This is a genomic window from Bacteroides pyogenes DSM 20611 = JCM 6294 (assembly GCF_000428105.1).
GTDB lineage: Bacteria > Bacteroidota > Bacteroidia > Bacteroidales > Bacteroidaceae > Bacteroides > Bacteroides pyogenes.
In genome coordinates this window covers 57,672-173,014 of the sequence record NZ_ATZH01000003.1, presented here as the reverse complement: position 1 = coordinate 173,014, position 115,343 = coordinate 57,672, and the positions used below count along the sequence as shown (strand labels likewise).

The 115,343-nt window shown below is 43.8% G+C and carries 104 protein-coding genes and 6 tRNA genes (2 of these 110 cut by a window edge); 10 read left to right on the top strand and 100 right to left on the bottom strand.

Going from position 1 to position 115,343, the window contains the following annotated elements; genetic code table 11:
• The 9 genes from C234_RS0100795 to tig form a co-directional block, all read right to left on the bottom strand.
• Positions 1-1,156: the 5' portion of an OstA-like protein gene (locus C234_RS0100795; protein ID WP_027324191.1), read on the bottom strand. Its footprint begins 497 nt before the window's first position; the window shows 1,156 of its 1,653 coding nt (coding positions 1-1,156); its start codon is at positions 1,154-1,156; its stop codon lies beyond the left edge, outside the window.
• Positions 1,157-1,178: 22 nt separating this feature from the next.
• The gene (locus C234_RS0100790) at positions 1,179-2,564 is read right to left on the bottom strand and encodes a peptidylprolyl isomerase (RefSeq protein WP_027324190.1); all 1,386 of its coding nucleotides are present in this window, start codon (positions 2,562-2,564) and stop codon (positions 1,179-1,181) included.
• Positions 2,561-3,418 (bottom strand): hypothetical protein, encoded by an 858-nt coding sequence (locus C234_RS0100785; RefSeq protein WP_027324189.1) that lies wholly within the window; start codon positions 3,416-3,418, stop codon positions 2,561-2,563. The genes C234_RS0100790 and C234_RS0100785 overlap by 4 nt, the downstream gene beginning before the upstream one ends.
• Before the next feature lie 57 nt (positions 3,419-3,475).
• A complete protein-coding gene (locus C234_RS0100780) occupies positions 3,476-5,020 on the bottom strand; it encodes a peptidylprolyl isomerase (protein ID WP_027324188.1) in 1,545 nt (514 codons plus the stop codon).
• Positions 5,021-5,124: 104 nt separating this feature from the next.
• Positions 5,125-6,603: an IMP dehydrogenase gene (gene guaB, locus C234_RS0100775; protein ID WP_027324187.1), complete on the bottom strand. Its 1,479-nt coding sequence runs from the start codon at positions 6,601-6,603 to the stop codon at positions 5,125-5,127.
• Between the two features lie 86 nt (positions 6,604-6,689).
• Entirely contained in the window at positions 6,690-8,870 is a 2,181-nt protein-coding gene (gene recQ, locus C234_RS0100770) for a DNA helicase RecQ (RefSeq protein ID WP_027324186.1), read from the bottom strand.
• A gap of 171 nt (positions 8,871-9,041) precedes the next feature.
• Complete coding sequence (gene clpX, locus C234_RS0100765; RefSeq protein ID WP_027324185.1) at positions 9,042-10,286, bottom strand: ATP-dependent Clp protease ATP-binding subunit ClpX; 1,245 nt, start codon at positions 10,284-10,286, stop codon at positions 9,042-9,044.
• Positions 10,287-10,288: 2 nt separating this feature from the next.
• Complete coding sequence (clpP, locus tag C234_RS0100760; RefSeq protein WP_027324184.1) at positions 10,289-10,951, bottom strand: ATP-dependent Clp endopeptidase proteolytic subunit ClpP; 663 nt, start codon at positions 10,949-10,951, stop codon at positions 10,289-10,291.
• Positions 10,952-11,180: 229 nt separating this feature from the next.
• The gene (gene tig, locus C234_RS0100755) at positions 11,181-12,536 is read right to left on the bottom strand and encodes a trigger factor (RefSeq protein ID WP_027324183.1); all 1,356 of its coding nucleotides are present in this window, start codon (positions 12,534-12,536) and stop codon (positions 11,181-11,183) included.
• Positions 12,537-13,237: 701 nt separating this feature from the next.
• On the opposite strand from tig, the gene C234_RS0100750 reads away from it, so the two are divergent.
• Complete coding sequence (locus C234_RS0100750) at positions 13,238-13,480, top strand: RNA-binding regulator (protein ID WP_027324182.1); 243 nt, start codon at positions 13,238-13,240, stop codon at positions 13,478-13,480.
• A gap of 411 nt (positions 13,481-13,891) precedes the next feature.
• Here the strand turns inward: C234_RS0100750 and C234_RS0100740 are convergent, their stop codons facing one another.
• A complete protein-coding gene (locus tag C234_RS0100740) occupies positions 13,892-14,662 on the bottom strand; it encodes an ABC transporter ATP-binding protein (RefSeq protein ID WP_027324180.1) in 771 nt (256 codons plus the stop codon).
• Positions 14,659-15,402, bottom strand: coding sequence for an MlaE family ABC transporter permease (locus C234_RS0100735; RefSeq protein WP_027324179.1), 744 nt, complete (start codon positions 15,400-15,402; stop codon positions 14,659-14,661). Before C234_RS0100735 ends, C234_RS0100740 begins: the two co-directional genes overlap by 4 nt.
• A gap of 76 nt (positions 15,403-15,478) precedes the next feature.
• Between C234_RS0100735 and lptB the strand changes: the two genes are divergently transcribed.
• On the top strand, positions 15,479-16,258 hold the full coding sequence (lptB, locus tag C234_RS0100730; protein ID WP_027324178.1) for an LPS export ABC transporter ATP-binding protein: 780 nt from the start codon (positions 15,479-15,481) through the stop codon (positions 16,256-16,258).
• A gap of 331 nt (positions 16,259-16,589) precedes the next feature.
• On the opposite strand, the gene der is transcribed toward lptB, so the two are convergent.
• The 56 genes from der to rpsU form a co-directional block, all read right to left on the bottom strand.
• A complete protein-coding gene (gene der / locus C234_RS0100725) occupies positions 16,590-17,903 on the bottom strand; it encodes a ribosome biogenesis GTPase Der (RefSeq protein WP_027324177.1) in 1,314 nt (437 codons plus the stop codon).
• Between the two features lie 51 nt (positions 17,904-17,954).
• Positions 17,955-18,836, bottom strand: a complete 882-nt coding sequence (era, locus tag C234_RS0100720) for a GTPase Era (RefSeq protein ID WP_027324176.1) — start codon at positions 18,834-18,836, stop codon at positions 17,955-17,957.
• A gap of 92 nt (positions 18,837-18,928) precedes the next feature.
• Positions 18,929-19,933: a beta-ketoacyl-ACP synthase III gene (locus C234_RS0100715; protein WP_027324175.1), complete on the bottom strand. Its 1,005-nt coding sequence runs from the start codon at positions 19,931-19,933 to the stop codon at positions 18,929-18,931.
• An 89-nt stretch (positions 19,934-20,022) separates the two neighbouring features.
• Entirely contained in the window at positions 20,023-20,208 is a 186-nt protein-coding gene (gene rpmF, locus C234_RS16930; RefSeq protein WP_022164345.1) for a 50S ribosomal protein L32, read from the bottom strand.
• Between the two features lie 12 nt (positions 20,209-20,220).
• On the bottom strand, positions 20,221-20,802 hold the full coding sequence (locus C234_RS0100710; protein WP_027324174.1) for a YceD family protein: 582 nt from the start codon (positions 20,800-20,802) through the stop codon (positions 20,221-20,223).
• 585 nt (positions 20,803-21,387) lie between these two features.
• Complete coding sequence (gene rplQ / locus C234_RS0100700) at positions 21,388-21,876, bottom strand: 50S ribosomal protein L17 (protein ID WP_027324173.1); 489 nt, start codon at positions 21,874-21,876, stop codon at positions 21,388-21,390.
• 3 nt (positions 21,877-21,879) lie between these two features.
• Entirely contained in the window at positions 21,880-22,872 is a 993-nt protein-coding gene (locus C234_RS0100695) for a DNA-directed RNA polymerase subunit alpha (protein ID WP_027324172.1), read from the bottom strand.
• A gap of 11 nt (positions 22,873-22,883) precedes the next feature.
• Positions 22,884-23,489 (bottom strand): 30S ribosomal protein S4, encoded by a 606-nt coding sequence (gene rpsD / locus C234_RS0100690; RefSeq protein ID WP_027324171.1) that lies wholly within the window; start codon positions 23,487-23,489, stop codon positions 22,884-22,886.
• Positions 23,490-23,605: 116 nt separating this feature from the next.
• Positions 23,606-23,995, bottom strand: coding sequence for a 30S ribosomal protein S11 (gene rpsK, locus C234_RS0100685; protein ID WP_005675443.1), 390 nt, complete (start codon positions 23,993-23,995; stop codon positions 23,606-23,608).
• Positions 23,996-24,006: 11 nt separating this feature from the next.
• A complete protein-coding gene (gene rpsM, locus C234_RS0100680) occupies positions 24,007-24,387 on the bottom strand; it encodes a 30S ribosomal protein S13 (RefSeq protein WP_027324170.1) in 381 nt (126 codons plus the stop codon).
• 33 nt (positions 24,388-24,420) lie between these two features.
• The gene (ykgO, locus tag C234_RS16925; RefSeq protein WP_002558051.1) at positions 24,421-24,537 is read right to left on the bottom strand and encodes a type B 50S ribosomal protein L36; all 117 of its coding nucleotides are present in this window, start codon (positions 24,535-24,537) and stop codon (positions 24,421-24,423) included.
• Between the two features lie 8 nt (positions 24,538-24,545).
• On the bottom strand, positions 24,546-24,764 hold the full coding sequence (infA, locus tag C234_RS0100675; RefSeq protein WP_002558052.1) for a translation initiation factor IF-1: 219 nt from the start codon (positions 24,762-24,764) through the stop codon (positions 24,546-24,548).
• Between the two features lies 1 nt (position 24,765).
• Entirely contained in the window at positions 24,766-25,563 is a 798-nt protein-coding gene (gene map / locus C234_RS0100670; protein ID WP_027324169.1) for a type I methionyl aminopeptidase, read from the bottom strand.
• 15 nt (positions 25,564-25,578) lie between these two features.
• Positions 25,579-26,919, bottom strand: coding sequence for a preprotein translocase subunit SecY (secY, locus tag C234_RS0100665; RefSeq protein ID WP_027324168.1), 1,341 nt, complete (start codon positions 26,917-26,919; stop codon positions 25,579-25,581).
• Between the two features lie 4 nt (positions 26,920-26,923).
• Positions 26,924-27,370 (bottom strand): 50S ribosomal protein L15, encoded by a 447-nt coding sequence (gene rplO / locus C234_RS0100660; protein WP_027324167.1) that lies wholly within the window; start codon positions 27,368-27,370, stop codon positions 26,924-26,926.
• Positions 27,371-27,398: 28 nt separating this feature from the next.
• A complete protein-coding gene (rpmD, locus tag C234_RS16920; protein ID WP_034540494.1) occupies positions 27,399-27,575 on the bottom strand; it encodes a 50S ribosomal protein L30 in 177 nt (58 codons plus the stop codon).
• A 10-nt stretch (positions 27,576-27,585) separates the two neighbouring features.
• Positions 27,586-28,104, bottom strand: coding sequence for a 30S ribosomal protein S5 (rpsE, locus tag C234_RS0100655; RefSeq protein ID WP_027324166.1), 519 nt, complete (start codon positions 28,102-28,104; stop codon positions 27,586-27,588).
• Positions 28,105-28,109: 5 nt separating this feature from the next.
• On the bottom strand, positions 28,110-28,454 hold the full coding sequence (gene rplR / locus C234_RS0100650) for a 50S ribosomal protein L18 (protein WP_027324165.1): 345 nt from the start codon (positions 28,452-28,454) through the stop codon (positions 28,110-28,112).
• Between the two features lie 21 nt (positions 28,455-28,475).
• Entirely contained in the window at positions 28,476-29,045 is a 570-nt protein-coding gene (rplF, locus tag C234_RS0100645; RefSeq protein WP_027324164.1) for a 50S ribosomal protein L6, read from the bottom strand.
• A gap of 16 nt (positions 29,046-29,061) precedes the next feature.
• The gene (rpsH, locus tag C234_RS0100640; RefSeq protein ID WP_021645864.1) at positions 29,062-29,457 is read right to left on the bottom strand and encodes a 30S ribosomal protein S8; all 396 of its coding nucleotides are present in this window, start codon (positions 29,455-29,457) and stop codon (positions 29,062-29,064) included.
• A 52-nt stretch (positions 29,458-29,509) separates the two neighbouring features.
• Positions 29,510-29,779, bottom strand: a complete 270-nt coding sequence (gene rpsN, locus C234_RS0100635) for a 30S ribosomal protein S14 (RefSeq protein ID WP_027324163.1) — start codon at positions 29,777-29,779, stop codon at positions 29,510-29,512.
• A 6-nt stretch (positions 29,780-29,785) separates the two neighbouring features.
• A complete protein-coding gene (rplE, locus tag C234_RS0100630) occupies positions 29,786-30,343 on the bottom strand; it encodes a 50S ribosomal protein L5 (RefSeq protein ID WP_027324162.1) in 558 nt (185 codons plus the stop codon).
• Complete coding sequence (rplX, locus tag C234_RS0100625; RefSeq protein ID WP_027324161.1) at positions 30,343-30,663, bottom strand: 50S ribosomal protein L24; 321 nt, start codon at positions 30,661-30,663, stop codon at positions 30,343-30,345. The genes rplE and rplX overlap by 1 nt, the downstream gene beginning before the upstream one ends.
• 20 nt (positions 30,664-30,683) lie before the next feature.
• On the bottom strand, positions 30,684-31,049 hold the full coding sequence (gene rplN / locus C234_RS0100620; RefSeq protein ID WP_004296340.1) for a 50S ribosomal protein L14: 366 nt from the start codon (positions 31,047-31,049) through the stop codon (positions 30,684-30,686).
• 2 nt (positions 31,050-31,051) lie between these two features.
• Entirely contained in the window at positions 31,052-31,321 is a 270-nt protein-coding gene (gene rpsQ / locus C234_RS0100615; protein ID WP_008762040.1) for a 30S ribosomal protein S17, read from the bottom strand.
• Positions 31,318-31,515, bottom strand: a complete 198-nt coding sequence (gene rpmC, locus C234_RS0100610; protein WP_021645860.1) for a 50S ribosomal protein L29 — start codon at positions 31,513-31,515, stop codon at positions 31,318-31,320. The genes rpsQ and rpmC overlap by 4 nt, the downstream gene beginning before the upstream one ends.
• Positions 31,516-31,520: 5 nt before the next feature.
• Entirely contained in the window at positions 31,521-31,955 is a 435-nt protein-coding gene (rplP, locus tag C234_RS0100605; RefSeq protein ID WP_005791549.1) for a 50S ribosomal protein L16, read from the bottom strand.
• A 23-nt stretch (positions 31,956-31,978) separates the two neighbouring features.
• Positions 31,979-32,710 (bottom strand): 30S ribosomal protein S3, encoded by a 732-nt coding sequence (gene rpsC / locus C234_RS0100600; protein ID WP_021645859.1) that lies wholly within the window; start codon positions 32,708-32,710, stop codon positions 31,979-31,981.
• Positions 32,711-32,715: 5 nt separating this feature from the next.
• Positions 32,716-33,126: a 50S ribosomal protein L22 gene (rplV, locus tag C234_RS0100595; protein WP_027324160.1), complete on the bottom strand. Its 411-nt coding sequence runs from the start codon at positions 33,124-33,126 to the stop codon at positions 32,716-32,718.
• Positions 33,127-33,161: 35 nt separating this feature from the next.
• On the bottom strand, positions 33,162-33,431 hold the full coding sequence (gene rpsS, locus C234_RS0100590; RefSeq protein WP_002558070.1) for a 30S ribosomal protein S19: 270 nt from the start codon (positions 33,429-33,431) through the stop codon (positions 33,162-33,164).
• Between the two features lie 20 nt (positions 33,432-33,451).
• Positions 33,452-34,276: a 50S ribosomal protein L2 gene (rplB, locus tag C234_RS0100585; protein ID WP_027324159.1), complete on the bottom strand. Its 825-nt coding sequence runs from the start codon at positions 34,274-34,276 to the stop codon at positions 33,452-33,454.
• 5 nt (positions 34,277-34,281) lie between these two features.
• Entirely contained in the window at positions 34,282-34,572 is a 291-nt protein-coding gene (gene rplW / locus C234_RS0100580; protein ID WP_027324158.1) for a 50S ribosomal protein L23, read from the bottom strand.
• A gap of 17 nt (positions 34,573-34,589) precedes the next feature.
• Positions 34,590-35,216, bottom strand: a complete 627-nt coding sequence (gene rplD, locus C234_RS0100575; RefSeq protein ID WP_027324157.1) for a 50S ribosomal protein L4 — start codon at positions 35,214-35,216, stop codon at positions 34,590-34,592.
• Positions 35,216-35,833, bottom strand: a complete 618-nt coding sequence (rplC, locus tag C234_RS0100570) for a 50S ribosomal protein L3 (RefSeq protein WP_027324156.1) — start codon at positions 35,831-35,833, stop codon at positions 35,216-35,218. The genes rplD and rplC overlap by 1 nt, the downstream gene beginning before the upstream one ends.
• A gap of 18 nt (positions 35,834-35,851) precedes the next feature.
• Positions 35,852-36,157: a 30S ribosomal protein S10 gene (gene rpsJ / locus C234_RS0100565; RefSeq protein ID WP_002558075.1), complete on the bottom strand. Its 306-nt coding sequence runs from the start codon at positions 36,155-36,157 to the stop codon at positions 35,852-35,854.
• Positions 36,158-36,238: 81 nt separating this feature from the next.
• Positions 36,239-38,356: an elongation factor G gene (fusA, locus tag C234_RS0100560; protein ID WP_027324155.1), complete on the bottom strand. Its 2,118-nt coding sequence runs from the start codon at positions 38,354-38,356 to the stop codon at positions 36,239-36,241.
• Positions 38,357-38,401: 45 nt separating this feature from the next.
• The gene (gene rpsG / locus C234_RS0100555) at positions 38,402-38,878 is read right to left on the bottom strand and encodes a 30S ribosomal protein S7 (RefSeq protein WP_027324154.1); all 477 of its coding nucleotides are present in this window, start codon (positions 38,876-38,878) and stop codon (positions 38,402-38,404) included.
• A 144-nt stretch (positions 38,879-39,022) separates the two neighbouring features.
• A complete protein-coding gene (rpsL, locus tag C234_RS0100550) occupies positions 39,023-39,424 on the bottom strand; it encodes a 30S ribosomal protein S12 (protein ID WP_005675419.1) in 402 nt (133 codons plus the stop codon).
• A 138-nt stretch (positions 39,425-39,562) separates the two neighbouring features.
• Positions 39,563-39,871, bottom strand: coding sequence for a DUF3467 domain-containing protein (locus C234_RS0100545; RefSeq protein WP_027324153.1), 309 nt, complete (start codon positions 39,869-39,871; stop codon positions 39,563-39,565).
• A gap of 828 nt (positions 39,872-40,699) precedes the next feature.
• On the bottom strand, positions 40,700-44,983 hold the full coding sequence (gene rpoC, locus C234_RS0100535; protein ID WP_027324152.1) for a DNA-directed RNA polymerase subunit beta': 4,284 nt from the start codon (positions 44,981-44,983) through the stop codon (positions 40,700-40,702).
• A gap of 56 nt (positions 44,984-45,039) precedes the next feature.
• Entirely contained in the window at positions 45,040-48,852 is a 3,813-nt protein-coding gene (rpoB, locus tag C234_RS0100530) for a DNA-directed RNA polymerase subunit beta (protein ID WP_027324151.1), read from the bottom strand.
• A gap of 104 nt (positions 48,853-48,956) precedes the next feature.
• Positions 48,957-49,331 carry a 50S ribosomal protein L7/L12 gene (gene rplL, locus C234_RS0100525; RefSeq protein WP_027324150.1) on the bottom strand — a complete coding sequence of 125 codons (375 nt, stop codon included), beginning with the start codon at positions 49,329-49,331 and terminating at the stop codon, positions 48,957-48,959.
• A 46-nt stretch (positions 49,332-49,377) separates the two neighbouring features.
• Positions 49,378-49,896, bottom strand: a complete 519-nt coding sequence (gene rplJ, locus C234_RS0100520) for a 50S ribosomal protein L10 (RefSeq protein WP_027324149.1) — start codon at positions 49,894-49,896, stop codon at positions 49,378-49,380.
• A 15-nt stretch (positions 49,897-49,911) separates the two neighbouring features.
• Complete coding sequence (gene rplA, locus C234_RS0100515; RefSeq protein ID WP_027324148.1) at positions 49,912-50,610, bottom strand: 50S ribosomal protein L1; 699 nt, start codon at positions 50,608-50,610, stop codon at positions 49,912-49,914.
• A 15-nt stretch (positions 50,611-50,625) separates the two neighbouring features.
• Positions 50,626-51,069 carry a 50S ribosomal protein L11 gene (gene rplK / locus C234_RS0100510; RefSeq protein WP_027324147.1) on the bottom strand — a complete coding sequence of 148 codons (444 nt, stop codon included), beginning with the start codon at positions 51,067-51,069 and terminating at the stop codon, positions 50,626-50,628.
• A 62-nt stretch (positions 51,070-51,131) separates the two neighbouring features.
• Positions 51,132-51,674 (bottom strand): transcription termination/antitermination protein NusG, encoded by a 543-nt coding sequence (nusG, locus tag C234_RS0100505; RefSeq protein ID WP_027324146.1) that lies wholly within the window; start codon positions 51,672-51,674, stop codon positions 51,132-51,134.
• Positions 51,675-51,690: 16 nt separating this feature from the next.
• Positions 51,691-51,882 carry a preprotein translocase subunit SecE gene (secE, locus tag C234_RS0100500; RefSeq protein WP_027324145.1) on the bottom strand — a complete coding sequence of 64 codons (192 nt, stop codon included), beginning with the start codon at positions 51,880-51,882 and terminating at the stop codon, positions 51,691-51,693.
• Between the two features lie 14 nt (positions 51,883-51,896).
• Positions 51,897-51,969 (bottom strand) — tRNA-Trp (locus C234_RS0100495).
• A gap of 55 nt (positions 51,970-52,024) precedes the next feature.
• Positions 52,025-53,209 (bottom strand): elongation factor Tu, encoded by a 1,185-nt coding sequence (gene tuf / locus C234_RS0100490; RefSeq protein ID WP_027324144.1) that lies wholly within the window; start codon positions 53,207-53,209, stop codon positions 52,025-52,027.
• Between the two features lie 50 nt (positions 53,210-53,259).
• Positions 53,260-53,331, bottom strand: a tRNA-Thr gene (locus tag C234_RS0100485).
• Positions 53,332-53,341: 10 nt separating this feature from the next.
• Positions 53,342-53,414 (bottom strand) — tRNA-Gly (locus tag C234_RS0100480).
• A 33-nt stretch (positions 53,415-53,447) separates the two neighbouring features.
• Positions 53,448-53,530: transfer RNA gene (locus C234_RS0100475), tRNA-Tyr, on the bottom strand.
• Positions 53,531-53,587: 57 nt separating this feature from the next.
• Positions 53,588-53,661: transfer RNA gene (locus C234_RS0100470), tRNA-Thr, on the bottom strand.
• A 97-nt stretch (positions 53,662-53,758) separates the two neighbouring features.
• Positions 53,759-54,058, bottom strand: coding sequence for a ribosome hibernation-promoting factor, HPF/YfiA family (hpf, locus tag C234_RS0100465; protein ID WP_027324143.1), 300 nt, complete (start codon positions 54,056-54,058; stop codon positions 53,759-53,761).
• Between the two features lie 15 nt (positions 54,059-54,073).
• On the bottom strand, positions 54,074-54,955 hold the full coding sequence (gene xerC, locus C234_RS0100460; protein WP_027324142.1) for a tyrosine recombinase XerC: 882 nt from the start codon (positions 54,953-54,955) through the stop codon (positions 54,074-54,076).
• Between the two features lie 73 nt (positions 54,956-55,028).
• Complete coding sequence (gene rpsU / locus C234_RS0100455) at positions 55,029-55,220, bottom strand: 30S ribosomal protein S21 (RefSeq protein ID WP_027324141.1); 192 nt, start codon at positions 55,218-55,220, stop codon at positions 55,029-55,031.
• Positions 55,221-55,415: 195 nt separating this feature from the next.
• On the opposite strand from rpsU, the gene C234_RS0100450 reads away from it, so the two are divergent.
• Positions 55,416-57,197 (top strand): aminopeptidase P family protein, encoded by a 1,782-nt coding sequence (locus tag C234_RS0100450; protein WP_027324140.1) that lies wholly within the window; start codon positions 55,416-55,418, stop codon positions 57,195-57,197.
• Between the two features lie 24 nt (positions 57,198-57,221).
• Entirely contained in the window at positions 57,222-57,734 is a 513-nt protein-coding gene (locus C234_RS0100445; protein WP_027324139.1) for a gamma carbonic anhydrase family protein, read from the top strand.
• A gap of 212 nt (positions 57,735-57,946) precedes the next feature.
• Here C234_RS0100445 and C234_RS0100435 read toward each other — a convergent pair whose 3' ends face one another.
• The 5 genes from C234_RS0100435 to C234_RS0100415 all read right to left on the bottom strand — a co-directional run bounded on the left by C234_RS0100435 (position 57,947) and on the right by C234_RS0100415 (position 66,455).
• Positions 57,947-59,113 (bottom strand): DUF1735 and LamG domain-containing protein, encoded by a 1,167-nt coding sequence (locus tag C234_RS0100435; RefSeq protein WP_027324138.1) that lies wholly within the window; start codon positions 59,111-59,113, stop codon positions 57,947-57,949.
• Between the two features lie 37 nt (positions 59,114-59,150).
• Positions 59,151-60,275 (bottom strand): glycoside hydrolase family 18, encoded by a 1,125-nt coding sequence (locus C234_RS0100430; protein WP_034536633.1) that lies wholly within the window; start codon positions 60,273-60,275, stop codon positions 59,151-59,153.
• Positions 60,276-60,307: 32 nt separating this feature from the next.
• Positions 60,308-61,948: a RagB/SusD family nutrient uptake outer membrane protein gene (locus C234_RS0100425; protein WP_027324136.1), complete on the bottom strand. Its 1,641-nt coding sequence runs from the start codon at positions 61,946-61,948 to the stop codon at positions 60,308-60,310.
• A 33-nt stretch (positions 61,949-61,981) separates the two neighbouring features.
• Positions 61,982-65,260: a SusC/RagA family TonB-linked outer membrane protein gene (locus C234_RS0100420; protein WP_027324135.1), complete on the bottom strand. Its 3,279-nt coding sequence runs from the start codon at positions 65,258-65,260 to the stop codon at positions 61,982-61,984.
• Between the two features lie 253 nt (positions 65,261-65,513).
• Entirely contained in the window at positions 65,514-66,455 is a 942-nt protein-coding gene (locus C234_RS0100415; protein WP_051290100.1) for a FecR family protein, read from the bottom strand.
• A 514-nt stretch (positions 66,456-66,969) separates the two neighbouring features.
• Here C234_RS0100415 and C234_RS0100410 point away from each other — a divergent pair.
• Positions 66,970-67,536 carry an RNA polymerase sigma-70 factor gene (locus tag C234_RS0100410; RefSeq protein ID WP_027324133.1) on the top strand — a complete coding sequence of 189 codons (567 nt, stop codon included), beginning with the start codon at positions 66,970-66,972 and terminating at the stop codon, positions 67,534-67,536.
• A 109-nt stretch (positions 67,537-67,645) separates the two neighbouring features.
• On the opposite strand, the gene C234_RS0100405 is transcribed toward C234_RS0100410, so the two are convergent.
• Complete coding sequence (locus tag C234_RS0100405) at positions 67,646-68,869, bottom strand: 3-deoxy-D-manno-octulosonic acid transferase (protein ID WP_027324132.1); 1,224 nt, start codon at positions 68,867-68,869, stop codon at positions 67,646-67,648.
• 14 nt (positions 68,870-68,883) lie between these two features.
• The gene (gene gltX, locus C234_RS0100400; RefSeq protein WP_027324131.1) at positions 68,884-70,401 is read right to left on the bottom strand and encodes a glutamate--tRNA ligase; all 1,518 of its coding nucleotides are present in this window, start codon (positions 70,399-70,401) and stop codon (positions 68,884-68,886) included.
• A 98-nt stretch (positions 70,402-70,499) separates the two neighbouring features.
• Between gltX and C234_RS0100395 the strand changes: the two genes are divergently transcribed.
• The gene (locus C234_RS0100395; RefSeq protein ID WP_027324130.1) at positions 70,500-72,575 is read left to right on the top strand and encodes an HD family phosphohydrolase; all 2,076 of its coding nucleotides are present in this window, start codon (positions 70,500-70,502) and stop codon (positions 72,573-72,575) included.
• On the opposite strand, the gene C234_RS0100390 is transcribed toward C234_RS0100395, so the two are convergent.
• From C234_RS0100390 to C234_RS0100360, 7 genes are all read right to left on the bottom strand, one after another.
• Complete coding sequence (locus tag C234_RS0100390; protein WP_027324129.1) at positions 72,550-73,020, bottom strand: low molecular weight protein-tyrosine-phosphatase; 471 nt, start codon at positions 73,018-73,020, stop codon at positions 72,550-72,552. The genes C234_RS0100395 and C234_RS0100390 overlap by 26 nt on opposite strands.
• A gap of 250 nt (positions 73,021-73,270) precedes the next feature.
• Positions 73,271-75,736, bottom strand: coding sequence for a replication restart helicase PriA (gene priA / locus C234_RS0100385; protein ID WP_027324128.1), 2,466 nt, complete (start codon positions 75,734-75,736; stop codon positions 73,271-73,273).
• 369 nt (positions 75,737-76,105) lie between these two features.
• Positions 76,106-76,708 (bottom strand): porin family protein, encoded by a 603-nt coding sequence (locus C234_RS0100380; RefSeq protein WP_027324127.1) that lies wholly within the window; start codon positions 76,706-76,708, stop codon positions 76,106-76,108.
• Between the two features lie 162 nt (positions 76,709-76,870).
• Entirely contained in the window at positions 76,871-77,092 is a 222-nt protein-coding gene (locus C234_RS0100375; RefSeq protein ID WP_002558131.1) for a DUF2795 domain-containing protein, read from the bottom strand.
• A gap of 74 nt (positions 77,093-77,166) precedes the next feature.
• Positions 77,167-77,730: a cob(I)yrinic acid a,c-diamide adenosyltransferase gene (locus tag C234_RS0100370; RefSeq protein ID WP_021644125.1), complete on the bottom strand. Its 564-nt coding sequence runs from the start codon at positions 77,728-77,730 to the stop codon at positions 77,167-77,169.
• 52 nt (positions 77,731-77,782) lie between these two features.
• Positions 77,783-78,406 (bottom strand): hypothetical protein, encoded by a 624-nt coding sequence (locus C234_RS0100365; RefSeq protein WP_027324126.1) that lies wholly within the window; start codon positions 78,404-78,406, stop codon positions 77,783-77,785.
• A 177-nt stretch (positions 78,407-78,583) separates the two neighbouring features.
• The gene (locus C234_RS0100360; RefSeq protein ID WP_027324125.1) at positions 78,584-79,267 is read right to left on the bottom strand and encodes an energy transducer TonB; all 684 of its coding nucleotides are present in this window, start codon (positions 79,265-79,267) and stop codon (positions 78,584-78,586) included.
• A 238-nt stretch (positions 79,268-79,505) separates the two neighbouring features.
• Here C234_RS0100360 and C234_RS17920 point away from each other — a divergent pair, with 238 nt between their 5' ends.
• On the top strand, positions 79,506-79,706 hold the full coding sequence (locus C234_RS17920) for a YecH family metal-binding protein (protein WP_051290104.1): 201 nt from the start codon (positions 79,506-79,508) through the stop codon (positions 79,704-79,706).
• A gap of 493 nt (positions 79,707-80,199) precedes the next feature.
• Here C234_RS17920 and C234_RS0100350 read toward each other — a convergent pair whose 3' ends face one another.
• From C234_RS0100350 to C234_RS0100335, 4 genes are all read right to left on the bottom strand, one after another.
• Complete coding sequence (locus tag C234_RS0100350; RefSeq protein ID WP_027324123.1) at positions 80,200-81,036, bottom strand: metallophosphoesterase; 837 nt, start codon at positions 81,034-81,036, stop codon at positions 80,200-80,202.
• Positions 81,037-81,125: 89 nt separating this feature from the next.
• Positions 81,126-82,592 (bottom strand): TlpA family protein disulfide reductase, encoded by a 1,467-nt coding sequence (locus C234_RS0100345; protein ID WP_027324122.1) that lies wholly within the window; start codon positions 82,590-82,592, stop codon positions 81,126-81,128.
• Positions 82,593-82,834: 242 nt separating this feature from the next.
• Positions 82,835-83,644: a Fic family protein gene (locus C234_RS0100340; RefSeq protein ID WP_027324121.1), complete on the bottom strand. Its 810-nt coding sequence runs from the start codon at positions 83,642-83,644 to the stop codon at positions 82,835-82,837.
• Between the two features lie 172 nt (positions 83,645-83,816).
• A tRNA-Leu gene (locus C234_RS0100335) sits at positions 83,817-83,903 on the bottom strand.
• A 164-nt stretch (positions 83,904-84,067) separates the two neighbouring features.
• Here C234_RS0100335 and C234_RS0100330 point away from each other — a divergent pair.
• Positions 84,068-85,147, top strand: coding sequence for a mannose-1-phosphate guanylyltransferase (locus tag C234_RS0100330; protein ID WP_027324120.1), 1,080 nt, complete (start codon positions 84,068-84,070; stop codon positions 85,145-85,147).
• A 726-nt stretch (positions 85,148-85,873) separates the two neighbouring features.
• On the opposite strand, the gene C234_RS0100320 is transcribed toward C234_RS0100330, so the two are convergent.
• From C234_RS0100320 to C234_RS0100300, 5 genes are all read right to left on the bottom strand, one after another.
• Positions 85,874-86,350, bottom strand: a complete 477-nt coding sequence (locus C234_RS0100320) for a hypothetical protein (protein WP_027324119.1) — start codon at positions 86,348-86,350, stop codon at positions 85,874-85,876.
• A complete protein-coding gene (locus tag C234_RS0100315) occupies positions 86,340-86,849 on the bottom strand; it encodes an RNA polymerase sigma factor (RefSeq protein ID WP_027324118.1) in 510 nt (169 codons plus the stop codon). Before C234_RS0100315 ends, C234_RS0100320 begins: the two co-directional genes overlap by 11 nt.
• A gap of 60 nt (positions 86,850-86,909) precedes the next feature.
• Positions 86,910-87,683: an acetylglutamate kinase gene (argB, locus tag C234_RS0100310; protein ID WP_027324117.1), complete on the bottom strand. Its 774-nt coding sequence runs from the start codon at positions 87,681-87,683 to the stop codon at positions 86,910-86,912.
• 49 nt (positions 87,684-87,732) lie between these two features.
• Positions 87,733-89,625, bottom strand: coding sequence for a biosynthetic arginine decarboxylase (speA, locus tag C234_RS0100305; RefSeq protein WP_027324116.1), 1,893 nt, complete (start codon positions 89,623-89,625; stop codon positions 87,733-87,735).
• 94 nt (positions 89,626-89,719) lie between these two features.
• A complete protein-coding gene (locus C234_RS0100300; RefSeq protein ID WP_027324115.1) occupies positions 89,720-90,247 on the bottom strand; it encodes a shikimate kinase in 528 nt (175 codons plus the stop codon).
• Positions 90,248-90,346: 99 nt separating this feature from the next.
• Between C234_RS0100300 and C234_RS0100295 the strand changes: the two genes are divergently transcribed.
• Positions 90,347-90,982, top strand: a complete 636-nt coding sequence (locus tag C234_RS0100295) for a ribonuclease H1 domain-containing protein (protein ID WP_027324114.1) — start codon at positions 90,347-90,349, stop codon at positions 90,980-90,982.
• A gap of 372 nt (positions 90,983-91,354) precedes the next feature.
• Here C234_RS0100295 and C234_RS0100290 read toward each other — a convergent pair whose 3' ends face one another.
• Positions 91,355-93,190 (bottom strand): ABC transporter ATP-binding protein, encoded by a 1,836-nt coding sequence (locus tag C234_RS0100290; RefSeq protein ID WP_027324113.1) that lies wholly within the window; start codon positions 93,188-93,190, stop codon positions 91,355-91,357.
• 309 nt (positions 93,191-93,499) lie between these two features.
• On the opposite strand from C234_RS0100290, the gene C234_RS0100285 reads away from it, so the two are divergent.
• Positions 93,500-97,381: a hybrid sensor histidine kinase/response regulator transcription factor gene (locus tag C234_RS0100285; RefSeq protein ID WP_027324112.1), complete on the top strand. Its 3,882-nt coding sequence runs from the start codon at positions 93,500-93,502 to the stop codon at positions 97,379-97,381.
• A gap of 366 nt (positions 97,382-97,747) precedes the next feature.
• Here the strand turns inward: C234_RS0100285 and C234_RS0100280 are convergent, their stop codons facing one another.
• The 9 genes from C234_RS0100280 to C234_RS0100240 form a co-directional block, all read right to left on the bottom strand.
• Positions 97,748-99,328 carry a sulfatase/phosphatase domain-containing protein gene (locus C234_RS0100280; protein WP_027324111.1) on the bottom strand — a complete coding sequence of 527 codons (1,581 nt, stop codon included), beginning with the start codon at positions 99,326-99,328 and terminating at the stop codon, positions 97,748-97,750.
• 27 nt (positions 99,329-99,355) lie between these two features.
• Positions 99,356-101,170 carry a RagB/SusD family nutrient uptake outer membrane protein gene (locus tag C234_RS0100275; protein ID WP_027324110.1) on the bottom strand — a complete coding sequence of 605 codons (1,815 nt, stop codon included), beginning with the start codon at positions 101,168-101,170 and terminating at the stop codon, positions 99,356-99,358.
• 13 nt (positions 101,171-101,183) lie between these two features.
• Complete coding sequence (locus C234_RS0100270; RefSeq protein ID WP_027324109.1) at positions 101,184-104,450, bottom strand: SusC/RagA family TonB-linked outer membrane protein; 3,267 nt, start codon at positions 104,448-104,450, stop codon at positions 101,184-101,186.
• A 395-nt stretch (positions 104,451-104,845) separates the two neighbouring features.
• A complete protein-coding gene (locus C234_RS0100265; protein WP_027324108.1) occupies positions 104,846-106,774 on the bottom strand; it encodes an MGH1-like glycoside hydrolase domain-containing protein in 1,929 nt (642 codons plus the stop codon).
• Positions 106,775-106,792: 18 nt separating this feature from the next.
• A complete protein-coding gene (gene lacZ, locus C234_RS0100260) occupies positions 106,793-109,954 on the bottom strand; it encodes a beta-galactosidase, LacZ type (RefSeq protein ID WP_027324107.1) in 3,162 nt (1,053 codons plus the stop codon).
• Positions 109,955-109,974: 20 nt separating this feature from the next.
• Positions 109,975-110,577, bottom strand: coding sequence for a LysO family transporter (locus C234_RS0100255; RefSeq protein WP_027324106.1), 603 nt, complete (start codon positions 110,575-110,577; stop codon positions 109,975-109,977).
• Positions 110,574-110,852: a LysO family transporter gene (locus tag C234_RS0100250; protein WP_027324105.1), complete on the bottom strand. Its 279-nt coding sequence runs from the start codon at positions 110,850-110,852 to the stop codon at positions 110,574-110,576. Before C234_RS0100250 ends, C234_RS0100255 begins: the two co-directional genes overlap by 4 nt.
• A 105-nt stretch (positions 110,853-110,957) precedes the next feature.
• A complete protein-coding gene (locus tag C234_RS0100245; protein ID WP_027324104.1) occupies positions 110,958-112,469 on the bottom strand; it encodes a RagB/SusD family nutrient uptake outer membrane protein in 1,512 nt (503 codons plus the stop codon).
• Positions 112,470-112,489: 20 nt separating this feature from the next.
• Positions 112,490-115,343 carry the 3' portion of a SusC/RagA family TonB-linked outer membrane protein gene (locus C234_RS0100240; RefSeq protein WP_027324103.1) on the bottom strand. The gene runs 296 nt beyond the window's last position, so the window shows 2,854 of its 3,150 coding nt (coding positions 297-3,150); the start codon falls outside the window, past its right edge; its stop codon occupies positions 112,490-112,492.

Genomic DNA, 115,343 nt, shown 5'->3' with positions numbered 1-115,343 from the left:
CGCCCAACAGCTGCTGATTCTCATTCCAAAGAATAGGATCGCGATACATGGTCATGCAGGAGTCTTTGGAATTATACACCAAAGAATCGCAGACTCCCTGTATATCCGTCCGGTACATCCGTACTTTATGGAATGCTTTCATCAAGCGACATAACGAATCTGTCTTCAAATGATAAGACACCATCATCAGCGTATCCGCATGCATATAAAGACTGTCTCCCTGAGAATAATCGATGGCTACCGCACGCTTCGTTGCAAAGGCCGAATCGGTAAGCTCATTGTAAAAGCAATAATCTCCGGTCAGCATGCTTTTATTGACGGTATCGTTCATCTGCACTCGGTCGAAAGCCTCCCCATATCCCAGTTTTCGGTCGTAAAAAAGACTGTCTCCACTCAATTTCCTTCCTTGATTCGTAAGCACAGATCGATCGAGCAGCTCCGCCTGTTCCGTAACGGTATTATAAAAACCTCGCTCCGAATAAATGTGATTATCTTCGTTCACTATGTCCGAAGGTCCCAAGATAGTGGCTATTTTCGAAACCGTATTATATTTCAGCGTGTCGGAAGTCAATATAAATTTAGGATTGACTAATTTTACATCATGGTTGAATACGGCAATCTTGGTAGATGGGCTGTATTCTCCCCAGTCCGAAGTCAACACATTCTCCTCGTCCATCAGACTACCACCTTCGAAGTAATAACCAAGATTATATAACCGGTCGTAATTGAGGCTGTCTGTCAACAAAGTCGTATTTCGGTTGATCAGCTTCACATTCTCACGAAGCTGGGCAATCTGGGCGATTCCATCGTAATAGAGATAATCTCCGTATAAAAACAACGTATCGCCCTGTTCCATCCGTACATTGCTGAAAGCCTCGACAGAATTGGTTTTCTCGAAAATCACCGCGCTGTCGCAATACATATACATACTGTCGTGACGCAGTCTTACATTACCTATCAACAACTGTACATCCGGCCGGGCAAGTTTGTCTACCTGACCTTCATCAGCATGAAGCAAGTACACCTTTGTCTTTTTCTTTTCCGGTTTCTTATTGAGGTCCTGCGCTGCGATGCATACGCCAAACAGGCATAGAAAGCCTATGAGAAGCCGTCTATGCCTGCCGTATCGTGGTGTTTTTTCCTTTTTTCTCAGCATATATCAATCAAGCTGTTAAACATCAGTCTCTTTTTATCCATCCCGGATATTTAAAATCACACTTCTGCCAGTTTTCGTTAATACGCACGTATGTACTTTTCTGCTTATTCAAAATCCACTTCTGCAATATTTCTTCCCGTCGTTTTTCCATAACAATCGCTTTCAAATCCTGGTAGTCTTCTGCTATGGTGGCTTTATGCCCGTTTATTTTCTCTTTCAATTTTACAATAGCACAAACCTCCTTTCCATCTTTTTCGTTGATCATCGCAAATGCCTTCGACACCTCACCGACATTCATCTTATCAACTACTTTCGCTACATCTTGAGGCAAATCCTGCATTTCGAATTTAGAAGTAGTCACTCCGGTATTCATATTGATATTCACCATGATACCATGGTTATTCCGCGTATCCTTATCGTGAGAAATCACAGCGGCAGCTTCATCGAAGGTGAATTTGTTGTTACGTATATCATCGGCAATTGAATCCAGACGGGCACAAGTTTCCGTCAACTCCTTCTCCGAGACTTTCGGACGAAGCAGAATATGGCGGGTATTCACACGGTCGCCACGTTTCTCTACCAATTGGATAATGTGATAACCGAATTCCGACTCCACAATTTTAGAAACTTTCTTAGGGTCTTGCAAACTAAAAGCCACATTCGCATAAGCGGGGTCCATCATACCGCGCCCCATAAATCCGGTTTCTCCACCTTTCAAAGCAGAGCCCTTATCTTCTGAATACAAACGAGCCAAAGTGGAAAAGTCAATTTCTCCATTCATCACACGGTCGGTATAATCACGAAGTTTTCTCTTTACTTCTTCAATCTCCGCAACCGGTATTTTGGGTTGTAAGGTAATGATCTGAACCTCTACCTGAGTGGGAATATAGGGAATACTGTCTTGAGGAAGATCTTTAAAATAACGGCGAACTTCGGCAGGAGTCACTCTGACATCACCTACGAGCTTCTGCTGCATTCTTTGCACAGTGAGTCCGTCGCGCGCATTTTCACGCAACATTTCCCGAATTTGCGTACTCGTCTTATTGAAGTTCTCCTCAAACTTTTCTTTTGAGCCGGCCTCTTGAATATACCAGTTCATCATTTGATCGACTTGACGGATAACGTCACCTTCGGAAACTTCAATACTATCCAGTTTAGCCTGATGCAAAAACAATTTCTGCACAGCAATCTCTTCAGGAATGATACAATAGGGATCTCCATTAAATCTACGTCCTCTATATAAAGCGTCCAGACGCACCTCTTCCACATCGGATTTCAAAATAGCTTCGTCGCCCACCACCCAAACAACTTCGTCGATCACATTGTCTTGCGCATAAGTCGCTACATCATTGGCCACTATTGCAAATATACAGGCAACAACAAATCTAAAGTTCACAAACTTCCTCATTTTTTATATGTATAATTATATATAATTCTATTTTTATCTACGGCTTGCTGATATAAATCGCTCTTCACCTTTTCCATAAAACTCACCTGCTTCTGATTAATCAACAAGTCCTTTATTGCGTTGCGCGCCAGCTCATAAGGTTTTTCCTCACCCGCTTCGCGATAATCGCTTACGTCCAGAAAATAATAGTAAGCCGAATCTTTCAATTCAATATGACGGGTTTTATTCACAAAGTCGTCAGGTGCCTCAGTTTGCAATGGAAGCATATCCAATACATCTGTCAACGAAACCCATCTATCATAAAAATATTCATACTTCACCGCGTTCTGCAAACTGTATTTTTCCAAACGGTCTACGGCTTCCTGCTTTCGCGCCTTATACCACTGACGTACCTGATTCAATTGAGGGGCAGTCAATGGCAGCTTGATGAACAAGCCTTTCACAAGCGGATTCTCTAACTTGAACAGCGCTTTGTTTCTTTCGTAATAATCCGCAATTTCCTGTTCAGGGATATCTTTCGTCAACTTCTGATGAATCAATTCCTGCTGATAAGCATGCACGACTAAAGCTTTCCGATAATTTTCCACCAGTTTTTCCACTTCTACATCAGCCGGTATATTATTCTCAGCCTTTTCATACAACAATACATCTTTCACCCAATCATGAATGTAATGTTCAGTAAAAAGAATGCTGTCGTCTTTAGACAATCCAACCGGAAGCACAGCCATCAAATCTTCTTTGTACAGAAAATTGCCCTCCACTTCTACCAAAGGAGTCTTCCCTTTATGGTCGTGTTGTTCTTTACACGCCACACAGCAAAAAAGGGTTATCAGCAGGAGAAGTATCGTTCGCATTTTCAACCGTAATGTTCTTTGTTTCAGGATACGAAGATAATGTAATAATCGGTTACGTCAGTCATTATTAACTGTTTTTAAAACCTCTTGGTTAATTTCAACCTTAGCTGCAGTTCTCAGTTCTTGTTCCCATGATGCAAGAAGAAAAATGCGGTAATCTTTCCGGACCAAATCTACTACTTCACGGTAATCATCAGGTCCCTTTTTCTTCTCGCCCACAACTACAGTAAAAGGATGCGATGCGATAGGAGCAAAATCTCCTTTCTTGAAAACCAGCCTGTCTACATATGGATTATCACCTTCGGAAAAAGTCCCCTGTTCCAGTTTTATCCGTTCCGCTCCATCCTCATTAAAAGCCTTTTGAACCAACATTTGCCACTCTTTAAAAGGGGCTTTTTTTAATATCTTCTTTGCCCGTTTGGCTGTTTTTTTATCTGCGCAGTGCAATACCGCCCCTTTATAGCGAGGGATGTCCCACCGGTAATTCGAAGAGTGGAATTTAAAATAAGTGGCCAGTCCTGCCCGGTCATTCATCGCAGGCTCATCTATAATTCTGCGAGTTACCTCATCGATAAGCAAACTGTCGGTATAGTTTTGCAAGTCATAGCGCATTTCCGGATATTTATCGGTCATTCTCCGTTTTTCATCATCCAATAGCGACTTACAAATAAATCTCTCCAATTGCCTCTTGACTGATTGCGGACAGGAAGAAGCAAATCGTTCGAACATCCTGCCACTGTATGACCGTCCATCGATGGTAAACAACTCTTTTTCTGTTCTACCCTTGCTCAGAAGTTCGTCGATCCCATCCGAGTTCCGCACAAATTGGTTTTCAGATTTCAGTTCTTCAACTCTCGCTATAATTTTTTCCTCCCCCTTTTTGCCCCGCATCCAACGTTCGATCAATCGACCATGCGCTGCGTCATATTCAAGAGTTTCTTTTCGGTCGAGAATTTTCACCAAATGAATACCCTGAGGAGTAAAAAAAGGAGATGAAATCTCCCCCTTATTTAAGGAAAACGCCACCTGCTCAAACTCCGATGTTTCTTGCAATCGGGCAATCCATCTGATACGCTTGTCATCCGAGAACTGCCTCACAAGATCCTCAAAATCAATATCCGGATTCTTCTTTATGCTCCCATATATAGAATCCATGCGAACCCGAGCCAACTCCAAGTGACGAGATGTTACCGTTTGCGGTAAATATTTACAAACTTGCATTAGCTGCACCTGCTCGCCAAGGGCGTTCTTCTGCAAATTGCGATACATTTCACGCATATCGTTATCCAGAGAACGATGTCCCAACAAACAGGTTTCGAACAACTCTTTCCTGTACGATTCCTGATGTTTGCGAAAAGTCTGAGCAGTATCGAGTCCTTGCTCTTCGGCAGCTTCTACTTTCAATTGAGAAACAATGAAGAAATCGACATACTTCTTGAGGGGTAACTCCGTCCCTGTTTTTCGAGAATGAACCTTGAGCCCATATTCGAACTCCGAACGGGTGACATCCCGGCCATTGATGCGCATCAATACCGGATCATCCTGAGAAAAGCCTGCTATTCCGAACAGGCAAACACACCCTAAAAGGAAAGCTCTTTTCATAACTCTGCTGCATTTGAAACAAAAACGGTGAACCACGAACACTTCGCTGCCATTGAGCACAGCCCGTTCAACGTTCACCGCTTGTAAATTTTCCGTTTATCCGATTATTCCGGACGACTATAATTAGGAGATTCGCTCGTGATTGTCACGTCGTGCGGATGGCTCTCCATCACTCCGGCATTGGTGATGCGAGTAAACTTCGCGTCGTGCAACTTCTCAATATCCGGAGCTCCGCAATAACCCATGCCGGCACGCAAGCCTCCCGTCAGCTGATAAATCACCTCATACAGCGTGCCTTTATAAGGAACACGGGCAGCGATACCTTCGGGAACCAGTTTTTTCACATCACTCGTCCCGCCTTGGAAGTAACGATCTTTCGAACCGTTTTCCATCGCTTCCAATGAGCCCATGCCACGATACGACTTAAACTTACGTCCATTGAAAATAATCGTATCGCCCGGCGATTCCTCAGTACCGGCAACCAGCGAACCGATCATTACGGAACATCCTCCGGCCGCCAATGCTTTCACGACATCGCCAGAGTAACGCAATCCCCCATCAGCAATCAAAGGAACTCCGGTACCCTTCAATGCTTTCGCTACTTCGTACACGGCAGAAAGCTGCGGCACTCCCACACCGGCAACTACACGAGTGGTGCAGATAGAACCCGGTCCGATACCCACTTTCACCGCATCGGCTCCGGCTTCGGCCAATGCTTTCGCAGCCTCTCCGGTAGCAATGTTCCCGACTACAATATCGATACTCGGGAAACGCTTCTTCGCTTCCTTCAATTTCTCGATCACAAACATCGAATGCCCGTGTGCAGTATCGATCACAATAGCGTCGACACCCGCATCAACCAAAGCCCGCATGCGGTCGAACGTATCATCGGTCACGCCTACGCCGGCGGCCACACGCAAGCGTCCTTTGGAATCTTTGCAAGCCATCGGCTTATCTTTGGCTTTCGTAATATCCTTATAAGTAACAAGCCCGATAAGTTTGCCGTCTTTACCTACGATCGGCAATTTCTCAATTTTATGTTCCTGCAATATCTGGGCAGCCGACTCCAAATCGGTAGACTGATTGGTAGTCACCAATCGTTCCTTGGGAGTCATTACGGCATCGATACGTTTGCCCATCTCTTTCTCGAAACGCAAATCTCTATTGGTGACAATTCCTGCCAAATAACCTTCAGCATCCACTACCGGAATACCGCCGATTTTATATTCGGCCATTAAATCCAAAGCATCTTGAACAGTAGAGCCCAGTTTGATAGTCACGGGATCATAAATCATTCCGTTCTCGGCGCGCTTGACAATGGCAACCTGCCTGGCCTGCTCTTCAATAGACATATTCTTATGAATCACACCGATTCCTCCTTCACGGGCAATGGCAATAGCCATTTTCGCCTCGGTAACCGTGTCCATGGCAGCTGTAACAAAAGGAATTTTCAACTCGATGTTTTTTGAGAACTTTGTCGTGAGATCGACAGTGCGCGGCAGAACTTCAGAATAAGCGGGAATCAACAATACGTCGTCGTAAGTCAACCCATCCATTACAATCTTATCAGCAATAAATGACATAGGGCTATGCGTTTAAAAATTATTGCGTGCAAATATACGGTTTTTATTCAATACCGCACACTTGCACGCCTTATTTTTTCGCTTTTTTAATTAGCCATTTCAGAGATAAACTTGATGCGAACCAAGCGAACTTCCTCTTCGGTAAATTCGTCGCCCAACTCCTCAAGCGCGTCGTCAATATTATCTGTGGTAGAATCTTTAAAATAATCGTATATGTCGAGCATATGGTCTTCATCCATGATCTCTTCCAAGAAATAATCTATATTCAGCTTCGTGCCGGAATAGACGATAGCCTCCACTTCGTCCAGCAGTTCACCGAACTCTATTCCCTTGGAAAGCGCGATATCATCCAAAGCTACCTTACGGTCGATCGCTTGAATGATGGACACTTTCATTTTCGACTTATTGGCCACCGTACGCACACGTAAATCTTCGGGACGCTCTATTTCATTCTCTTCGCAATGGCGTTTGATCAACTTACAGAACTCCTCACCGTATCGTTTCGCCTTTCCGGCACCCACTCCCGGGATGTTCTGCAATTCTTCCTGAGTAATCGGATAAATAGTAGCCATCGCTTCGAGAGAAGGGTCTTGAAAAATGACATAAGGAGGCACTTCCAGTTTCTTCGACAGCTTCTTCCTCAAATCTTTCAGCATGGAATAAAGCACCGGGTCTACAGCGCACGAACCGCCCGCACGAGTTGGTGCTTCTTCTTCCGCCTCTTCAAAATCATTGTCTTCGGTTATTTTAAAAGAAGTCGGTTTCTTCAAAAACTTATGCCCTGCAGGCGTTACTTTCAGAAGGCCGTAGTTTTCCACATCTTTACTCAGATAGCCGGCAATCAACGCTTGGCGAATCACGGCATTCCACGTTCTATCCTCTTCGCCCATACCCGATCCAAAGACTTCCAAATCTTCGTGCAAATGAGCCTGCACTTCCGATGTTTCTTTGCCTTGTAATATATCTATAATATAATCTGCCTTGAAATTTTCTTTTACCGCAATAATCGTTTCAATCACGGAACACAATAAATCTTGAGCCTCCACTTGTTTTTTAGGGTTTAAACAGTTGTCACAATTTCCACAATTATCTTCCGTATATTCTTCGCCGAAATAGTGCAGCAACGATCTGCGACGGCATACGGAAGATTCGGCATAAGCGGCTGTTTCCAACAGAAGCTGCTTGCCTATTTCCTGCTCTGCTACAGGTTTTCCCTGCATAAACTTCTCGAGCTTCTGCAAGTCTTTGTTTGTATAAAAGGTTATGCACTGACCTTCGCCACCGTCTCTACCGGCACGTCCCGTTTCCTGATAATATCCCTCCAAGCTCTTCGGGATATCATAGTGAATCACAAACCGCACATCCGGTTTGTCGATTCCCATACCGAAAGCGATGGTCGCCACGATAACTTCAACCTTTTCCATCAGGAAATCATCCTGATTCTGTGTCCTCGTCGCCGAATCCATTCCCGCATGATAAGCACGCGCATTAATGCCGTTAGCCTGAAGAATCTCAGCCAATTCTTCCACTTTCTTCCGGCTAAGACAGTAGATAATTCCCGATTTCTCGGCATTGTTCCGGATAAACTTGATGATATCTTTATCAATGTTGCTGGTCTTGGCACGCACTTCATAGTAGAGATTCGGACGATTGAACGAAGATTTGAAGACCTGCGCATCCACGATGGCCAGATTCTTTTGAATATCGTGCTGAACCTTGGGCGTGGCGGTCGCGGTAAGCGCAATCACGGGCGCTTTTCCTATCTCGTTGATTATGGGACGTATCCGCCGGTATTCAGGTCGGAAGTCATGCCCCCACTCCGAGATACAATGCGCTTCATCGATGGCATAAAACGAAATTTTTACGGAATTCAAGAATTCGACATATTCATCTTTCGTCAGCGATTCGGGAGCCACATAAAGCAACTTTGTTTTTCCGGCAAGGATATCGGACTTCACCTGATCGATGGCGCTCTTGTTCAACGAAGAGTTGATGAAATGAGCCACTCCGTCTTCTTCACTGAAATTGCGCATCGCATCCACCTGGTTTTTCATCAGCGCGATCAACGGAGAGATGACGATGGCCGTACCTTCCATCAATAGCGAGGGCAGCTGATAGCAAAGGGATTTGCCTCCTCCCGTAGGCATCAATACAAATGTATCGTTTCCGGCGAGCAGGTTTTTCACAATTGCTTCTTGATTTCCCTTGAATTTATCAAATCCGAAATGCTTCTTCAGTTCTTCTGTTAAGTTTATATTCCTTGCCATTTTACTATAGATGCTTTTATTCAATTCTCTGTTTCAGTTAAAAAAGAACCTCTTTTTCGCAAAAGAGCCTAAACAAAGTTATAAACAACTTCGTAATAATCAAATAAAAGGCAACTAATATTTTCAACAAAAACGAGAACGAACATCCGCAACAATCCTTACCTTCTGATTTTAAGCATTTTGAAGTCTTGCCAGATTTGCTTTTTCGAGCTGAAGTTTGGCATAATCCAATGTAACCTCGTATTCTTTCCTGCCTTCTGACGGGATTTCAAACATAACGTCCATCATGATTGTTTCGACAATAGAACGCAACCCGCGGGCGCCCAGTTTATACTCCACAGCCTTATCGACAATATACTCGAACACAGAGTCTTCAAATGTCAATTTGATATCATCCATTTCAAACAGCTTCATATACTGTTTGATGATCGAGTTTTTCGGTTCGGTGAGGATAGAGCGTAGCGCATCGCGATCCAAAGGGTTAAGATAAGTAAGCACGGGCAACCGTCCGATAATTTCGGGTATCAATCCGAACGACTTCAAATCTTGCGGCGCAATATACTGCATCATGTTGGTTCTATCTATCATGGCGGTGCTGCGCGAAGCGGTATAACCCACCACATGCGTATTCAACCGTTGGGCTATCTTCTTCTCAATACCGTCGAAAGCTCCGCCGCAGATGAAAAGAATGTTTTTGGTGTTTACAGGAATCATCTTCTGATCGGGATGCTTACGTCCGCCCTGAGGCGGTACGTTCACCACCGATCCCTCGAGCAGCTTCAGCAGTCCTTGTTGAACGCCTTCGCCGCTCACGTCGCGGGTAATGGAAGGGTTATCCCCCTTACGCGCGATTTTATCGATTTCATCGATAAATACGATTCCGCGCTCCGCTTCGGCCACATTATAGTCGGCCACCTGCAACAGGCGGGTCAGAATGCTTTCGATATCTTCTCCCACATATCCGGCTTCCGTCAGCACCGTAGCGTCGACAATCGTAAACGGCACGTGGAGTAATTTGGCAATGGTTCGCGCCAGCAATGTTTTTCCCGTTCCGGTGCTTCCCACCATAATGATATTCGACTTCTCTATCTCCACATCATCGCCATTGTCTTTCTGCAGCAGGCGCTTATAATGGTTATAAACCGATACGGCAAGAAAACGCTTCGCGTCGTCCTGACCGATGACATATTGATCGAGAAAATTCTTTATTTCTACCGGTTTGGGCAGGTCTTTCAAACTCAACTGCGCAGCTCCTGCTTTACTTGCCGCTCCCCCCATAGCTTCCTGAGTAATCTCGTAAGCCTGTGTGGCGCAACTGTCGCAGATATAACCGTTTATCCCTGTAATGAGAAAACCCACTTCATGCTCCGGTCTTCCGCAGAAACTGCACCTTTTCCTTGTCTTTGTATCAGCCATTTTTATTTTTTAATCAATACTTCATCAACCATGCCGTAGTCTTTGGCTTCCTGAGCAGTCATCCAATAGTCGCGATCGGAGTCTGCCCAAACTTTATCGAAGTCTGTATGCGAATGTTCGGCAATAATGGTATAAAGTTCTTTCTTCATTTTCTGAATCTCACGGGCGGTAATCTCGATATCCGACGCCTGCCCTTGCGCTCCTCCCATCGGCTGATGGATCATCACACGCGAATGAGGCAGTGCCGAACGCTTTCCTTCGGTGCCCGCCACCAGCAAGACAGCCGCCATCGAAGCCGCCATTCCCGTACAGATGGTAGCTACGTTGCTGGAGATGAATTGCATGGTATCGTAGATACCCAGTCCGGCATACACGCTTCCGCCCGGAGAATTAATATAAATCGATATGTCTTTGCCCTGATCTACCGAATCCAGATAAAGCAACTGTGCCTGAAGCGTATTGGCGGTATAGTCGTCTATCGCCGTGCCCAGAAAAATGATGCGGTCCATCATCAAGCGCGAGAATACGTCGAGCTGCGTTACGTTCAATTGTCTTTCTTCGAGAATATAGGGATTCAAATATCCGGCTTGCGATCTGATAACGTCGTCGAGCACCATGCCATTCATGCCAAGATGCTTGGTGGCATATTTTCTAAAATCATCCATATTGTAAATCCTTTCTTTGTTTAAATAATAAAACCTCTTGATAAACGGGCGAAACCCGACCTGCCGATTGCCAAACCGGGCAACGGAGGCTTGCGAAAACATGGATTCGCAAAATTGTGAATGCAAAGAAACAAAAAAGAACACAGAGACACAAAAAAACACAGAGTTATAATTGTATAAAAACTCTGTGTTTTCCGATAGCTTTATGTTCAAAATCAACCGATCGGGCTTATTCAAACATTTTGTTGAACTCTTCGATCGAAACGGTTTTGTTTTCCAACTTCACCTGCGATTTCAAGGCAGCAGCCAGCTTCGCCTCTACCGCGCGGTTTACCAGATTGTTTACCGTTTCTTTCTTCTTCAGCATCTCCTGCGCGTAATTGTCGAGCAGGTCATCGGGAACGGAAAGCATTCCGTATTGAGCGAATTGCGCCTTGGTGGTTTCTTTAGCCATCTTCAGCACATCGTCTTGCTCTACCTTGATATCGTTGGCTTCTACCAATTGCTCTTTAATGAGATGCCAAGTCAGCTCTTCGATACTCTTGTCGTAGTTTTCGGCTACAAACTCTTCACCTTTCTCCTCGTTGTTCATCAGCATGATGCGCTTCAACAGGGCATCGGGGAATTCAAGTTTCCCGATCTTATCCGTCAGCAGTTTGCGAACATCGATCAGGAATTTATAATCGCTGTCGGCGGTAAACCGGCCTTCGATTTCCTGCTTGATTTTAGCGCGGAACTCTTCTTCCGTCTTCACCACGCCTTCGCCGAAAGCTTGGTCGAACACTTCCTGAGTCAGCTCGCCCGGAACGAAACGAGTCACTTCTTCTACCTGATAGCTGAAGTTGGATTTCACGTCTTTGGCAATCTCCTTATCGATCTTCAGCAACGACCCCAGCTCGGCGGCGTGTCCGTCGTAAGCGACATTCGGGTTGAACACCAACACATCGTTCACTTTCGCATCGGCAAAGATGGCTTTCTGTTCGTCGCTCTTCATGTAAGAAGGCATCAATACGGCGCCTTCTACCTGAATGCCGGCTTCTTTCGTATTACCTTCGTCGTCGAGCTGAGCAAGCAGTCCCTTCAGCATATCGCCTTCGCGGTAAGCGTCTACCTGTTCGTATTTTCCGGTGCGCTGGGTGTACATCTTCACCTGATTTTCGATCATCTCTTCAGAAGCTTCGATGGTATAGTAATCTACCTTGTCCTTTGCGTTTACCTCAGCCTTGAATTCAGGCGCCAAAGCGATGTCGAACACGAATTCGAAAGCATCCATCGCGTCGAAGTCGATGGCCTGCTGCTTTTCTTCGTTGGGCAGAGGTTCGCCCAGAATGTTGATTTTGTTTTCTCTGATATAACCGTAGATGGCTTCCTGCAACACTTTGTTTACTTCTTCCGCAATCACCGACTTGCCGTACATCTTCTTCACCAGACTCATCGGTACCATTCCTTTACGGAATCCCGGCATTTGAGCTTTCTGGCGGAGCGACTTCAGCGATTTATCTACTTGCGCCTGATAATCAGCTTTCTCAAGTTTTACAGTAAGCTCTGCGCTTACTTTGTCAATGTTTTGTAATGAAACGTTCATTCTGACAATTATTTATTTGATTTATACTTTGTTCTATACTCAAACGAGGGTGCAAAATTAGTGCTAATCTTTCAAATATCAAAAGACATTGCCGAATTATTTCGAGATAGGCTCCGCCTTTTGCTTCGTAACCGGGAAATGCCTGACGCCGATCGGGAGTAAGCGAAGGATGCATTATCAGGACCGGGCGGACAGTGTATTTGTTTCATTTAGTTTCCCACTATTGAAACTTTAGTTTCCCACTGGGGAAACTTTATTTTCCCAAGCGGGAAACTTTTGTTTCCCCGGTGGGAAACTAAACGAATGCTGTATACACCACAACCGGTGCAAGTATGGCATTCGTGGACAGCATAAGAAACACGGCTTTCAAGCTGTATACACCATAGCCGGTGCAGTATGAACATCGTTCGGGATAAAGGCATGGTGCCTCCGCTTCACGGGAGGTTTTTACGGGCGGAATAGCAGGAAAGCATATTTTTCCCTCATTTTCTGCAAATTAAATCTGCAAAAAGGCGGTGAATCCAAAAATTATGCTTTTCTTTGTCGCGGATTGACGGAGCATTAGTTTTTCGATTGCGATTACAAGTTTTTACTTCTGTTTCAATATGGATTTGTAAACTCTCTGTTGTTTTAATCTTTTTATTAGTAGCCGCCAATCCGGAGAGTTTTATTCATTTATTTATTTTTTTATCATTTTCATTATGAACATTTATGTTGGAAACCTTAACTACCGTGTTAAGGAAGGAGACCTGCAACAAGTTATGGAAGATTACGGAGCAGTATCATCCGTTAAAGTTATTATGGACCGCGAAACCGGCAAATCGAAAGGGTTTGCATTCGTTGAAATGGAAGACGAAGCTGCTACCAAGGTGATTGCCGAACTGAACGGGGCGGAATACATGGGCCGTACCATGGTAGTTAAAGAAGCTAGACCGAGAGAATAATCTCAAGATACCGCGATATAGCAAACAGCGGGGATGCCTTGATGAACTCCCCGCCCGAAAATAAACTTCACCCCTGCCGCAGCAGTTTGCAGCAGGGGTGAAATTTTATTTATTACAGAATCAAGCGGAGCATGACAGCCATGCCTGTCGTGTTTGCACCGACGTGAAGTTTTATGTATTGCAGATTGAAATGCAGCATGGACGCTACGTCTGTCGTGTTTGCAACGGCGTGAGGTTTTATGTATTGCAGAATCAAACCGGCTGCCTGAAAGGGCGGATTAACTTCAGTTCGGAACAAATCTTCCACAACAAGCTTGCAGGACAAACGGAAAGGCGGCCGACAGACTTCGGAACGGAGCGAAACCGACAACCGCAAGCTGTCGAAACTGTTTTTTCTATTTATCTTTTTCTTCAGCCTTCCAATCCCTGCACCTCCACATCTTTCACCTTGCGCAGCAGGTCGGATGCGAAAATAAAATTATTCAACCGCTCATTGCTCGACGTAAAGACATCATCCTTCGTTCCTTCCCATTCCTTTCGTCCCTCATAGATATAAACCACTTTGTCGCCTATACCCATCACGGAGTTCATATCGTGGGTGTTGATAATGGTAGTCATGTTGTATTCTTGGGTAATGTCGCGAATCAAAGCGTCGATCACCAGCGAAGTTTTCGGATCCAAGCCCGAATTGGGCTCATCGCAAAACAGATATTGAGGATTCAGCGCGATAGCCCGGGCAATGGCCACACGCTTCTGCATTCCGCCGCTTATCTCGCCGGGGAATTTACTTTTGGCGTCCCTCAGGTTCACGCGATCGAGACAAAACATCGCGCGCTTCGTACGTTCGCGAAACGTGTCGTTGCTGAACACATTGAGCGGAAACATCACGTTCTCCAACACAGACATAGAGTCGAACAGGGCCGCACTCTGAAAAATCATACCCATTTCGCGTCGAAGTATTTTCTTCTCTTTTTTGCCCATCAGTACAAGGTCGCGTCCGTCATACAAAACCTGCCCTTTTTCAGGGACCAGCAAACCGACAATACATTTCATCAAAACCGTTTTTCCCGACCCGCTTTGACCGATAATCAAATTGGTTTTCCCGTTCTCGAAAGTAGCGTCGATCGCTTCTAATACGGTCTTATCTTCAAAAGATTTATATAGTCCTTTAACCTCAATCATCCCATCAAAAGCTTAGTTAATATCAAATCGGCAAACAACACCAACACACTGCTGGATACCACAGCGTCGGTCGAAGCCTTCCCTACGGCAATTGAGCCTCCTTCTACCGTATATCCGAAGAAAGCGGACACGCTGGCAATGATAAACGCGAAGAAAAGCGATTTGATGACTCCCGCCCAAACAAACCACTCTACAAACATATATTGCAATCCGTATTCCAGATCTACGGCATTCATGATGCCGATAAACCAACAAGTACAGAAGGCTCCGATAATACCGGCGAATATGCTGAATGTGACCAACACGGGAATGACGGTGACCATGGCCGCTATTTTCGGCAGAATCAGAAAGCTTGCAGAGTTGACTCCCATGATTTCGAGCGCGTCGATCTGTTGCGTAACCCGCATCGTACCAAGCTCGGAAGCAATGTTCGACCCCACTTTCCCGGCCAATATCAAACACATAATGGAAGAAGAGAACTCCAGCAACATGATTTCGCGTGTCACATAGCCTACCGTCCAACGCGGCATCCACGCGCTCTCGATGTTCAGTTTGATTTGGATGGTAATAACAGCGCCTATAAAGAACGAAATCAGTAACACGATACCAATAGAGTTCACCCCCAGTTGCTCCATTTCGTGAAGGTACTGCCGGAAAAACACACGCATACGCTCAGGACGCGAAAAGACGCGCCCCATCAGCATGATATACCGCCCGACAGTTCTTAAAGCTTTTATCATATCTCACAACTATTTGCCTGCAAATGTACATCATTTCAGCTTATTTTTACTACATTTGCCGCAAAATAAAGCGAATATGGAAGAAGGCAAAATGGTGCTTCGCACGGAAAATCTGGTCAAAAAGTATGGTAAGCGGACGGTGGTAAGCCATGTGTCTATCGACGTGAAGCAAGGAGAAATTGTCGGATTGCTGGGACCGAACGGAGCCGGCAAGACGACCTCGTTCTACATGACCGTGGGACTGATTACCCCGAACGAAGGGCGCATCTTTCTGGACGACCTGGAGATAACAGGTTTTCCTGTGTACAAACGCGCGCAAACGGGAATCGGTTATCTTGCGCAAGAGGCTTCCGTATTTCGCCAGATGAGTGTAGAAGATAATATCGCTTCCGTGCTTGAAATGACCAACAAGCCGAAAGAATATCAGAAAGAGAAGCTTGAAAGTCTGATTGCAGAGTTTCGCTTGCAGAAGGTACGCAAGAACAAAGGAAACCAGCTATCGGGAGGCGAACGCCGCCGCACGGAGATAGCGCGCTGCCTGGCTATCGACCCGAAGTTCATCATGCTCGACGAACCTTTTGCGGGAGTAGATCCCATCGCCGTAGAAGATATCCAACAGATTGTATGGAAGCTGAAAGATAAAAACATCGGTATTCTCATTACCGACCACAACGTGCAGGAAACGCTGAGCATCACCGACCGCGCGTACCTGCTGTTCGAAGGAAAGATCCTGTTTCAAGGCACACCGGAGGAGCTGGCCGAGAACAAGATTGTGCGCGAAAAGTATCTGAGCAACAGCTTTGTGCTACGCCGCAAAGATTTCCAGTTGGACAACCAACCCGGCAGTAATCAATGAAATATTATACCATACAAAAATTACACCGAAGACATCGATATCCCTGCGTAAGGACAACGACCCGATAAAATATACGATACAAAAATGACAGAGGGACATCTCCTCTGCCTGAGAAGGTTTTCGCATTTGCCTAAGTGAGTTTTTTCGGCAAACACGTTTTTTTATTCATTCTTTTTCCAACCTGCATTCAAAAGCGGTGAATCCTAAAAAAATAAAATAGCGAAAATCCCGAATGTAGCAAACCATCGGAGCCTTACCAAGCAAATGTTTTTCCCGATTTCGGAATATTTGCTTGGTAAGGCTCCGATGGTTTACCGAATTATGCGAACGTCTACTTCTGCCGGATGAAAATATTGATCGGTGTACCCGTCAAGTTCCATTTCTCTCGCATTTTATTTTCGAGAAATCGCCTGTACGGTTCTTTCACATACTGAGGCAAGTTGGCAAAAAACACAAATGAAGGCACTTGCGTATTGGGCAGTTGCGTCACATACTTAATCTTTATATACTTTCCTTTGTTGGAAGGGGGCGGATATGCTTCGATCAACGGCAGCATCTCTTCATTCAGACGAGCCGTCGGTATGCGAGTCATGCGATTTTCGTACACATTACGCGCTTCTTCCAGCACCCGCAAGATGCGCTGTTTGGTCAACGCCGAAGCAAAGATAATGGGAAAATCGACAAAAGGTGCCAGACGAGAGCGGACAGCGTCTTCGAATGTTTTCATCACCTTTACGGTCTTGTCCTCCACCAAATCCCACTTGTTGATCACCACAACCAGTCCTTTCTGATTTCTCTGTATCAGAGAGAAAATATTCAAATCTTGGCTTTCAATCCCGCGGGTAGCATCCAGCATCAGAATACAAACATCCGACCCTTCGATGGAGCGGATGGAGCGGACTACCGAATAGTATTCGAGGTCTTCGCTCACTTTACTCTTTTTACGGATTCCCGCCGTATCGACCAGATAAAAATCGAATCCGAACTTCGTGTAACGGGTATAGATAGAATCGCGGGTAGTTCCGGCTATTTCGGTCACAATGTTACGGTCTTCGCCTATAAAAGCGTTGATGAGAGAAGACTTACCCGCGTTCGGACGACCCACTACCGCAAAGCGGGGAATATCGTCGTCCAGAATTTCTGAAGTTTCTTTTTTGAACTCACCGACAATCACATCCATCAAGTCGCCGGTGCCGCTTCCGGACACGGCAGAGATGCAATGCGGATCGCCCAATCCCAGTTTATAAAATTCAGGAGCATTGTATCGCAACTCATGATTGTCCGTTTTATTGGCTACCACAATTACCGGACGATTGGAACGACGCAGAATAGCGGCTACCTGCATATCCAGATCTGTCAGCCCATTCATCACATCCACCACAAAGAGAATCACATCGGCTTCTTCTACAGCCAATAAGACCTGCTTACGAATCTCTTCTTCAAAGATATCGTCGGAGTTGACCACCCATCCTCCTGTATCTACCACAGAGAACTCACGGCCCAACCATTCAGACTTGCCATACTGCCTGTCGCGAGTCGTTCCCGCTTCTTCGTTCACAATAGCCTGACGTGTTTTGGTCAGACGGTTAAATAAGGTAGACTTGCCCACATTGGGGCGCCCTACAATTGCAACTAAATTTCCCATAGTTCCACTCCTTGTTTTTGCACGACTGTCACAGTCGCATGAATACTTTTCTTAATCCAATTGATAACCAAAGTTGCGCAGTTCCTTGTCCGAGCTGCGCCAATCCTTGTCAACCTTCACATACGTCTCCAGAAATATCGTTTTCCCGAAAAAACGTTCCAACTCCCGGCGCGCTTCGGTAGCTACTTTTTTCAAAGCCTTTCCCTGCTTGCCGATGATAATTCCCTTCTGCGAATCACGTTCTACATAAATCACAGCATGAATGTGGATCTTCTTGGCTTCTTCTTTAAATTCCTCTACTACCACTTCCACCGAATAGGGAATCTCCTTGTCATAATACAACAATATTTTCTCGCGGATAATCTCATTCACAAAGAAACGGGCAGGCTTATCCGTCCACTGGTCTTTGCCGAAATACGGAGGCGAATCCGGAAGAAGCTCTTTAATACGCTTCATCACATAATCCACATTAAACTTCGATGCTGCGGAAATCGGAATAATTTCCGCCTGAGGAAGAAATTCCTTCCACGACTCCACCAACCGAACCAACTTCTCCTGATCGGTAAGGTCGATTTTATTGATAAGCAATAAGATAGGAACTTCCATCCGACGCACTTTCTCTATAAACTCATCATTCTTATCGGGGGTTTCCACCACATCGGTCACATAAAGCAATATGTCGGCATCCGTCAATGCCGAAGTCGAAAAGTTCAACATCGACTCCTGAAGCTTATAATTAGGTTTCAACACTCCGGGAGTATCCGAAAAAACGATCTGCATCTCATCCGTATTATAAATACCCATAATACGGTGACGCGTAGTCTGCGCCTTAAAAGTAGCAATTGAAATACGTTCGCCTACCAGCGCGTTCATCAATGTCGACTTTCCGACATTCGGATTACCTACGATATTAACAAAACCGGCTTTATGCATTTTCTTCTCTTTTTTATGGGTTGAGACAAAAAAACGCATCGAATCAAAATAGGATGCGTTTCTTTCTAATTATTTATTCATCAAACCAAGTGTTACTCTTTCTTTCCGTCATATCCCCATTTCACATAAACCGCACCCCATGTAAATCCGGCGCCGAATGCTGTGAAAATGATATTATCGCCTTTCTTCAGCTTGTGCTCATAATCCCAAATACACAATGGCAGTGTGCCCGCACTGGTATTTCCGTAATGCTGGATGTTCACCAGCATCTTATCCATCGGAACTTCCATTCGATGAGCCACCGCTTCGATGATACGCACATTAGCCTGATGAGGTACGATCCAATCGATAGAATCTTTATCCAAACCGTTTTTCTCGGCAATAGCAGCAGTCACATCAGACATGCTCGAAACCGCATATTTAAAAACAGTTCTCCCTTCCTGATGCAAATAATGCATTTTATTGTCTACTGTGAAATAAGACGGAGGGCAAACCGATCCACCTGCTTTCATGTGCAAAAATGGCAGACCTTTACCATCTGTTCTCAGTATCGCATCCATGACACCATAATCTTCCGTAGTGGGTTCTACCATAAAAGCGGCAGCTCCGTCACCGAAAATCGGACAAGTGGCGCGATCGGTATAATCGACCATCGATGACATTTTATCCGCACCGACAATGATAATTTTCTTATATCTTCCCGAACGGATAAAATTAGCGGCAACTTCCATCAAATACAAAAAACCGGAACAAGCTGCCTGCAAATCGAACGCAAAGGCATTTTTCAATCCGAGCTTGTCACAAAGGATAGAAGCTGTGGAAGGGAAGTGATAATCAGGAGTAGTAGTAGAAACAACAACCAAATCGATATCATCAGGATGAGCACCGGTTTTTCTCATCAAATCCTTAGCAGCCTTACGTGCCATGTACGAACAACCTAACCCTTCTTCATTCAGAATATGTCTTTCTTTTACTCCGATACGGGTCATAATCCATTCATCGGTAGTGTCCACCATCTTAGAAAGCTCATCATTGCTCAGAATATAATCCGGTACATACCCGCCGACTCCTGTGATTACTGCATTAATTTTCTCCATCAAACCTAATTTAAATTAGTAATATTAAATACCGAAAGCAGCCGGAGAGGTATGCTCTCAGGCTGTTTTGAGTATAACTGTACTAATTATTATACAGCTGCTTCTTTCTCGATAGCAAGCTTACCCCTGTAATAACCGCAAGCGCTGCATACAGTATGATAAACATGCCATTCGCCACAATTCGGGCAGATTGCCAATGTAGGAGCCACTGCCTTATCGTGAGTTCTTCTTTTCGCTGTTCTTGTTTTTGATTGTCTTCTCTTAGGATGTGCCATTTTCTTTAAACTTTAATTATTATCTAATATTTTTTTTAATTCATTCCAACGGGGATCGATTGAGTCTTCCGCTTCTTCTACTTCTGCAACATCTTCTTCCACATCAAAAGTCTCGTCATCATTATCTTGATCGTTTCCGTCCGTTTTCAGATGCTTGCTCAATTTGCCGGTCATAGACTTATTACATTTCCCCGGAGCATGTACACGCTTCATCGGCAATGCAAGCGCAATAAACTCATACATAAACCATGCAACGTTAATCTCACCTTCAGATTCAGGTATTACAATCAAGTTATCTCCTTCTTCCGCATATTCCTGCCCGAACTTAACCAATATTTTATCGGACGAGCTAATCGGAAGATCCATGTCGTCCAAACAACGATCACATGGAACACTTACCACACCTTCTGTCTGGAAATTCAGTTCGAAAGCCCGAGCAGTTCGCTTCACTGTCAACACTACATTGACTTTTCCCTTTTGCACTTCAGGGCCATCAATGTGGGCAAAATAAAGGTTATCCAACACAAACTCATATTTCATAGAGTCCGCTTGCATCCCTTTCAAGTTTATTTTGTATTTATCAAACTTTCCCAAAGTTTCTCTTCTTTTTAAATCGTTGCAAAAGACCAAACAAACATCTCTCTTTTTTCGGCTGCTAAAACACGGCAGTTAAAAAACGAATAGACATAATTCGGGCGACAAAGATACAAATAAATATCTTCATTACGTAATCTAAAAATAAAAAAAGTAGAGAATAGAACGTTTTTTAAATAGAATATTGAAATGAAATCCAGAGGAATCATGCAAGAAAAGCACACAAAACTCAATTATAAAAATCCCATAGCCGGAGAGAATCAGGTATTGCGAAAAGCAAAAATGTCATAATACTTACTCTTCCACTTGATAATACTTCTGTTTTGAGATTCAAAAAATTCCTGCTTTGTCATAAACATAAAGGGGTACTTCAATTTATGCTTACCAAATTCTAATCTATTCATAATAATTGAGGTTGGATTGTATATGCTACTGCAAAGCTACAACCAAACCCCAAGCTGTACAAGGTGTATTTGTTCGAATGCTTACTAAGATATTGCCAATATTAGGAATAAAAAAAGCCAACTAATCTGATTGCGATTAATTGGCTTAACTTATAGTATTTCAGAATATTCCTAAGTTTTATTATTCTGCTGATTCTTCTTTCGGTTCTTCTACAACAGGAGCTGCAGTCGTTGCCTCGGCAGCAGTTGCGCTCTTCTTTGAACGGCGAGTACGGGTTGCCTTCTTCACAACTTTTTCTTTCGCCATATTTTCATTGTAATCTACCAATTCAATGAAGCACATTTCTGCATTATCACCCAAACGGTGTCCCGTTTTAATGATACGAGTATAACCACCCGGACGATCGGCAATCTTCACTGAGATTTCTTTGAAAAGCTCTGTAACAGCGAATTTATCTTGTAAGTTGCTAAATACTACACGACGAGAATTTGTCGTATCATCTTTGGCTTTAGTCAGCAAAGGTTCAACAAACTTCTTCAAAGCTTTCGCCTTTGCAACAGTCGTAGTGATTCTTTTGTGCTTGATCAAAGAGCAAGCCATGTTAGATAACATAGCATTTCTATGAGAAGCAGTACGACCTAAATGATTGAATTTTTTATTATGTCTCATTTTTTATTCTTTATCTAATTTATATTTAGAAATATCGGTTCCAAACGACAGATTCAGACTTTCCAGCAAATCATCAAGCTCGGTAAGCGATTTCTTTCCGAAGTTTCTGAACTTCAAAAGATCGGTCTTGTTGTATTGTACCAAATCACCTAAAGTTTCCACATCAGCGGCCTTCAAGCAGTTAAGGGCACGAACAGACAAGTCCATATCAACAAGTTTGGTTTTAAGCAGCTGACGCATATGCAAAACTTCTTCATCGAACTCTTCATTACCATCACCGTCACTTGTTTCCAAAGTGATTTTTTCATCAGAGAAGAGCATGAAATGATAAATCAAAATTTTTGCGGCTTCTTTCAGTGCATCCTTCGGGTGTATAGAACCGTCGGTAGTAATCTCAAGCACCAGCTTTTCGTAGTCTGTCTTCTGTTCTACACGGAAGTTTTCAACCAAATACTTGACATTACGTATCGGAGTATAAATAGAATCGATTGGAATTACATTAACATCCGTACAATATTCGCGATTTTCTTCAGCAGGAACATAGCCACGGCCTTTGTTAATAGTAAGATCGATCTGCATAGTTGCCTTAGAATCTAAATGACAAATAACTAATTCAGGATTTAACACTTCAAATCCAGTCAAATACTTACCTATGTCACCTGCTTTAAATTCACTCGAATTCTCTACAGTGATACTCACTTTTTCGCTTTCGAACTCTTCAACTACTTGCTTGAATCTTACTTGTTTCAGATTCAAGATAATGTTGGTAACATCTTCCTTTACTCCGGGTACACTGGAAAACTCATGCTCCACCCCTTCAATTCTGATAGTAGTGATAGCAAAACCTTCCAATGAAGAAAGAAGAATACGGCGCAATGCATTACCTACAGTAATACCAAACCCCGGCTCCAGCGGACGAAACTCGAATTTCCCGATTTTCGGATCCGCATCCAACATCAATACTTTATCAGGTTTTTGAAATGCTAATATCGCCATGAAATTAATTATTATTTAGAATACAATTCAACGATCAAATGTTCTTTAATGTTCTCAGGAATATCTGCCCTCTCAGGCACATGCAACATTTTACCTACTTTTGAAGCTTCGTCCCATTCCAACCAGGCATATTTGCTATGATTGAAACCGGCCAAAGAATTAGCAACTACTTCCAGAGATTTAGATCTTTCACGAACACCGATCAATTGTCCGGGTTTTACCGCATAAGAAGGGATATTTACCACTTCACCATCCACAGTGATATGTTTGTGGCTTACCATTTGACGGGCAGCAGCACGAGTAGGAGCAATTCCCAAACGGAAAACTACATTGTCAAGACGGCATTCGAGCAATTGAATAAGAATTTCACCGGTAATACCTTTAGCTGTTTCAGCTTTCTTAAACAGATTGCGGAATTGTTTTTCCAAAACTCCATAAGTATACTTAGCCTTCTGTTTCTCACGAAGTTGAATTCCATATTCAGAAGTCTTTCTTTTTCTAGAATTTCCATGCTGTCCGGGAGGATAATTCTTTTTGGACAAAACTTTGTCAGCTCCAAAAATACCTTCACCGAATTTACGGGCGATTCTTGATTTTGGTCCAGTATATCTAGCCATTTCTTTTAAATATTTAATTGTTTATTCATGAACTTAATTTGTTGCAGCCGCGATTACAGAGAAGAAATAATGCAATCCATAAACAAAATCAAGATCATTTTTAAGTTAAAGGTAAATTAAACTCTACGTCTTTTAGGAGGACGACAACCATTATGGGGGAGCGGAGTCACATCAATAATTTCAGTAACTTCGATACCGGCTCCATGGATGGTTCTGATAGCTGATTCACGTCCGTTACCCGGACCTTTTACATATGCTTTTACCTTTCTAAGGCCAAGATCGAATGCCACTTTCGCACAATCTTGGGCAGCCATCTGAGCTGCATAAGGAGTATTCTTTTTAGAACCTCTAAATCCCATCTTTCCGGCAGATGACCATGAAATAATCTGCCCTTCACTGTTTGCAAGAGAAACAATAATATTGTTGAAAGATGAATGAACATGCAATTGTCCATTAGCGTCTACTTTCACATTTCTCTTCTTTGCTGCAACTGTTTTTTTTGCCATATCAACAATTATTATTTAGTAGCTTTTTTCTTATTAGCAACGGTTTTCTTCCTACCCTTACGAGTACGTGCATTATTCTTCGTACTCTGACCTCTTACAGGCAATCCGATACGATGACGCACACCACGATAACAACCGATATCCATTAATCGCTTAATGTTCAATTGAACTTCAGAGCGAAGATCCCCTTCTACTTTATACTCAGCACCGATAATCTCACGAATCTTAGCTGCCTGATCATCTGTCCAGTCTTTTACTTTGATGTCTTTATCAACACCTGCTTTCTCTAAAATCTTAGCTGAACTACTACGACCTATTCCATATACATAGGTCAACGCAATCTCGCCTCTTTTATTCTGAGGCAAATCTACACCAACTATTCTTATAGCCATATACTAAATTATTTTTTTTGCAAAAATAATAAATTATCCTTGACGTTGTTTATACTTAGGATTTTTCTTGTTAATAACATACAAACGGCCATTGCGTCTAACGATCTTACATTCTGGCGTGCGTTTCTTTAATGATGCTCTTACTTTCATATCTAATTTTATTTATATCTAAACACAATTCTTCCTTTCGATAAGTCGTAAGGAGACATTTCGACTCTCACTTTATCTCCCGGCAAGATCTTGATGTAATGCATCCGCATCTTACCTGAAATATGCGCAGTAATCTCATGTCCGTTTTCTAATTCAACACGAAACATTGCATTCGACAATGCTTCAACTATAACTCCATCTTGTTCTATTGCAGATTGCTTTGCCATATTATATTGCTTTATCTCCTAATACTTCTTCTATAAACTTGAATGAAGACAGAATATCTGCTTCACCGGCTCCAACGGCTACGGTATGTTCAAAATGTGCTGCGCACTTTCTGTCTCTGGTACACACCGTCCATCCATCCCTTTCCATCATCACCTGCCGCTCACCCAAAGTAATCATTGGTTCGATTGCAATGCAAAGCCCTCTTTTCATTAAAGGACCGTATCCCCGCTTTCCATAATTGGGTACTTGGGGTTCTTCATGCATTTCTTTTCCAATACCATGGCCAACAAATTCACGCACTACACCATAGGAATGTGACTCGCAATATTGCTGAATAGCATATCCGATATCACCTATTCTTTTTCCATGTAAAGCGTTCCGAATACCAATATACAGAGCCTCCTTTGTCACTTTTAAAAGCCGACGAACTTCTTCATCTACTTCCCCCACACAAAAGGTATAAGCAGAATCACCACAGAAACCATTCATATACGTCCCGCAATCAACCGATACAATGTCGCCTTCTTTTAGAACAATATCACCGGGGATACCATGCACTACCTGTTCGTTAACAGAAGTACAAATGGATGCCGGGAAAGGACTTCCATATTGATTCGGAAAACCTTTGAAAGTTGGAATTGCTCCGTTATCTCTAATAAACTCTTCAGCAACTTTATCCAACTCACGCGTAGTAACACCAGGCTTCAATATCTTAGCAATCTCTGCCAATGTTTTTCCAACCAACAGATTACTCTGGCGGAGCAATTCTATCTCATCTTCAGTTTTAAGAAAAATCATTTCTAATCTAAAGAATTAATATGCTGCTACCCCAGCTCGCCCTTTGATACGACCAGATTTCAACAAACCGTCATAATGTCTCATCAACAAATGACTCTCAACTTGTTGCAACGTATCAAGAACTACACCTACAAGAATTAACAAAGACGTACCACCGAAGAACTGGGCAAAACCAGCCTGTACCCCGAATATACCGGCAAAAGCTGGTAAAATAGCAACCAAAGCCAAGAAGAAAGAGCCCGGCAAAGTGATACGAGACATAATATCATCGATATACTCTGCTGTCTTCTTTCCTGGTTTGATACCGGGGATAAAGCCATTGTTTCTTTTCATATCTTCGGCCATCTGAGTCGGGTTAATTGTTATTGCAGTATAGAAATATGTAAATAATATAATCATTACCGCAAAAACAAAATTATACCAGAAACTTGTATGATCCATAAACGCATGCAAGAAGCTGTCTGCATTATTTGTATTCGAAAAACCGATAAATGTGATTGGAATAAACATTATTGCCTGAGCAAAAATAATAGGCATTACACCAGCAGCATTTACTTTCAGAGGTATGTATTGTCTGGCGCCACCATATTGTTTATTGCCCACAATCCGCTTTGCATATTGCACAGGAATCCTTCTCGTACCTTGCACAAGAAGAATTGCAGCGGCAATAACCAGCAGCAAGAAAGCGATTTCGACAATTAACATAATCAAACCTCCACTCTTGTTGGCAAGTCTAGAGACAATCTCTTGTAACAAAGCATCCGGGAAACGAGCAATAATACCAATCAAAATGATAAATGAAATACCATTGCCTATACCTTTATCGGTAATTCTTTCACCAAGCCACAAAATAAACATACTACCTGCTGCCAAAATAATGGTAGAGGTAACAATAAACAGAGTCCAACCTAATGAAGCATTTAAGGAAGGTCCGGCCTGCATTTTAAGGTTGAATAAATAAGAAGGGGCCTGAAAAAGCAATATAGCAATTGTCAAATAACGAGTATATTGATTCATTTTTCTTCTGCCACTCTCACCCTCACGTTGCAATTTTTGGAAATACGGCACAGCGATTCCCAACAACTGAATCACGATAGATGCAGAAATATAAGGCATTATTCCCAATGCAAAAATAGAAGCATTGGAAAAAGCTCCTCCCGAGAACATATTTAACAAGGCAAGAAGACCTTCACTTGTTTGCTCGTGCAATTTAGCCAACATTCCCGGATTAACACCCGGCAATACGACATACGAACCAAAACGATAAATTGCCACAAACAATATGGTAATGAGGATCCGTTGTCTCAGATCCTCAATCTTCCATATATTCTTTAATGTTTCAATAGCTTTTCTCATTGAATCAGAGTTTTACTACAGTTCCACCAGCAGCTTCAATAGCAGCTGACGCACTCTTAGAGAATGCATGAGCTTCCACTTCAAGCTTCTTAGTCAGAGCTCCATTACCCAATACTTTTACCAACTGATTTGAAGAAATAAACCCTGCTTCAATAAAGTCGTTCAAACCAAGTTTTTCCAAATTCTTAGCTTCAGCAAGCTTCTGAATGGTATCCAAATTGATTGCTTTATATTCGACACGATTGATATTCTTAAAACCAAATTTAGGTACTCGACGCTGAAGTGGCATCTGTCCACCTTCAAAACCGATTTTTTTAGAGTATCCTGATCTTGATTTAGCTCCTTTATGACCTCTTGTAGAAGTACCTCCCAATCCCGAACCGGGACCACGTCCGATTCTTTTTCTTGTCTTGGTAGATCCTTCTGCAGGTTTTAGATTACTTAAGTTCATATTGTAATAGTTTTATTATTCAACAAAATTACTTAACAATGGTAACCAAGTGTTTTACTTTATCTACCATTCCTAGAATTGAAGGAGTATTTTCGTGTTCTACAACACGATTCAACTTGCGAAGTCCCAGTGCGTCAAGAGTTCTTTTTTGATCAAGTGGAGCACCAATTCTACTTTTCACTTGTTTGATTTTTATAGTTGACATATCTTCCTCCTTATCCTCTAAATACTTTTTCAACACTTATACCTCTGTTCTGAGCTACCATTCTTGCGTCACGCATCTCACTCAAAGCCAAAATTGTAGCTTTAACAAGATTATGCGGATTAGAAGAGCCTTTCGACTTTGCCAGAACGTCGGTTACACCAACACTTTCCAATACTGCGCGCATAGCGCCTCCGGCTACCACACCGGTACCGTGAGATGCCGGCTTGATGAACACTTCAGCTCCACCGAATCTTGCCGATTGCTCATGCGGAACAGTACCTTTTAATACAGGAACTCTAACCAAGTTCTTTTTGGCCGATTCAACACCTTTAGCGATAGCAGCTGTTACTTCTCCAGCCTTACCCAGTCCCCAACCGATGATACCTTCTTCGTTACCTACAACAACAATTGCTGAGAAACTAAAGGTTCTACCACCTTTGGTAACCTTAGTAACACGATTAATAGCAACCAGTCTATCTTTCAGTTCTATATCGTTAGTAACTTTTACTCTATTATTAACTCCTGCCATAATGATTAAAATTTAAGTCCACCGTTACGAGCTGCATCAGCTACTTCTTTTACTCTCCCATGATACAAGTAACCATTACGGTCGAAAACAACGGTAGTAATACCTGCTTCCTGTGCTTTCTTAGCAATCATCTCACCAACTTTAGCTGCTTGTTCTTTCTTAGTAACTTTTTCTGTTACACCTAAAGAAGAAGCCGCGGCTAAGGTTTTTCCAGACAAATCATCGATAATCTGGACGTAAATTTGCTTGTTACTTCTAAAAACACTCATGCGCGGACATTCAGGAGTACCTGAAATTTTATTGCGCACTCTATATTTGATCTTAATTCGTCTTTCTATTTTTGTTGTCATAATGATCTAATTTTATGTAAATTATTTAGCGCCGGCAGATTTACCAGACTTTCTGCGAACAACTTCGCCAACAAACTTAATACCTTTACCTTTATATGGTTCAGGTTTACGGAAAGAACGTATTTTAGAGCAAACTTGACCGAGCAATTGTTTGTCACACGATTCTAAGATGATAAGAGGGTTTTTATTTCTCTCAGACTTAGTTTCCACTTTGATTTCAGCAGGCAACTGCATGAAAATACTGTGTGTATAGCCTAAAGACAGCTCTATGATATTACCTTGGTTAGAAGCGCGATACCCCACACCAACAAGTTCCAGTTCTTTTTTATATCCTTCAGACACGCCTACAACCATGTTGTGGAGCAATGAACGATACAAACCATGGAAAGCATGCTTTTGCTTCGGGTTATCAAGCATTTCTTTTTCATTTTCTGTTAAAGTTACGTGTCCGTCTTCAATGGCAACATTGATAGCAGGATTCACATATTGGCAGAGTTCGCCTTTCGGTCCCTTCACGGTAACCACATTATCCTTCAGAGTAACTGTCACTCCGGCAGGAATACTAATGGGTAATTTTCCTATTCTTGACATTGCTTAATTCCTCCTATTAATATACATAACACAAAACTTCGCCGCCAATCTTCAATTCAGCAGCTTCTTTGTCGGTCATTACACCTTTGGAAGTAGATATTATAGCAATACCCAACCCATTAATAACACGCGGCATATCTTTGTAACCGGTATACTTACGCAACCCCGGAGAAGATATTCTAATCAATTTTTTAATCGCATTAACCTTGTTAACGGGATCATACTTCAAAGCAACTTTAATAGTTCCTTGAGGACCATCTTCTACAAACTTATAGTTAAGAATGTAGCCTTTTTCAAAAAGAATCTTCGTGATTTCTTTTTTCAAATTTGAAGCGGGAACTTCCACAACTCTGTGTTTTGCACTAATTCCGTTCCGCAACCTCGTCAAATAATCTGCTATTGGATCAGTCATATAAAATAAATTAAATTAATCAGGACTTCCCTGACAATATTTAAAACAAAAATTACCAACTTGCTTTTTTTACGCCCGGGATCAATCCGTTAGATGCCATCTCACGGAATTGAATTCTCGAGATACCAAACTGTCGGATATACCCTTTAGGGCGACCTGTCAACTTGCAGCGATTGTGCAAACGCACCGGAGATGCATTTTTAGGAAGCGCCTGCAATGCTTCATAGTCGCCTTCTTTCTTCAGTTGAGCTCTTTTCTCGGCGTATTTGGCTACTAATTTAGCACGTTTAACTTCACGTGCTTTCATTGATTCCTTTGCCATATCTTATCAGTCTTTTTTAGCGTTTTTAAAAGGTAATCCGAATTCTTTCAACAAAGCAAATCCTTCTTCATCTGTTTGCGCAGAGGTTACAAAGGTAATATTCATTCCGAGAATTCTGGTAATACTATCGATATTTATTTCAGGGAAAATGATTTGCTCCTGAATACCGAGGGTATAATTACCTTTTCCATCAAATTTAGTTTCGATACCTTTAAAGTCGCGAATACGTGGAAGAGCTACACGAACCAATTTCTCTAAAAACTCGTACATTCTTTCACGACGCAAAGTTACCATCACACCGATCGGCATCTTTTTACGCAACTTAAAGTTAGCGATATCCTTACGAGAAATGGTTGCTACGGCTTTTTGACCGGTAATAGCTGTCATTTCATTGATTGCAACTTCAATAATCTTCTTGTCGGCCACAGCCATACCCAAACCTTGATTGATCACAATCTTCTTAAGTACGGGTATCTGCATCGTTGAAGAATACTGGAATTGTGATTTCAATGCAGGAGCTATACGCTCTGCATATTCTTTCTTAAGACTTGCAGTATTACTCATTACTTAATCTCCTCTCCTGATTTTTTAGAATAACGCACTAAAGTTCCTTCAGAACTCATTTTTCTCCCAATACGCGTTGCTTTACCAGTTTTGGGATCAATCGGGTTCAAGTTTGAAATGTGGATAGAAGCTTCTTGCTTCACGATACCACCTTGGGGGTTCTTCGTATTCGGTTTAGTGCTTTTAGATACCATATTGATACCTTCTACAAAGGCACGTTTTTCTTTAACAAGAACCTTCAACACACGACCAGTTTTGCCCTTATCTTCACCAGCATTTACGTAAACTGTATCGCCTTTTTTAATATGTAATTTACTCATTACTTAAATCTTTTACAAAATTAAAGTACTTCAGGCGCAAGTGACACAACTTTCATGTTTGTAGCACGAAGTTCTCTTGCTACCGGGCCGAAAATACGACTACCTCTAATTTCGCCTGCATTGTTCAACAACACGCAAGCGTTATCATCAAAACGTATATAAGAGCCATCGGGACGACGGATCTCTTTCTTCGTACGTACAATCAAAGCCTTTGATACCGCACCTTTTTTAACATCACTCGAAGGGATGACACTCTTTACAGAAACTACAATAACATCCCCCACTGAAGCGTAACGACGACCTGTGCCACCTAAAACACGGATACACAATGCCTCTTTAGCTCCACTGTTATCACATACTGTAAGTCTGGATTCTACTTGTATCATAATTACTTAGCTCTTTCAATTATTTCTACTAATCTCCATCTTTTAGTCTTGCTCAAAGGACGAGTTTCCATAATGCGTACAGTATCACCGATATTGCATTCATTCTTTTCATCATGAGCATGGTATTTTTTCGTTTTGCTAACGAATTTACCATATATAGGGTGTTTTTCTTTAAACTTAGCCGCAACAGTGATGGTTTTTTCCATCTTATTGCTCAACACAACCCCTGTTCTTTCTTTTCTTAAATTTCTTGCTTCCATCAAGCTGATCATTTATTGTTAAGTTCTCTTTGGCGTAATTCAGTCTTCATACGCGCAATAGTCCTGCGTAATTGTTTAATCTGGGCAGGATTTTCCAAAGGAGAAATCGAATGATTAATAACCATCTGATTATAATTCGCAGTTTCTGCCTCAATTCTATCTACCAAATCAGTAGTAGCTAATTCTTTAATTTCTGCAATTTTCATAAACCTTACGCATTTTGATTTTGAATATCATAATCACGTCTTACGACGAATTTCGTTGTAATAGGAAGCTTTTGAGCAGCTAAGCGCAATGCCTCTTTCGCGATTTCATAAGATACTCCTTCAGCCTCGATAATAATTCTACCCGGAGTAACAGGAGCCACAAATCCTTCGGGGCTACCTTTACCTTTACCCATACGTACATCAGCCGGCTTGCGAGTAATCGGTTTATCAGGGAATATACGAATCCAGATCTGTCCTTGACGTTGCATATATCTTGTTACTGCAATACGAGCAGCTTCGATCTGACGGCCTGTAATCCATTTTGTTTCCAAAGCCTTAATGCCAAAAGAACCAAAAGCCAATTGGTTACCTCTTTGGGCATTTCCTTTCGCACGGCCTTTCTGTTGTCTTCTGAATTTTGTCTTTTTCGGTTGTAACATAGTTTCCTAAAATTCAAATTCGTTTAGCGATTATTTTTCTTTCTTTTGAAGTTTCTTCCGCCGTTGCTTCCACTATTGTTTCCACGACCACTTTCTTTGCTTTGTGTAAAGTTCGGAGCCAATTCTCTCTTACCAAACACTTCACCTCTACAAATCCAAACTTTGATACCCAACAATCCTACCTTGGTCAATGCTTCCGCATGACAGTAGTCGATATCAGCTCTGAAAGTGTGCAACGGAGTTCTTCCTTCCTTATACATTTCAGAACGAGCCATCTCAGCTCCATTCAAACGTCCTGAAATCTGAATTTTGATACCTTCGGCGCCCATGCGCATCGTGTTTGCGATGGCCATTTTAATAGCGCGGCGATAGGCAATTTTACCTTCTACCTGACGAGCGATGTTGTTGGCAACAATCACAGCGTCCAGTTCGGGTCTCTTCACTTCAAAGATATTGATTTGAATATCCTTGTCGGTAACCTTTTTCAACTCTTCTTTCAACTTATCAACTTCCTGGCCACCTTTTCCGATAATAATACCCGGACGAGCAGTGCAAACAGTAATAGTCACAAGCTTCAGCGTACGTTCAATTACAATTCTTGAAACGCTTGCTTTTGCAAGTCTTGCATTAAGATATTTACGGATTTTGCTATCTTCCAGCAAAGAATCACCGTAATCATTTCCACCGTACCAATTAGAATCCCATCCTCTGATAATTCCTAAACGGTTGCTTATTGGATTAACTTTTTGTCCCATCTACCTTAATTTTGATCTTCGTTATTACTCTTAGAATCAACGAACAACGTCACATGATTTGAACGTTTACGAATTCTATAACCTCTCCCCTGAGGTGCCGGTCTCATTCTTTTCAGAGTAGCGCCTCCATCAACATAAATTTTAGTTATGAACAATTCGCCGCTTTCAGCTTTGCGCTCGTTTTTCTGCTCCCAGTTAGCAATTGCAGAGCGAAGCAATTTCTCCACTCTTGCAGCAGCTTCTTTTGAAGAAAACTTCAAAACACCAAGTGCTCTGTTCACTTCCATTCCGCGAATCATGTCAGCCACCAAACGCATCTTTCGCGGAGAAGTAGGAACATTTTGCAATTTAGCAAAATACATGGTCTTAAGGGCTTCTTTTCTTTTTTCAGCCGATATTTTTTTTCTTGCTCCCATTATATTTATTACTTTATTATTTCAAATAAATCCTGTTATTTTTTCTTGTTACCAGCGTGTCCTCTGAATGTACGAGTTGGAGCGAATTCGCCCAACTTGTGTCCGACCATATTTTCGGTAACATAAACAGGAATAAATTTATTTCCGTTGTGAACTGCAACTGTATGCCCTACAAAATCAGGCGAAATCATTGAAGCTCTGGCCCAAGTCTTAACCACGACTTTCTTGCCTGACTCATTCATGGCAAGCACTTTCTTTTCAAGTTTTACGTTAATATATGGACCTTTTTTTAATGAACGACTCATAGTTTACTCAATTAATCAGATTACTTTTTTCTTCTCTCAATAATGTACTTAGACGAGTGTTTCTTAGGAGCTCTGGTCTTAAGTCCCTTAGCATACAATCCCTTGCGAGATCTCGGATGACCTCCGGAAGCGCGTCCTTCACCTCCACCCATCGGGTGATCAACCGGGTTCATAACAACACCACGGTTGCGAGGACGACGTCCCATCCAACGAGAGCGTCCGGCTTTACCTGAGCTTTCCAATCCATGATCCGAATTACCAACGCTACCGATAGTAGCTTTACAAGTGCTAAGAATTTGTCTCACCTCACCTGAAGGCAATTTTACCACACAATATTTTCCCTCACGAGAAGTCAACTGCGCAAAGTTACCGGCCGATCTGACCAAAGCGGCACCCTGTCCCGGGCGCAGTTCGATATTGTGAATTACAGTACCCACGGGAATATTCTGAAGAGGAAGAGCGTTACCAATCTCTGGCGCCGCTGTTTCACCTGACATCAGAGTCGCACCAACTTGCAATCCATTGGGAGCAATAATATATCTTTTTTCTCCATCGGCATAAAATAACAAAGCGATACGAGCCGAACGGTTCGGATCGTATTCGATAGTTTTCACCACTGCTGGAACACCGTCTTTATTTCTCTTGAAGTCAACAATTCTAATCATCTTTCTGTGACCGCCACCAATGTAGCGCATTGTCATCTTGCCTTGGTTGTTGCGACCACCCGATGATTTCTTACCATATACAAGAGACTTCTCTGGTACTGATGCAGTAATCTCCTCGAAAGTACCAATAACTTTATGTCTTTGCCCCGGTGTTGTGGGCTTTAATTTACGTACTGCCATTTTTATTAAATATTGCTATAAAAATCAATAGTATCTCCTTCTTTCAATGTCACGAGTGCTTTTTTGAAAGCATTAGTGCGACCATTGATAAGGCCGGCTTTTGTATAGCGGCTCTTATTTTTTCCAGCATACGTAGCTGTATTTACATCAACTACAGTAACATTGTAAAGGGCTTCGACTTCTTTCTTAATTTCCAGTTTGTTAGCTTCAGGACGCACGATAAAGCCGAAGCGATTCAGCTTATCTGTAATTGCAGTCATCTTTTCTGTCACCAACGGTTTAATAATAATTCCCATTATTTAAGCCTCCTTTTTTAAATTAAGATATTGTCAATAGCTTTCAGAGAGTTTTCCGTAAGCACAAGAACCCCAGCATCCAATACCCTGTAAGTATTTAATCCTGAGATAGTCTGAACATTCGCTCCCTTTATGTTACGAGCTGACAAATATACGTTTTTATTTGCTTCCGGTAAAATCATAAGTAGCTTTTTATCGGAAACTTTAAGATTTTTTGTCATCGCAATGAAATCTTTTGTCTTAGGAGCCTCAAAAGTGAAGTCTTCCAGAACAACGATTGCATTGTTTTGAGCTTTGTAAGACAAAGCTGACTTACGAGCCAATGTCTTAACTTTTTTATTCAACTTGAAGTAGTAATCTCTTGGTTTCGGACCGAAAACACGTCCGCCACCAACAAGCACCGGCGAATTCATATCACCACGACGTGCCCCGCCGCCGCCTTTTTGACGACCGATTTTACGGGTAGAACCACTGATTTCGCTTCTTTCTTTTGACTTATGAGTACCCTGACGCTGATTGGCCATAAACTGTTTTACGTCCAAATAGATAGCGTGGTCGTTGGGCTCAATTCCGAAGATAGATTCGTTTAACGTAACCTTTCTCCCGGTGTCTTCACCTTTAATGTTATATACGTTAACTTCCATTATTTCTCAATTATTACGATTGAACCTTTGCAACCAGGGATAGAACCTTTAATCAAAAGAAGGTTATGCTCCGCGATTACTTTTAATACCTGTAAGTTTTGAATAGTGACTCTGTCACCTCCGAGCTGTCCGCCCATGCGCATTCCCTTGAATACTTTGGCAGGATAAGAACATGCACCAATGGCACCCGGCTTACGAGCGCGGTTGTGCTGACCGTGTGTAGACTGACCTACACCACCAAATCCGTGTCTTTTGACTACACCTTGGAAACCTTTACCTTTTGAAGTTCCAACAACGTCTACAAACACAGCGTCGTTGAACAGCTCCACGGTAACAGTGTCTCCCAAATTCAACTCTGTTTCAAACTCTTTGAACTCAGCCAAGTGTCTCTTTGGAGTTACCCCTGCTTTTTTGAAGTGCCCCATCAGCGGTTTTGTCGTATGTTTCTCTTTTTTGTCTTGGAAACCCAACTGAACAGCCGCATAGCCATCTTTTTCTACAGTTTTAACCTGAGTAACAACACAAGGACCTGCTTCGATAACAGTGCATGGTACATTCTTACCATCGGCACTGAAAACGGATGTCATTCCGATTTTTTTTCCTAATAATCCTGGCATTTCACTAATCTTTAATTATCAAACTTTAATTTCTACTTCTACACCACTCGGCAACTCCAGCTTCATCAGAGCATCGACAGTTTTAGCCGTTGAGCTGTAAATATCGATTAATCTCTTGTAAGAAGAGAGTTCAAACTGTTCGCGCGACTTTTTGTTAACGAAAGTCGAACGGTTCACGGTAAAGATACGTTTGTGCGTAGGCAGAGGAATAGGACCGCTAACAATGGCACCTGTAGCCTTTACTGTTCTTACAATCTTCTCAGCCGACTTGTCAACCAAGTTGTGGTCGTAAGATTTCAATTTAATTCTAATTTTCTGACTCATTACAGTTTTTAATTAAGTATTTTATAAAATGATATAAAGCGGCAGGCTAAGAGTCATTCGCTAGCCTGCTGCTTTTGTTTTTTACAGTAAATCCACACGCCCTTTCACTTCATCCAATACTGCTTTGGCAATAGAGGTAGACACCTGGGCATGGTGTGAGTAAGTCATTGAAGAAGTCGCGCGACCGGAAGTGATTGTACGTAATGCTGTTACGTAACCAAACATTTCAGCCAACGGAACCAATGCCTTCACAATACGGGCACCCGAACGGCTTGATTCCATACCTTCTACTTGGCCGCGGCGTTTGTTCAAGTCGCCGATCACGTCACCCATATTTTCTTCCGGAGTAACAACCTCCAGGCGCATAATAGGCTCCATCAACACAGGACCTGCCTTGGCGCAAGCGTTCTTGTAAGCTTGGATAGCGCAAATCTCAAACGACAATTGGTCGGAGTCAACCGGGTGGAATGAACCATCAACGAGCGTTACTTTCAATGAATCCAAAGGATATCCGGCCAATACACCGTTCTTCATTGCTGTAGCGAAACCTTTCTGAACAGAGGGAATAAACTCTTTCGGAATATTACCTCCCTTCACTTCATCAACGAATTGCAAGCCACCCAAAGTAAAGTCTTCGTCAACCGGCCCGATGTTTACAATGATATCGGCAAATTTACCGCGTCCACCCGACTGTTTCTTGTATACTTCGCGCAAATTAACGGTTTTCGTGATGGCTTCTTTATAGTTTACCTGAGGCTTACCTTGGTTACATTCAACCTTGAACTCGCGTTTCAAACGGTCGATAATGATATCCAAGTGAAGCTCACCCATACCGGAGATGATAGTTTGTCCGGTTTGCTCGTCGCTCTTTACGGTAAATGTGGGGTCTTCCTCTGCCAATTTCGCCAAACCGTTAGAAAGCTTATCCATATCCTTTTGAGTCTTCGGCTCAACGGCGATACCGATAACCGGTTCGGGGAAGTCCATTGATTCCAATACAATCGGAGCCGATTCGTCACACAATGTATCACCCGTACGGATATCTTTGAAACCCACACCTGCACCGATATCACCGGCAGCGATCAACTCAACCGGATTCTGCTTGTTGGAGTGCATCTGGAACAGACGAGAAACACGCTCTTTTTTACCCGAACGAGAGTTGTAAATATAAGAGCCGGCTTCCACTTTACCCGAATATACACGGAAGAAAGTCAGGCGCCCTACATACGGGTCGGTAGCGATCTTGAACGCCAAAGCAGAAGTTTTTTCTTCCTCGCTTGGCTTACGATCTTCTTCAGCTCCTGTATTCGGATTTGTACCGACTACATTCTCTGTATCCAACGGAGAAGGCAAGAAAGCGCAAACATAATCGAGCAATGTCTGAACGCCCTTATTCTTGAAAGAAGAACCGCAAAGCATCGGAACGACAGCCATTTGGACTGTTGCGTTGCGCAAGGCTCTCAACACTTCCTCTTCGGTAATGGTAGAAGGATCGTCGAAATATTTTTCCATCAAAGAATCGTCGAACTCTGCCACCTTTTCAAGCATTTTATCTCTCCACTCATTGGCTTCATCGATAAGGTCAGCCGGGATTTCTTCTACAGAATAATCGGCTCCCATGGTTTCATCGTGCCAATAAATAGCTTTCATCTTGATCAGATCAACCAATCCCTTGAAGTTTTCTTCAGCTCCGATAGGCACTACAATAGGGCACGGATTAGCGCCCAAAACTTCTTTCATCTGACGAACTACTTCAAAGAAGTCTGCGCCCGAACGGTCCATTTTGTTCACGTATGCGATACGGGGAACATTATATTTGTCAGCCTGGCGCCATACTGTTTCCGACTGGGGTTCTACACCGCCCACAGCACAATATGTGGCTACAGCTCCATCGAGCACACGCAAAGAACGTTCTACTTCAGCAGTAAAGTCAACGTGTCCCGGAGTGTCAATCAAGTTAATCTTATAAGTATTGTCTGCATACTTCCAACGAGTAGTCGTAGCAGCAGATGTAATAGTGATACCACGTTCTTGCTCCTGAGCCATCCAGTCCATAGTAGCCGTACCATCGTGCGTCTCACCGATCTTATGAGTCAAACCGGTATAGAAAAGGATACGTTCGGAAGTTGTGGTTTTTCCGGCATCAATGTGAGCCATGATACCGATATTACGAGTCAATAATAAATCTTGCTTTGCCATTTTATTCTTTCTACTTTAAGTTTATTTATTCGTATTCTTATAGCATTAGAATCTAAAATGAGCAAATGCGCGGTTAGCTTCGGCCATTCTGTGCATATCTTCTTTACGCTTGAACGCACCGCCCTGTTCGTTAAAGGCATCCATGATTTCGGCAGCCAACTTGTCTGCCATTGATTTTCCACCTCTCTTGCGAGCAAACAGAATCAGATTCTTCATAGAAATCGATTCTTTGCGGTCGGGGCGGATTTCTGTAGGCACTTGGAAAGTTGCACCACCTACGCGACGAGATTTTACTTCTACTTGAGGAGTTACATTGTCCAACGCTTTTTTCCAGATTTCGAGGGCAGATTTTTCTTCGTTAGGAAGTTTTGCCTTCACTGTTTCTAAAGCGGCATAAAAGATTTCATAAGAAGTGTTCTTTTTACCATCATACATTAAGTGGTTTACGAACTTGGAAACCTTTTGATCATTAAACACGGGATCCGGAAGGATGACGCGTTTCTTGGGTTTAGCTTTTCTCATTTGTCTGAAAAATAATGTTTTTGTTCTTGGTTGTCTACCTCTTGACTTCTTCAACTTTCCCTCCGGAAAATTTACTCAACCTTTAGCATCTCCAACAAACTAAAACGAAAGTTATTACTTAAAAATTAATTGGGGTCTTAATCCTTATTTTTTCTTTGCCGGTGCTGCTTGTCCCGGTTTCGGACGCTTAGCTCCGTATTTAGAACGTCTTTGAGTACGACCGGCGACACCTGCTGTATCGAGCGTACCGCGCACAATATGATAACGCACGCCCGGAAGGTCTTTCACACGACCACCGCGCACCAAAACGATCGAGTGCTCCTGCAAGTTGTGTCCTTCACCCGGAATGTATGAGTTTACCTCTTTTTGGTTTGTCAAACGTACACGAGCTACTTTACGCATCGCAGAATTCGGCTTTTTAGGAGTAGTAGTATATACTCTCACACAAACGCCACGTCTTTGAGGACATGAATCCAAGGCCGGAGACTTACTTTTCTCCACCAACACTTCGCGTCCTTTTCTTACTAATTGCTGAATTGTAGGCATTTTTAATTGTTTTTTAATTTATATTGTTATTATATTTAATTTCGTAACTATACATTTTGGGCTGCAAAAATACGAATAAAATTTGGAAATTCAATGCGCTACAATCTTTTTTTATTTTTTAATACTTGTACACTCATCTCACGCTTCTCCCCTTACACCCGCCAGCGGGGATAAAGTCGCGTCATCGGGAAGTCGTATCGAACCGAATACCTGTTCATATTTCGATATATTATCTTCCAAAGCCTGCAATAATCTTTTGGCATGCTCGGGAGCTAAAATCAAACGGGACTGAACATTCGCTTTGGGCATCCCGGGCATCACACGTATAAAATCGAGTATGAACTCGGAACTTGAATGGGTGATGATAGCTAAATTCGAATATGTACCTAATGCCACTTCTTCTTTCAATTCAATCTGTAACTGACCATTGTTGTTTTGTTCTTCCATTTCTTTCATAATTTAAAAGGTTTCCTGCAAAATAACACAAAATAATCGAGATTACAGCCGGTGAGATAAAAAGTTGAGAATCTTTCATTCAGCATGCCACATAAGTAACATTTGCAGGAGAAGGCATGGGAAAGAGAGGAGATACACAGTAAACTTTAAAATATCAGCAGATTTCAAAAAACACGGCAGAGGTTGAGGATAAAGGTATACGATATTGATTTACAATAAAATAAGAGTAGGAATAAACTAACGGTGTTGGTTGCAAAAAAGCCCGCCGCCTTTGAAAAAAAGCCCGCGGGCTTTGAAATCAAACACGGCGGGCTTTGAAAAAAAGGCGGCGGGCTTTGAAATCAAACACGATAGGGTTTTGAAGAATACGAAATGAAGCATCTTCTTTGCTTTGACAAATTAAGAGGGGCATCACACAAAGCTTGTTAAAAGAGTAACATCGAACAGCTTTTATTCGATCGACAGACATCGGATTCGGCAGTGTAAATAGGTTACAGAAAATACCAAAGAGGCCTATCAAGACGACAACTTTCTCGCCATCTGCTGAAAAAAATCCGTTTGAAAATAAATCTTGGGAGTTGAGAATCTTACAAATTGAACCTCTTTAATACAAACTAAAGAGAAAACCTCAGGGTGTGAGACCGAAGCCTTGTTATAAAGTGAACTTCTTTAAGATGATTCCTCTTGTCTTAGCTTTGCATTGATTGAAAATCAGAACTAAAACGAGGGGATATCATGTTTTTAACTCACCGGCTTATAAATAAGGCTGCCTCATTTTTCGATTTTGAGACAGCCTTAATATAAATCAATTGGATTGTATTATTCTACTTCATTGTAGTCAAGCACAGTTTTCTTGTTTGCCAAGATACGGTCGTATTCTTCTTTCGAACCGACAATAATCTTCTCAAACTCACGCAAACCTGTACCGGCAGGAATCAAATGACCACAGATTACATTTTCTTTCATACCTTCAAGCTTATCAACTTTGCCGTTGATAGCTGCTTCATTCAGCACCTTGGTTGTTTCCTGGAAAGAAGCGGCCGACATGAAGCTTGAAGTCTGCAATGCGGCACGTGTAATCCCTTGAAGAATCTGAGTGGAGGTCGCAGCTACGGCATCACGCACTTCAACAAGGCGTAAATCGCGACGCTTCAACATACTATTCTCATCGCGCAATTTACGGGCAGTAACAATCTGTCCCCGTTGCAGGTTCTGAGAATCTCCCGCGTCTACTACAACTTTCTTTCCCCAGATACGATCGTTCTCTTCCATGAATTCCAACTTGTCTACCACTTGTTGCTCCAAGAAGCGAGTATCGCCCGGCTCTTCGATTTGCACTTTACGCATCATCTGACGAACAATAATCTCGAAATGCTTGTCGTTGATCTTCACACCCTGCAAACGATATACATCTTGAACCTCGTTCACAATGTATTCCTGCACGGCAGTGGGACCCTTGATAGCCAAAATGTCGGCGGGAGTAATGGCTCCATCTGACAATGGTGTGCCGGCACGAACATAATCGTTTTCCTGTACCAGAATCTGCTTAGACAATGCCACAAGATATTTCTTCACCTCACCGGTTTTCGATGTAACAATGATTTCACGATTACCACGTTTAATCTTACCCATGGTCACCTCACCGTCGATTTCGGAAACGACAGCAGGATTAGACGGATTACGAGCCTCGAACAATTCGGTTACACGCGGAAGACCACCGGTAATATCACCGGCTTTACCTACGGCACGGGGGATTTTTACAATTACTTCACCGGCTTTCACTTTCTGACCGTTCTCAACGATCACGTGTCCACCTACGGGCAAGTTGTAGGTACGGATCAACTCTCCGTCTTCCGTCAAGATATGAGCCGAAGGCATCTTTGCTTTATCCTTCGATTCGATAATAATAATCTCCCGAAGACCGGTAGCTTCATCCGATTCAACCTTGTAAGTTACGTTTTCAATAACACCTTCAAATTCGATTCGACCGGTAGCTTCCGTTATAATTACAGCATTAAACGGATCCCATTTGGCAACAAGCTTACCTTTCTCTACCAAGTCGCCATCGCTTACATACAATGTCGATCCATAAGGAACGTTGTGGGTAGAAAGAACAATACCTGTGTTCACATCTACCGAACGAACTTCTGCCAAACGACCTACCACAACTTTCGCAGCTTCGCCCATTTCATCGACAATATCGACAGTGCGCAACTCTTCGAACTCCAAACGCGCGTCATTCTTAGCCACAATGCTTGCATTGGCGGCAATGTTAGCTGCGGTACCACCGGCATGGAATGTACGCAACGTCAGCTGTGTACCCGGTTCACCAATAGATTGTGCAGCAATCACCCCTACGGCTTCACCTTTCTGTACCATCCGGCTTGTAGCCAAGTTGCGTCCGTAGCATTTCGCACAAACACCCTTCTTCGCTTCGCAAGTCAATACCGAACGAATTTCAACACTTTCAATCGGTGAGTTCTGAATCTTCTTGGCAACCTCTTCCGTAATCTCTTCACCACCTGCAACGAGCAACTCGCCTGTAGTAGGATGAATAATATCATGAACAGAAACACGACCCAAGATACGTTCATATAGGGTAGCAATCACCTCATCGTTGCTCTTGAGGTCTGTACAAACCAATCCGCGAAGTGTTCCGCAATCTTCTTCCGTAATAATCACATCGTGAGACACATCGACCAGACGACGGGTCAAATATCCGGCATCGGCAGTCTTCAATGCTGTATCGGCCAAACCTTTACGAGCACCGTGCGTGGAAATAAAGTATTCCAATACCGAAAGCCCCTCTTTAAAATTCGACAAAATGGGATTTTCAATAATCTGACCGCCTTCTGCGCCTGCTTTCTGCGGCTTGGCCATCAAACCACGCATACCGGACAACTGACGAATCTGCTCTTTAGAACCACGGGCACCGGAATCAAGCATCATATATACGGAATTAAATCCCTGATCGTCCGAAGAAATGGTTTTCATCAAAATATTAGACAACTCGGCATTTACATGTGTCCAGATATCAATCACCTGATTATAACGTTCATTATTAGTGATGAAACCCATATTATAATTGTTCACCACCTGCTCTACCTCATCGTAACCTTTCTGCACCAATCTCTCTTTTTCCTCAGGTATAATAATGTCTCCCAAGTTGAACGAAAGACCACCCTTGAATGCCATGTGATATCCTAAGTTTTTGATACCGTCGAGGAATTCGGCAGCTCTAGAAACACCGCACACTTTAATGACGTTGCTAATGATATCACGCAAAGATTTCTTTGAGATAATCTCGTTGATATATCCGGCCTCAGGAGGAACGATCTCGTTCACAATCACACGTCCTACAGAGGTTTCGCGCATAACGTCGACAATATTCCCGTTTTCATCGATGTCTTTTACAACGACTTTAACAGGCGCATGAATATCTACCTTCCCCTCATTGTATGCAATCAATGCCTCTTCAGGACCATAAAAAGTTAAACCTTCGCCTTTCGCTCCGGCACGCAACTTGGTGATATAGTACAAACCAAGCACCATATCTTGTGCAGGCACCGTAATCGGCGCTCCATTGGCGGGGTTCAGAATATTATGAGATTGCAGCATCAGCATCTGTGCTTCCAAAATAGCCTCATTGCTTAACGGCAAGTGAACCGCCATCTGGTCACCGTCAAAGTCGGCATTAAATGCCGTACATGCCAATGGGTGCAACTGGATAGCCTTTCCTTCGATCATCTTGGGCTGGAAGGCCTGAATACCCAAACGGTGCAACGTCGGGGCACGGTTCAACAGTACCGGATGACCCTTCATCACATGTTCCAAGATATCCCAGATTACCGGTTCCTTACGATCTACGATTTTTTTGGCAGATTTTACCGTTTTTACAATACCGCGTTCAATAAGTTTACGGATAATAAAGGGTTTATATAATTCGGCTGCCATTAATTTCGGAATACCGCATTCGCCCATCTTAAGCTCCGGGCCAACCACAATAACCGAACGAGCCGAATAATCGACACGCTTACCCAACAGATTCTGACGGAAACGTCCTTGTTTACCCTTCAAGCTATCGGACAAAGATTTCAGCGGACGATTCGCATCTGTCTTAACAGCGCTTGATTTGCGTGAGTTGTCAAACAAAGAATCCACCGACTCTTGAAGCATACGTTTCTCATTGCGGAGAATTACCTCCGGAGCCTTAATCTCAATCAGTCTTTTCAAACGATTATTACGAATAATCACACGACGATAGAGGTCGTTCAAATCGGATGTAGCAAAACGTCCTCCATCCAGCGGCACCAACGGACGAAGTTCGGGCGGGATAACGGGCACCACCCGCACAATCATCCACTCAGGTTTGTTACGTCCACGCGACACGCGGAACGACTCAACGACCTGAAGACGCTTCAACGCCTCGTTTTTACGCTGCTGCGAAGCATCGTTACCTGCACGGTGACGCAAATCATATGATAAAGCATCCAAATCAAGACGGGCCAAAAGGTCGTAAATAGCTTCAGCTCCCATCTTTGCTACGAACTTGTTCGGATCATTATCTTCAAGATATTGATTATCTTTAGGAAGAGTATCCAGAATATCCAAATATTCTTCTTCCGAAAGCAGATCATATTCGGCAATACCGTCTTCCGCCTTTACACCCGGCTGAATAACAACATACCGCTCGTAATATATGATCGAATCCAGTTTCTTTGTCGGCAATCCGAGCAAATAACCTATCTTATTAGGAAGCGAACGGAAATACCAGATGTGTGCCACCGGCACCACCAGCTGAATATGTCCCATCCGTTCACGCCGTACTTTCTTTTCTGTAACTTCTACACCACAACGATCGCAGACGATACCTTTATAACGGATACGTTTGTATTTTCCGCAATGGCATTCATAATCCTTGATAGGACCAAAAATACGTTCACAGAACAAACCATCGCGTTCCGGCTTGTACGTACGGTAATTAATGGTTTCAGGCTTCAAAACTTCACCACTCGAATTCTCAAGGATTTCTTCCGGAGAAGCCAATCCTATTGAAATTTTCGAGAAATTACTTTTCGTCTTATTTTCTTTTCTAAAAGCCATACTCTTATTTAATTGAAAAATAAAAATTCAAAATTGGGGAATTATCTGCTTGTTCGTTATTCCAAGTTAACACTTAGACCTAAACCTCTCAACTCGTGCAACAATACATTCAACGACTCCGGTATACCGGGCTGTGGCATAGGCTCACCTTTCACAATAGCTTCATAAGCCTTGGAGCGTCCTATAACATCATCTGACTTGATTGTGAGTATTTCTTGCAGAATATGAGCGGCACCGAAACCTTCAAGCGCCCAAACCTCCATTTCTCCGAAACGCTGACCACCAAATTGCGCTTTACCTCCAAGAGGCTGCTGGGTAATCAATGAATACGGACCTATAGAACGGGCGTGCATCTTATCTTCAACCATGTGCCCCAATTTCAACATATAAGTTACCCCTACAGTTGCCGGTTGGTCAAATTGCTCACCGGTTCCGCCATCGCAAAGATAAGTCTTGCAATAACGCGGGAGACCGGCCTTGTCAGTCCACTCATTCAAATCTTCCATTGTAGCTCCATCAAAAATCGGAGTGGCGAACTTAACCCCTAACGTTTTTCCTGCACGTCCTAATACCGCCTCAAAAATCTGACCGATATTCATACGAGAAGGTACACCCAACGGATTCAAAACAATGTCTACCGGAGTACCATCTGCCAGGAACGGCATATCTTCCTGACGTACGACACGCGAAACAATACCTTTGTTACCGTGGCGACCGGCCATCTTATCACCTACACCGATCTTACGTTTCTTGGCGATGTAAACTTTAGCCATTTGGATAATTCCGGCAGGTAGTTCGTCGCCTATCGTAATAGCAAATTTCTTACGCTTCAATTCAGCATCCAATTCTTTGTACTTCTTGATGAAGTTCATTACCAGATCGCGAATCATACCGTTAGTATGCGCATCACTCGTCCAATTACTCAGCTGAATGGAAGTAAAGTCAAGCGAATCAAAATCGGATGCAGCAAACTTAGCTCCTTTGGCTACTACCTCCGCACCCAGATAATCTTTCACTCCTTGAGAAACTTTACCTTCTGTCAAAATCATCAGTTTCTTGATAAGAATATGTTTCAAATCTGCCACTTGCGACTCAAATTCATCGTCAATTTTAGGTAGTAAGGCTTTATCGGCAAGTTTGGAACCACGGTTTTTCACTACACGAGAGAATAATTTCTTATCGATAACAACACCTTTCAGAGAAGGAGAAGCTTTCAAAGAAGCATCTTTCACATCACCCGCCTTGTCACCAAAGATTGCGCGCAACAATTTTTCCTCCGGAGAAGGATCAGATTCACCTTTCGGAGTAATCTTACCAATCATAATATCTCCCGGTTCAATGCGAGCTCCGATTCTTACGATACCATTCTCGTCAAGGTCCTTGGTCGCCTCTTCACTAACATTAGGAATATCGGAAGTCAGTTCTTCCATACCACGCTTTGTTTCACGGACCTCCAATGAATATTCTTCTACATGGACGGAAGTCAGCAAGTCCTCACGCACCACGCGTTCATTCAAAACGATGGCATCCTCATAGTTATATCCTTTCCAAGGCATGTAAGCCACCAACAGGTTCTTACCCAAAGCCAATTCACCATTTTCTGTAGAATAACCCTCCGTCAAGATCTCACCTTTCTTCACACGCTGACCTTTATCGCAAATCGGGCGCAAATCAATCGTCATGTTCTGATTGGTTTTACGGAATTTAGGTATTCTATATTCTTTTAATGCCGGTTCGAAGCTTACAAACTCTTCATCTTCTGTCCGGTCATACAATATACGTATAGTCGTAGCATCTACAAAATCAACCACACCGTCACCTTCAGCGGTAATCTGAGTACGAGAGTCTCTTACCAATTGACGTTCAATACCGGTTCCGACAATCGGAGCTTCGCTTCTTAGCAAAGGCACTGCCTGGCGCATCATGTTCGATCCCATCAAAGCACGGTTAGCATCGTCATGTTCCAGAAACGGAATCAATGAAGCGGCAATTGAAGCAATCTGCTGAGGAGAAACGTCCATCAAATCAACCTCTCCCGGTTCAACAACAGGAAAGTCTGCATCTTGGCGAGATTTAACTTTATTACGCACAAACGTACCGTCATCATTCAGCGGAGCGTTTCCTTGCGCAATAACCTTTTCTTCTTCTTCTTCAGCCGTAAGATACACCAAACCTTCTGCAGAAAGGTCTACTTGGGCATTCTTCACTTTACGGTAAGGAGTCTCAATAAAACCCAAATCGTTAATCTTCGCAAACACACATAACGAAGAAATCAATCCGATATTCGGACCTTCAGGAGTCTCAATCGGACAAAGACGACCGTAATGCGTATAGTGAACGTCACGAACCTCAAATCCGGCACGTTCACGAGAAAGACCGCCGGGTCCCAATGCCGACATACGACGCTTATGTGTAATCTCGGCCAGCGGGTTTGTTTGGTCCATGAACTGAGACAAAGCATTTGTTCCAAAGAATGAATTGATTACAGAAGAAATAGTCTTCGCATTAATCAAGTCGATCGGAGTAAACACCTCATTATCACGTACGTTCATGCGCTCACGAATAGTACGGGACATACGTGCCAAGCCTACAGCAAACTGATTGGAAAGTTGTTCACCTACCGTACGCACACGACGATTGCTCAAGTGGTCGATATCATCCACGTCTGCCTTTGAGTTGATCAGTTCAATCAGATATTTGATGATCTCAATAATATCTTCCTTGGTGAGCACTCTTACATCCATATCTGTCGAAAGGTTCAACTTTTTGTTGATTCTGTAACGACCTACATCACCAAGATCATATCTTTTTTCAGAGAAAAACAGATTATTGATAACTTCCCGTGCGCTTGCATCATCTGCCGGATCCGCATTACGCAATTGACGATAGATATAGAGCACAGCCTCTTTTTCAGAGTTACTGGGATCTTTCTGCAGCGTATTGTAAATAATAGAGAAGTCCGACTGGTTAGGTTCTTCTTTATGCAATAGAATATTTTGAACACCCGACTCAAGAATTTCAGCCATATGTTCTTCTTCCAATACAGTCTCACGATCGATAATAACTTCGTTACGTTCGATAGAAACAACCTCTCCGGTGTCTTCATCAACGAAATCCTCAATCCATGTTTTCAGTACACGTGCAGCCAGCTTACGACCTAAAACCTTCTTCAGATTAGTCTTATTTACTTTTATATCTTCGGCAAGATTGAATATCTCTAAGATATCTTTGTCGTTTTCAAAGCCTATGGCACGTAATAAAGTTGTTACGGGAAGCTTCTTTTTACGGTCAATATATGCGTACATCACATTATTGATATCAGTAGCAAACTCAATCCAAGAGCCCTTGAACGGTATGATACGGGCCGAATAAAGTTTTGTACCGTTAGCATGCACACTCTGACCAAAGAATACACCCGGAGAACGATGAAGCTGTGACACGACTACACGCTCGGCACCATTGATCACAAAAGTAGCCTTGTCAGTCATATAAGGAATCGGACCAAGGAATACGTCCTGAATCACTGTGTCAAAATCTTCATGATCCGGATCAGTACAGTATAGCTTAAGCTTTGCTTTTAAAGGAACACTATAAGTGAGCCCACGCTCTATACAATCATCGATGGTATAACGCGGAGGATCAATATAATAATCCAAAAACTCAAGAACAAAATTGTTTCTTGTATCGGCAATGGGGAAGTTTTCAGCAAATACTTTATACAACCCCTCATTCTTACGCTTTTCGGGTGGGGTATCTAATTGTAAAAAGTCTTGGAATGACTTCAATTGTACTTCCAGAAAATCCGGATATTCGAGCGGATTCTTAGTCGAAGCAAAATTAACTCTTTGATTTACAGTATTTGAAGACATCTGTCAATGAATTTGGAGAACTTAATTTTAAATATATACACAAAAAGGTTAAGAATCCTCTTTTGAAGGATTCCTAACCGAATCACCTGATTTCCAGGATAATGTTATTTAAGTTCAACTTCAGCTCCAGCTTCTTCCAGTGTTTTTTTCAATGATTCTGCTTCGTCTTTAGCCAAACCTTCTTTTACTACGCTAGGAGCGCCATCTACCATGTCTTTAGCCTCTTTCAAACCAAGACCACAAGCTTCCTTAACGGCTTTAACAACCTGAAGTTTAGCCGCACCGGCGCCTTTCAATACTACATCAAAAGAAGTTTTTTCTTCTACAGCAGCAGCACCAGCTGCAGGACCAGCAGCAACAGCTACAGCTGCAGCAGCAGGTTCAATACCGTATTCTTCTTTAAGGATAGTTGCAAGTTCATTAACTTCTTTTACTGTCAAGTTAACTAATTGTTCTGCAAAAGCTTTCAAATCTGCCATTTTTGTATGATTTTAATTGTTTAAATACTTTGTTGAATTTTGAAAATTATTCGGGTCTCTCACCAAGTGTTTTGAGAACTCCGTGAAGGGTGTTACCACCTGATTGAAGAGCAGAAATAACATTCTTCGCCGGTGATTGCAACAATGCAACGATTTCGGCAATAACTTCATTCTTGCTCTTAATAGAAACGAGAGCATCCAATTGGTCAGCACCAATATAGAAGCCTTCTTCCGCATATGCGGCTTTCAGTCCGGGAATACCATCTTTCGCCTTATCTTTAATTAATTTGGCAGGAGCATTTGCAGTGTCACTGAACATGACAGCTGTAGTGCCCTTCAAAGAAGCGTAAAGAGGAGAATAGTCTTCTTCCAAACTTTCAAGCGCTTTATGAAGCAATGTGTTCTTCACCAGCATCAATTTGATACCGGCCTTGAAACAATCTCTTCTCAAAGCACTGGTAGCAGCGGCGTTCATCGCTGTAACATCTACCAAATAGAAGTGACCATATTCCTTTACCGTAGCAGCAATCTGCTCTATAATCGTACTTTTATCTTCCTTTCTCATTATTTCTCCGTTTTATTAGATTTCTTCCACTGATTTCGGGTCTATCTTGATACCCGGACTCATTGTGCTAGAAAGATAAATACTCTTTATATATGCACCTTTAGCTGCAGACGGTTTCAGTTTGATCAAAGTAGAAATGAATTCTTTCGCATTGTCGCGAATCTGATCAGCACTGAATGAAACTTTACCGATAGAAGTATGAACGATACCGCTTTTATCAACTTTAAAGTCGATTTTACCTTGTTTTACTTCTCTCACAGCTTTAGCAACATCCATAGTCACAGTACCACTCTTAGGATTCGGCATCAATCCACGAGGACCGAGCACACGACCGAGCGCACCAATTTTACCCATGATAGATGGCATAGTAATAATCACATCGATATCAGTCCATCCACCTTTGATCTTTTCAATATATTCGTCAAGACCAACATAGTCAGCACCAGCTTCTTTTGCAGCAGCTTCAGCATCCGGTGTACAGAGCACCAAAACACGCACTTGCTTACCAGTTCCATGAGGAAGTGAAACCACCCCTCTCACCATTTGGTTTGCCTTACGCGGATCAACGCCTAAACGTACATCAATATCCAATGAGGCATCGAACTTTGTAAAAGTAACTTCTTTTACCAAAGCCGAAGCTTCTTTCAGTGAGTATGCTTTCCCTGCTTCAATTTTTTCTGCAGCCAACTTTTGATTTTTTGTCAGTTTACCCATTACAATTGAAGTTTATTAATTATTAATCGGGAACTCCCCTTTTACAGCGATACCCATACTTCTAGCCGTACCAGCAACCATTTTCATGGCAGCTTCCACAGTAAAACAGTTCAAGTCAACCATTTTGTCCTGAGCAATCGTACGAACCTGTTCCCAAGTAATCTCAGCAACTTTCTTACGGTTAGGCTCAGCAGAACCACTCTTTACCTTAGCCATCTCAAGCAATTGAATAGCAACGGGAGGAGTCTTGATTACAAAATCGAAAGACTTATCTGCGTAGTAAGTAATAATAACAGGTAAAATCTTACCTGCCTTGTCTTGGGTTCTGGCATTGAATTGCTTGCAAAACTCCATGATATTAATACCCTTAGAACCCAAAGCAGGTCCAACGGGAGGTGATGGGTTTGCAGCGCCTCCTTTAATCTGTAATTTGATTAGTCCAGCAACTTCTTTAGCCATTTTAAAATTGATTTATAATAAACATTAAACGAAGAATAAGTACAGTGTAACAATGCTGTACATCATTCCTTCTCCACTTGCATAAAGCCTAATTCCAGCGGCGTTTTGCGCCCGAATATCTTCACCATGACCTTCAGTTTCTTTTTTTCGTTATTAACCTCTTCAATGACACCACTGAATCCGCTAAAAGGACCAAAAGTAACCTTAACAGTTTCACCCACTACATACGGGATATTTAGTTCTTCACCCGTTTCCTGAAGTTCGTCTACTGTACCAAGTATACGATTCACTTCTGATTGTCTGAGAGGCACCGGTTTATCGGAACCACCCAAAAAGCCTATCACATTAGGAGTATTGCGCAAGCGGTGAGCAACCTCACCTACTAAAGCAGCCTCCACCAAAACGTAACCAGGGAGATAACTTCTCTCTTTCACAATTTTCTTTCCATTGCGAACCTGATAAACTTTTTCAGTAGGAATCAATACCTGAGAAACATATTCACCAAGATCACTGTTCTTCATATCAGCTTCGATATATTCCCGAACCTTGGCTTCTTTACCACTAATAGCACGCAAAACGTACCATTTTTTTTCAATCTCAGCCATTCTTTAATTCCTAATTTTAATGTGGATAAACAATTTTTTCCATGAAATTCTGGAAACAGAAGTCCATCGCGAACACTACCAATGCAATAAGCAGGGAAGCATATAATACAACTACTGCACTGTTAGCAAGTTCAGAATACGTAGGCCACGATACTTTATGAACAAGTTCGTCGTAAGATTCTTTAAAGTAAGCTATTATCTTTTTCATTTCAATAATATTAGCACGGGAGGAGAGGCTCGAACTCCCGACACCCGGTTTTGGAGACCGGTGCTCTACCGACTGAGCTACTCCCGTTTGTACATAATCAGTTCCCGATAAAATCGGGAACTGATTATAATTATAGTATATATTAGTCTAGAATTTCAGTAATCTGACCAGCACCTACTGTACGTCCACCTTCGCGGATAGCAAAGCGAAGACCTTGGTTCAATGCTACAGGATAGATCAATTCTACAGTGATTGTTACATTATCACCCGGCATTACCATTTCAGTTCCTTCCGGCAAAGTGATTTCACCAGTGCAGTCCATTGTACGCAAGTAGAACTGAGGACGGTATTTATTGTGGAACGGAGTATGACGACCACCTTCTTCTTTCTTTAAGATATAAACCTCAGCTTTAAATCTTGAGTGGGGTTTAATCTGACCCGGTTTACAAAGAACCATACCACGTTTGATTTCGTTTTTGTCGATACCACGGAGCAACAGACCAACATTGTCACCAGCTTCACCTTGATCTAGCAACTTACGGAACATCTCAACACCTGTTACAACAGATTTTTTATCTTCACCCAAACCGAGGATTTCAACTTCATCACCCACATGGATAACACCAGTTTCGATACGACCTGTAGCCACAGTACCACGACCAGTAATAGAGAATACGTCCTCAACCGGCATCAAGAAAGGTTTGTCTACATCGCGCGGAGGCAGGGGAACCCAGTTATCAACTGCATCCATCAGTTCCATTACTTTTTCTTCCCATTTTGCGACACCGTTCAATGCTCCAAGAGCAGAGCCACGGATGATAGGAGTGTTGTCACCATCAAAATCGTAGAATGAAAGAAGTTCTCTCATCTCCATTTCAACCAATTCCAACATTTCTTCGTCGTCCACCATGTCGCACTTATTCAAGAATACAACAAGACGAGGAACGTTTACCTGACGAGCCAACAAGATGTGCTCGCGAGTCTGAGGCATCGGACCGTCAGTTGCAGCACAAACGATGATAGCACCGTCCATCTGAGCAGCACCTGTTACCATGTTCTTTACGTAGTCAGCGTGACCCGGACAGTCTACGTGAGCATAGTGACGATTAGCAGTTTGGTACTCAACGTGTGAAGTATTGATAGTAATACCTCTTTCTTTTTCTTCAGGAGCATTGTCGATTGAATCGAAAGAACGCAATTCTGAAAGACCGTTTTTAGCCAACACTGTAGTGATGGCAGCTGTCAACGTCGTTTTACCGTGGTCTACGTGACCAATTGTACCAATGTTTACGTGCGGTTTGGTACGTTCAAATTTCTCTTTAGCCATAGCTTTACTTGTTATTTATTTGATTAATAATCAGCTTTTACATCTTTATGAGCTGTTACCGGGACTTGAACCCGGGACCTCTTCCTTACCAAGGAAGTGCTCTACCGCTGAGCTATAACAGCAAGGAGAGAGAGCGGAAGACGGGACTCAAACCCGCGACCCTCAGCTTGGAAGGCTAATGCTCTATCAACTGAGCTACTTCCGCATTCTTAATCAAAAAGTTGTATCACTCTGCTTGTGGGCAAAGATGGATTCGAACCACCGAAGGCGTAAGCCAGCAGATTTACAGTCTGCCCCATTTGTCCACTCTGGTATTTGCCCTTAAACAATGTATAAAAACTATCAACAACTTTTCAAGTCTCTACTTCTTTCCTTTTGAGCCTCTTGTCGGATTCGAACCAACGACCCCGAGATTACAAATCACGTGCTCTGGCCAGCTGAGCTAAAGAGGCGTTTTAGCTAAAAATGCAACCGTTACGTTCTTAATGCGAGCGAAACGGCTGCAAATTTAGTTATTTATTTCTTTTCCGCAAAAGATTTGCGTTTTTTTTATTTGTTACGTTGTTTTTCCTTGTATTTAACCAGCTGTCTCTCGAGCGCCTCAACATTCAAATCCACTGCTTCTTCAAAAGTATCACACACTTTACTTGCGTAAAATTCCCCATTGGGAACGAGAATCTTAATACCTGCCTCTTTATTCTCAGCAGTTTCCGGTTTTACTACCTTTAATGACACCTCCACTTTCTTTATATCTTCGTAATATTTCTCCAACTTAGACACTTTTTTCTGTATAAATGCCTGCAACTGCTCTGACGCATCAAAGTGAATCGATTGAACTCTAATATCCATACTTACCTCCTTTTTTTAAGCTCTGGGATGAGCTTGTTTATACACTTTTTTAAGCTCTTCAAATGTAGCATGCGTATAAATTTCGGTAGTCGCAAGACTTTCGTGTCCCAAAAGCTCTTTTACAGCTCCAAGCTGTGCCTGATTATTCAGCATTGCAGTAGCAAAAGTATGCCTCAACACATGGGGACTCTTCTTTTTTAGCGTTGCTACCTTTGAAAGATTACGTTTCACCAGATTATAAACCAGCCTTCTATAAAGCCGTTCTCCATTTTCACGTACAAAAAAAGCCTCCGACTTTTTCGACATCTGCTGATTTCTCATATTGATATATTCGCACATCGCTTCCCGAAGTTCATCACCAAAAGGAATCAAACGCTGTTTGTTCCTTTTTCCGGTTACCTTCAGGATAGACGCCGAGAGATCCACATCTTTATCATCTATACCAATCAATTCCGAAAGCCTGATGCCTGTAGCATAAAAAAGCTCGATAATCAACCGGTCTCGACAACCTCTAAAGCCCTCACCAAAATCTACCTCATCCAGCAATTTATCCATCTCGCTCTCTTTTAAGAAGACGGGCAGCTTTTTTTTATTTTTAGGGCCTGATATTTTAGACAACGGATCTACCGTCACCTCGCCATGCCTTAAAAGATACTTATAGAAAGATCGAAGCGAACTCAGCTTGCGATTTACAGAAGTTGAAGTATAACCATCATCCATCAACGAAACAATCCATTCGCGGATTAATTCTGGTTTTACATCCAAGAAGTCGATTTCTCTACTCTTTTCTTGAGCAAACTCCCGCAGTTGCATTATATCCTTACCATACGCAAGAATGGTTTTCTCGGAATAGTTACGTTCATACCGGAGATAATCAAGAAAAGACACTATCAACATAATATCGTTACATATATAATCTTGCAACGAATGTATGAAAAGAATTCAATAATTCAAAGGAAATTACGAATTATTAATCTTCTATCTGCTGAAGTTTTTGCACATACACTGCACGTTCTTTCTTAAGTCTTTTTGTCACAGACGGTTTATCAAACTGCTGCCTGCTTCTCAACTCTTTTACAATACCGGTTTTCTCAAATTTTCTTTTAAATTTCTTCAGCGCTTTTTCAATGTTTTCGCCTTCTTTTACAGGTACTACAATCATTCTTTTTTATTATTAATATGTTATTGATTAAAAAATTCCACAGTCAAATTGCGCCGCAAAATTACACATACTTTCTTTATTCACAAAACTTTCCCCGTTTTTTTATCAAAAACTATTCGTAAACAAATCATTAACCGCAGAAAGTTATTACCTTTGAAGAACGAAGAATATATTATTAGCATAAAACTTCATAGCATGAAACAAAAGATTAATAAACGCATAGAGTCATTGCGTACAACTTTCACGTCCAATCACGTCAAAGCTCTCATCATCCCTAGCACCGATCCACATCTTAGCGAATACGTAGCCCCGCATTGGAAGTCAAGGGAATGGATTTCGGGATTCACGGGATCTGCCGGAACTGTGGTCATCTCAGAAAGTGAAGCCGGACTATGGACCGACGCCCGTTATTTTCTGCAAGCCGCCGAAGAGCTGCAAGAAAGTGGCATTACTTTATATAAAGAAATGCTTTCGGAAACACCAAGTATCCTTGACTTTCTGGTACAACATCTCAAACCGGGAGAAGCTGTCGGCATCGATGGAAAAATATTCTCTGCAATCCAAGTAGAGCAACTGAAAAAAGAAATTTCACAACACCTGCTCCAAATAGAGATTCTCGAAGATCCGCTGAAAGAGATTTGGAAGGATCGCCCATCTATCCCTGACTCCCCTGCATTCGTTTACGAACTGCAATATGCCGGCAAAAGCTGTAAAGAAAAGCTTGCAGAGATACGTGCTGAATTAAAGAAGAAAAACGCAAAAGCTTTATTTCTATCAAGCCTGGACGAGATTGCATGGACACTCAACTTGCGGGGAAGCGACGTTCATTGTAACCCCGTAGTCATCAGCTATCTGCTTATTACAGAAAAAGAAGTCGTTTATTTCATTGCGCCTGAAAAGATTAACTCGGAAGTCAGCGCTTATCTTCAAGCACAGCAAATCGATTTACAAAATTATGAATATGTAGAGGAGTTTCTAAGAGGGTTCACAGAAGAAACTATTTTAATCGATCCATGCAAGACAAATTACGCGATTTATTCTGCCATCAACCCTTCTTGTCAAATCATTCGAGATGAATCACCTGTGGCTTTATTGAAAGCTATTCGTAATGAAACCGAAATAAACGGAGTGTATACTGCCATGCAACGGGATGGCGTTGCATTAGTGAAATTTCTCAAATGGTTGGAAGAGGCTGTTCCTTCCGAAAAAGAATCAGAATTAAGTATTGACAAAAAGCTGCACGAACTTCGAGCTGAACAACCCTTATATATAGGTGAAAGTTTCGACACCATCGCCGGATATGGTCCCCATGCCGCCATTGTACACTATTCGGCCAGCTCCGAAAGCGATGCCACTCTTTATCCCAAAGGATTTCTTCTGCTGGATTCAGGAGCCCAATATCTAGACGGGACAACGGATATCACACGCACCATCGCTTTGGGAGAACTTACGGAAGAAGAAAAGACCGACTATACACTCGTACTTAAAGGACACATCGCATTAGCTATGGCGAAATTTCCGCTCGGCACACGGGGAGCGCAATTGGATGTGTTGGCCCGAATGCCGCTTTGGGAGCATGGAATGAACTTCCTGCATGGCACAGGGCATGGTGTAGGCCATTTTTTAAGCGTACACGAAGGGCCTCAAAGTATTCGCATGAACGAAAATCCCGTGGCTTTGTATCCGGGTATGGTAATTTCTAACGAACCGGGAGTATATAAATCCGGTTCACATGGAATTCGTATTGAGAATCTCATATTAGTATGTAAAGATCAGGAAGGAATGTTTGGAGAATACTTAAAATTCGAAACACTTACCCTCTGCCCTATCTGTACAAAAGGAATAATAAAAAATTTACTCAGCATGCAAGAGATTGATTGGTTGAACAACTATCATCAAAACGTATACACCCAACTCTCTCCCCACTTGAGCAAAGAAGAAAGAACATGGCTGCGAAAAGCTACTCTTGCCATTTAGAAATCAATAATTTAAAAACAAGCTATGGCCCTTATTAAATCAGTAAGAGGTTTTACACCTCAAATCGGAGAAAATTGTTTTTTAGCGGAGAATGCTACTATCATAGGAGATGTTAGCATAGGAAATGACTGCAGCATCTGGTACAGCACCGTATTGCGCGGTGACGTGAACTCGATACACATAGGAAACGGAGTGAATATACAAGATGGTAGTGTACTGCACACGCTATATCAAAAATCGACCATCGAAATAGGCGATCATGTATCCGTAGGACACAATGTGACAATCCATGGTGCAACCATAAAAGATTATGCTCTGATTGGCATGGGTTCGACCGTCCTCGACCACGTTGTAATAGGAGAAGGGGCAATTGTGGCCGCCGGTTCCTTGGTCCTGAGCAATACCCTAATAGAGCCCGGCAGTATTTGGGGAGGCGTACCGGCTAAATTCATTAAGAAAGTAGATCCCGAGCAAGCAAAAGAACTGAACCAAAAGATTGCTCACAATTATCTGATGTATTCGCAGTGGTATAAATAAACTCAAAGTAGCCTTTGATACAAGGCTTATAAAAAAGCATTAAAGTTTTTCTTAAGCAACTCTATATAATTTAATAAAGCCAGTTTAGTTTCAAATATACGAGCTAAACCAGCTTTTTTTTGCATAAATAATAAATATCTTCTCTACAAACAAGGAGGGGATTTCTCTCAAAAATCCCCTCCCTTTTACCTCAGGCTTTAAAGAAACATAACTTAATTAATCCTTATAGGATTTTCTAAAGTTACAACATCGAGTTTTCTTAAACCATCGTTTACCAAGCCATCCATATCATCTCCTGAAGCATTTTTTACATACCACTTACCGTCTTTTTGATATTGGTCTACTCCGTTCAATTTGTAATAAACGAGCAAACCTTCGGTTTTAGGATCGACACTTAACATATTCTGCTGGATTTGGTTTTCAGTACGAGCTGCATTCCAAACCCTTACTTCACTCATTTGCCCATAAAACGGTCGTTCTCCCCACATAAACCTAGCCACCTTACCAATAAAGAATCCTCCAGATCCTTCACCGGATAAATTGAAGCCGGGAGCATCCCAAGTAGATTCTGCTGACTTTACACCGTTAATGAAAATAGCCGTCTTTCCAGAAGGTTGGTCATAAGTAAAAGCTACGTGATACCACCTATCCTTTTGGAACTTTTTGGTAGACTGATATTGCTTACTACCTGCAATCTGTATTTCATCTCTAGGTAGTCCTCCCCCCATATCACCTATACGAAAGATTAGTGTACCTTCCTTACCCATAATAGTATTATTACTTCCAAAGAAGTTTACATAAATCAAAGCTTCATAAGTAACTGACTTAAATGGGGTCGTAGGCAAAAATGGCACCCGGATAAACTCATTCTCCAACTTCGTCGCTCTCAATATACGTACAGGTTTACGTAAAACAAAATAAGCAATATCTGTACCGTCAATCACAGGCAATGAGGCAGATTGAATGCGTATAGGAAGCAAATAAGACTTCCCTTCTTGCACAGCGTTCAAGTTAGAGATTTGCAACAATCGATTTTCTGCATAGAGCGCTCCTACAGGTATATTAGTTCTTTCGTTGTCGATTTTCACATTAGAAAGGTCAAACAACTCATAGTTAGTACCATTCCTTTTGTTATACTCGGTTACGATATCAGACTCTGTAGCCAACGAGTAGGTTACGGTTGTTACTTCAGACGTCATTTTCGAAAGTCGAGCACGCAAATCATATGTAATTTCATTTTGGTCTTCTACTTCTATCTGATACTCTTTATTCTCAAAATAAACTTTCGGTTCCAACAATTTCTTTTCACCTGAGTCACAACTACTCAAGAAAATTGCTATGAAAGCAAAAACGGATATGAAAAATAAGTTCTTATTCATATATATATCATTTGTTTTCGATTATTTTTTTCATTATCTATTTTCCAGCCTTTTCAGTTTGTTTAGCCTTCCACTCTTGAAACTTTTGTTGGTTAATCTGGATAGCCTCACGCATATATTTATAGTCAGGCTGATTATTATAGTCGTTGTCAAAACGATAGGCTCCTACTCCCCCTTTATAACCCTCTTCAGGCATTGCAGAGGCTTGTTCTTTAAGATAACCGCCATGACGCCACCCCGACTCAAAATTCTCAGTAACAATAACTTTATGAGGATTATTACCATTAGGTCCATTCAAGTAAGGATAGGCATGTCCGTAAGCTTGGCGAATCCAATAATCTACATACTCCTCCAAATCTCCAAGGCGGGAGATTTCTCCATCAATGCAAAGAAGTCTGTGACCTTTACCTTTGGGGTCACTCTTCGGACCTATATATTTACCCATCTCTTTAACAAGAAAGATGATGTTATCATGATCGATCGTGCCGTCTGCATCGTTGAAACCTGCACCCGGCTCCCAGTCGATATCAAATCCATCCATTTCATTTACGACCAACGAATCGCAAAGCGCTTTGGCGAATTTGGACAATGCAGTTTTCAACTCTTCCTGATTATTTAAGTCATGCGACTTAAAGCCCCAGAAATCCCAACGAGCAAATTTTTTCGCTTGTGCCAACTGATAATCGCTCCAGTTTTCTTCTTTGGCTTTTTCAGCCAACCCTTCATACACAGACTCGGGGGTTCTTCCTTTTCCGAGATGTGAAAGCAAACTTACTTCCAGGAGCTTGATACCCTTTACTTTTTGCACAAACTCTTTGTCGCGCTTCTGAGCTTCGGTGATTTGAAAACGTCCCGGTACACCGCTCCACATAGAGATAATATCCATACTGTCGGGGACGGCCGAAAGATAACCTTTGCGCATGATACCCGACGGCGACCAGTTGGAGAACCACCCGAAAGCCACCGGCCGTCCGTAGTTGCGAGCTTGATCTTTGTAAGCACGAAGTTCTTTATAATATTCTTCACTCTCCGTATTAAACATCGTAGCAAAACCACCGATGTGTTCAATTTGTTTGGGTTCCGGATCAGTCCAATCACTGCAAGCAGCCATTGCCATACCAATCACTCCCCAAGCTAATCCATTGCGTATATATTTTTTCATATATGTCTTTCTATTAAATGATTACGTATATCTTATCTTTTCTTATCCCACCAAAGTTTAGTTGCCGGTGAGTCGGGGCCATCCAACAGCTTCACGGCTTCGTCATACACTGCCTGTTCTTCTTCACTGCGCGCCGTTTGAATGGAATAATGCATCCTGCGGATTCCCTGCTCGCTGTTCACCTCTCCGTTACTGGTGTTCTTCAGAGGAGTGTGCAACTTAGGATAGCCTGTACGCCTCCACTCGCTCCATGCCTCCTGTCCATTGGGGTAAAGAGCAATCCACTTTTGAATTATAATTTTTTCCAATTTTTGCTCTTGCGTTCCTACAAATTGTACAGTAGCTGTACTTACAGCTTGAATAGTTGTATTCACCCGATTAAGTTTAGTCATATCCACATCCACTGGTTTCAAACCACTTCCGATGTACAGAGCAGCCTTTGAAGCAGGTACACCGTTTTCCTCAAAAGACATTTGAATGCCCTGTGTGTAGAAATTTTCAGCTGTTCCTCCCATGTTCCAGCCCAAAAGAGCTCCTTCAGCACGCAAGAAAAGCACCTCAGAGGTTAGCAACCAATGCACCGGCGTCGTACGTTCTATATTAGGCAGCGAGCAGAAGTAAACAGACTCTTCTCGTTTTTCGTCTTGCCTGATGCCAAAGCCTACCGGAATGGGGAAGTATGATCCACCTGCCCAGGGTAGAGAGACTGCATAGGGATGCTTTGTTGTGCGGAAGTACTTAGGCAGACGCGGATCTTCATAACCGGCCATGTAGCTGAAGGCAGGCGTACCCATACGTGTTTCGGCATATTGTCCGGCAGTGCGTTCAATAGGATTCTCAAACTGAAGTCCATGTGCCATAGAGATAGAAGCACCATCTTCCTTGACCGTCATCACTCCGATGCGATGATTCACAGCCATCTCAGCATATCTTTTTGCTTCAGCAGGTGCTACGTAACGCATACGCATAGCCAAACGCAACATCAATGAGTTGGCAAACTTCACCCAATTTGTAGTATTTCCTCCATAGACCAGATCGTAATTGGGAAAGAGTTTACCACCTTGCTCTTCAAAACTCGTCAGAGTTTCAATGGCTTTTTCCAAATCGCTTAACATAGACATATATACCACCTCTTGCGAATCATAAGGAGTATTCAAAAGCCCCTCACCGGCTTTTGTATAAGGAATCGGACCGAAGATGTCGGTAGCTTTATGCCATACGGCAACTTTCAAAACCTGTGCCAAAGCAAAGTTCTCAGGATTCAGTTTCGCTGCCGGATTATTTTTGATAGACAACCACGGGGAAAATGCTTGCGTATAAGATTGCTTATAACTCTCTTTCACCCAATTATTCACTAAAGAGTACGTGGTATGATTCCTACTGCCTTCCCAGTCTGCGTTTTGGCCGAAATAACCGGCCCAATCATCCTGACCAATGTGATAGGCGGTCTGATAGACATTGATTATATCAGTTTTATTGGCTGCCGTACCTACCGGCACCACTGATCTTTGCAACGTTTGTATAAAACCACCGGAAGCTACACCGTCTCCTTCGGCCTGCTCCGGAGTTACCCCTTGTTTGTTGGTATTGATTTCCTCAAAGTCTCCGCAACTTGCCAAAAGTGCAGTCGACAGAAACAGTGAAGAGACATATTTATAAATGTTATTTTTCATATTTTCCATGTTGAATAAGAAAGAAATAAAATATTAGAAGCTAAGCTTGATACTTGCTCCGAAACTTCTTAAGCTGGGCTGCATGAAGTAATCGTTGCCGACGCCGTATGTACCTGTGGTCGGAGTCAACTCCGGATCATGAGGAGCTTTGTTGTAGATCATCCACAAGTTATTACCGATCAGAGTCAGCGAAAGGCCGCGAATATATCCTTTGAACCATTTTGCAGGGAACCGGTATCCAAGCGAAAGCTGCTGTAAACGAATATTCGTAGCACTGTAAGTATAGTACCCCATCAGTTCCGACTCACCTGAAGCTCCTACCATTTCATAATATTTCTGCGCGTCATACAAGCCTTGGTTAGGCAGTAAAGCACCTCCGTTATCGCGAGCAATAGCCGATGCTTCAGACACTCCGAAGCTATCCATAATGGCTTGAGTAGACGAAGTGACGATGCCACCGAAGCGTCCGTTGAAGGTAAAGCCGAAATTAAGTCCTCTCCAGCTTACAGAGCCGTTCCATCCCATGTTAAAGTCGGGGGTTGTACGCCCCAAAAAGACGGGTTTACCGACTTCCATATTCACTTCACCGGTTTCCGGCACATACACATAACCATTGCCATCTTTCTTAAAGAACTTGCTGGCATAGACATCGTTGATGCTTCCGCCTACTTTCAGAATTGTGGAACCTTTGGACACTTCAGGAATATCAAAGGTATAGTTCAAATCAGGATGTTTGTAGTCTTTCACCATTTCCTTAATTTCATTCCTGTTACGACTGAATACCAAGTTGGTAGAAAAGTCTACTTCACCGACCTTGTGTCCATAACCCAAAGATGCCTCAATACCTGTATTCTGAACATTACCGGCTTGCAGATAAGCACCTGTATATCCGGAACTTTCGGGCATTGTACCAAGAAATGTCTGATTGTAGGTATTCGATTTATACAAAGTAAGATCGAACGAAAGTCCTTTCAGACCTTTGAAGCTCAAACCAAACTCATATGACTTAGTACGTTCGGCTTTGAAATCAGTATAAGGATAGAGAGTGTTGGGAATAATTACCCCACCTACAATCTTGTCTGTGTAAGTTCCCGGTGTCATTCCGATGCGAGAGACAGGCGCTCCTACTTGAGTATAAGAGGCGCGAAGTTTCAACAGATCGACCATCTGCCCCATGTTTATCATCTCAGACAGCAAACCGGAAATACCGATAGAGGGATAGAAGAAAGAAGGTTCTTTTGAATTTACCAACCGGGAGTTCCAGTCGTTACGTCCGGTAGCGGTCAGATAAACCATATTCTTCCAGCCCAACTCTATGCTGGCAAAAAGAGCCACGTTTCTTACTGCACGATCGCCTCCGCCTTCTGATGGAGCTCCCACGCTCGGATTGATGTTCCCGATAGTAAAGAGATTGGGAACAAGTTGCAACGGGCCACCGTATCCTCCCATATCAGAGCTGTAATCGGAGAAACTCGTGCCTAAATTGGCTACTACGCTATAATCTCCGAACCTCTTGTCCACATTCGCCATCAAATCGGCATAAAACTGGTCGTCTGTGGTTCGGCTGTATTCAAAGTTCCCTTTGGGCTTCGCCCATTTTTCATTGGTGCTGGCATAAAGATCTCTATGGAAATAAGTGTTTGCTTTATCCAAGCGTAAACGTCCCGCCACGTTCAACCAGTCAAAAATATGATAGCGTGCATTGGCGGTGAATATGTAACGGTCTTTATCGTTCTCCGCAATATTTCTATAAGCCGTCCAGTAAGGGTTCTGAACCCCAAAAGTACCTTCGCTCACCGGCCAGTACTGTGTATAGATTTTACGGGCAGGATCCCATCTTTCGAAAGTTTTGATCGGCTCCCACTTTTCTCCCCGCGGGAAGAGGTATGCCGCTACGATGGGATTCCAATATTGTCCCTGCGACACCATATTGCGGTCTTTCTGTTTGATGTATTGTGCGCCCACGCCCAGTTCCAACTTTTCATTCAACATTTTCATATTGTTGTTGAAAGAGAAATTATAGCGCTCATAGTCGTTATTGGGCACAACACCTCCGGCGTTGGTCGATGCTACGGAGATAAATGTCTGACTTTTCTCTGTACCGAAAACCATCGTAGCCGAATTCATAAAATTGCTTCCTGTGCGGAAGAAATCTTTGGCCGGATCATATGAAGACGGAGTATCGAGCTTATCCCCCCAGCTTTTGTACGAACCTCGCTTGTTTCCATACGTATTTTGAAAACGAGGCATAACAAACGGATTGCTAAATTCAAATGAAGAAGTAAGATCTACCTTCACCTTTCCCGACTCGCCTTTTTTCGTTGTAATCAAGATGGCTCCATTTGCAGCACTACTACCATACAGAGCGGCAGCGGACGGGCCGGAGAGGACAGAGATAGAAGCAATATCTTCGGGGTTGAAGTCGGCAATACCTTCGCTGCTCACGCGGCCGGTTCCCATTACTCCGCTGTCATCGCCTGCCGACGTATTAAATAAAGGGATACCGTCTACTACATAGAGCACATTATTGTTCCCCTCCAACGACTTGGCACCACGCATCACTACACGTGTGGCCCCACCGACGCCTGAACCACTTTTATTAATAGTCACACCGGCTATTTTACCGTTCAGCGAGTTCACGAAGTTGGCATCTTTGGCCGTAGTCAAGGCCTCGTTTTTAATTTCTTGTACATTGTAGCTCAAAGCCTTTTGTGCGCGTTTAATACCCAATGCCGTTACAACCACTTCGTTCAAGACATGATTATCCTCCTGCAGTATGATCTGGAGCAGTTTGCTACCGGCGACCTTGACCTCTTGAGTCACATAGCCCACATACGAGATTTCGATAATGGCGCCTTCTTGCACTTCAAGCAAAAAATTACCATCGAAATCGGTAATCGCACCCACAGCGGCCCCCTTTACTTTCACATTTACTCCGATCAGGGGCTCACCCTTGCTATCACGAACCGTCCCCTTCAAAGGGAAAGAAGCTGTCGCCTGCTGATCGTTTTTTTTAGTCGACAGAATAATCTGTTTGTCCACTACGGTATAAACCACATTCGTCCCTCGGAAGATGTGGTCCAAAATTTCTGTAATCTTGCCGCTCTTATTATTCACCGAAACAATCCTATCGGTATTGATAGTCTTATCGTTGTAAAGGAATACGTAATCGGAAGATTCTTCAATTTTGTTTAAAACTTGCTCTATGGTAACATTAGAGACGGAAATAGGCACTCCCGTACGTTGGGCATAGCCATTGTTAGCTGAAAGCTGGAATACTGCCATGAAAAGCAGCACAATACTAATCCTCATTTTTAAAGGTAGTTTTAGATTCAAAGCACATTCAGGATTAAGCACTGAAAATGAATGAGTTTTTTTCATCATGTGCGGTTAACTATAGTTTATAAATAAATTAAATTGATAGGGTAACAGCAGTTCACTTCGGTTGCCCGCCTGCTGTAAGATCTCAAAATGAAAGCACTTCGCTATCGCAGAAGTCTTTCCTCTTTTCTTGTTAATTTTTTCGGTATTAAATCATAAGCAATGTTTTTCACTGTTTTAACGGTTAATATAAATCAATAATTATTCTTTTCTGGGTAAATGTCCCATCCGCCTGTTGCTCGGATTCTTCGACACTCCATTTCAGGTTAGCCGACTTAGCCAAGTAATCCAATATTTGCGGTAAGGTCTCGCTACGAAACGTCGCGCGATATTTATATTCTTTATTCGAGTGGTTGCGGAAGGAAATATCCACATTGAAGTGGCGTTCCAAACGCTTGAATATATCTTCCAGACTAGAGTTTCTGAAAATCATTTTCCCGTCTTTCCATGCCACTTTTTCATATACATCGACAGGCTCCTTAAAAGCTTTGCCCGTGAGTTTATCATAAGACAAATATTCGCCGGGAGCAAGAGAACATTGATGCCCGCTATGCGGAAAAATCACATTCACCTTCCCCTCTTCGAGCACGGTTTCCACGCAGTCATCATCTTCGTAAGCCGAAACGTTAAAACGAGTACCGTACACATATACATTCAGACCAGTGGGGGTGTTTACATAAAAAGGAGATTCTTTATCGGCAGAGACTTCAAAATATGCTTCTCCCTGCAGACTCACCTGACGGCGAAAAGATTGGAAGCGGGTGGGAAAGCGAAGTTTACTACCTGAGTTCAACCATACCGTAGAGCGGTCGGGCAATTCGTATCGCACGATAGAGCCGGCTGCGGCTGTGACTTCGGCAAATGCTTCTTGTTCGATGCGATCGGAACGATGGAAATACAGATACCCCAGCGTTAGGCTTGCAAAAAGCAAAGGCAAGGTGAGCATTGCCGCATAGCGCATCAATTGCATACGCAATTCTTTTCTACGGCGTTCCTGCTTTTGGAATTTCAGTTTTTGGTAAGCCGACGCTACATTCACCGACTCCATTTCGAGAATATCTTCGCTAATCACTTCTGCACGTCTCAGCAACTCGTTCGCATCCGTATTCAGATTATTAGTATCCAAAGTCTCTGTTTTTTTAGTTTCTATTTATAATACAAGCGAATTGCCCAAAAGGGACAGGATACGACTGTTTTTTTTTGAATTGCAACACAACATAACGGAAGAGAGAGCACACATTAACCCCCAAATAAGTGAAAAACAAAACGTTATATTAAAAAACTTATTCGTCTTTCGTCTGTGTTTTATTCGTCTGCCGAATGAGAGACGAATAAAACACAGACGAAAGACGAATAGAGCACGTTCGGCAGACGAAGTATCCGTATAAGCAAATGGCTTAACTTTCGCAGCCGTTCTCTTTATCTTTCAGTGCATATTCGCTCTGTGTAGTTTTCGATCACTAAAAGATCAAAAATCCGGGCTTATAGGCATAACAGGACCTATAACAAAGCTTCGAGCGTTTCGAATCAGTCTCTCCAACCCAACAATGTGACATATATTATCGAAATCCATAGCAAGAATCTGGAAATTATCACGTACATTTGCACCCGAAAAACATGTCTAACCCTTTTCAGCATACATGATTCTTTCATCCAATAAAAAAGAAAAAGAGCAGTGCTTCAAACAGTTGTTCGAAGAATATTATGCTCCTTTCTGCCTCTATGCCAAGCGGTTTATCGACGACAGAGAGTCAAGGGAAGACATTGTGTCGGATGTATTTGCTGTGGTGTGGCAAAAAATAGACTCCGACGAACTGCGCCCCGAAACCGCCGTAGGGTATATCAAAATGTCCGTACGAAATCAATGCCTCAACCACCTCAAGCATCAGGAATACGAATGGAATTACGCAGAATGGCAGCAGCAAAAGACACCGGTATACGCCACCTCGCCCGACAAGGTTTATACGCTGGACGAATTATACCGTCTGCTTTTCAGTACGTTGGAAAAACTCCCCGAGAACTACCGGACAGTATTCCTGAAAAGTTTTATTGAAAACAAAACGCATGCGGAGATAGCTGGAGAGATGAACCTCAGCGTAAAATCCATCAACCGGTACAAACAGAAAGTAATGGCAGTGCTCAAGGAAGAACTAAAAGACTACCTATCGATCATACTGTTATTGTTTGTAATGAAATATCATCAGTAGGAATTCCCTTGCATGGATGGGATGCAGAATATAAATAAGTCTCATACGCAACCAATCACGCCTGCCTAAAAAAAATCGCATAAGTCAAAATCGCACGTATATCGTTTCGTCAGAAATTGATCATGTGCATTACCTTTCGTGTAGCACCGGCATTACCCGTCACATAGTTTCCGGCTTTTGCACCGGTATCATGCAGAAATGCCTCGTCAGTACGGAAACGGTCGAGCAGAGATTTCAGTTCTTCATAATCTTTGATGGAATAAGCGCCTTCGGCTTCCAGCAACTGCTGCGCTTCCATGAATTTCTGATACTTTGGCCCGAAAATGACCGGGATACCATATACAGCCGCCTCGAGCGTGTTATGAATACCTACACCGAATCCTCCACCTATATAAGAGACTTCTCCATAGCGATAGATGGAAGAAAGCAAACCGAAACAGTCGATTATCAGACAATCGGCTTTCAGCACATTCCGTTCATCAGCGCGCGTATATCGCACATACGGACGTTTCAGCTTGCTTATGATCTCTACCAAATGATTTTCATCGATCACATGCGGAGCAATAATCAGCTTCATTTCCGGGTGCGTATTAAAATATTCCAAAAACAGGTCTTCATCCGGACTCCATGAGCTTCCCGCCACAAAGGTGAAAGAATTGTCTCCTTTAAACTTTTCCACCAGCGGCAGTTCCTTAGCCTCCTCGCGAATTTGCAGCACACGGTCGAAACGGGTATCACCCACCACCGTCACGCGGTTGATGCCGATTTTCGACAAATAGCGTTTAGAAGCCTCGTTCTGAACGAAAAGATGGTCGAAATTCCTTAGCACCCTGCGGTAGCTTCCGCCATACCATTTGAAAAAGATCTGGTCGCGGCGGAAAATGGACGAAACACTGTACACGGGAATCCGGCGTTTGTGAAGTTCGTCGAGATAATTTTTCCAGAATTCATATTTAATGAAAAAAGCCATGCACGGATTGGCGATGTCAAGAAACTTTTTCACATTGCGAGGCTTGTCGAACGGTAAGTAGCAAACGATATCCGCACCTCTGTAATGCTTGCGCACCTCGTAGCCCGAAGGCGAAAAGAACGTAAGCAGAATTCTATAGGCAGGGTATTGTGCACGAATCTCTTCAATCAGGGGCCGACCTTGTTCAAACTCTCCGAGCGAAGCGGCATGAAACCAAATATACCGTTCGTCTTTCTCCACCTGCTGGCGGAGAAGCTCGTACACTACCCAATGCCCCTTCATCATCTTCCGAGGCTTGCGGCTGAATGGCGCCGCGAGGTGAACCAGAAAATCGTATAAAACAATAGCTAAGTTATAGAGCATAGCGTGTCGTGAGATTACTTCAATACTTCAACAGCGCGTTTCATACGTGCCAGTGTTTCTTCTTTTCCCAATACCCAAGAGATGTCGAACATGTGCGGGCCTTTCCCCTCACCCACCAATGTCAGCCGGAAAGCATTCATAATGTTTCCGGTATGATAGCCCTTCGTGGCAATCCAATCCATCACAACCTTCTCCTGCCCTTCGATGCTGAAGTCATCGATACCGGCAAGCACCTCAGCCAATTCGGTCATATGCTGTGCAGAATCTTCCTTCCAGCGTTTCTTCACCGTTTTCTCATCGTATCGCTCGGGAGCTGCGAAGAAGAAGCTACACGTTTCCCAAAGCTCTTTCACAAAACTTACCCGGCCTTTCATCATACCCACTACGGCAACCACCTTTTCGAAAGGTGCTTCCACACCATGTTCTTTCAATATGGGGAGGAAAAGTTCGGCAATCTCTTCATCCGGTTTTTGCTGGATGTACTGATGGTTGAACCATATGCCTTTCTTATAATCGAACTTCGCACCCGATTTACTGCAACGACGCAGGTCGAAAAGTTGCACCAGCTCGGCCATCGACATAAGTTCCTGATCGTTACCCGGATTCCACCCCAGCAAGGCAAGGAAGTTAATGACAGCCTCGGGAAGATAGCCCGATTCCCGATACCCTGAAGACACTTCTCCCGTCTTAGGATCGTGCCATTCCAAGGGAAATACCGGAAATCCCAAACGGTCTCCGTCCCGCTTGCTGAGCTTGCCGTTGCCCTCGGGTTTCAGCAACAAAGGCAGATGGGCAAACGCCGGCATCGTGTCCGCCCAGCCGAAAGCGCGATACAGCAATACGTGCAGCGGAGCCGAAGGCAACCATTCTTCGCCACGGATCACATGGGTGACTTCCATCAGATGATCGTCTACAATATTGGCCAAATGGTAAGTCGGCAACTCGTCAGCCGATTTATAGAGCACTTTATCGTCCAGAATGGAAGAGTTGATTACCACTTCGCCGCGAATCAGGTCGTCTATGCGAATATCTTCATTCGGTTCGATCTTGAAGCGAACCACATACTGTTTTCCCCCGGCAATCCATGCCTCCACTTCCTCTTTCGGCATAGTCAGCGAGTTGCGCATCATTCCGCGTGTGGAAGCATCGTATTGGAAATTAGCTATCTCGCCACGTTTCGCATCCAACTCTTCGGGCGTATCGAAAGCGACATACGCTTTTCCGGTATCCAGCAACTGCCGGACATATTTTTTATAAATATCGCGGCGTTCGGACTGACGATACGGACCATGTTCTCCTCCGAAGCTCACTCCTTCATCGAAATGAATGCCCAACCATTTAAAAGATTCAAGTATATATTCTTCCGCACCGGGAACGAAACGGTTGGAATCTGTGTCTTCGATACGGAATATCAAGTCTCCGCCATGCTGGCGCGCAAACAGGTAATTATATAAAGCTGTACGCACACCACCGATGTGCAATGCTCCTGTAGGACTCGGTGCAAAACGCACTCTTACTTTTCTTTCTGCCATAATATCGGGTCTTATATATAGGTAAATCGGGGCAAAATTAAATCTTTTTTTTCATACTATGGTTTTTTTTCGTACTTTTCGCCAAAAAATCAAAGGTTATGGAATATCTGAAAGGAAAAAGAGGCTTCTTACGGAAAAATTTAATATATAAAGCTTTATTGTTTATAGTCACAGTAGCTCTTATTGTATATTTCTTGCCTCGCGACGGAAAATTCAACTATCAGTTCGATATGAACAAACCGTGGAAATACGCCCAGTTGATAGCCACTTTCGATTTCCCGATTTATAAAAGCGAATCGGTAGTGAAGCACGAGAAAGACAGCTTGATGGAGTTTTTCCAGCCCTACTATACGCTCAACAAAAGTGTGGAAAAAGAAGCTTTGGAAAAGCTGAAGCGGCAAGGCCACGCAAATCTGAAAGGTATTCCTGCGGCCGCAGAGCATTTGAGATATATTGAAAAAACACTGAAAAGGATTTACGCAATCGGAATCGTTTCTACGGAAGACAAACAGAAACTCGAAAAAGACAGTGTGGTTTCCATTATGATTATCGACGATAAACTGGCCAACCCGGAAGCTACCGAAAACCTCTTCACCGTGAAAAAAGCCTATGAGTATCTGCTATCCGCCGCCGATTCCCTGCCTCTCAACTTAGACATTCTCCGTCAGTGCGCCATGAACGAATACATCGCTCCAAACTTGTCTTTCGACCGCCAGCGTACTCAAGCTGCGCAGGAAGACATTTTCAAAAACTATTCGTGGGCAAGCGGGCTTGTAGTTGCCGGACAAAAAATAGTCGACCGGGGAGAAATCATCAGTCCCGAAACCTACAACATTCTGGAATCGCTACGCAAAGAATCAATCAAACGAAGCGAATCAACCGGACAAAGCCGGCTGGTAGTTGTGGGTCAAATTCTTTTTGTAAGTATGCTGATATTTTACTTCATGCTTTACCTCGACCTGTTCCGAAAAGACTATTACGTACACAAGGGAAGGCTTTCTTTGTTGTTCATGCTGATTGTTTTTTACAGTGTAATCACAGCGCTCATGATTACGCACAATATATTCAATATCAACATTATTCCTTATGCAATGCTGCCGATTATCATACGCGTATTTCTCGATTCGCGAACCGCTTTCCTGACGCACGTTGTCACCATACTTATTTGCTCCATATCGCTCAGATTCCCACATGAGTTCATACTGACGCAATTGGGCGCAGGACTAGTGGCCATTTTCAGCCTTCGCGAACTTTCACAACGATCTCAATTAGTCCGCACTGCTTTACTGGTGATAGCGACTTACATTAGTATTTACCTCGCGCTCGAACTTATGGCGGGAAACGGTTTTTCAAGCGATCTATCGAAACTAAATGTGCGAATGTATAGTTACTTCATAATCAATGGTATCTTGTTACTCTTCGCTTATCCGTTGCTATTCCTGCTGGAAAAAACATTCGGATTCACCTCCAATGTTACCCTCGTAGAACTTTCAAATATAAACAGCCCCCTTTTGCGCCGAATGTCGGAAACTGTGCCCGGCACCTTCCAACATTCCATGCAGGTGGCCAATCTGGCCTCCGAAGCGGCTAACCGTATCGGAGCTAACAGTCAGTTGGTACGTACAGGCGCTCTATATCATGATATAGGAAAAATGGAAAACCCGGCTTTCTTTACCGAAAACCAATCGGGAGGCATCAACCCGCACAAGAATCTGAGCTATGAACAAAGTGCGCAGGTTGTCATCAAGCACATTACCGGCGGTATGAAATTGGCGGACAAGCACAACTTGCCTAAGGTTATTAAAGACTTTATCTCCACTCACCATGGACGTGGAAAAACCAAGTATTTTTATATTTCATGGAAAAACGAACATCCGGGAGAAGAACCCGATAAAGAAAAATTTACCTATCCGGGGCCTAATCCGTTTACCAAAGAGACAGCCATCCTGATGATGGCTGACAGTGTGGAAGCGGCTTCCCGCAGTTTGCCGGAATATACGGAAGAAAGTATCAACAATCTTGTCGACAAGATTATCGACTCTCAAGTAGCAGAGGGATACTTCAAAGATTGTCCCATCACATTTAAAGACATCGCTACTGTGAAAACCGTATTCAAGGAGAAGCTGAAAATCGCTTATCATACTCGAATCAGCTATCCTGAGTTAAAGAAGTGAGCAAGCCTTCACAAGCATCTTCCAGAATATCCAATACATATTCAAAACCCTCCGCCCCTCCGTAATAGGGGTCGGGTACGTGATCGGCAGCTATGCGAGTGCAATAGTCTGTCATCCTATTGATTTTCTTCCACTCTTCGGGCGATGGAGCCTTCTCTTTCAGATCGTCTATATTCCGGTCATCCATCCCGATAATTAAATCGAAGCTGTAAAAATCTTCCGTCTGCACCGGGCGCGAACGGTGCACCAGTTGATACCCCCGACGGGCGGCATGCGCACGCATCCGGCTGTCGGGCAATTCTCCCTGATGGTAGGAAAGAATCCCGGCGGAGTCAATCATAAAATCTTTTTCCACTCCCCTTTCCTTCAATAAATGGAGCATCACTTCTTCCGCCGCAGAGCTGCGGCATATATTGCCTAAGCAAACAAACAGTATTTTTTTCATATTCTTATAAAATTAACAGCTACCCCCGAATAAAAATGGGAAATAACCTCCATCCATTATATTACCAACGTCTATATTTCGGCTTGTTGTCTTGCAATACTTCACATTATCCCACCGCTCCAAAAGCGTGAGGTATATCAAGCTCTGAAGCTGCCAAACAAGTAGTCGACAGTCAGGAAGATCGTGCCGGAAGTATGGATAATAGAAAGCAGGCTGTTTTCCTTCAGATGACATAACGCAACGGTCTGTTTTATACCGGATCTACATCGTAGTAAACGATGAGCGACTTAAAACGTTCTTCTTCCTGCATCTCACCCTGTATCCGTGACAGCAATTCACGCACACGTTCCATGGGAGCATTATGCTCTATTTTCAGAATGATCTTTTTTATATATAAAGTCTGTATGCGGGCTACAGGAGGCTTATCAGGGCCCAGCACCCGATTACCGAACACAGCTCTGAGCTTATCTGCCATCACTCCCGCCATTTCATCGAGTAAAGACTCCTTCCGGTTTTTCAGATAAACATATACCAGCCGATAATAGGGCGGATAGCGAAACATTTGCCGTTCGGCAAGCTGTCCGTCCACCATCTCTTTGTAACTGTTCGCTATCACCTGGCGAATGATGGGATGGTCGATACTTCTGGTTTGCAACACTACTCTGCCCTGTTTGTTCTTGCGGCCTGCACGTCCCGCCACCTGAGCCATCAGTTGGAAAGCCCGTTCGTAAGCACGGAAATCGGGATAGTTCAACATGGTATCGGCATTCAGAATGCCGACTACGCTGACGTGATCAAAGTCGAGTCCTTTCGATACCATCTGCGTACCGATGAGTATATCCGTCTTTCCTTGTTCGAAGTCGGCAATAATCTTCTCATAAGCCGTTCGTGTACGGGTTGTATCCAAGTCCATGCGCGCTACCGCTGCCTCGGGAAAAAGAATCTTGATATCGTCTTCTATCTTTTCGGTTCCGAAACCACGGTTTACCAGTTCCGTTCCCTCACAAGCTGGGCAAGCCTTTGGCAATCCGTAAGTGTACCCGCAATAATGACAAGTGAGCTGATTAATACCTTTATGATAAGTCAGGCTCACGTCGCAATTCTTACACTTCGGCACCCATCCGCATGTGCGACATTCCACCATAGGTGCAAACCCTCTCCGGTTCTGAAAAAGAATTACCTGCTCTTTCTGTTCCAACGCCTCTTTCATGTATTGCACGAGCAAAGGAGAGAACGGGCCGGCCATCCGCTTCTTCCGATGCAACTCTTTGATGTCTACCGGGATAATCTCGGGCAGACGGATTTCTTTATAGCGTTCTTTCAATTGCACGAATCCATACTTTCCGGTTACGGCATTTTGCCATGTCTCGATAGAGGGAGTGGCCGTTCCCAAAAGAGTTTTCGCCCCATACATGGTAGCCAATACGATAGCTGCGTTGCGCGCATGGTAGCGGGGAGCAGGATCTTGTTGCTTATACGTATTCTCGTGCTCTTCGTCTACAATAACCAATCCCAGATTCCGGAAAGGGAGAAAGACAGACGAGCGCACTCCCAGAATAATGTCATACCCTTTTTCTCCCAACTGCTTCTGCCATATCTCCACCCGTTCGGCATCAGGGAACTTGGAATGATAGATGCCCAGCCTCGAGCCGAAAACCCGCTGAAGACGATCGGTTATCTGTGCGGTGAGCGCTATTTCGGGAAGCAGATAAAGCACCTGCTTCCCTTGCCGAATGGTTTGTTCGATGAGATGAATGTAGACTTCGGTTTTCCCGCTGGAGGTTACCCCGTGAAGCAGACAGACATTTTTCCGGCGGAAAGATTCTATGATTTCACCGTATGCGCGTTGCTGAAACTCATTCAGAGGATTAAGGGAATTTAAGACGCTTTGCACGGGGACTTGGCTGTTCAAGCGTCCCACTTCATGGAAGTAAATTTCAAAGATACACTTCTCTACCAAACCATTCAGAATGGCGGCAGATACTCCCGCGCGTTCGAGCAATTCTTTTTTGGAAATCTCTTTCGGAACTCCGCCTCCCAAGATACCCGTACACTCTACATACTTCATCAACAGCGCAAGTTGCTTGGGAGCATGAGACAAACGGTCGAAAAGAATATGCAACTGCTGTTCGTCGGGCGTCACCGTTAGGCGCACTCTTGCCTCTGTCTTTGGCTTATAGTTACGCCTCAGCTCCTCTTTAACAAAAACCGCCTCCTTATCAAGTAACGACTTGATGACAGGAAGGATGTTTTTCACACCACTCTCCTTCTCCAACTTGGTGACACATTGCTGAGAATCTGCCGCCAACAGGTCGAGTATCCGCTGTTCTTTTTCGGGCAACGAAACATCCGTCTCAAAATCGGGGTTGTACTCCACTATTGTCTCGCTTTCCAGTTTCAATCCCGAAGGCAAAGCAGCCTTATATACATCCCCCTGCGTGCACAGATAGTAGTCTGCCACCCATTTCCAAAACCTAAACTGCACCGGCAGCAGGATAGGCGAAGGATCGAGCAAGGTAGAAATTTCCTTCACTTCATATCCTTCGGGAGAATAGCAATGCACATTACACACGATAGCGGTATAAAACTTTTTACGACCGAAAGGCACCACCACCCGACAACCCGGTTTTACCTCATCCGCACAGTGGGTGGGCAGCGCATAAGTAAAACTCTTTGCCAAAGGCAAGGGTAATATAACATCTACAAACTTTTTCATTGCAGGCACAAAGATACAAAAAAGAAGACCTCCATCTAAAAAACTATCTATCCTTCTAAACGCGTTTCTCAGGCAAACGCAAAAATCTTTTCAGGCAGACACGAATTCGCGCAAATCAATGCAAACTCATTAAAGTAATCATTGCATTAATCTGCGCGAAAACATTTTTTCTAAAAATCTCATTAAGACTTGCCACTATCTTTCTTTCAAGATGACTAGGAACACACTGTTCCTTTCTAAGTTCTTTCTACCCACGTCTCGTCGGGATAAATCCTCTCACATGCTTACAGACTTTTCGGGCTGTTTATTTCTACGTTATATCCGCCTTTCAACACGGCTTTCGGATAGTTCGAAACCACCAAATCTATATTAGAACATATAGGCTACGGAAATCTGCCAGGTCTTTGTCTTATACGATCCCGACTCTTCTTCTCCGCTGAAGAATTTAGCAGTGTCACTGAAAGGCATGTTATAATTCACACCCACTTGCAGATGATTCAGCAATTTCACGCCACCTCCCAGGTTGAAACCAACTTCCGCTTTTTTCTTATCCGTGCGCAGCTTCTTATTATCGGCATCCCAAACATCCTTGTTCTTCTCGAAATCGAAATAGAAATCGGGACCTGCTGCCAGATAAATGGCAGCGAGTTGACCTACTCCGAACGTATATCTCAGGTTAACGGGAATATCCAATCCGTTCTGCTTGATTTTTTCATTACCCACATCGACTCCTTTCTGAGAGAACAGCAGAGCCCCGTCTACTCCCAAGCCGACAACAGGCAGAGTGAATTCAACCATGGGTCCGATAAAGAAGCCGGTAAAATTATCCTTTTTAAAATTTGCAGGCACATCAGAAAGACTTGCTTTCGACAAGTTCAAACCGCCCTTTACACCAAAATGTACTTGAGCTACAACCGGAGTTGCCACAAGCATGCATACGGCAACTAAAAAAACACTAAAAATCTTTTTCATAAATATATTTGTTAAAGTTTCGAGACAAAGATATTTATTTAATGGTAAAATACAAACTATCAGCCATTTATTTCTACTATCAAATATGAAAATAAAAAATCCCGGTAACCTTTTTGGGGTCATCGGGTTATTATAAAATACTTGTTCGAAATCTCTCTCAGGTTAGTACTCTTCCTCGTTAAAGAAAAAATCTTCCTTGCTTGGATAGTCAGGCCAAATATCTTCGATACTTTCATAAATTTCGCCTTCATCTTCCATCTCTTGCAAATTCTCGATAACTTCCAGAGGGGCACCCGAACGCATGGCATAGTCAATCAACTCGTCCTTGGTTGCCGGCCAGGGAGCATCTTCCAGTTTTGATGCTAATTCCAATGTCCAATACATAAAATCCAGTATTAAAAAAGTGAATACTAATTATTTTGCTTTTCTATTTTTCGGCAAAAGTATAATAAAATCTATCATTTCCAACTATTATCCCAGAATATTTCAATATTTTGTTCGTCTACATTCATTTTTCGCGATAAAACAAACAAATAATCAGACAATCTGTTGATATAAGCCAAAAGTTCAGGAGCAATCGCATAACTTTCGGGCAACGCCAAAATACGCCGTTCGGCCCTCCGACAAACAGTGCGGCACACGTGGCAAACAGATGATCCACGGCTCCCTCCGGGAATGACGAAAGCGGAAAGAGCAGGCAACGCCTCATCCAGTCGATCTATCTCTCGTTCAATCCTTTCAACATCTTCCGGCATAATAATACTACGCTGTTTCAGTTTTGTTTTTGTTTGATCAGTAGCCAAATGCGAACCGATGGAAAACAACTTGTGCTGCACGTCCAAAACAAAGTTTCGGTCGTTTTCATCACGCAGGTATGTATGCAGCCATCCCAAATGTGAGTTAAGCTCATCTACCGTCCCATAAGCTTCCAGACGAATATGAGTTTTCGGCACACGGCTTCCTCCAACCAAACTGGTCGTTCCCCGGTCTCCGGTTTTCGTATATACAAGACTTTTTTTCATGGTGTGTTTTGCTTAAATATTCTATTCATATAAGATTAACGTATAAAGGCTCTCAGAAGTTGACTACATAATGCTGTTTAAACTTTTTCCGGTCGAAAAAAATCAGCCCGACATCATACAGGTCGAACGTGATTCCTGCCCGTTCGTCTTCTTTCAACCGTCTCCACACATCCCTCATCGGTTTCGAATAACAGATTCCATGAACCACGAACAAGGACCCGGAAGACACGCGACCGGCACAAATATCAAATATTTTTTCCACTTCCTCCGGTTGTCGATATCGATTCAGATAAAGGAAATCGACCTTCGTATCGGCTTCGAGCACAAGCTCCGACAAATTCGAGGCAAAAACATAACCGGCAGACTTTTTGGCAGCCTGCATGTACAAAGAAGCAACAGAGGAAGGACCCACTTCCACAATCGTAGCCGGTTGTATCCTGTTGACCAAACGGAACAGCAAGCGATTCACTTTTACATATCCTTTAATTCTTGCTTCCTTTCTTCGTCGCTCTTTTTCCTCACTTTTCAGATTGGCATAAGCATAATAAGGGCGCCGCTCATAAACGACATCGGTTATCAGCCCGAAAGCAAAAGGAGAATGCACACCGTATCCGCAACGGTGGCGAAAACGGGACAGCCAGATAAAAGGACGTTTCAGACAAAGTAGAAAACCCATAATACAAGTATTTCTTTTTCTTTATATATTCAGACACTTGTTCTGTTTTAAGAATAATCCGACGGCAAAGATATGCTTTTTTATCGAAGAATGAGGTTGCCTCATCCTTTTAGCGTGAGACAACCTCATTTTACAGGAGAACGTTTGCACGTCGCTTCTCCTACTTATCACAAACAACTATTGCAACCTGAACAATACGGGCAGTGTATACTTCACCCGCACTCGTTTCCCGTTCTGCATTCCGGGCTTCCATTTGGGCATTGAACTGATTACACGAATGGCCTCTTTGTCCAAATGAACTTCTACGCCGCGCACAACGACCGGATCCGTTATCGTTCCGTCCTTGTCGACAATAAACTGAACGATAACTCTTCCATACGCACCTATTTCCTGCGAAACAGCGGGATACTTAATGTGCGTACTCAGATACTTCATCAACGCCGACGTTCCACCCGGAAATTCAGGCATTACTTCCGCATGCACCACTATCACATCTTCTTCCACCTCTTTCGTCTCTACCACAGGAGGTATCCATAGCACTTCGTAGGGCTTACCCTCATCCTCGGAAGAAATCGTCATTGCGGTTTCCACCTCTTCGTCATTGGCAACTATATTGAACACGTCCGTCACTTTGGTATCCGGAGGGGGAGGCGGTTCTAACTTCTCTTCGGGATGGGTAATCGGAATAAGTACCTCTTCAAAAATGGGATCGTGGGCCGATGAATATGCAGCCAACTTTACATCTTGTCGTGTCCATTCGAACGAAACGAACATGAAAGCAAGCGCAACAACCACTCCCATTAACAACCAAGAACTCCGTTGATTCTCGATTGCAGCCTTTCTTGATTTTTTGGCTTCCATAAGAAATGTGTTTAAGTAATTAATAATAGAAAATATATAGTATATATACTACTTCTCATTCACTCATCACAAATCATTACCTAACTCATACTCTCGTTGGAATAAATATAGTATTTTCAATAATATGCTGCATACATCGACGGCATTTCTTTTAATATTTTGCGTTGTTTTGAACAAAATTTACGTAAATCTTCTAAACCGCTTTCTATTATCTCATTATCCGGGCGATGAATGTAACATTTGTTACCGTTTATGGCGGGAAGCCAGCCTGAAAGAAGCCATTATCAAGAGGTTCAGCATTTCCCGGCATTTTTACACCTGCTCCGCCGAAAACATGAATATCGACGAATTGATAGAATTTCTGAAACGAAAAGGCAAATTCATGCCGTTGAACGATGGTTTCACCGTCGACCTGAATAAAGTTTGCAGCGACTATTAATAGCTCTCTTTTCTTCGTGCGGTGTTTGCTCAAGTATAATACTGCCGCAACAAAGTTTGAAATATTGATCATACCCTTTATCCTAAAACTTATGTCAGTAGCAGTTTCTATTTAAAGAACTATTCGTCTTTCGTCTCTGTTTTATTCGTCTGCCGTTCGAGAGACGAATAAAACAGAGACGAAAGACGAATGGAACACGAACGGCAGACGAATAAATTTCTACTATAAAAACAATTACTTATTGCGATAAAAGGAGCTAAGTATTGCGATGAAAAGTTTGAAGACAATGAAGAAAATAAATATCAGAACCGAGGATTACAAATATATGCCATAATACAAATACATCTTTCAATGATTGTATTGCAAACGGCACTTTATCGTACTGCGAGAAGCAGAGTAAATACTTCAATTATATTAAAAAAGAATGTGGTGAGGGGTCTTTAGCTATTCAAAAAAAGCGAAAGGCTTTCGCTTTCATTCTCCTTATCCAATCTTATTTGTTTACTCTGCATTCTATGATATTTGCTTTATCTGTCAGGAGGAATGCTCTGCGACAGTCAAGATTTGCATGGTGTTCGCAGATTTTCGGAGCATTTTCTAATTGAGAATGTCCAAATATTTGGTAAACATCGGGAAGGTGTTCCTTAGAATGAATATGCTCTGTGTCGTCCGCCCATACCAAAGAGCCATATTCCGCATCACCTCCTCGTACGGAGGTAACATCCATAAGGGCATCACTAATATATTTAACAAATAGTTTCTCATCTTTCAAGTTATTGTTGATTGAGTCGCATAACGAAAGGATGTCTGTTTCGAGCAACGATGGGTAATGTTTCCTTACCCAACCAACTAACACTCCGGCGTGTGAAAACAAGATTTGCCTATCTGATATTTCGACATTTGCAACCAACTTAAACAAAGATAAGCTCTCCATAAAAATATCATGTATCTCTTTTTCATTCAGGGTATCTTTTCTGCTGAACGCATAGTCATTATCAATATAGTGTATATCATGGTTTCCCAATAAAAGAGTAACGGAAGAGGAGCGTTTTCGTTTGTATTCAAGTATCTCCCTAAAATTTGCAAAAGCTTCTTCGTTCGAGATATTCTCAATTTCATTATTATAAGGATCAAGATAATCTCCAAGGAATATGACAGGAATATCAGGATAGCTTTCAACAGCCTTTTTCCAAAAAGACCGTCCATGGACATCTGGAATAATCAAAAGAAATGGCTTTCCCTGTTGATCATTACTCTTGATGATTTTGTAACGGGCAAAGGCCAGAATGGTGAATATAACTGCTAATATGGTCAGCACTAATCTTTTCATTGTATTACATCATAAAAATCTAAAACCATACGGATTCGAATCTATATTTCAAATTACTGGTGGCAGGTATACTTGAGTTAAGCAATCGTCTAGGGATATTGTTCAGTTAAAAGAGCATCTATGGCAGTGCTAATAGCTGATAATCCGGAAGGACGAGGGGCATTTTTATCCCGAACTCTCCCATTCTTATCTATGAGGATATAGGTAGGGAATCCACCGGAAAGTAACTTGGCAGCAACTTCAGCAGAGAAGTCTTCATCAAAGAAGTAATTTTCTCCTGTCAATTGTTCTTTTTGCAGGATGCTAACCCAAGCATCAGCTTTGGATGACAGACAAAGATTCACAAATACAACTTCTTCTTTTGCAAACAGTCTGTGGAGTTCTCTCGCAGAAGCCATCTCTGCCCGACATGGACCACACCAAGTTGCCCACACATCTACATATACAACTTTCCCCTTATATTGTTCTTTCAATAAATATTCTAAATCAAAATCTGAAACTTGTTCGATAGAGTCCTCAGCAGTCATATATAAAACATCTTTGGAACATGACAAGCCTGTTAGATTTATAGACACCACCTTTGAGCTCTTTGCGAATAACTTGTCATATACATTGGCACATAGAAATAGTTCCTCTTTCAATTCAAACCGTGTAGAAAGAGACTTGTCATAAAGCCGGTAAAGCATTATATCGCGAGCCAAAGATTTGGGCATCGTTAATATCTTTCCCAAAGCATATTGCTCCGCAGATTTCACATCATTTCTTTTAATACAATCTTTGAACTTCACATCCTTTGCGATCCACTTGTTGTAATAGGTATCAAGATGATACACAAACATCATATTCCGAAAATTATCAGCATCATAAATATCAAAAATGTCTTGAGTAAAGAATCCCAGTTCGTCTTCATTGGATTGTCCTGAATAGCCTATAGCATAATTGGATAGAGTGAATAACGCCATATCTTTCATTAGCTCTTGTACCCAGGGAGAAATTTCATGAACAGCAGAATAACTCTTAATAGTATCATTTAAAAGGTTGATTTCTTTCTGGAATAGAGCCATAAAGCTATCTAAAGGTGCATTCAAATTCTCTGCAAGCGGCTTATAATTAATCACACCCACCAAATCATCAAATAATCTATTAAACTCAGCACTACGAGTTCCATTTTTTCCCACAAAGCGAACAGACTTAACCCCCTCATACCTGAACTTCTCAGCATCTATCTCAAGAAAAAGGGAATCCTCCGGTTCCACAAATGCATTAATGAACTTTCCATGATAACTTATGGTGAAACTATGCGCCCAAAACATCTCAAACTCTACATGAAAAAGGCCTGTAGAGTCGAGACGTACAGCAAATCTATCATTCTCATCAAGAGGATTACAAGAAATCACAGTAAGCACTTTAGGGCTCTCGTGACTTTGATTTATCACTCTACCGTGAACTACAGCTTTTCTCTTTCCATACTCGGAGTTATTCGTGCCGGCCCAACATTCCACCGCGCCCAAAATAAAGACGACAAAAAATACTGCTCTTGAAATAAAACAAGCCATATTTTAGAGTTTTAGAAGAAACATGGTGGCAATTTATTAAAAAAGTCTTAAAACAACAAACAAGAAAACGAAAATATGATTTGCGTGAGATTCAAATGGCTTTTTTATTTTATAATATCCCATTGCCAAATGTGGCATCCACCAAAATGCTTGTTTCAAAAACGGACTGTTTATAGACTGCCATTAGTATGAGTTGCTGAAAGATGACTTTGAATGTCAAATTAAATAAAACTAAAATAGATTCAGAACATAAAACTAAAATCTTTCTTCCGTGAAGTATTTAACCGTCCAATCTCCAGCGCAAGCGTTTTTTTTAACTGCCCTGCCATAAAATCTAAGAATGGCTGGTTGGTTTCTTCATCCTGACATTGGCGCAAGGAAAGTATATATTCTTCTCTATCCTCTTTGAATATCTTAGTCGGGAAAAGATGATAGCAAAATTGAATATAGTTCATCAACAATCGAGCAGTTCTGCCATTGCCATCCACCCACGGATGTATGGTTACTAAATTAAGGTGGGCATTAAAACTCAATTCATACTGTTCCCGAAATGTTCCCACGGTCTTTTGCTTCTCTTGCAAGATAGCACAAAACTCTTCTATCTTAATAGGCACTTTCTGATAATTCATGTAAGAGTGTCCGCCGACACCAGCCGTAACACCACACAGACGAAATTCACCTTTGGAGGAATCGAAAGTCCCACCCATTACGCTGTGTAAACTGCCTGTGGTACGCATCAGCATGGCATTTAATCTTTGCAGAAAAGCAGGAGTTACCGGTACAGGCTGGAGAGCTTCTTTTTGGGCTAGTTCATACGCTTGCTTCAAATCTTCATTCATCAAGTGATACACCAACGGTTTTCCTTTTGCCGTCAGCCCCTCATCAAAGAGCAGTTGGGTATCCAATTCGGTAAGCGTAGAGCCTTCAATGGCTGTGGAATGGGTAATAAGAGAATACAGGTAGTACTTATGATAGTCCACCGCTTCATTGATACCAAGTTGCCGAAACTTTTGGTATAACTGTTCTATCTCTTGCCAAACACCTTGTTCCATTGCTTTTTATTTTATAAGCTTTATTTCTTTTCAAAGGTAGTATATTTACTATGTTCAGCCAAAGAAAATAATGACTTACTACTATATTTTTTTGCACGTGTGGGGAAAATGGGGGAAATTTCAGATAAAAGTAAAAGCTAAGTATTGAGCAATCAACTACTTAGCTTTTACTTGGTACCCAGACCCGGGGTCGAACCGGGATGGAAGTGAATCCACTGGTGTTTGAGACCAGCGCGTCTACCGATTCCGCCATCTGGGCATGCATTATTGATCTCTCAATTGCGGTGCAAAGATACAACTTTATTTTTAATCCACAATAGTTGGACAAAAAAAAGGAAAAAAAAACGATAAAACACCTCTATACAGCTTCAATTTTCAGAGAATAAACAGTACATTAGCGGAAACTTTAAAAAAGTTATTATCATGACAAACAAAAACAATTATTGCGTAATCATGGGTGGCGGTATCGGAAGCCACTTCTGGCCGCTCAGCCGCAAAAATTTGCCTAAACAATTTATGGATGTTTTTGGAACCGGACGTTCACTTCTGCAACAAACATTTGATCGCTTTCAAAAAATAATCCCTACTGAAAATATTCTGATCGCTACGAATGCCATATATGCCGACTTGGTAAAAAAACAATTTCCGGAACTGAATGAAAAACAAATCTTGTTGGAACCGGCAAGACGAAATACTGCGCCGTGTATAGCATGGGCCGCTCATCGCATCCAAGCATTAAATCCTAACGCCAACATTGTTGTAGCCCCTTGCGACCATCTCATCCTCAAAGAAGAAGAATTTTATAAAGCGATAGAGAAAGGGCTGGAGTTTGTTTCCAAATCGGAGAAACTTCTGACCTTGGGCATCAGGCCAAACCGCCCCGAAACAGAATATGGCTACATACAAATTGATGAGCCTGTTGGAGACGGATTCTACAAAGTAAAGACGTTTACCGAAAAACCGGAACTCGATTTAGCGAAAGTTTTCGTAGAGAGCGGGGAGTTTTACTGGAACTCCGGAATATTCATGTGGAATGTAAACACAATCTTGAAAACCGGAGAAGCTTTACTACCGGAGTTGTCTGCAAAGTTAGCCTCCGGAAAAGGAGTATATGGCACCGATGCAGAACAAGCATTTATCGAAGAACACTTTCCCGCATGCCCGAATGTTTCTATAGATTTCGGCATCATGGAAAAAGCCGATAACGTATTCGTATCATTAGGAGATTTCGGTTGGTCGGATTTAGGAACTTGGAACTCACTTTATGAATTGTCCGAACAAGATTTGGATGGTAACACCACATTGCAGTGTGATTCATTGCTATATAACAGCAAAAACAACATGATAGTGCTTCCCAAAGGCAAGTTAGCCATTATTGAGGGTTTGGAAGGATATTTAATCGCAGAGTCGGATAACATTCTGTTAATCTGTCCCAAAGACGAAGAATCGGCTATTCGTAAATATATGAATGACGCACAAATGAAGCTGGGCGATTCTTTCTGACAACACCCATATGTCGTTTTTCTTTGGTAAAATAAGAAACAAAACATACTTCAAGTAAGTCTGTTTGAATAAATCTACAGAAGCTGTCGGAGAGGATAGTAAGAAGCAAACATATTACAAAAACATTTATTCGAAATCGGACGAGAAGGCTTTCTCAACCGCTACCCGATGTGATGGGGCGGGAGCGGAAAATTTAGCTTCAAATGGAGAACCATGCAGAAGGTTGTTGTATGGTACGTTTACAGAACAGCAGCACATTTCATTCAAAGTCCGCCGTGTTTGAATTCGAAGCCCGCCGCCTTTTTTTCAAAGCCCGCCGTGTTTGAATTCGAAGCCCGCCGCCTTTTTTTTAAAGCCCGCCGTGTTTGAACTCAAAGCCCGCCGCCTTTTTTTTAAAGCCCGCCGTGTTTAAATTCAAAGTCTGCGGTATTCTTTCTAATTCATGAAAAAACAGAAGAAAAGAGAGTGCCGAACCAGAAATATCGTAAGACATGCCTTTGAAACTGAAACTCATACAAAGGGGGGGGGGGGGGGGGAAAGGATACCAAACCAATTTTCTTACATCACGCTTTTCAAGAATCGGTCCATATAAACAAAGGGTTGCTGCATCCCGCAGTAACCCTTCTATTTTAGTTAGTTAAAATTTTGAGAGAATTGAAACTTCACAGCTTCTTTGTTGTTTTAATTAAGCACACTAACTATATATGTTTAAAGCAAATGAAAATTCTATTCCTTAATAATCAGCCCCTTATTTATTTTCGCCAAACTGTCAACCAGTACCGACTCCGTTTTCGAATCGTTCGAAATAGCAACCGAGGGAGTAGTTACCTGCCTGCCGATCGTATCCACAGCAAGAATTCCCCGGTCTTCGCCGGTAAAAGAATGCTGGGCTATATTTCCTAACGAGAGGAATAAGACAACCACTGCCGCAGCCTTAAACAACGGCATGAAGCGAGCGGTGAGAGTCAAACGTCTGGCCTTTACAACAGGGGGTTCCACCTCAGCCAGGATACGCGTATCAAAATCTTTGCTCAACCCTACATTCCGTTGAATTTGCTGATAAACAAACAAACTTTTATAACGAAGCAGATGAGCCGGAACGTCTCCTTGTGTGAAGAATTGACGCAATAATGATTCCTCTTCGATAGAGGTCTCGCATTGCCAATATTTCTCCAAGAGTTGTTCTATATTCTTATAATCCATATTCATCAATTTCTAAATAGCGTTGTTTAACCTTTTGTCTGGCTCTGAAGAGGTTTACTTTCACTTGATCCTCGGTCAGATTCAGAAGAGCTGCTATTTTTTTATAACTTTCGCCCTCAATATCTCTTAACTGCATGATTAAACGCTGCTTTTCAGGAAGTTCATCCACCAACCGATCGATAAGCCTCATTTTTTCGTCATGCACAAATTGATCGTGAGGGCTGCCTGTATCAGATTCCTCTTCGATATCACGGGCGAGTTCAAGATGTCGGGAGTCTTTCTTCTGGCTGCGATCTATCGCCAAATTCTTTGCTACAACCAAACAATAGGCTTCGATCGATTCTATTTGAGGCCATTCCTCTCTCTTGTTCCACACGCGTATCAATGTATCCTGAACGACATCTTCCGCCTCTGCACTATCCAGCGTAATCCTGAGCGCCAACCGGAAAAGTTTGTCCTTTAGCGGCAAAATATCGTTACGGAAACTGATTTCTTGCATCTCTATAATAATGACGGGCTCAAATGGGAAAAGTTACAGCTACCCGTATTTTTTTTCAAATTATTTTTCGATTCTTGTCCCTATACCACTCTTTATTTCTGAAGATGAAGTGATTATAACTTCACAAACACCGGCTTCGAGTGCTTCAAAAGAGTTTATTAATTTGGGCATCATCCCGCCTTGGATAATTCCATCAGCGACATATTTCTGGAAACCGGCACGATCGATCCGGGGAATCACACTGTTTTCATCATTTTCATCGTACAGCACTCCTTTTTTCTCGAAACAATACACCAACGTGGTGTCAAACCGCTTCGCCAAAGCTTTCGCCGTTTCTCCGGCAATGGTATCGGCGTTGGTATTAAGGAGGTTGCCCGTTTTATCGTGGGTGAGCGGAGCCATTACGGGTACTACACCCTTGCGGATAAGTCCGGTAAGCAAATCCGCATCCACTTCTTCCACATCTCCAACGAAGCCATAGTCTATCTCTTCCACCGGGCGTTTTACAGAACGAATAACATTCATATCCGCCCCGGTCAGACCAAGAGCATTCACGTCCCGGGCTTGCAAACCAGCCACAATGCTTTTGTTTACCAGTCCGGCATACACCATGGCCACCACTCTCAGCATCCCGGCATCGGTAATCCGTCTGCCATCCACCATCCGGCTCTCAATACCAAGAGCAGCAGCGATTTTTGTGGCCGAGCGTCCTCCACCGTGAACCAACAACTTATACCCTTCGATGGATGAGAAATCATCCAGGAGTTGAAAAAGGGTAGCTTCCTCTTCCACGATTTTGCCACCCACTTTAACGATTGTCAGTTTTTCTCTCATATAATGTACGGGCTGTCTGACGGTAAGCACCAATGTAGGCTCTCCGTTTTTATTCCAAATAAGTATATCCGTAAAGCCCCGAACGATAGTTGGAAAGGAATTCCTTTCCTTCTTCGAGCGAGATTTTACCTTCTTTCACCGATTTCGTCACCCATGTTTCCAACGTACGTACCAGTTTCTTAGGACTATACTGTACATAATCCAACACTTCTGCCACCGTTTCCCCATCGATAATCTGCTCAATGGCATAGCCTTTTTCACTCACAGATACGTGCACCGCATTCGTGTCGCCGAACAAATTGTGCATATCTCCTAAAATCTCCTGATAAGCACCTACCAGAAAAACAGCAAGATAGTATGGCTCAGACTTTCTCAGGCTGTGCACGGGCAGGTCGTGAGCTACATTGCGGGTAGAAATAAAGTTGGCAATCTTTCCGTCGGAGTCGCAGGTGATATCTTGAAGCGTAGCGGAACGATCGGGTTTCTCGTCCAATCGCTGAATGGGCATGATAGGGAAAATCTGATCGATCGCCCATGAGTCGGGTAACGATTGAAAGAGCGAGAAATTGCAGAAATACTTATCCGCCAACAGCTTAGACAAACCGCGAAACTCATCGGGAGCATGTTTCAACCCATCGGCTATCTGGTTGATCTCTCGTGTAATAGACCAATATAGCCGCTCGATCTGGGCACGTGTTTTCAAGTCAACAATACCATGACTGAACAAGTCGAGTCCCTCTTCACGTATTTGCTGAGCATCATGCCATGCTTCGAGCATTTTATTCTGGTTGAGCGAATCCCATATTTTATACAACTCCTGCACCAGTTCATGCGCATCGGAGGCAACCTCCTCATCGTCGTCCCATTCAGGTAAAGTGGCTGTTTCAAGCACTTCGAAAACAAGCACGGAATGATGGGCGGTCAGCGCACGGCCACTCTCGGTAATGATGTTGGGATGTGGAATACCGTTCTTATCGCTGGCATCCACCAAAGTTGAAATAGAGTCGTTGACATACTCCTGAATGGAATAATTGACGCTTCCTCCGGTGCTCGACGAACGGGTACCGTCGTAATCCACTCCCAGTCCGCCACCGATATCGACAAATTCGACTTTAAACCCCATCGCATGAAGCTGCACGTAGAATTGAGACGCTTCACGCAAGGCCGTTTTTATCCGGCGTATTTTCGTAACCTGACTTCCGATGTGGAAATGGATCAGTTTCAGGCAATCTTCCAACCCCTTGCTTTGCATGAAGTCCAGAGCCTCGAGCAGTTCGCTGGAAGTCAATCCGAACTTACTGGCGTCTCCACCCGACTCTTCCCATTTGCCGCTTCCCGAAGAAGCAAGCTTGATGCGGATGCCTATATTCGGTCGCACATTCAGCTGCTTTGCCATTTTAGCAATAAGCTTCAGTTCGTTCAGTTTTTCCACTACCAGAAAGATGCGCTTCCCCATCTTCTGGGCAAGCAAAGCCAGTTCGATATAGCTTTCGTCTTTATATCCGTTGCAAATTATCAGCGAATCGGAATCCGTATTCACAGCAATCACCGCATGAAGCTCCGGCTTAGATCCCGCTTCGAGACCCAGATTGAACTTCTTGCCATGACTGATGATCTCTTCGACCACCGGGCGCATCTGATTCACTTTGATAGGATAGATAATAAAGTTTTGGGCTTTGTAACCGTATTCCTCAGCTGCTTGTTTAAAGCAAGAAGACATCTTCTCGATACGATTGTCCAAAATATCCGGAAAACGTATCAACATAGGCGCTGATACATCGCGCAACTGCAACTCATCAACCAGCACTTTCAAATCGACAGACGCCCCGTCTTTTCGCGGTGTAACAACAACATGTCCCTTGTCATTAATACCAAAGTACGAGGTTCCCCAACCCGTAATGTTGTAAAGTTCCTCAGAATCTTCAATACGCCATTTTCTCATTTTTCAGTTATTCAGTATTTTAATAGATATTTTGAACGGCAAAAATACGGATTAATCTACAAAAATCCATTGATAAAGAGAGAAATTATCATTTTTATATTTGCAGCAAAAGCAGCAATTGCTCTACCGCTTTCTTTATTTGCCGGCGGTTATCCAGTTCGTCCGCATCGAACACATGCTTCGCGCGGGTATAGAAAGGCTTTCTTTCCTCAAGAGCACGAACGATAAAATCCTTTAATTCTTCGTCAGTTTTTTCACGCAAAATAGGCCGTTGCTGCTTGGCGACACGCAGGCGTCCGAACAACACATCGGGATGTACTTTCAGAAATACCGTTTTCCCCACCTTGTTCATAAAATCCATATTGTCAAAGAAGCAAGGAGTTCCTCCACCGGTAGAAATAATCACATCTTCAAACTCGGCCACTTCATGAAGCATCTTTTTTTCAAGTTCGCGAAAAGCTTTTTCGCCCCGACCGGCGAAAAGCTCTCCGACCGTTTTGTGAAAACGCTCTTCGATATACCAGTCCAAATCGACAAACGGAACAGAGAGTCGGCGGGCAAGCGCTTTACCCAATGTCGTTTTGCCGGCTCCCATATAGCCGATTAGAAAAACACGAATCATAAATCACTTATTTTGCAGACAAATGTAGTGAATTTACAAGATATTCGTACCTTCGCAAGAAGAAAACAAAGAAAGCCTGTAAAAATTAAACACAAATTCATGCCCAAAAAGAAATTCTACGTCGTATGGGAAGGAGTAACGCCCGGAATTTACACCTCTTGGACGGAATGCCAGCTTCAAACCAAAGGATACGAGAAAGCCAAATACAAATCGTTCGACACGCTCGAAGAAGCCGAGCGCGCTTTGTCCTCGTCTCCCTACGCCTACATCGGCAAAGGAGCGAAGAAAAAGCCGGAAAGCATGCGAATGAGTCCCGGGTCAATCCCCGCAGATGTTATCGGGAATAGCCTGGCGGTGGACGCGGCTTGCAGCGGCAACCCCGGTCCAATGGAGTATCGGGGGGTACACGTGGCAAGCGGACAGCAAATCTTTCACTTCGGCCCGATGAAAGGCACGAATAATATCGGCGAATTTCTGGCTTTGGTGCACGGCTTGGCATTGCTCAAACAAAAAAAATGGGATATGCCGATTTACAGTGACAGCGTCAATGCTATCAGTTGGGTACGCCAGAAGAAATGCAAGACGAAACTGCCCAGAACCGAAGAGACCGAAGAGCTGTTCCGCCTCATCGAACGGGCGGAGAAATGGCTTCGGGAGAACACCTACACCACACCCATTCTTAAATGGGAAACCAGCAAGTGGGGCGAAATACCCGCCGACTTCGGAAGAAAATAATTCTGCCTCAGCCACCAATCATATAGAAGCAAACAGCACAGCTGACAAGTGATCAAAGTAAAGCGCCCTGCCGGGGTGCCTTCGGACAATCATGTCTACTAAACAAACAACTCTTTCTGTTATACAAACTATTCGTCTGTCGTTCGTGTTTTATTCGTCTGCCGTTCGAGAGACGAATAAAACACGAACGACAGACGAATAGTGCACATACGGCAGACGAATTAAATAGTAAACAAATTGCCTTGCTTTCTGCAATGAAAGAATCAAAGCGTCGAAGCCAAAAAGATTGATGCCTGTCAACGAAAAAAAATGCGCCTGCCCGAGACGCGTAGGTTTCAGGCAAGCCCATATATCTTTTAGTCAAAGAGACGGCTACAGTTGTTGCATGTCGTGCAACCGCTTATAATACCCATTCAGAGCTATCAGTTCCTCATGTTTGCCCCGTTCTACAATCTCTCCTTCATAAAGTACGCAAATCTCATCGGCATTCTTGATAGTAGACAGGCGGTGAGCAATGGCAATAGTGGTGCGCGTCTTCATCAAACGTTCCAAAGCCTCCTGTACCAAACGTTCCGACTCCGTATCCAAAGCAGAAGTAGCTTCGTCCAAAATCAAAATGGGGGGATTCTTCAGAATGGCACGGGCTATGCTGATGCGCTGGCGCTGACCTCCGGAAAGCTTGCTGCCACGGTCGCCGATATTCGTATCATACCCTTCGGGCTTCTCCATGATAAATTCATGTGCATTGGCTATCTTGGCGGCTTCTATCACTTGTTCCATTGTAGCATTCTCTACACCGAAAGCTATGTTGTTAAAAAAAGTATCGTTGAACAGAATTGCTTCCTGATTTACATTACCCAACAAACTTCGCAAATCGGAGATGCGCACATCTTTGATATCGGTTCCGTCTATCGTGATTTGTCCCGACTGCACATCATGATAGCGGGGCAGAAGGTCGACAAGCGTTGACTTCCCGGAACCCGACTGACCAACCAAAGCGATTGTCTTTCCTTTCGGAACAGTAAGATCTACATGCTTCAATACATCCTTCTTACCATCGTAGCTGAAAGAAATATCTTTAAACTCTACCTTGTCCGTCAACCCGTTCAGCGGTTTCGGTTTGGTTATTTCCCTGATATTATTCTCCGCTTTCAGTATCTTATCCACACGCTCCATCGAAGCCAACCCTTTCGGAATGTTATACCCCGCTTTGGCAAATTCTTTCAGCGGATTGATGATGCTATACAATATCACCATGTAGAAGATAAATGTAGGGGCATCGATCGACGAACTCTCTCCCAGAATGAGCGCGCCTCCGAACCACAGCACCGCCACGATAAGAATCGTACCCAGGAATTCGCTCATCGGATGCGCCAGCGCCTGACGCATGGCTACCCGGTTGATAGCGTCGCGCAATTCGTTGCTGCATTTGGAGAAACGCCTGATCATGCGGTCTTCTGCAATAAAAGCCTTGATGATACGCAAACCGCCCAACGTTTCTTCCAATTGCGACATCGTATCACTCCATTTACCCTGCGCTTCGAGCGACTGACGTTTCAGCTTCCGTCCCACTTTACCCATCACCCAGCCCATGGCAGGCAATACGAGTATGGTGAACAGCGTCAGTTGCCAACTCGTAATAATCAGTGTAGTAAAATAAAGAACAACCAGAATAGGATTCTTCAAAAGCATATCGAGCGAACTGGTAATGGAATTTTCCACTTCGCCCACATCGCCACTCATGCGGGCGATGATATCGCCTTTTCTCTCTTCGGAAAAAAATCCCAAAGGCAAATGCAGAACTTTCGAATAGACCATAATACGGATATCGCGCACCACTCCCGTGCGCAAAGGAATCATCACCGCCGTAGAGCCGAAGTAACAAGCTGTCTTCATCAGAGTCATAAAAGCAAGAAACAAGCCTAGAAAAAGCAAAGTCATGGTAGGACCATTTGCTTCAATCATCCGCGAGACGTAATAATAAAAGTTGTTCACCCCTACTTCTTTGAGACTTCCGCTCCCCCACTCCATGAATTCATACACTTTTTGGTTATCGCCCGTTTTGAAAAGAATATTCAGTATGGGAATCAGCAGAGTAAATGAAAATACATTGAAAACAGCGGAGAGAATGTTGAGCAGCACCGCCCACCCGATGTATTTCTTATAAGGCGCCACAAAACGGCGCATGAGTTGTATAAATTCCTTCATTACTTTAAGTTGGGTGTTTTAAAATTGCAAAGATATAATAAAGTTGCCGAACGACTCATAGCTTTCTTTATTTATTAACGCGATTTATCGAAAAGCAGCTTTCTTGTCACCCGCTCCCGAAGTCCGGCATCTTCAGTCTTTATTTCCCAACGATTTCGAAAGCAGAGCAACCATCGGGGGAAGATGCAACATGGATGAAAGACAGCTCCAACCCCATATACGGAAGACAAAGGCAGTAAATCTTCTCTTTCTCTTGGGGTTTAGCCCTCTTTTCCGTATTTTTGCTTTCTAAAACATGCCCTGACCGCAATGAAAGCACGAATACGACTATTGTTATGGTTCCAATGCTGCATACTCTCTCTTTATGCAGACCGACTGCCCTACTATCATCTCAAACAACTCTCTATCAGAGAGGGACTTCCCTCTTCCGTAACATCGCTGTACGACGACCAAAACGGAGCATTATGGATAGGAACGACACAAGGCGTATACCGTTTTAACGGGACAAGAATAAAGAAGTATCCCCTGCCCACCCCGTTGCGGCAAGGCACCCACTACATAAGCAAGATTCAAGGAGACAATCAAAACCGGACATGGGTATTCACCACAAAAGGAGTCAGCTACCATGAAAAGGGGCAAGACTCGCTCCGGACGCTTCTTTACCGAAGACGGGCAGTGAAGGCTTCCACATTGCTTGCCGATGGCGACGAAGTAATAATCCCTACCACAGACACCTTATTGACATACAGTAAGGATCTGTCGCTTACGAAGACATTGCCACTCAAATCGTCCGGCACATATATCTTCGAGCTGCTTCGGTACGACACACGGCATTATCTGGCGCTGACCTCCCGGTGGGAGCTCAAAATAATCGATAAATATACAGGGGAGTTAACCTCCGCACCTTTTTCGGAGTCGACAAACGTATACTGCCTGTATCAAGACAACGAAAAGAGTTACTGGATATCCTACTACGGCAAAGGGGTGAAACGCTATGAGCAAGCTGGGAAGTTGCTTGCCGAATATCATACAGGAAACTCGGATCTGAGCAATGATATTGTGCTGGATATCAAAGAGTGGGACAAAAGCATCTGGCTGGCAACAGACGGGGGCGGAGTAAATGTGATTTATCCCGAAACAGGAGAAGTGGAAGTACTTTCCACCCAAACGAACCGGGATTTCCCCGCCAACTCAGTGGCCTGCCTGCTCCGAAGCGACAATCACATGTGGATAGGCATGGTGCGTGAAGGCGTATTGGGTGTGGAGAAAGGTTTCATTACCACTTATACCACTTCAGTCCCGAACCAACCATCGGGACTATCTGAGAAATGTCCGCTCTACTTATGGGAAGATACAGACGGAACGATATGGATCGGAACGGACGGAGGAGGGATTAACCGGTTCGACCCCGACACGGAGCTATTCACCCACTATCCCCGGACTTTCGGTGAAAAAATCGTATCGATCTGCCCACTGACGGAAAGTACGTTGTTGGTATCCAGCTTCAGCAAAGGACTTTACCTGTTCAACAAAAAGACGGGAGATTATCACCGGTTCGTTTTTCCCGACCGGAGCATCGAAGAGAAACTGGTGGGAAGCGGTTCTCCCATCAACCTGAGAGTGAACTCGAAAAAAGAGATTGAGTTGTATGGAAGTTCCGTATACCGCTACCTCCCCTCCGAACACCGCATGGAGCCGATTATTGTAAATCTGAAACCTCTCAACACATCGTGGGTATACATAGGTGACCACCGCTCGAATCCCTTATTTCATGACCGAAGCAAAGTATTCCGGCATAACGTGAGCACGAAACAGTTTGAAATGGTATTCTACGAAAAAGACAATCAGATAATGGCAGCAGACCTCGATTCTTCCGGTATTCTCTGGATAGCCGGACCGAACGGGGTAAGTCGTATTCATCCGGACAACGGACAAAAAGAAGACATCAAACTGCCTGATGGAAACGATGTCATTACCTCGCTTATAGCAGATCGTGACGGAGTGATATGGATGGGATCGCTGGGAGTGGTATATGCTTACGACTCGAAAAAGAATCATTTCATTATTTACAGCGAAATGGATGGAGTGCTTCCCAACGATTTCCTGTCGAAACCGGTATTGGAAACTGCCGACGGCAATATCTACATGGGAGGCTCGGAAGGTTTGCTGCGTATCAACAAACCGCTCCGTCCATCAACCGGTTTACAACTTGCCGCCCCGGTGCTCCAGGAGGTATTTCTCGACGGAGCGGCAGTAGCTGTAGCACCATCCCTTGAGCTACGGGTTCCCCACCATTTCTCCTCGTTGTATATTCATGTGCAGTTGAAAGGTGCGGATGTATTCCGCAAACGCATCTTCCGTTTCCGCATCAAAGGTCTCAACGACGAATATATAGAAACAGCGCAACCCTTCCTAAGCCTTCACACCCTTTCTCCCGGCGATTACCGGATTACGACACAGTGTACACAGAACGATGGCAGTTGGAGCGAAGAATCCGTTTTGCTCGATTTCGAGGTGATGCCCCCTTGGTGGAAACAAATCTGGTTTATCGCCCTTTGTATCGGAGCCGGCATTTTGCTGTTAGTCACTCTCATCCATACTCACAACCGGAGAATGAAACACAAGTTGCAGGAAGAAGAGCGAAAAATATACAAAGAGAAAGTACGCGCGCTTATCAATATCAACCACGAACTTCGCACACCACTGACACTCATATACAGTCCCCTGAAGCAACTGCTCAACAGCCGCCGGATTCCCCGGGAGCAACAGATCAAGGTGCAGAGCGCGTTCAAACAGGCGCGCCAGATGAAGAACATCATCGACATGATTCTGAACATGCGCAAGATGGAAGTGGAGGAAAACATACTGCGCATGTCGTCGACGGCTTTGAATGACTGGATCAGAGCTATTCTGGACGATTTCCGGGAAGAGTTCTCCATGCGCGAAATCACGTTGGGATTTGAACCCGACGAGAATATAGAAGAGATGTATTTCGACCGCAACCAATGCGAAATCATCATCAATAATCTGCTGACGAATGCATATAAATTCAGCGAAGAACATTCTACGGTGACGGTCTCCACGCATCTTGAAGAGGAAGGGAAGTACATCCGCATAGCCGTGAAGGACGAGGGTGAAGGACTGCGGGAAGAAGAAATCGGACATCTCTTCACCCGCTTCTATCAAGGGCAGCACAACATACAAGGGTCAGGTATCGGATTATCGTATGCCAAGCAGCTGGTGGAAATGCACGGAGGAAGCATCGGGGCGAAGAACAACGAAGGAAAAGGAGCTTGCTTCTTCTTTACCCTACCTTACCGTCGGGAGAGCACTCACATCAAGTCAGTTCCTCAGGCTTATCTCAACGCTGTAGCGCCTCCCGAAGAAGAGCAACAAGTAAGAATACACAACGGTTCCGACAATCAAGAGAAGTTTCACTCCATCCTTATTGTGGAAGACGACCGAGATTTGTGCAATTACCTCATCTGTCACCTTCAATCTATCTTCAAAGAAGTATACGAGGCCCATGACGGTATAGAAGCGTTGCCTATCATCGCTTCAAGAACTCCCCAACTGGTGTTGAGCGATGTACGAATGCCCCGGATGAACGGATTCGAGTTATGCCGGTACATCAAGCAAAAACCGGAAATGAACTATATTCCCGTAATTCTTCTCACTTCGTGCGTTGACGACGCCGGGATGGAAGAGGCATTCAAACTAGGCGCGGAGGCTTATGTAACCAAGCCTTTCGATATGGATCTACTCCTCATACAGATACAGAACATCCTGAAAAATCAAAAAATCGTCAAAAAGCATTATGCGACCATAGATATACCGGAAGAGGAAAGAGAAGAGCTTATTCCTGCCGACGAGCATTTCATTATACAACTCAATCGTATTATCAATGAAAACATCGGAAACGGAGAGATGGATGTCAACTTCATAGCCCGACAAATGGGAATGAGCAGGGCATCATTATATAACAAGACCAAAAGAATGATGAAAACGGGTGTCAACGAACACATCATCAAGTGCCGCATGGAGCATGCTTGCCGGCTATTGGAAACCACCCATCTCAGCATCAATGATGTTGCCGAACAATGTGGATTCCGGCACTCGCGCAACTTCAGTACGCTGTTCAAAAACACTTTTGGGGAAAGTCCCTCCGATTACAGGAAAAAGAAAAGATAACCTTTTCACCACCTCTCATAAAACGAAGATATATAACAAAAATATAGTTCCGCTGGGGCGTTCTGATATCAGAAAAAGTCGGGAAATGAGGCGTGTCTTAAAGTTAGAAAGTGTTCAGCTTCCCCCGAAAAACTTGTCAAAATCTCCAAAGTTCTTTTTACTTAGAAAAACATCTTTTCCTAAGTAAAAATCGCATTTACCTAAACTTTATTTTTTAGGTAAACGCGATTTTTTTTTAAACAAGAACTCTTTCACAAGAGTTTCACAGAAGTCAAAAGTTTATGTTGTCAGACGGTACATTTTGTCCGGATCATCATCTTTTTTATCATCCGGCAAAGTTCGGCTTATCGTGTTTTGTTTTTAAAATCAATTCTTATAAACTTCTCGGATAGGATCGTCATACTGCTCCTGAAGGCGAAGAAGCTCGGCTTTCAGCTGGTTGACAACATCTTCCGTTCCGGGTTTACCATATATATTGTTCATTTCCATCGGGTCTTCCTGCAAATCGTACAATTCCCAACAGTCTATGTCTTTATAGAAACGAATCAGTTTGTAGCGGTCGGTACGCACTCCGTAATGACGACGCACGGCATGTTCTGCCGGATACTCATAAAAATGATAGTACAGTGACTTCCGCCAGTCTGGCAGCTTCTCTCCTTTCAGCAACGGAAGGAAAGAAACTCCGTGCATATCGGAGGGTACTTTCACTCCTGCCAAATCGAGAATCGTAGGCCCGTAGTCGATGTTCTGTACCATTTCGTCCACATCGCCTTTCTTACCGCCCGGCAAACGAACCAGAAGCGGAGTGCGGAAAGACTCTTCGTACATGAAACGTTTGTCGAACCATCCGTGCTCACCCATATAGAACCCTTGGTCCGACGTATACACAATCATGGTGTTCTCCAGCAAACCGTTTTCTTCGAGGTGTTTCAGCAGGCGGCCTACGTTGCGATCGATGGAGTGAATCACCCGCAAATAGTCGCGCATATACTGCTGATACTTCCACTCGGCAAGCGCCTTGCCCGATAGCTTATCTTTTTTGAACTTCGCTATAATCGGGTCGTAATGTGCATCCCATGCTGCTTTCTGCTCGGGATTCATCGCGTTATACAAGCGACGTCCGGCTTTCTCGAGTCCCGTAGCGGTATGAATCTCGTTCTCTTTATCCGCCATTTTCAGGTCGTAAACCAAATCCATATCCTTGATAATGCTCATCTCCTGCTTCGATGCCGGGATGCGCCCTTCGTAGGTATCGTAGAAGTTATCCGGTAGCGGATAAACGGAGTCTTTATACAGCTCCAAATCACACAAATCGGGCATCCATGTGCGATGGGGAGCCTTGTGGTGCACAAAGAGACAGAACGGTTTCTCTTTGTCGCGAATGCTGTCGAGCCAGTTCACCGCCAAGTCCGTCACAATATTGGTGGCATAGCCTTCGCGCTGCACTTTCTCTCCATTCTTCACAAAGTACGGATTATAATATTCACCTTGACCGATCAAGATATCCCAATAATCAAATCCTGTAGGCTCGGAACTCAAATGCCACTTACCGATCATCGCTGTCTGATAACCATTCTCTCTCAACAGCTTCGGGAACGTCTGCTGGCTACCGTCGAACCTTTTCGTATTATCGGTAAATCCGTTTGCATGGCTGTGCTTTCCCGTCAGCATACAAGCACGGCTCGGTCCGCTCAACGAGTTTGCCACAAAACTGTTGGTAAAACGTACTCCCTCGTTGGCGATACGGTCTATGTTGGGAGTTTCGATATAGCGTCGGTCGTAGGCGCTGATGGTTTGAAACGAATGGTCGTCGCACATAATGTAGACCACGTTCATCGGCTTCTTGTTGTTTTGTTCAGCCTTCTTTCCTCCCCCGCAGGCGGGCAACGATGTAAGCATCGTTGCCCCTGTAAGGGAGTACAATAGTGTAGATGAAAAATTACTCATGTCTCTTTATTTAATTTTCAAGTTAGTTTACCACCCCGGGTTCTGTTTCCACTGATTCTGTGTTCTTTCCAACAGTTCGATGCGAATGGGCAACAGGTAATCACGCTTCACATTGAACTTCCACCCCTGTTCATATCCTGCGGGATTGCTGGGAAGTATATATCGCAAGGCGTCTCCCTGTTTGCCTGTCAGGTAAAGGTTGTTGCCCGACGGTTTATCGTACACCAGCTTGCCGCCATATTTCGGATGATTCTCCAGGTTGCTGCCGATAAAGAGCGCGCCTTTAGGCCATTGGCCTACAATAAGTTCATCGGCGGCAGCCCAGCGGAGAATATCTTCAAGGCGGCGTCCTTCACACGCTTGTTCCACACGGCGTTCGCGGCGTACTGCCTGAACGTATTTATTCAATTTACGGAACGGATAGTCGGCTTCCTGATTGTATTCTCTATCGAAGTCCACTCCCGGCATACCCACGCGGTCGCGCAAGGGTTTCAAGGCATCTGCTATCTTTTGCGCATTCGCTGCTCCGTCCAGTTCGGCCAAAGCCTCGGCATAGTTGAGCAACACGTCGGCATAACGGAATTGAATGGCAGGCGTAGCGCCCTTGAATTCTGCGTCGAGACTGCCGGTATAATCTATCTGCACGTGCTTCAACAGAGAGTAGCCTGTCATGTTCTGATTGTAAGAAGAGGAACCGATAAGCGGCGGCACTACGTAAAAAGGAGCCGCATCGTCGGGGCGCAACTGCTGACCCGGCGTACAGACCGTCTGCGCCAAACGCGGATCGCGTACCGTAGGCAGCAGTTCATTGCCGAATACCTTTTTAGCCTCAACACGCTGTTCGCCGACAAACGGTTTTCCGTCAATCGTCAGATAGTCGTCCACAAGCGAAGCGGTCACTCCTATGCTTCCACCGCCTTGATTCAAATAACGGTTCACATTGTTACCCACTTTGTCTCCGTCGTACTTCTTAAACCAGAGTACCTCCGAGTTGTTCGACAAATCGGTAGTCTGGAATAACTGTCGATAGTCGTTTCCGGTATTGCCTGTATTGTATACCTTCCACACACCTCTTTTCATCACTTCCTCGGCAGCGGCGGCAGCTTGCGTAAAGTAGTCTCGAATCTTTTCATCCGTCACCGATTTATCATAAAACTCATCTCCTTCGGCCTTGTGATATTTCTCCCAAGTCGCCTCGAACAAAGCCACCTCGCTCTTCAGCGCACGCGCCACATCTTTATGCACACGCATCGATGCACTGTTATTTCGCTCTCTCAACAATGAAATAGCCTTGTCCAAATCATCCAGAATATGGTCGGCAACCACTGTCCGGCTGTCGCGTGGAAGAAGCATAGCTTCGATATTGGGATCGAGCGGTTTATCAATCCATGTCAACTCACCGTAATCCACAAACATTCTGTAATAATACCACGCCCGGAAATAGTAAGCCTCCCCTACACACTGATTGTAGGCAGCTGTTCCTTTCTCGGAAGTATTGTCCAGATTGAGCAACAGGTAGTTCAGGTTGCGGATTGCTTTATAATTAGAAAGTGCGGTTGCATGACTCAAAGCCATTTCTCCCGCCAGCCGAGTATTCACCGAACTGGAAGCAAGGTTATCGCTGCGTGTATCGGAACCAGCAATGTGATTGCCTCCTCCGGCATCGAACCCCTGAGAACGAAGTCCGCTCTCATAAAATTGATCCAGATAGTTTGTCATTTCTCCCGTGCTACTAAAAGGAGATGCGGTAGAAAGAACCCCTTTCGGCGCCTTATCTAAATCGTAACAAGCCGTAAGACCGCAGATCAGCACAATACCGCACAATATATTTTTCTTTTTCATAATATTCTGCTATTTATAAGTTAACAACCAAACCAAAAGACACGACCTTGTTCATAGGGTAATTCTTACCCCCTTCCGAAGTATAGTCGTTTCCTGTAAAGATCGCCTCCGGATCGAACATTCCCTTCAACGAAGTAAACGTCAGCAAGTTCTCGCCCGAGAAGAAAGCCTGTACTTTCTGCAAACCGATCTTGGCAGTCCATGCCGTGGGCAGATCGTAGCTGACGGTCAGGTTTTTCAGACGACAATAAGCCGCGCTCTGCAGGTAACGGTCAGTCGTAGTCATTATCTTATTGCGGAAAGGACGCACTCCTCCTGCCGAATGGATATATGGTTTCGGATAATAAGCCCCTTTGTTGGATTCGCTCCAATAGTCCATATGCTCTTTAAACACCGTAACCTGCGCGTACGGGCCGCTTCCCCAGAAGTAAACGCCTCCGCCAGGATGCCAGTCGCGTTTCCCTACTCCTTGGAACATGGCGCTTACCGTCAGCCCTTTCCAACTGATAGAGCCGTTGATGGTATACTGATAGCGTGGAGTAGTGTTGCCGATTACGGTCATATCGCCCATATCGCCCAACGTATTCTTACCGTTGTTTATATTTTTATCTCCATTCAGGTCGCGATATTTCACATCGCCCGGAGTCCAAGGCTTTCCGCTGATGAAAGACAAATTATAAGTCTTATTGTATTCATCGGCTTCTTCCTGTGTCTGGATCAATCCGCTGGCACGATAACCCCAGATTTCGCCCACTTTCTTTCCTTTGTACCAGTTTCCCGCAGGATCTGTCACTATATTTTTCTTGTTTCCATCCTTATCGACATAGCTGTCATCACCGGCATATTCTGTAACTTCTGCCGTTGCGTCGGAGAGCGAACCGCCTATACTGTAATGAATGTCTTTACCGATAGTGCCACGATAGTTCAAAGCCAGTTCCCAGCCACGGTTACGCATGCGGGCATTGTTTGTTTTCGGCGCATCGGCACCGAAGAAGTCGGGGAATTTCTGTCCGGGGCCCAACATATCTTTCGTATTACGCTGGAACAGATCGAACGAACCGGTAAGCGCGTTTCCGAAGAATCCGAAGTCGAGACCGATATTCTTGCTTTCCACTTTTTCCCAAGTCGTATTGGGGTTGACTACCAGCGGAGCTTTGGTAAACATGCGCCGCCCCTCAGGGAAGATGTAACTTCCGAGATTAGCGTTCAAATCCATCGTAGCGGCAAATGTATAAAGAGCCGCTCCCGCCTGATTGCCCAACAAACCGTACGAAGCGCGGAGCTTCAAGTTGGAAACTACGTCACTGACGGGTTGCATGAATTTCTCACGACTGATATTCCACCCGGTGGATACGGAAGGGAAGAAGCCCCAACGGTTTCCGGAAGCGAAACGTGAAGAGCCGTCGTAACGACCGTTCAGTTCAAGCAAATAACGTCCATCGTAGTCGTAATTGATACGCCCGAAGAATCCGCGCGTAGCCCATCCGTTACGAACGTCGACTACGGTTTTATCACCGGTTCCCATACCCAGATTCGGATTAGTCGTGGAATAAAGCCCAGTTATGGAATTCTTCATATAGCTGTAATCGTTGTCTTCCTCCTGATATCCTGCCATAAGCGTAAAGTTGTGGCTATCGGCAATGGTGAAAAGATAGTTCGTGTACAAGTTGATGCTTTGGTAGCGGGTACGCCCGTAGCTGCGCGTAAACTTTCCATCGGGAGAAACGCCCAATTCGCCACGCACACCTTTCGACGTGCTCACTCCGTCGGCTCCGTAAATGAGCGGACTTACATTCAACGCCTCGTACTCTACATTCATCAGCTTATATGTATAATCGAAGAATACGAACCAGTTCTTCACCGGTTGAAATTCCAGGCCTGTGGTCAGATTCAGTCGGTCGCGCTGGGTATTGGTATACGTGCCGCTTTGCAGATACGGTATCATACTCAGCTCGGTGAAGTGCCCGTTCGGGTCGATTACCGAAACCGTAGGACGAAAACGAGCCAACGAATGATAGAAGCCTTCGCTGATACCTCCGTCGCCAAACGGAGTATTTTGATCGGAATGCATAAACTTCGTGTTCACTTTGAGCTTCATCCAATCCGTGATCTGCGAATTTACATTCGCCGCAAAGTTATAACGGGTAAAATCCATATCGGCATAACGCAGGATACCGTCTTCGTTATAATATCCACCCGACACATAATATTGAGCTTTTTTCCCGCCACCGCTCAGGCTGACATTATGGTTTTGCTTGAAAGCCCAGTCTTTATAATGAAGATCGAAGTAGTTCACATTACCTACTCCCAATTCAGAGTTCTCGAAAGCCGGATTCATGTTTGAATTGGCAGGAAGTTCCGCCCATGGATTCACGCTGTTCGGATCTGCGATGTATTTCTGTAGCAAATCGAGCTTTTCCTGACTATACAGACGCGGTGACCCGGCGTTGGTACAGCCGTCGTTCCAGTATTTCGCAAAGTCATAAGAGTTCACCATGTCGGGTAAGACCGTAGGTGTAGTCCATCCCACCGTACCTTGGTAGTTGATTCGCGTTTTCCCCTCTTCCCCACGCTTGGTAGTCACCAGAATTACACCATAAGCGGCACGCGCTCCGTAGATGGCGCAAGCTGCTGCATCTTTCAGGACCGAAATATTCTCAATATCACTGGGATTCACATCCGACAGGCTCATCTCTACTCCGTCCACCAATACATACGGAGAAGCATTGTTATCGAGATTGCCCTGCCCGCGCAAAGTCAATGTGCCCGAAGCACCCGGGCGACCTGCTCTGTTGTTGCTCACCAGTAATCCCGGAACCATACCTTGCAAACTCTGGGTGGCATCCGCCACCGGACGACGTTCTAAAACATCGCCTTTCACAGCCGATACCGATCCGGTCAGGTTGACTTTCTTTTGTACGCCATAACCTACCACCACTACTTCGTCGAGTGTCTCGGTATCTTCCGCCAATAGGATTTCGAAATTTCTTTTCCCGTCTATGGGGATAACCTGTGTAGCATACCCAATGTAAGAAACCACCAGATTGTTTTTAGGAGATACGTCAGATAGAGTGAAGTCTCCATCAAGGCCGGTAATGGTGCCGTTTGTGGTGCCTTCTATTAGAACACTGGCTCCAATCACGGGTTCCCGGTTGTTTTTGTCAAGCACTCTACCCGTTATAGATAAAGACTGGGCCATCGCTGCCGGAGAAAGCAAGCATAGCATAGCCGTCACCAAACCCACAAGGAGCATAGAAAGCTGTTTTTTCTTTTTCATAATAAATCGTTTTAAGGGTTACTTTTTTAACAAATCGCTGCGAAGATATCCATTAAAGCCTGTATCCTGACTCTGCATTTGTACATTTTAAGTCTGAAATCATCTACAAATGCGTGTAAAAACCGGGAAATAGCATCTGCATATATGCCCATGTTGCGGGCTATATATGTTCATCGTGGTGAGTATATATGGCTACCATGGTGAGTATATATGGCTAGCGCGGTGAGTATATATAGCTACCACGGTGAGTATATATGGCTACCGCGATGGGTATATATACCCAAGCAGATACGTTTCTACATTCATCCGCCTATCTGAGTCGGACTCCAAAAACAAAAAAAGCCTTATCTGAATGGATGTTTCAGACAAGGCTTATAAAAAACAGATCTAAAGACCGATTACTTTCCGTAATCCTCATATAGCATAAGCAGATGCGAAGCGCTCCAACTGAAATGGGGGGCCTTCAATCGCTCTCCGGTATGCGTACCGTAGTTTTCGTGAATGGGAGCTTTCTCTTTCAAGCCGTTGAGCCGGTCGAACACCTGTAAAGTATATTCATCCGCCCACTCCTTATAACCGTAATTGCGAAGCCCACGTATGGCGAAATAAGTCTGATCGAGCCAGATGGGTCCCCTCCAATATCCTTTCGGATCGTATTTCGGATGATCGGCAGCAATGGTGGGGAAAGGAATGTAGGTGGAAAATTTAGCCGTATCGCGCAGAACAGGAAGCATATCCGAAACCTGTTCGTGTGTAGCTACTTCCGTCCAGAGCGGAGTATAGGCCTCGCATCCCGGCTCTCTCACAAAGGATCCGTCCTTCAGACGACGGTCGAAAAAGAAGCCGTGCTCCTTATCGAAAAAATACTCTGCCACCCGGTCGCCATAATCGGGCGCATCGAACGGGGCGCCGAGCATCCCCGCAAACTTTTTCAACAGCCTGCACTCCAACGCCAGATAAGCATTCAAGTCGACACTCTCCTGATCCATGCTCCAAGCGTCTTCTTCACCTCGATTCTTCAACATGACGGCATTGTCGAAGCGGATCGCATTGTCCATTCCGCTTTCCCATGCGGCAGCTTCAAGCGTGCCGTCGGTAGAACCGTATTCACACATCCCGTTGCCGTCGTGGTCGCGTTTCCAATACCACCATTTATAATAAGAAAGAAGTTGGGGGTACATCTCGGCAATAAAAGCCGTGTCGCCGGTATGAGTGAATATCTCATCTACGGCCCAGCATACGAGAGGGGGCTTGCTGTCGCGATTGTTGTTTTCCGACGGATCGGTATAGATACAGTCGACAATCATGCCGTCCGACTGCTGGTAATCGAACATGGCGCGGATGTTGTTTTTAGCCAGCTCGGGATGGAACTTTGCGGTTCCGGCACTGAAACGCCAACTGTCCCAAGCCCAGAAACCTACAAAATAGCCTACCGCATGGCTGGGGACAATACCTTCGTGCAATAGTCCTCCGCGATGCGTACGCCAGTTGGAAATAAGTGTCGTCAGAGCTTTAACGGCAATCCGATCGTATTCGGGCTTCATATCCTCACGAAGCACTTTCTTCATATATCCCTCCCAGCGTTCGGCATTCGCTCGCAACGCCTCTTCCGGACGGTTGAGAAGAACAGCCAGATTTTGCAGTCCCGACATCATTTCTTTCTCCGAAGGAAAAAACGAAATCGCCACGTTCACGATAGTTTCCTCAGCTACTGTCTTCGCCACATAATTATTTCCGTGCTTTTCGAGGAAGACTTCGGGAGTGAATGTCACTGTCACCCGTTCGCCATCGACATGACGGGCAATAACGGAGTTCTGCTCCACCGAGACAGTGATATCCTTGCCCCATCCGGTAGCCGTGAAACTCATCTTGCGGGCATGTTCCGCCTCTACCCTGAGCAAAGCTGTAGAAGCATCGACAAAGTTGAGGCGCTGAGCAACGTGCCCCAGTTCGGAGTGAGCGGACAGATACAATTCGCCGGGGAAATAACAAGTGGAATCCGGAGTAAACGGTTTTGTTACATCTTCAGAGAAGCAGACCGTGACAACCGATTGCGCCATCCACTGGCGCCGAAACATATCCAGACTGAACGGGCCGCAAAAACCATTCACCCATTGCTCTTTTTCGGGAAGGGTGAAGCCCATCCACGAACCGGCATCGGTAAACCAGCCGCGACAGGCATGAAGCGTGTCGGGCGTATAGGCAATGTCGAATATATCGGCAAATTCGTATCTCTTTTGTGAAGTGTTCTCATTTCCGGGATGGCACGCCGCTATTCCGAAAACCAGCCAAAGAGAGGCAATAATGTAAGTAATTCTGTGTTTCATAATATGAGATCATAAAAATTAAAACCAAAAAAGATTCGCCTTGTCTGCGGCGTCTTCACCTGCCGCGAGAGGTTGCAGTATAAAGCCGTATGCCTGCTCATGCGGAGTAATCGTGTACTCGGGATGTACCTGCGCTCCCCACGTATTGTCGCCGCCCACTCCCATTTGCTTATGGTCAATGTTCAGCCACACCATCTCCTTCTTCACGATGCTTCCGCCATGCCTGCGTTCCACCTGTGAGGGACGATACTCAAGATCTTCCATCGGGAAGTTCCAGGCACTGACACTCAAAGGCTGTTCACCCGTCACCAGCAGCCCTTCTCCGGCGCTGTTGCGGAGGGCTACCCAGCGCACGTCACAGTGGTTGCCCGTTTCCTGTGCACGCACATAAGGATGGTACTGCTCCCATACGCTCTGTCTGTATAAGCCGATGAGCGCTCCGCTTTTCCGGTCGGCATAAGTCTCATGCGGCCCTCTTCCGAGCCATGCCATATCTTCATACTCTGCTCCAAGAATCATACGCATGCCGAAACGGGGCATTTCAGAGAGTTCGATGCTGCCCGGCACGAAGTGCATATTCACACGAATCGCTCCATTGGGGCGAACCTGATACGTTATCCGCAAATCGGATTTCTGTTGCTCCATACGGTAGTTTACAGCCACCGTAGCCAGTTTACCATCCGGAGTTTCGGTGACTTTCATGTCTTTGAGCATCAACTCGCGACCGGCATTCCGCCAAGCGGCACAACGATAAAGATGTCCGTTGGGGATATCATTATCTGTCAGCGGTCTCCAGAAGTTGGGTTGCAACCCTTCCCGTATCAGATTCTTTCCGTGATAATTCAGTTCCGTCATCTCACCGGTGCGGGTGGAGAAACTCAAGAGGAAGCGATCACCTTGTAAAGCGACAGTCTCATCCGACCTGATCACACTTAGCGCTCCCTCCACAGGACGAACTTTCCGTTCTACCGGACTGACAGGCAAAGCCCATTGCTCTATCGCAACTTCATGACCTTTGGGAATCATGGGCGCATCTTCCTTGGTAAACACACGAAGCGTGAGGAAATATTCTTTTCCATCGGCGGGATGCGGTTGCAAAGGAAGCTCCATTTCGCCACTGCTTTGCGGCGCTATCGGCGGAAATTCGGTTTTCCCCTCCTGCACTGCTCTTCCCTCGCACTCCACCGCCCAATGGAGCATGTATCTTTCCAGTCCGATGAAGTCATGACGATTAACGATTCTAATCCGCCCGGGAGTAAATACCACCGGTTCGAAGTGGACGTACTGCAACACCTTCTTTACTTCCCATATATGCGGATGAAGAGAGCGGTCGGCAGCAACGAGCCCATTGGCACAAAAATTCGAATCGTTTACCACACCGGCAAAGCCCATATCGCCGCCGAACGCCCAGATCGGACGTTCATTCTCATCTTTTTGCAGAAAAGTCTGATCGACCCAGTCCCAGATAAAGCCACCCTGCAACTGATCGTATGTATAAATCAGGTCCCAATAGTCTTGCAGATTCCCTACACTGTTTCCCATGGCATGGGCGTACTCGCACAGAATCATCGGACGCGGGTCACGTTGGTTGACATGCTTGCGAAGCGCCCAGATACGGGCATACATCGGGCAGTAAATATCGCTCTTGCCGTTATAGCCTCCCCCTTCATATTGAACGGGACGGGTAAGATCTGTCTCTTTCGTTCGTTTATAAAGCGTCTCAAAGTGCTTTCCGTAACCGGATTCATTGCCCAGCGACCAGATTACGACGGCAGTCACGTTTCGGTCGCGCGCTACCATCCTGTCCATACGCTGAATAAAAGGCAACTCCCAGTCCGGATAATTGGCCAGTGTGCGGTCAGGGTGGTCTTCCATGCCGTGGCTCTCGATATTCGCCTCATCGATGAGATACAATCCGAACTCCGTACAGAGTTCATACCAGGCATAGTTGTTGGGGTAATGGCAGTTGCGTACGGCATTCAGGTTAAATTGCTTCATCAATCGGATATCCTGCAACATGGAAGCCACGGTGATGGTACGTCCTGTAAGCGGATCATGCTCATGCCTGTTGACTCCTTTGAATAGCACGGCCTTTCCGTTAATCTGCTGCATGCCGTTGCGCATCTCTACGGTACGGAAGCCGAAGAGGTGAGTGAACGACTCCAAAGAGCTGCCTTCTTTATCGAACGTGTTGACCACCAGCGTATAGGTATGCGGAGTTTCCGCATTCCATGTCTTCACAGCAGGGAAGACGTGCCGTTCGGCCATCAAAGTATCAAGCTCGGAAGCAACCGCTTTTCTCCGACGGTAAATCACCTCTTCACCATCGAGCACTTTCACTTCCACTTCCATTCCCGCTTGCGGACGGTGAAGAAAAACATCCAGCGAAAGGTCACCGTCTTGGTAACTATTTGTCAATCCGGCTGTCATCTTAAAGTCTTTGACACGGCTTTGCGGACGGGCATACAGATAAACGCTCCGTTCGATACCGCTGTACTTCCAATAGTCCTGCCCCTCTAAATATGAACCATCGCTGTAACGGAACACTTTCACCGCCAACTTATTCCGCCCTTTCCGCAACAGCCTCGTAATGTTGAAATGAGAAGGCAGCCGACTGTCTTCAGCATAGCCTGCCAATTCTCCGTTTACCCATACATAGTAGGCCGATTCCACACCTTCGAAATCGAGGAATACGTCCAGGCCTCTCCAATCAGCCGGCACGGTAAACTCCCTGACATAAGCTCCTACCGGATTATAATCGGACGGTACATGCGGAGGATTCGCCGGAAAAGGATAACGGGTATCTGTATAGATAGGCGCATCGAAGCCCTGCAACTCCCAACTTCCCGGCACTTGTATCCGTTTCCATCCTCGGGTGGAATAATCCGTCTTATGGAAGTCGCGGGGAGCAAGCCCGTCGTTTCGGGAATAAAGGAATTGCCAGGTACCGTCGAGAGAAATACGACGTTCGGCAGCGGGGTTGACATCAAACCGCACTTCGGCAGGAAGCGAACGTTGCTTCAACGCATACGATTCGTTGACAAAAGGGATGAAATGCGCATGCATCGGTTCCCTGTTGATTTCGTTCACCTGCGGATTCTGCCAAGGCACATTTTCGGCCGAAAGCGTGGCGGTAAAAAACAGAAAGACGGAAAGGAATGTGTATAACGGAGTTTTCATGATACTATATCGTATAAAGTTTATATCGAACAAAACAGGGTGACTAAAAAAGGAACGCTGAAATCGACCAGAAAGCCGTGAAAGATAGACAAAACGACGTATTCCTGTCCGGCTGTCCGGGTAATGATAGGTAGCGTAGTGTCCATCGTCGTAGCCCCTCCGGCAGAGATAGGAGCCAGATTGCCGAACCAACGCACCAATAGAGGAGCTGCCAGCAATGTCAGTATTTCCCTGCAAATATTAGCCAACAATGCTATCGTTCCCAATTCGGGACCTTTGGATTCTGTAATGAAGATACTTGAAAGCGAGTAATACCCGAACCCCGACCCGACGGCCAGACAATCGGCTACGGAACGATGAGACAACAGCATACTTACAACGGCTGAGCCTGCCAATGTACCCACTATGGTCATCACGGGAAGAAACACGAGCCGGGGATTCAAAGAACGGAAGTTCTTCAATGTTTGCGGGTCATTCCCCACGCCCAGCCCTACACAAAACATGAGCGCGCAAAGCGCGTAATAACTGATGTCCGTATCTGCCAAATCAAAAGGAAACAGATCAGTTAAACCGACAACCGTTCCTAACACAAAAAAGGCGACAATAATCAGACTTCCTTTCATGCCTTCTCCTCCTTTTTACCGCCCAACGTCTTCCACAAAGCCCAAGCAGCAACCACACTGCCCAGCGTTCCTCCCAAAGTCAAGACCACAGCCTCCAGCCCGATGGTATGCAAGCCCCGGATAATCGCCTCATTGCTTCCCACTTCTACACCGAGAAAAAAAAGCAATAGCCAGATAAGCCCGGTTATAACCGATTGGATACGTGCCAGATTGCGCTTCCGCAACAAATATCCCGCCAACATACCTGTCAGCATAAGTCCGATAATCGTAAACATATAAATGTCTTTTTTTAAAAAAGCAAAGATAAATCATTTAAATGAAACAACGGGACCTGAGATCGACAGACTCAGAGCCCCGTTGTTTGCCGGGGTGTGAGAAGTTTATTTCTGAATTTGGTTATTGGCATTTATTTCTGTCAGCGGAACAGGATAGAAAGCATTCTTTTCTTCAGTAAAGCCGGCACGTCCGGCAGCAGCCAAGGTAGAAGCCAGTTTACCCCAACGACGCAAATCGTACCAACGCCAGTTTTCCAACGGAAACTCAATCATACGTTCGTGTTCTATCTGGGCACGTACTTCATTCTGTGTCTTCCCTTTCATGGCAGGCATATCGCCATGCACACTTCTGACCTGATTGATCAGAGGAATAGCCTGTTCCGGATGTCCCTGTTCGTTCAGCGCTTCCGCTTTCATCAGCAACACATTGGCGTAACGCATCAAAGGAATGTTGATAGCGCAGTAGTTGTTGGACAACCCTTCGAGATCGGCAGGCATGAATTTGCGAAAAGCAGGACGTGGGGTAGCAAACCAGTCGTCATAGTTCTTTCCATAAACCCGTCCGTTACCATCGTTATAATAATCGCATTTGAAGAACAGCGTTTCATACAAACGCGAGTCATAACGTCCGGTAGTAGCGATTTTTCCTTCTTTCATAAAAGCATCCACCAGTATGTTGCTGGGAAGAATCTCGTCCCATCCCTTCAATTCCGACACTCCTATCCAACGATGAAACTGAGTGCGGTAATTGGCTCCGTTAGCAGTGCTCATAGAGGTCTGCAATTCAAATACAGACTCCTTGCTATTCTTATTACTGGCATCGAACATGCTCGAGAACTTCTTCACCAATTCATAGCCCGTTACCTTATTTAATGCTTCAAGAGCTTCCTTCAGAAAAGCCTCTTTTTTCTCCGGTTCTTCGTAAGCGCGGGTCAAATAAGCAAAACCCAGATAAGCATAGGCTGCTCCGCATGTAGCTCTTCCCGTATTGTCCGTATCATAAGTTGCCGGCAAAGCTGCCGCTTTCTTCAAGTCTTCAATAATAAACTCCCAAGCATCGGGACGGGATGATAGAGGCTTACTCATCTCAGCCTGGCCGGTGATATACTTGTCGCGTATGATAATTTCTTTCCAGTTGAGCAACAACTTCAAATGATAATAAGCCCGCAGAAAGTGTCCTTCATTAATTATTTGCGTGCGTACAGCCTCATTTATTTTCTCGGCAGGAATCTGAGCCACCTTTTCTATCACCTGATTGGCAAAGCTGATCCCCTTATAATTGTTCCACCAATAGTTATTGAACTGCGAGTTACCATTTGTATAAGTAAAGTTATACAGTTCGAGCCAGTTGGGATAGTTGCGGGCATCATTTCCCATATTGATGATATCCTCACGATAGGCTTCCACCGGCCATTTCACTTCGGCAAACTCCCATGTATCAATGTAATATTCCAATTGAGAATACGCAGCGGAAATGCCGGCTTGCGCGTCACTCTCATTACGCCAGAAGTTGCCGGAAGTCAATTGGTCGGGCGAATCCACAGTCAGAAAGTCATCGCATGAGCTTGCAAAAAGCGATGCAAGACAAATACCGGCTATATATGTCAGTTTTTTCATATTCTTTATAGTATTAATGATTAGAATGTAAGTTGAGCTCCCACTGTAAATGAGCGTGTAAACGGATAGATGAGCTTATCGATACCGGCATTCAACACACTGCCGCGGGAAAACTCGGGATCAATACCATCGTATCCGGTAATCGTAAAGAGATTCTCACCGCTCACATAGAAACGCAGCTTTTCTACAGAAACTTTCTGCATCAACGATTTCGGCAGCGTATAACCCAACTGAAGCTGACGAAGACGGATAAAGTCGCCTTTCTCCAGGAAGCGGTCTGATTCCTTCATATTCCCGTTTGGATCATTATAAATAGCACGGGGAACGCTCGTTCCTGAGTTAAGCGGTGTCCACGCCGTCAAAGCAGATTTCAAGAAGTTGGAACCGGAGTTCATTCCTTCGTAGAAATATTTGTTCCCGTTGTAGATTTTATGCCCCCAAGCGCTTCCCAGCACTAACGAGAAGTCCACACCTTTATAGCCGACAGAAAGATTCAAGTTTGCTTCCACCTTAGGAATGCCCGAACCGGCATATACTTTATCGCCATCGTCTATCGTACCGTCGCCGTTCACGTCTACAAAGCGAATATCTCCGGCATCGGCAAATGGTTGATACTCCTCATTATCGCTATTCACATATTGACGTGCTTCCTCGTTAGACTGGAAGATACCGGCAGTTTTATACAGATAGAAAGCGCCGATAGGTTTGCCTACACGTGTCTGAGTAGGGAAGTGTTCGGTTCCGTACTTCAACCCTTCTCCATAAAGCACCTGTTCCGCATCCGCCAACTCAACCACCTTATTGTGAGTCGTAGCGAAGTTAAACCCGATGCTATAATCGAAATCTCCTTTATTCTCCGCCCAGTTCAGTTCAAACTCGATACCTTTATTGCGTATCTTACCTACATTCAGAATAGGATTGGCAAGACCGGCTGAAGGAGGCAGCGCCTTTGTAATCAAAAGGTCTTCCGTCTGATTATAGTAATAGTTGAGCGCACCGGTCAGTTTATTGTCGAAGAAACCGAAGTCGATACCAATGTTTTTAGTATCCGTTGTTTCCCATTTCAACGAACGGTTCTCAAGTCCGCGCGCAATACTTCCCGACCAGGCATTATCTCCATTTCCTCTCACATATCCCTGATACTTATTATTATAGGTAGAGATCAAAGCAAGGAAATCATACAACCCCAAAGCATTCTCGTTACCCAGACGTCCCCAGCTCATCCGCAGCTTCAGGTTATTTAGCGCCATATCTTTGGGGAAGAATTCTTCTTCACTGATTCTCCACCCCAAGGCAATGGACGGGAAACATCCCCAACGGCTGTCCGCACCAAACTTGGAAGATCCGTCATAACGCACTGTGGCTTGGAACAAATAACGGTTATCATAATTATAGTTCAAACGACCGAAGAAAGAAGCTCGTCTGTAATCCCATTTACTTCCGTCTCCATTGTAAGTACCGCCGGCTCCCGCACCGATAGTGGAAAAGCCCGGATCGAGGAATCCGCCCGGTTGCTCTCCCACTACAAGCTTTCCGTCTTCCACTTTATAAGTAATTGTTTTTCCCTCAACACCTACCGAGTTCCAGGTATACCTGCGTGCCATCGTCGATGTTCCGGCAATTGCATTGATTGAATGTTTACCGAATTCCTTATTGAAGCTGAGCACGTTTTCCCATACATGTTCTTCCCAATAAGAGCTTGTTTCACTATGATACGTGTAATCTCTTTTCGATTTCTCATCGGCTATATACGGAGGGGTATGATAAGTCTGCCGACCGTGCTCGCCCCGATAAGAATAGCTGGTTTTAAAGTTGAGCCACGGAGTGAAATTGGTAGTCAGAGCAACATTAGCACCCGTATGATAGCGCTTATCGGTAGATCTCTCGTAGTGATGATCCGCCATCACGTTACGATTATTAGGCAATTCGTCAAAATTAGTCAGACCGAAACCATATTTTTCTTCTTCATTGTAAATAGGAACCAGCGGAGAGATCATGTACATCTCTTTCAGCTGATATTCCGGCTGCTTGCTGTCGGTATACTTAAAAGCCATATTGGCATCTATGTCAAAGATGCTCTTTTTGATGTGGGCTTTCAGACGGGCATTGTCTTGACGGAAGTTGTTGCCGAGGAAAATACCCTTATCGTTCGCCCGATTGTAAGAAACGGAATACTGTATGTTTTCGGCTCCGCCTCTTACACTAAACATATAATTCTGAGAAACTCCCGTACGCAACATCGCATCCTGCCAGTCGGTATCGACACCCGTATTATTTGTTATATAAGGCTTCATGTTCACCAATTGGTTTTTCCAAGCTCCCTTACCTTCGGGGTCGTATTGAGCTTTATGCAATTCCACATGCGAGTTCCAATTCTCGTACATCTGCTTGTGCACCTCCTTATATTCATCCGCATTCAGCAAATCGAGTGTTTTGGCAACCTTGGTCATGCTTACATACGAGCTGAAATCGAACTTGGTTTCGCCTTTCTTGCCATTCTTGGTTGTCACGATAATTACGCCATTCGCCGCTACCGAACCGTAAATGGCAGCTGCGGCTCCATCCTTCAAGACCTCCATTGCCTGAATATCCTGAGGGTTCACATTTTCAATACTGCCCGGGAATCCGTCGATAATATACAGAGGTTCGTTATCGCCGAACGTCTTCACTCCGCGTATTTTAACACGGACACCGGCGCCTGCGTTACCACCCGACTTCATGATATTGACACCTGCAATTTTCCCTTGCAGGGCTTCCGCCGGGTTAGTTGTAGCACGTTTGGCAAGTTCTTCTACGTCTACCGATGAAATAGCGCCTGTCATGTCGCTTTTCTTCATCGTACCATAACCGATTACAACGATTTCATCGAGCATT

Bases quoted from the DNA above. Each gene is read 5' to 3' on its own strand.
- rplE (WP_027324162.1), bottom strand. From the start codon at position 30,343: ATGAGTAATACTGCAAGTCTTAAGAAAGAATATGCAGAGCGTATAGCT.
- C234_RS0100320 (WP_027324119.1), bottom strand. From the start codon at position 86,350: ATGGATTATAAGAATATAGAACAACTCTTGGAGAAATATTGGCAATGC.
- C234_RS0100290 (WP_027324113.1), bottom strand. From the start codon at position 93,190: ATGAAGGAATTTATACAACTCATGCGCCGTTTTGTGGCGCCTTATAAG.
- nusG (WP_027324146.1), bottom strand. From the start codon at position 51,674: ATGGCTGAGATTGAAAAAAAATGGTACGTTTTGCGTGCTATTAGTGGT.
- tuf (WP_027324144.1), bottom strand. From the start codon at position 53,209: ATGGCTAAAGAGAAATTTGAACGTACCAAACCGCACGTAAACATTGGT.
- rplO (WP_027324167.1), bottom strand. From the start codon at position 27,370: ATGAACTTAAGTAATCTAAAACCTGCAGAAGGATCTACCAAGACAAGA.
- C234_RS0100330 (WP_027324120.1), top strand. From the start codon at position 84,068: ATGACAAACAAAAACAATTATTGCGTAATCATGGGTGGCGGTATCGGA.
- xerC (WP_027324142.1), bottom strand. From the start codon at position 54,955: ATGTTGATAGTGTCTTTTCTTGATTATCTCCGGTATGAACGTAACTAT.
- hpf (WP_027324143.1), bottom strand. From the start codon at position 54,058: ATGGATATTAGAGTTCAATCGATTCACTTTGATGCGTCAGAGCAGTTG.
- rpsG (WP_027324154.1), bottom strand. From the start codon at position 38,878: ATGAGAAAAGCTAAACCCAAGAAACGCGTCATCCTTCCGGATCCCGTG.
- C234_RS0100360 (WP_027324125.1), bottom strand. From the start codon at position 79,267: ATGGAAGCCAAAAAATCAAGAAAGGCTGCAATCGAGAATCAACGGAGT.
- C234_RS0100420 (WP_027324135.1), bottom strand. From the start codon at position 65,260: ATGAGGATTAGTATTGTGCTGCTTTTCATGGCAGTATTCCAGCTTTCA.
- recQ (WP_027324186.1), bottom strand. From the start codon at position 8,870: ATGGCAAGGAATATAAACTTAACAGAAGAACTGAAGAAGCATTTCGGA.
- C234_RS0100450 (WP_027324140.1), top strand. From the start codon at position 55,416: ATGAAACAAAAGATTAATAAACGCATAGAGTCATTGCGTACAACTTTC.
- der (WP_027324177.1), bottom strand. From the start codon at position 17,903: ATGGGAAATTTAGTTGCAATTGTAGGGCGCCCCAATGTGGGCAAGTCT.
- rpsD (WP_027324171.1), bottom strand. From the start codon at position 23,489: ATGGCTAGATATACTGGACCAAAATCAAGAATCGCCCGTAAATTCGGT.
- C234_RS0100375 (WP_002558131.1), bottom strand. From the start codon at position 77,092: ATGTATTGGACATTGGAATTAGCATCAAAACTGGAAGATGCTCCCTGG.
- C234_RS0100695 (WP_027324172.1), bottom strand. From the start codon at position 22,872: ATGGCGATATTAGCATTTCAAAAACCTGATAAAGTATTGATGTTGGAT.
- clpP (WP_027324184.1), bottom strand. From the start codon at position 10,951: ATGGATGATTTTAGAAAATATGCCACCAAGCATCTTGGCATGAATGGC.
- C234_RS0100295 (WP_027324114.1), top strand. From the start codon at position 90,347: ATGCCCAAAAAGAAATTCTACGTCGTATGGGAAGGAGTAACGCCCGGA.
- rplF (WP_027324164.1), bottom strand. From the start codon at position 29,045: ATGTCAAGAATAGGAAAATTACCCATTAGTATTCCTGCCGGAGTGACA.
- C234_RS0100785 (WP_027324189.1), bottom strand. From the start codon at position 3,418: ATGCGAACGATACTTCTCCTGCTGATAACCCTTTTTTGCTGTGTGGCG.
- C234_RS0100545 (WP_027324153.1), bottom strand. From the start codon at position 39,871: ATGGAAGAACAAAACAACAATGGTCAGTTACAGATTGAATTGAAAGAA.
- guaB (WP_027324187.1), bottom strand. From the start codon at position 6,603: ATGTCATTTATTGCTGATAAGATTGTAATGGATGGGTTGACTTACGAC.
- C234_RS0100425 (WP_027324136.1), bottom strand. From the start codon at position 61,948: ATGAAAAATAACATTTATAAATATGTCTCTTCACTGTTTCTGTCGACT.
- lacZ (WP_027324107.1), bottom strand. From the start codon at position 109,954: ATGAAAACTCCGTTATACACATTCCTTTCCGTCTTTCTGTTTTTTACC.
- rplC (WP_027324156.1), bottom strand. From the start codon at position 35,833: ATGCCAGGATTATTAGGAAAAAAAATCGGAATGACATCCGTTTTCAGT.
- C234_RS0100435 (WP_027324138.1), bottom strand. From the start codon at position 59,113: ATGAATAAGAACTTATTTTTCATATCCGTTTTTGCTTTCATAGCAATT.
- C234_RS0100715 (WP_027324175.1), bottom strand. From the start codon at position 19,933: ATGGAGAAAATTAATGCAGTAATCACAGGAGTCGGCGGGTATGTACCG.
- C234_RS0100250 (WP_027324105.1), bottom strand. From the start codon at position 110,852: ATGTTTACGATTATCGGACTTATGCTGACAGGTATGTTGGCGGGATAT.
- C234_RS0100780 (WP_027324188.1), bottom strand. From the start codon at position 5,020: ATGAAAAGAGCTTTCCTTTTAGGGTGTGTTTGCCTGTTCGGAATAGCA.
- rpsL (WP_005675419.1), bottom strand. From the start codon at position 39,424: ATGCCTACAATTCAGCAATTAGTAAGAAAAGGACGCGAAGTGTTGGTG.
- rpsH (WP_021645864.1), bottom strand. From the start codon at position 29,457: ATGACTGATCCAATAGCAGATTATTTGACGAGGTTGCGGAACGGAATT.
- C234_RS0100445 (WP_027324139.1), top strand. From the start codon at position 57,222: ATGGCCCTTATTAAATCAGTAAGAGGTTTTACACCTCAAATCGGAGAA.
- rplN (WP_004296340.1), bottom strand. From the start codon at position 31,049: ATGATACAAGTAGAATCCAGACTTACAGTATGTGATAACAGTGGAGCT.
- rplV (WP_027324160.1), bottom strand. From the start codon at position 33,126: ATGGGAGCAAGAAAAAAAATATCGGCTGAAAAAAGAAAAGAAGCCCTT.
- fusA (WP_027324155.1), bottom strand. From the start codon at position 38,356: ATGGCAAAGCAAGATTTATTATTGACTCGTAATATCGGTATCATGGCT.
- rpsM (WP_027324170.1), bottom strand. From the start codon at position 24,387: ATGGCTATAAGAATAGTTGGTGTAGATTTGCCTCAGAATAAAAGAGGC.
- C234_RS0100790 (WP_027324190.1), bottom strand. From the start codon at position 2,564: ATGAGGAAGTTTGTGAACTTTAGATTTGTTGTTGCCTGTATATTTGCA.
- rplP (WP_005791549.1), bottom strand. From the start codon at position 31,955: ATGTTACAACCGAAAAAGACAAAATTCAGAAGACAACAGAAAGGCCGT.
- secE (WP_027324145.1), bottom strand. From the start codon at position 51,882: ATGAAAAAGATAATAGCTTACTTTAAAGAATCTTACGACGAACTTGTT.
- rpmC (WP_021645860.1), bottom strand. From the start codon at position 31,515: ATGAAAATTGCAGAAATTAAAGAATTAGCTACTACTGATTTGGTAGAT.
- secY (WP_027324168.1), bottom strand. From the start codon at position 26,919: ATGAGAAAAGCTATTGAAACATTAAAGAATATATGGAAGATTGAGGAT.
- C234_RS0100410 (WP_027324133.1), top strand. From the start codon at position 66,970: ATGATTCTTTCATCCAATAAAAAAGAAAAAGAGCAGTGCTTCAAACAG.
- rpsQ (WP_008762040.1), bottom strand. From the start codon at position 31,321: ATGATCAGCTTGATGGAAGCAAGAAATTTAAGAAAAGAAAGAACAGGG.
- C234_RS0100340 (WP_027324121.1), bottom strand. From the start codon at position 83,644: ATGGAACAAGGTGTTTGGCAAGAGATAGAACAGTTATACCAAAAGTTT.
- rpsC (WP_021645859.1), bottom strand. From the start codon at position 32,710: ATGGGACAAAAAGTTAATCCAATAAGCAACCGTTTAGGAATTATCAGA.
- map (WP_027324169.1), bottom strand. From the start codon at position 25,563: ATGATTTTTCTTAAAACTGAAGATGAGATAGAATTGCTCCGCCAGAGT.
- rplW (WP_027324158.1), bottom strand. From the start codon at position 34,572: ATGGGAATTATTATTAAACCGTTGGTGACAGAAAAGATGACTGCAATT.
- C234_RS0100265 (WP_027324108.1), bottom strand. From the start codon at position 106,774: ATGAAACACAGAATTACTTACATTATTGCCTCTCTTTGGCTGGTTTTC.
- C234_RS0100345 (WP_027324122.1), bottom strand. From the start codon at position 82,592: ATGGCTTGTTTTATTTCAAGAGCAGTATTTTTTGTCGTCTTTATTTTG.
- argB (WP_027324117.1), bottom strand. From the start codon at position 87,683: ATGAGAGAAAAACTGACAATCGTTAAAGTGGGTGGCAAAATCGTGGAA.
- C234_RS0100285 (WP_027324112.1), top strand. From the start codon at position 93,500: ATGAAAGCACGAATACGACTATTGTTATGGTTCCAATGCTGCATACTC.
- rplA (WP_027324148.1), bottom strand. From the start codon at position 50,610: ATGGGTAAACTGACAAAAAATCAAAAGTTGGCTGCAGAAAAAATTGAA.
- rpsJ (WP_002558075.1), bottom strand. From the start codon at position 36,157: ATGAGTCAGAAAATTAGAATTAAATTGAAATCTTACGACCACAACTTG.
- rpsK (WP_005675443.1), bottom strand. From the start codon at position 23,995: ATGGCAAAAAAAACAGTTGCAGCAAAGAAGAGAAATGTGAAAGTAGAC.
- rpoB (WP_027324151.1), bottom strand. From the start codon at position 48,852: ATGTCTTCAAATACTGTAAATCAAAGAGTTAATTTTGCTTCGACTAAG.
- rplX (WP_027324161.1), bottom strand. From the start codon at position 30,663: ATGAGTAAATTACATATTAAAAAAGGCGATACAGTTTACGTAAATGCT.
- rplK (WP_027324147.1), bottom strand. From the start codon at position 51,069: ATGGCTAAAGAAGTTGCTGGACTAATCAAATTACAGATTAAAGGAGGC.
- rplL (WP_027324150.1), bottom strand. From the start codon at position 49,331: ATGGCAGATTTGAAAGCTTTTGCAGAACAATTAGTTAACTTGACAGTA.
- rplQ (WP_027324173.1), bottom strand. From the start codon at position 21,876: ATGAGACATAATAAAAAATTCAATCATTTAGGTCGTACTGCTTCTCAT.
- rpsU (WP_027324141.1), bottom strand. From the start codon at position 55,220: ATGATTGTAGTACCTGTAAAAGAAGGCGAAAACATTGAAAAAGCGCTG.
- era (WP_027324176.1), bottom strand. From the start codon at position 18,836: ATGCATAAAGCCGGTTTTGTTAATATCGTAGGTAATCCGAATGTCGGA.
- rpoC (WP_027324152.1), bottom strand. From the start codon at position 44,983: ATGGCTTTTAGAAAAGAAAATAAGACGAAAAGTAATTTCTCGAAAATT.
- C234_RS0100245 (WP_027324104.1), bottom strand. From the start codon at position 112,469: ATGAAAAAACTGACATATATAGCCGGTATTTGTCTTGCATCGCTTTTT.
- C234_RS0100740 (WP_027324180.1), bottom strand. From the start codon at position 14,662: ATGATTGAGGTTAAAGGACTATATAAATCTTTTGAAGATAAGACCGTA.
- infA (WP_002558052.1), bottom strand. From the start codon at position 24,764: ATGGCAAAGCAATCTGCAATAGAACAAGATGGAGTTATAGTTGAAGCA.
- C234_RS0100380 (WP_027324127.1), bottom strand. From the start codon at position 76,708: ATGAAAAAGATTTTTAGTGTTTTTTTAGTTGCCGTATGCATGCTTGTG.
- C234_RS0100275 (WP_027324110.1), bottom strand. From the start codon at position 101,170: ATGAAAAAGAAAAATATATTGTGCGGTATTGTGCTGATCTGCGGTCTT.
- priA (WP_027324128.1), bottom strand. From the start codon at position 75,736: ATGAAAAAGTTTGTAGATGTTATATTACCCTTGCCTTTGGCAAAGAGT.
- ykgO (WP_002558051.1), bottom strand. From the start codon at position 24,537: ATGAAAGTAAGAGCATCATTAAAGAAACGCACGCCAGAATGTAAGATC.
- C234_RS0100255 (WP_027324106.1), bottom strand. From the start codon at position 110,577: ATGAAAGGAAGTCTGATTATTGTCGCCTTTTTTGTGTTAGGAACGGTT.
- C234_RS0100280 (WP_027324111.1), bottom strand. From the start codon at position 99,328: ATGAGTAATTTTTCATCTACACTATTGTACTCCCTTACAGGGGCAACG.
- rplB (WP_027324159.1), bottom strand. From the start codon at position 34,276: ATGGCAGTACGTAAATTAAAGCCCACAACACCGGGGCAAAGACATAAA.
- speA (WP_027324116.1), bottom strand. From the start codon at position 89,625: ATGAGAAAATGGCGTATTGAAGATTCTGAGGAACTTTACAACATTACG.
- C234_RS0100750 (WP_027324182.1), top strand. From the start codon at position 13,238: ATGAACATTTATGTTGGAAACCTTAACTACCGTGTTAAGGAAGGAGAC.
- C234_RS0100350 (WP_027324123.1), bottom strand. From the start codon at position 81,036: ATGAAAAGATTAGTGCTGACCATATTAGCAGTTATATTCACCATTCTG.
- C234_RS0100735 (WP_027324179.1), bottom strand. From the start codon at position 15,402: ATGATAAAAGCTTTAAGAACTGTCGGGCGGTATATCATGCTGATGGGG.
- clpX (WP_027324185.1), bottom strand. From the start codon at position 10,286: ATGGCTGATACAAAGACAAGGAAAAGGTGCAGTTTCTGCGGAAGACCG.
- tig (WP_027324183.1), bottom strand. From the start codon at position 12,536: ATGAACGTTTCATTACAAAACATTGACAAAGTAAGCGCAGAGCTTACT.
- C234_RS0100395 (WP_027324130.1), top strand. From the start codon at position 70,500: ATGGAATATCTGAAAGGAAAAAGAGGCTTCTTACGGAAAAATTTAATA.
- gltX (WP_027324131.1), bottom strand. From the start codon at position 70,401: ATGGCAGAAAGAAAAGTAAGAGTGCGTTTTGCACCGAGTCCTACAGGA.
- lptB (WP_027324178.1), top strand. From the start codon at position 15,479: ATGGAAGAAGGCAAAATGGTGCTTCGCACGGAAAATCTGGTCAAAAAG.
- rpmF (WP_022164345.1), bottom strand. From the start codon at position 20,208: ATGGCACATCCTAAGAGAAGACAATCAAAAACAAGAACAGCGAAAAGA.
- C234_RS0100300 (WP_027324115.1), bottom strand. From the start codon at position 90,247: ATGATTCGTGTTTTTCTAATCGGCTATATGGGAGCCGGCAAAACGACA.
- C234_RS0100390 (WP_027324129.1), bottom strand. From the start codon at position 73,020: ATGAAAAAAATACTGTTTGTTTGCTTAGGCAATATATGCCGCAGCTCT.
- C234_RS0100315 (WP_027324118.1), bottom strand. From the start codon at position 86,849: ATGCAAGAAATCAGTTTCCGTAACGATATTTTGCCGCTAAAGGACAAA.
- C234_RS0100370 (WP_021644125.1), bottom strand. From the start codon at position 77,730: ATGAAAAAAAGTCTTGTATATACGAAAACCGGAGACCGGGGAACGACC.
- rpsN (WP_027324163.1), bottom strand. From the start codon at position 29,779: ATGGCAAAGGAATCAATGAAAGCACGTGAAGTTAAACGTGCTAAATTA.
- rplJ (WP_027324149.1), bottom strand. From the start codon at position 49,896: ATGAGAAAGGAAGATAAAAGTACGATTATAGAGCAGATTGCTGCTACG.
- rpsS (WP_002558070.1), bottom strand. From the start codon at position 33,431: ATGAGTCGTTCATTAAAAAAAGGTCCATATATTAACGTAAAACTTGAA.
- C234_RS0100430 (WP_034536633.1), bottom strand. From the start codon at position 60,275: ATGAAAAAATATATACGCAATGGATTAGCTTGGGGAGTGATTGGTATG.
- rplD (WP_027324157.1), bottom strand. From the start codon at position 35,216: ATGGAAGTTAACGTATATAACATTAAAGGTGAAGACACCGGGAGAAAG.
- C234_RS0100365 (WP_027324126.1), bottom strand. From the start codon at position 78,406: ATGGGTTTTCTACTTTGTCTGAAACGTCCTTTTATCTGGCTGTCCCGT.
- rplR (WP_027324165.1), bottom strand. From the start codon at position 28,454: ATGACAACAAAAATAGAAAGACGAATTAAGATCAAATATAGAGTGCGC.
- C234_RS0100405 (WP_027324132.1), bottom strand. From the start codon at position 68,869: ATGCTCTATAACTTAGCTATTGTTTTATACGATTTTCTGGTTCACCTC.
- rpsE (WP_027324166.1), bottom strand. From the start codon at position 28,104: ATGGCAGGAGTTAATAATAGAGTAAAAGTTACTAACGATATAGAACTG.
- rpmD (WP_034540494.1), bottom strand. From the start codon at position 27,575: ATGTCAACTATAAAAATCAAACAAGTGAAAAGTAGAATTGGTGCTCCA.